The organism is Salmonella sp. NW38, assembly GCF_051807745.1.
Lineage (GTDB): Bacteria > Pseudomonadota > Gammaproteobacteria > Enterobacterales > Enterobacteriaceae > Salmonella > Salmonella enterica.
Window position 1 is genome coordinate 193,574 of record NZ_JAMMTO010000005.1, and the last position, 115,343, is coordinate 308,916.

Genomic DNA, 115,343 nt, shown 5'->3' on the forward strand with positions numbered 1-115,343 from the left:
ATAAACCCGCCAGCTTACACTGACGGGTTTTTGCATGAAGAGATGAAACTGACCGATAAGCCGCTTTCTTTTGGGTATAGTGTCGTGGACAGTCATTCATCCTGCCGCCCTGTAAAAGCAAAAACCCGCCGAAGCGGGTTTTATGAAGAGGTGAAACTGACCGATAAGCCGGGTTCTGTCGTGGACAGTCATTCATCTAGGCCAGCAATCGCTCACTGGCTCAAGCAGCCTACCCGGGTTCAGTACGGGCCGTACCTTATGAACCCCTATTTGGCCTTGCTCCGGGTGGAGTTTACCGTGCCACGGACTGTTACCAGCCGCGCGGTGCGCTCTTACCGCACCCTTTCACCCTTACCTGATCCCACTTGCGTGGGCCATCGGCGGTTTGCTCTCTGTTGCACTGGTCGTGGGTTTCCCCCCCAGGCGTTACCTGGCACCCTGCCCTATGGAGCCCGGACTTTCCTCCCCTCCGCCCGTCTCCCCGAAAGGACGACGACGAAGCGGCGACTGTCTGGTCAGCTTCGGCGCGCAGTATAGAGGGTTCGCGCGACTTTGTCACCCTGCGCTGCGCATTCCTATCGCCAGAGCGGCAGCAACATTTCTGGATGCCCGATAAATATTGTCAAAAGCGCCCCGAAAAGCCTCCTCCAGCGTCACGATGCGCGTGAGTACGCTAAAGACAGCGTCGATGCCATAGTGATGCACTATCCCTACATCGTGCGTCAGGCTGCCGGCAATGCCAATCACTGGCTTATGATATTTTTTCGCCACATTCGCGACGCCAATCGGCACTTTACCGCGAATACTTTGGCTATCAATCCGCCCTTCTCCCGTCACCACCAGCGTACAGTCGTGGATATGCTCCTCCAGGTTCAGTGCCGCCGTGACAATTTCGATTCCGCTGCGTAATTCCGCACCGAGAAAAGCCATTAACGCCGCCCCCATACCGCCTGCCGCGCCTGCGCCGGGCGCCGCCTTTACGTCGACATTCAGCGATTTTTTTATGATGTCGGCATAGTGAGCAAGATTTCTGTCCAGCTCAACAATGTTCTCTTCGGTCGCGCCTTTCTGCGGCCCAAAAATTCGTGATGCGCCGTTGTCGCCGATCAGAGGATTAGAGACATCGCAAGCGACACGAATCGCGCAGAGTTTTAAACGGGGATCGAGCTCTGAAATATCAATGTCGCTTAGACAATGAAGGCTTCCGCCACCGTAACCGATATCCGCGCCGTTTTCATCGCGCAGTTTTGCGCCTAACGCCTGCATCATCCCTGCGCCGCCGTCATTTGTCGCGCTACCGCCAATGCCGATAATGATATTGCTTGCGCCGCTTTCCAGCGCCTGCAATATCAGCTCCCCCGTTCCCCGCGAGGTAGTAATCAAAGGGTTGCGTTTTTCTGGCGGAACCAGCGCCAGTCCGCTGGCCGCCGCCATTTCAATAAAGGCGGTTTTACCATCCCCGGACATTCCCCAGCAGGCTTTCACTTTTTCACCCAACGGCCCGGTCACCCATGCGGCGCGTTCAACGCCCTGCGTCGCGGCAATCATGGCTTCGACCGTTCCTTCACCGCCATCGGCAACCGGAACAGAGACATATTGCGCATCGGGGAAAATTTCCCGAAATCCTTTTTCTATCGCCTGCGCTACCTCGGCGGCAGAAAGGCTTTCTTTGTAGGAGTCGGGGGCAATTACGATTTTCATAGTGGTAGCCTGTTACTGCACAACGCCGGATGGCGTTTCACTTATCCAGCCTGAAATTCAGGCCCGGATCGCTACACGCCATCCGGGCACAACGTCGTTAGCGAGTGACTTCCACTTTCGCCAGTTTTTCGTAGTAGCACGCCAGCGCGCTATGGTCGTCATTACCGTGTCCATCCGCGCGTAACGCCTGCATCATTTCCATAACGGCGGCGGTCAGCGGGAGCTGCGCGCCAACGCCGTGGGAGGTATCCAGCGCATTCGCCAGATCTTTAATGTGCAGATCGATACGGAAACCTGGCTTAAAGTTTCTGTCCATGACCATCGGCGCTTTCGCATCCAGTACCGTGCTGCCAGCCAGACCGCCGCGAATCGCCTGATAGACCAGATCCGGGTTGACGCCCGCTTTAGTCGCCAGCGTCAGCGCTTCAGACATGGCGGCGATATTCAACGCCACGATCACCTGGTTAGCCAGTTTTGTGACGTTGCCCGCGCCGATATCGCCGGTATGCACCACGGAACCCGCCATCGCTTTCATCAGGTCGTAGTACTTGTCGAAAATGGCTTTATCGCCCCCCACCATCACCGACAGCGTGCCATCAATCGCCTTCGGCTCGCCGCCGCTGACCGGCGCATCCAACATCTCAACGCCCTTCGCCTTCAGCGCATCGCTGATTTCACGGCTTGCCAGCGGCGCGATAGAACTCATATCAATCAATACGGTTCCCGGCTTCGCGCCTTCGATGATACCGTTCTCGCCCAGCGCAACCTCTTTCACATGCGGAGAGTTAGGCAGCATCGTGATGATGACGTCACACTGTTCAGCGATCGCCTTCGCCGTAGAGGCCGTTTCCGCGCCTGCGGCAATGACGTCGGCAATCGCTTCAGGATTACGATCGGACACCACCAGCGAATACCCTGCTTTCAGTAAGTTTTTGCTCATGGGCTTACCCATGATGCCTAAGCCAATAAAGCCAACTTTCATCGTCATAGCGTTCTCTCTTTCCATACCAGGATTATTTTTTAAAGGTGTCGGCAAGCTTCTGCGTGCTGGCGCGGAATGCGCCTAAATCGCTGCCAACGGCGACAAAGGTCGCGCCCCATTCCAGATAACGGCGGGCATCCGCCTCTACCGGCGCCAGAATGCCGCACGGTTTACCGTGCGCTTTAGCGCGGGCGAAAATATGTTGAATCGTCTGCTGCACGTCAGGGTGAGAAGCATTGCCGAGATGACCCAGCGCGGCGGCCAGATCGCTTGGGCCGACAAAAATGCCATCAACGCCTTCCGTTGCGGCGATGGCATCAACATTGTCGACACCCAACTGGCTTTCGATTTGAACAATAATGGTGATGTTTTTGTTCGACTGCGCAAAGTAATCAGGCACCGTACCGAACATATTCGCGCGGTGAGAAACGGAGACGCCGCGAATGCCTTCCGGCGGGTAACGCGTCGAGGCGACGGCGCGAGCCGCTTCCTCTTGCGTTTCAACAAAGGGGATCAGGAAGTTATAAAACCCAATATCCAGCATCCGTTTGATAATGACCGGTTCATTGGTTGGCACACGTACCACAGGCGCGCTGGCGCTGCCTTTCAATGCCATTAACTGCGGAATTAAGGTGGTCACATCATTCGGCGCATGTTCGCCATCCAGCACCAGCCAGTCAAATCCCGCCAGACCGAGAACTTCGGTGGTGATTGGGCTTGCCAGTGCAGACCAGCAGCCAATCTGCACCTGTTGCGCCGCCAGCGCCGCTTTAAACTTATTCGGGAAAATAGCGTTATTCATCGCTTATACCTTCGCTTATTTCTTTAATTCTCTACATGTGATGCCGCCACCATAACTTATAGCAACGACAATAAAATGCTTATCTGAAATCAGAATGGGTCTCCGCATTCTATTTCTAATGTGGTACACATCCTGTAGCACAATATACCGTTCTGATATCTTTATCGTCTTTTATTATTATCATGGTATTTTCAAATAACTCGTCAGATACACTGAATTCGCCATTCAGTATAAACAGCCTATGGCGGATAATCATTGTGCAAACGCTCATTAAAAAGGGATTGTTTAACGCTTATTTTTGAGCATACGCCCATGACACTGGGCGCTAATGCACACATTTACGCTTTACCCGGCCTACATAAAAAATTTCATAATTTGCGGTGATCTGGATCACATTCTTATATTTATACTCCTGTCATTCTTATTTCATTATGCATGAACTTTATTTCTTATATTGAGATTTAACGATTTAACCATAACCAAAATAGATAATCCTATTTCTATCATCCAGGCTGGAGAATGTTAAACAATGGCCAATATCGAAATTCGCCAGGAATCGCCATCGGCGTTTTATATAAAAGTACATGAAACCGATAATGTCGCAATTATTGTTAATGACCACGGTCTTAAAGCCGGAACACGTTTTCCGGATGGCCTGGAACTGACTGAACATATTCCGCAAGGCCATAAAGTTGCTCTGACGGATATCCCCGCTCACGGCGAAATCATCCGTTATGGCGAAGTCATCGGTTATGCGGTACGCGACATCCCGCGCGGAAGCTGGATCGACGAGTCGCTGGTTGAACTGCCAAAAGCGCCGCCGCTGAATACGCTACCGTTGGCGACCAAAGTACCGGAACCGCTGCCGCCGCTGGAAGGCTATACGTTTGAGGGCTATCGTAACGCCGATGGCAGCGTCGGCACCAAAAATCTGCTTGGCATTACCACCAGCGTGCACTGTGTAGCGGGCGTGGTCGATTATGTGGTGAAAGTAATTGAGCGCGATCTCCTGCCCAAATACCCGAATGTCGATGGCGTTGTAGGGCTAAACCATCTGTACGGCTGCGGCGTGGCAATCAACGCGCCGGCGGCGGTCGTGCCGATTCGCACGATTCATAATATCGCGCTCAACCCCAATTTTGGCGGCGAAGTGATGGTGATTGGCCTCGGTTGCGAAAAACTGCAGCCGGAACGGCTGCTGGAAGGCACCGAGGATGTTCCCGCCATCGCCGTTGAAAGCGCCAGTATTGTGCGTTTACAGGACGAGCAGCATGTCGGCTTTAAATCAATGGTCGACGATATTTTGCGGGTCGCCGAACGCCATCTGACGAAACTGAACCAGCGCCAGCGCGAAACCTGCCCGGCCTCCGAGCTGGTCGTCGGGATGCAGTGTGGCGGCAGCGATGCGTTTTCCGGCGTCACGGCAAACCCGGCGGTGGGTTATGCTTCCGATCTGTTGGTACGCTGCGGCGCGACCGTCATGTTCTCGGAGGTCACCGAAGTGCGCGATGCCATTCATCTTCTGACGCCGCGCGCCATCAACGAAGCCGTGGGTAAACGCCTGCTGGATGAAATGGCCTGGTACGATAATTACCTTAATATGGGGAAAACCGATCGCAGCGCTAACCCGTCCCCTGGCAACAAAAAAGGCGGTCTGGCGAACGTCGTGGAAAAAGCGTTGGGCTCTATCGCTAAATCGGGTAAGAGCGCCATTGTCGAAGTATTGTCGCCGGGCCAGCGCCCCACCAAACGCGGCCTGATTTACGCCGCGACGCCCGCCAGCGATTTCGTCTGCGGCACGCAGCAGGTCGCTTCCGGCATTACCGTACAGGTCTTTACCACCGGACGCGGCACGCCGTACGGGTTGATGGCGGTGCCGGTCATTAAAATGGCGACGCGTACCGAGCTGGCGAACCGCTGGTATGACTTAATGGATATCAATGCAGGCACCATCGCCACGGGTGAAGAGACAATCGAAGATGTGGGCTGGAAGCTGTTTCACTTTATTCTCGATGTCGCCAGCGGCCGGAAAAAGACTTTCTCGGACCAGTGGGGCCTACATAACCAACTGGCGATATTTAACCCGGCGCCAGTGACCTGATCCAGTCAGTACCCTTCTCCGACCAGGGTATAACCGCATAATCTGTAGACCGGGTAAGCGCCAGCGCTACCCGGTATTTTTTCGCCCTTAGTCTGTAGCCTAAAGTATGTCTGCCCGACATGCTTTTTTTACGCCTGACTTTCGATAACTTCCATTTTATTTCGAAACTTTCATTTATCAGATCAAAATCACAAAAAAACATTCCGAAAGCCTATAAATTCTTTCAAAGAAAACAAACGAAAGATTTCGGAGGAAGGATGTTTATCATTTCAGGCAGAACAATGCTAAAGAAGGCGCAGCAGGAAGGCTATGCTGTGCCGGCGTTTAACATCCACAACCTGGAGACATTGCAAGTGGTGGTGGAAACCGCCGCAGAATTGCGCTCTCCGCTGATTGTCGCCGGTACGCCAGGCACCTTTAGCTACGCAGGCGTCGGTAATATCGTGGCTATCGCCGCAGAACTGGCGAAAAGCTGGAACCATCCTCTCGCGGTACATCTCGATCATCATGAAAAACTGGCCGACATCAAAATGAAAGTCGCCGCCGGGGTACGCTCGGTCATGATCGACGGGTCGCATTTCCCCTTTGCCGACAATATTGCGCTGGTGAAAAGCGTGGTTGATTACTGTCATCGCTACGATGTCAGCGTTGAAGCTGAACTTGGGCGTCTCGGCGGGCAGGAAGACGATCTTATCGTTGACGGTAAAGATGCGCTTTATACCCATCCGGAACAGGCCCGGGAATTTGTAGAAAAAACGGGTATCGACTCGTTAGCCATTGCTATCGGCACCGCTCACGGCCTCTACACCGCTGAACCAAAACTTGATTTTGAACGACTGACGGAAATTCGTCAGCGGGTTGATGTCCCCTTAGTCCTTCACGGCGCCTCTGGCCTGCCGACCCGCGATATTACCCGCGCTATTTCGCTGGGCATCTGCAAAGTTAACGTCGCCACCGAGCTAAAAATCGCCTTTTCCGGCGCGCTTAAAAACTATTTAACGCAACACGCAGAGGCCAGCGATCCCCGCCATTACATGATCCCGGCGAAAGCGGCCATGAAAGAGGTTGTACGTAAAGTGATTGCCGACTGCGGTTGTGAAGGGAAGCTCTAAAGCCCCCGGATTTAGCACGGCAAAGGGCGTTTTCATAGCTGGATCACGAAAGCCATTATTATCCTTTGCCTTCAAACCAAAAATATTATGAAGATAAACAAAAGATATCGGAGCCAGAAGTGAAAGAAATAATTTCTCGTCACAAAGCAGGGGAACAGATAGGGATCTGTTCCGTATGTTCAGCACACCCGCTGGTGATTGAATCCGCATTACGTTTTGATTTGAACAGCGGGAACAAAGTTCTGATTGAAGCGACCTCTAACCAGGTTAATCAGTTTGGCGGTTATACCGGCATGAAACCGGCTGACTTTCGTGATTTTGTCTATGGCATCGCCCAGGAAGTGGGTTTTCCACGTGAGCGGTTGATTCTTGGTGGCGATCATTTAGGGCCTAACTGCTGGCAGAACGAACCGGCAGCGGCGGCAATGGAAAAGTCGGTTGAGTTAATAAAAGCGTATGTCGCCGCTGGTTTTAGCAAAATTCACCTGGACGCGTCGATGTCCTGCGCAGATGACCCGACACCGTTGGATCCGATGGTCGTTGCACGCCGTGCCGCCGTGCTTTGTAAAGCAGCAGAAGAGACCGCAAACGAAGAACAAAAATACCATCTGACTTATGTCATCGGCACGGAAGTGCCCGTTCCTGGCGGTGAAGCCAGTACCATCGGCAGCGTTCATGTCACCCGCGAAGTCGATGCTGCCCGTACGCTGGAAACTCACCAAATCGCGTTTCGTGAATCAGGTCTGGAAGAAGCACTGTCACGCGTGATCGCCATTGTGGTGCAACCGGGCGTTGAATTTGATCATACCCAGATTATTCATTATCAGCCGCAGGCGGCACAGGCGCTCTCCGCATGGATAAAAGAAACGCCGATGGTCTATGAAGCGCATTCGACTGATTATCAGACGCGACAGGCCTACCGCGCCCTCGTTCGCGATCATTACGCCATTCTGAAGGTCGGCCCGGCGCTCACTTTCGCGCTGCGCGAAGCCATTTTCGCACTTGCGCAAATGGAAAATGAGCTGGTATCCCCAGAACAACGTAGCCGCGTGATGGAAGTTATCGATGAAGTGATGCTAAACGAGCCAGGCTACTGGAAAAAATACTACCGTCCAACCTGGAGCCAGGCGATGGTCGACATCCACTTTAGTTTGTCTGACCGTATTCGCTATTACTGGCCGCACCCGCGTATTCGTCAAAGCGTAGAGAAGTTAATCGCCAATCTGAACAACGTCACATTGCCGCTGGGATTAATTAGCCAGTTTATGCCCGTACAGTTTGAACGCCTGTCTGAGGGCGTGCTCACCCCTACGCCGCATAACCTGATTATTGACAAAATTCAGGATGTTCTGCGCGCTTATCGCTTCGGTTGCACGCCGGATGTTGCCTGAATAATGGAGAATTTATGAGCCAACTATTTGTCCGAACCGGAATCACATTCGACTCGAGCCAACAGGCGCTGGCGCACATTGGCAAAGAGATGCTGGCGAAAGGCGTGGTACATGATAGTTATCCGCAGGCGCTGGTGGAACGTGAAGCGTCTTTTCCTACCGGCATTGCGCTGGAGCGTCACGCCGTCGCTATCCCTCATTGCGAGGCGGTTCATGCGAAATCACCCGCTATCTATCTGATTCGTCCAGATAAGCCGGTCATGTTTCAACAGGCGGATGATGACGAAGAGATTGCCGTTTCGTTAATCATCGCCTTAATCGTTGAAAACCCGGCGGCACAGCTAAAACTTCTGCGCCGCCTGTTTAGTGAGCTACAGAACCCGAGCACCCTCGATGCCCTGTTAAGCGCGCCGGATGCCGAACTGGCGATACGCTTTCAGGAAACCATCCTTGAGCCTGAGCAGTGCGTCCAGGTTTGATAATAAATTGATAATAATGAGGAATACCCTATGAAACGTAAAGTAATTGTGGCCTGTGGCGGTGCGGTTGCAACCTCAACGATGGCTGCGGAAGAAATTAAAGAGCTATGTGATGCCAACCATATTGAGCTCGACTTAGTGCAATGCCGGGTCACCGAAATCGAAACCTATATGGACGGCGCCGATCTTATCTGTACCACTGCCAGGGTCGATCGCGCCTTTGGCGATATTCCCGTCGTTCACGGTATGCCTTTTGTTTCCGGCGTGGGTATTGAAGCATTACAGCAAAAAATTCTGTCCATTCTCATGGGGTAACGTATGTTTAGCGAAATAATGCGTTATATCCTCGACTTAGGCCCAACGGTGATGTTGCCTCTGGTGATCATCGTGTTCTCTAAACTGCTGGGAATGAAGCTTGGGGATTGTTTTAAATCGGGTTTGCATATTGGTATCGGCTTCGTGGGTATTGGTCTGGTCATCGGCCTGATGCTGGATTCTATCGGCCCCGCGGCGAAAGCCATGGCGGAACATTTCCAAATCAATCTCCACGTTATTGACGTCGGCTGGCCAGGTTCATCGCCCATGACCTGGGCGTCACAAATCGCGCTGGTCGCGATCCCTGTCGCCATCGGGGTTAACGTCCTGATGCTGGTGACCCGCATGACCCGCGTGGTGAATGTTGATATCTGGAATATCTGGCACATGACCTTCACGGGCGCCATGCTGCATCTGGCGACCGGTTCATACTGGCTGGGGATTCTGGGCGTTGTGGTTCATGCCGCCTTTGTCTACAAACTGGGGGACTGGTTTGCCAAAGATACCCGCGACTATTTTGGCCTCGAGGGGATTGCTATCCCACACGGTTCATCCGCGTACCTGGGCCCCGTGGCGGTACTCGTTGATACCATTATCGAGAAAATTCCGGGTCTCAATCGTATTCACTTTAGCGCAGACGATGTCCAGAAACGCTTCGGACCGTTTGGCGAGCCGGTGACTGTCGGCTTCGTGATGGGGCTGGTGATTGGTGTACTGGCAGGCTACGACGCCAAAGCCGTTCTGCAACTGGCGGTCAAAACCGCAGCGGTGATGCTGCTTATGCCACGCGTCATTAAACCTATTATGGATGGCCTAACGCCTATCGCGAAACATGCGCGTAAACGTCTACAGGCTAAATTTGGCGGGCAGGAGTTCCTGATAGGCCTTGATCCAGCGCTACTGCTCGGTCATACCTCTGTTGTCTCCGCGAGCCTGATATTCATTCCGCTGACCATCCTGATTGCCGTCTTAGTACCGGGGAACCAGGTGCTGCCGTTCGGCGACCTCGCCACCATCGGTTTCTTTATTGCGATGGCGGTCGCGGTACACCAGGGCAACCTGTTCCGCACGCTAATTTCAGGTGTCATTATCATGGGTATCACCCTGTGGATAGCCACGCAGACGATTGGCCTGCATACCCAACTGGCTGCCAATGCCGGAGCGCTAAAAGCTGGCGGACAAGTCGCCTCGCTGGATCAGGGCGGTTCCCCCATCACCTGGCTGCTGATTCAACTTTTTACCTGGCAGAATATCGTCGGCTTCGCCGTCATTGCCATTATCTATCTGGCCGGCGTACTGCTGACCTGGCGTCGCGCCCGACAGTTTGTCGCGGCTGAGAAAGCCACGGCGCTACAGCAAAGTCAAATCGCCTCTTAATTTTAGGGGAGCAATCGCTCCCCTCACCTTCCTGGAGAATGTTATGAAATCAGTGGTTATTCACGCTGAGGGAGACGTGCGCGTTGAAGAACGCCCCTTACCACAACTGCAAGCCGAGGACGATGTGTTGGTCAAGGTCGTTAGCTCAGGGCTTTGCGGATCGGATATCCCGCGCATTTTCGCGCAGGGCGCCCATTATTATCCTATTACGTTAGGCCATGAATTCAGCGGCTACGTTGAATCCTACGGCACAGGCGTAACGGATATGCAGCCTGGCGATGCCGTCGCTTGTGTCCCGCTTCTTCCCTGCTTTCACTGTCCGCAATGCGAACGCGGTTACTTTTCTTTATGCAAACAGTATCAGTTTGTAGGATCGCGCAGCGAAGGCGGTAATGCGGAATATGTGGTGGTCAAACGGGCCAATCTTTTCCGCTTGCCGTCTGATATGCCGATTGAAGATGGCGCGTTTATCGAACCGATTACCGTGGGCTTACACGCCTTTCATCTGGCGCAGGGCTGCGAGGGGAAAAACGTAATTATCGTTGGTGCCGGGACAATTGGCCTGCTGGCCTTACAGTGCGCGCGGGAACTGGGCGCGCGAAGCGTAACGGCGATTGATATCAATCCGCAGAAACTGGAACTTGCGAAAGCGCTCGGCGCAACGCATACCTGTAATAGCCGGGAAATGACCGCCGACGACATCCAGACCGCGTTGTCCGACATTCAGTTTGATCAACTGGTTCTCGAAACGGCAGGAACTCCCCAGACCGTCTCGCTGGCTATCGATATCGCCGGGCCGCGCGCGCAACTGGCGCTGGTGGGGACGTTACATCACGATCTCACCCTGACAACGCGTACATTCGGGCTAATTTTGCGTAAAGAACTCACGCTCCTCGGCAGTTGGATGAACTACTCCGCGCCATGGCCAGGAGAAGAATGGGAAACCGCAGCGCGCCTGTTGGCTGAAAAACGTCTTCAACTGACCCCTCTCATTGCCCATCGCGGCGATGCGGAAAGCTTTGCAGAAGCAGTCAAAGCGCTTAATGGCGCGCCCATGCAGGGCAAAATCCTACTTCAACTTTCCTGATGGTACGAGCCAGCAACCTGCGCTGGCTCACATTTCCTTTCGAAATTTAGCGTTCACCTTTCGCAATCCTTCGATTAAACTAGTTACAGTTAATTATCAGGCAAATCAATATGAACTCATTTGAGCGAAGAAATAAAATTGTCGACCTGATTAATACGCAAGGCAGCGTGCTGGTGATGGACCTTTCAAATACCTTTGGTATTTCTGAAGTGACTATCCGTGCTGACCTGCGTCTGCTGGAAGAGAAAGGCCTTGTCACCCGTTTTCATGGCGGCGCGGCAAAACCGGGAAGTCATCTGGCGGAAGGCGACAATCAGGAAGTCATTCTGGAAGATCGGTATCAACTCGCCAGCGATCCGAAAAAGCGGATTGCCCAGGCGGCTGCGGCAATGGTTGAAGAAGGAATGACCATCATTCTGGATAGCGGGAGCACAACATTACTGATTGCGGAAGCGCTCGCGCGAAAAAGCAATATTACGGTGATAACTAACAGCTTGCCTGCCGCTTTTACGCTATCAGAAAATAAAGATCTCACGCTGGTGGTTTGCGGCGGTACGGTACGGCATAAAACCCACTCAATGCACGGCACGATTGCGGAACGATCGCTACACGGCATCAGCGCCGATGTCATGTTTGTCGGGGCGGATGGCATTGATGCGACAAACGGTATTACCACGTTTAACGAAGGTTATTCCATTAGCGGCGTCATGGCGGCGGCGGCACACAAAGTTATCGCGGTACTAGACGCGACCAAATTTAACCGTCGCGGCTTTAACCAGGTATTGCCGATGGACAAGATCGACTGTGTGATAACCGATGACACTATCAGCAAACAGGATAAAGCGGCATTAGCGAAAACAGGCGTGGAACTAATGATCGTCTAAAAAGGAGTCGGTTATGCGTTGCTGATCGCGAGAGTAAGCCCGAAGGAAAGGCCCGGCCCGCTATCACCGCCCAATGCCCCCATCAATTTACCCACATCAATCACCTGATTGAGTATTAACACGATGGCGATAAAAGGCGGTTCCCGGGCGCTCGCTTTTACTCTTCCTGCTGCCCCAGCGCATACTTATACAGCGCATTTTTCTTCACGCCGTGAATTTCTGCTGCCAGCGCCGCCGCTTTTTTCAGCGGCAGTTCTGCCTGTAGCAGCGCCAGCGTGCGCAGCGCGTCGGCGGGCAGGTCGTCTTCTTGCGCTTTATGCCCTTCGACAATCAACACCATCTCGCCTTTACGGCGGTTTTCATCTTCTTTGACCCACGCCAGCAGCTCGCCGACCGGCGCGCCGTGAATGGTTTCCCAGGTTTTGGTCAGCTCACGCGCCAGCACCACGTAGCGGGATTCTCCCAATACCGCGACGATATCTTCCAGGCTATCTAACAGGCGGTGGGTTGACTCATAAAAAATCAGCGTTCGCGGCTCCGCTTCAATGGCTTTTAGCGCATCACGGCGGCCTTTGGATTTCGCCGGTAAAAAGCCTTCATAGCAGAAACGGTCGGATGGCAGGCCAGCGGCGCTCAGGGCGGCAATCGCCGCACACGGCCCCGGTAGCGGCACCACGCGAATCCCCGCTTCACGGCAGGTACGTACCAGGTGATAGCCGGGGTCATTAATTAGCGGCGTACCGGCGTCGGAAACCAGCGCAATGTTCTGCCCTTCTTTTAGCTTCGCGACCAGCGTTTCCGCTTTTTGTTGTTCGTTATGGTCGTGCAGCGCAAACAACCGGGCATTAATCCCAAAATGTTGCAGTAATAAACCGGTATGACGAGTGTCTTCAGCGGCAATTAAATCAACGGCTTGTAAAACTTCCAGTGCGCGTTGAGTAATATCAGCCAAATTCCCTATAGGAGTAGGTACAATAAAGAGTTGGCCCTGAGAATTATCCGCCGATTCGTTTTGTTTCATTGTGTCGTCCGTATTGCCGATTTAATATTGAGCATTGCGTAAAAAAATATCACTGGATACAGTATGGTACCCTCAACATTTTCTCGTTTGAACGCCGCACGCGCGCTGCCTGTCGTCCTGGCTGCGCTACTTTTCGCCGGGTGCGGCACCCAGGCGCCAGATCAAAGCGCAGCCTATATGCAGGGTTCAGCGCAAGCTGACTCCGCCTTTTACCTGCATCAGATGCAGCAAAGCGCAGATGATAGCAAGACCAACTGGCAATTACTCGCCATTCATGCACTGCTGAAAGAAGGAAAAAGCCAGCAGGCCGTCGACCTGTTCAATCAACTCCCGCAAAATCTGAACGATACCCAGCGTCGCGAACAGTCTTTATTAGCGGTAGAAATCAAACTGGCGCAAAAAGATGTCGCAGGCGCGCAGGCCTTGCTGGATAAACTAAAACCCGCCGACTTTGCGCCAAATCAGCAAGCGCGTTACTGGCAGGCGCAGATCGTTGCCAGCCAGGGACGCCCGTCGCTTACCCTATTGCGGGCGTTAATCGCCCAGGAACCGCTACTGGCGGCGAAAGAGAAACAAAAAAATATCGACGCCACCTGGCAGGCGCTCTCCGCCATGACGCCGGATCAGGCCAGGACGCTGGTTATCAACGCCGATGAAAATGTGCTTCAGGGCTGGCTGGATCTGCAACGCGTCTGGTTTGACAACCGCAACGATCCGGACATGCTGAAAGCCGGGATCGCCGACTGGCAAAAACGCTACCCGCAAAATCCGGGGGCGAAAATGCTGCCGACGCAGCTCGTCAATGTACAACGTTTTAAACCAGCTTCCACCAGCAAAATCGCTCTGCTGCTGCCGCTGAACGGTCAGGCTGCCGTGTTTGGCCGTACCATCCAGCAAGGTTTCGAAGCCGCGAAAAACCTCGGCACCCAGGCGGTAGAGATGCAGCCTGCCGCCGCGCCTGATGCGCCAGTAGAACCTGGCGTGGAGGAGACGCAGCCACAAATGACCAACGGCGTCGCCAGTCCGTCGCAGGCCTCGGTGAGCGATCTGACTGATGACGCTCCATCCCAGTCCGCTACGCCAGTCAGCGCGCCACAAACTCCCCCTGCTACAGCAAGCGCGCCGGCGGATCCCTCCGCTGAATTAAAAATCTACGATACCTCTTCCCAGCCGTTGGATCAGGTGCTCGCTCAGGTTCAGCAAGACGGCGCCAGTATCGTGGTCGGGCCGCTGTTGAAAAACAATGTGGAAGCGCTGATGAAAAGCAACACGCCGCTCAACGTGCTGGCGCTCAACCAGCCGGAAACTGTACGTAGCTTCCCTAATATCTGCTATTTCGCGCTCTCTCCTGAAGATGAAGCCCGTGACGCGGCGCATCATATTTATGACCAGGGCAAGCAGTCGCCGCTGCTGTTGATCCCACGCAGCGCGCTTGGCGATCGCGTGGCGAACGCCTTCACCCAGGAGTGGCAAAAACTGGGCGGCGGCATCGTGTTACAGCAAAAATTCGGCTCCGTAGCCGAGCTGAAAATGGGCGTGAACGGCGGCGCGGGTATCGCGTTGACGGGCAGTCCGGTCGCCGCCAGCGTGCCTGCGCAGCCTGGCGTCACCATTGGCGGTCTGACCATCCCTGCGCCGCCGACCGACGCGCAAATCACCGGCGGCGGACGCGTAGACGCGGTCTATATTCTGGCTACGCCGGAAGAGATTGGCTTTATCAAACCGATGATCGCCATGCGTAACGGCACCCAGAGCGGCGCGACGCTGTATGCCAGCTCCCGCAGCGCGCAAGGCACCTCCGGCCCCGACTTCCGTCTGGAGATGGAAGGTTTACAATACAGTGAAATTCCTATGCTGGCAGGCGGCAATATGCCGTTGATGCAGCAGGCGCTGAGCGCTGTACATAACGACTATTCTCTGGCGCGGATGTACGCCATGGGCGTGGATGCCTGGACGCTGGCGAACCACTTTTCGCAGATGCGTCAGGTGCAGGGGTTTGAGATCAATGGTAATACCGGCGCATTAACTGCCAGCCCGGATTGTGTGATTAACAGGAAGTTATCATGGCTCAAATACCAGCAAGGGGAGATTGTTCCCGCCAGCTAACGCGTAAACAGGCTGGCGACGCGTGGGAAGCTGCCGCGCGTCGCTGGCTGGAAAGCAAAGGACTGCGGTTTATCGCCGCCAACGTGCGCGAGCGCGGCGGCGAAATCGATCTGATCATGCGTGACGGAAAAACGACGGTTTTTGTTGAGGTCCGCTATCGGCGCTCCGGGCTTTATGGCGGCGCGGCGGCTAGTGTGACCCGCAGCAAGCAACACAAATTATTACATACTGCCCGCTTGTGGCTCGCCCGCCAGAATGGGAGTTTTGATACTGTGGATTGTCGGTTCGATGTGTTAGCCTTCACCGGAAATGAGATTGAGTGGTTTCGGGATGCGTTTAACGACCACTCATAATTGAAGATTTTAAGGATTAGCGTGCTCGAAAGAATCAAAGTTTGCTTTACAGAAAGCATTCAAACTCAAATTGCTGCGGCGGAAGCGCTTCCGGATGCCATTTCCCGCGCCGCCATGACGCTGGTTCATTCCCTGCTTAACGGCAACAAAATCCTCTGTTGTGGAAACGGGACGTCCGCGGCCAACGCACAGCATTTTGCTGCCAGCATGATTAACCGCTTTGAAACGGAGCGACCCAGTTTACCCGCCATTGCACTAAATACCGATAATGTGGTCTTAACTGCGATCGCTAACGATCGCCTGCACGATGAAGTTTATGCAAAACAAGTCCGGGCGCTGGGACATGCAGGCGATGTTTTATTGGCGATCTCTACGCGTGGTAATAGTCGCGATATCGTAAAAGCCGTTGAAGCAGCCGTCACACGTGACATGACCATTGTGGCGCTAACCGGGTATGACGGGGGTGAGCTGGCCGGACTATTAGGGCCGCAGGATGTTGAAATTCGTATCCCTTCACACCACAGCGCGCGCATTCAGGAAATGCATATGCTGACGGTAAACTGCCTGTGCGATTTGATCGATAACACGCTTTTTCCTCACCAGGATGATTAAGGAGTACACATGAAGGCATTTTCGCCGCTCGCAGTCCTTATTTCTGCGTTGCTATTGCAAGGTTGCGTCGCCGCCGCGGTAGTGGGTACGGCAGCCGTCGGCACCAAAGCCGCAACCGACCCGCGTAGCGTGGGCACCCAGGTGGATGACGGAACGCTGGAACTGCGTGTCAGCAGCGCGCTGTCGAAAGATGAGCAAATCAAAAAAGAGACGCGCATCAATGTCACGGCTTATCAGGGCAAAGTTTTGTTAGTGGGCCAGTCGCCAAACAGCGAACTCTCCGCACGCGCTAAACAGATAGCGATGGGCGTTGAAGGCACCACCGAGGTCTATAACGAGATTCGCCAGGGTCAACCTATCGGCCTGGGGACCGCCTCTAACGATACCTGGATCACCACGAAAGTTCGCTCACAGCTACTGACCAGCGATCAGGTAAAATCGTCAAATGTGAAAGTCACCACCGAAAATGGCGAAGTATTCCTGCTGGGCCTGGTAACTGAACGTGAAGGTAAAGCGGCAGCGGACATCGCCAGCCGGGTGAGCGGCGTGAAACGCGTGACCACCGCCTTTACGTATATTAAGTAACCGGTGTGCCGGGTGGCGATAAAAATGTGTAAACCGCGTCGCCATCCGGTAAATCATCCGGCTTCGCTACTCCGCTTTTTCCCGCAGTTGCGATGAGGTCAGAATCGTCACGCCTTCTTGTGCTGGCGCCAGCGCTTCCGCCAGCATGGCCCGCGCCACATCCCGCGCATCAATCGATTTCCAGTTTCCGGGCAGCAGCCGGAATAGCGGAGCGAAAAGCGTTTCATTCACCCGCCGCGTTGTTCTGTCGCCGAGCAGCATAGAAGGCCGGGCAATCGTCAAACGAGGCCAATTTTGCGCGATTAACGCCTCCTCCATTTCTCCTTTCACCCGATTGTAAAAAAACGGAGAGTGCGCGTTTGCTCCCATTGCGCTGACCACCACCATGTGCTGCGCGCCCAGTCGACGCCCGGTCAGCGCGGTATCAACCACCAGCGTATAATCCGCATGAATAAACGCCGCTTTACTTCCCGCTTCACGCCGGGTCGTGCCCAGGCAGCAAAAAACAATATCCACCGGGTCGGTCACCTGAGCTAACGCATCGGTAAGCTGCGGATCGTGAGGGTTATAAACGCCGACAATATCCGTCAGCGGACGACGCGTCGGCGCGGCGATAGCGCTCACCTGCGGCGTGTTGATTAACATTCTCAGCAGATGTCCGCCGACCAGTCCGGTCGCGCCGGTAATCAGTACCTGACTCATCCTCGCTCCTTTACAGATTTGTCCACCTTGCACTCTCGGCCCTATCGACCAGGCTTAATAGTCTACGAGGTAAGTATCCATCATTGTGGAAAATTTGCCTTACCCGACGCCACCACTGCGGAGGAAACGCATGAGTAAGAAAATTGCCGTTTTGATTACCGATGAATTTGAAGATTCAGAATTTACCTCGCCGGCAGCAGAATTCCGTCAGGCCGGCCATGAGGTCATCACCATCGAAAAAGAGGCGGGTAAAACGGTGAAAGGAAAAAAAGGCGAAGCCAGCGTCACCATTGATAAGGCTATTGATGACGTTCGTCCCGACGAGTTCGACGCCTTGCTATTACCGGGAGGTCATTCGCCGGACTACCTGCGCGGCGACAGCCGTTTCGTGGATTTTACCCGCGATTTCGTTAACAGCGGTAAACCGGTTTTTGCCATATGCCACGGCCCGCAGTTGTTGATCAGCGCCGATGTCATTCGTGGGCGCAAACTCACGGCGGTGAAACCGATTATTATCGATGTGAAGAATGCGGGCGCGGAATTTTACGATCAGGAAGTCGTCGTCGATAAAGATCAGCTGGTGACCAGCCGCACGCCTGACGACCTGCCGGCATTTAACCGCGAGGCACTACGCCTGCTGGGCGCGTGAGTCGCGTAACCAGTGCAGTTTTTTACCAAACCCCAGCGTGTTGTCGGTGAATTTAATCTCATCCAGCCGGATTTCCCATACCGGCGCTGGCAGCACCCTGGCGACCGGGAAGCGACGAAGGTAAGCTTTACGCGCGGCGTCGCTCTCCTGCCCCTCCAGACGGCGAATTACCCCTTTAAACTGTACGCCGCGAATGCGCGTCACCGTTTTCGGCTGACCATTGACCGTTCCCGCAACTGGCGCGCACGCGCCGGACATTTGCGCATGGCGGGTTTTATCATCCGTTAACAGATACAGTGCGACGTTTTGCGCATCGAACAAATAAAACGCATTGGCGCACCACAGCTCTCCCTCATGGTGTACGCACCAGGTCACCACGTGTTGTTTCGCCAGCCAACGGCCAATAGCGGTAAGTGTGTCCATTTTTATTCTCGCTTATACTGGGAACCTGAAAATTATCATGCTGATGGCGACAATGACACCCTGGTATCTGTATCTGATTCGTACTGCAGACAATGCGCTTTACACCGGAATAACTACCGATGTGGCGCGTCGTTACAGGCAGCATCAAACGGGAAAAGGCGCAAAAGCATTACGGGGAAAAGGCGAGTTAACGCTGGCGTTTGCGGCGCAGGTTGGCGATCGCTCGCTGGCCCTGCGCATAGAGTATCGCATCAAACAGCTCACAAAGCGCCAGAAAGAGCGCCTTGTGACGGAACGCGAAGCGTTTGAGGCGCTGCTGTCCAGCCTGCAAACGCCGGTGCTTAAAAACGATTGAAGTGGTCGTGATACTCCACCAGCCCCGTCACGCCCTCCAGCGCATCCTCAGCCAAACGGTGTACCTGGAAAGCGCTTTCCGTACCGGGCCAACGGCAGTGAAGATCGTAATGCGCGGCCAGTTCAAAACCGAAGCGGCTATATAACGCCGGATCGCCCAGCGTCACGACCGCCGCGTAGCCGAACTCGTTGAGCGAATCCAGCCCTTCATACACTAACTGGCGCGCCAGCCCTTGCCCGCGATACTTTTCATCGACCGCCAGCGGCGCCATGCCGACCCACTGTAAATCTTCGCCCTGCACATCAACCGGACTAAAGGCGACATAGCCCACCACCTGGCCTTCATCATCCGTGGCCACCAGTCCGAGCGTCAGAAAACCATCTTCACGCAAATCGTGAACCAGCTTCGCTTCCGCATCGCTTTCGAATGAACGGCGTAACAGCGCATCAATACCAGGCGCATCAATGGGAATTTCTACTCGAATTAGCATGGTTCACCTACCGAGGTCTGTTTGGTTTCCGGCGAGTTTTTCATACCCGCCTCAACAAAATCCGCCAGTTGCAGCAGCATAACGCGTAACGCTTTCGGCATCTGCTCCAGTTCGATGGCGTCCATCAGATTCTTCACATACAACCCTAACTCAGTATCGCCTTCAATGACCAGTCGACGCTGGAAAAAGAGCGTATCCGGGTCCTGTTTACGGGCAGCTATCATTAGCAGATCGCTGGCGTCGGCGCTAAAACTGACGTCAGCATCCGCCTGCTGGCTAACGATCAGCTTTTCATTTTCAACCGTGGTATACCATTTTAAGTCGATGTCACGAACATGAATGCTTAACCAACGACCTTCGAGGAATTCCAGCTCTCCATCGGCCAGCGCCTGACGAAACTGCCAGCTCAGAACCTGTTCCAGAACCTGGCGCTTTAGCGCAAAGGGCGTCAGTTTAACCGGTACACTCATCAGAGACGGGCCAGCATGGACTAAGCGTGAACGCAGTTTATCTAACACGAGCTTTACTCCCTGTTTCAATAGTCCTGTTATTTTGCCATATCCAATAAATCACATGGCGGCGTAAATCAACAATTGGGTCTGATTTTCTACCCCATTATTGGTGTTACCAATACGCCTTTAACTGCCTTAAATCAAAAATTGTCGCAGCAAGGTTAACTAAAATCCCTGTTCGTTAACAATTTTGCGTCTCAGACGTAACCCTCAGGATAAATTATGGAGCTGCTCTGCCCTGCCGGAAATCTCCCGGCGCTGAAGGCGGCCATCGAAAACGGCGCTGACGCCGTTTATATCGGGTTAAAAGACGATACCAATGCCCGTCATTTTGCCGGCCTTAACTTTACCGAAAAAAAATTGCAGGAAGCGGTGAGTTTTGTTCACCAGCATCGCCGCAAATTACACATCGCCATTAATACTTTTGCGCATCCGGACGGCTATGCCCGCTGGCAGCGCGCCGTGGATATGGCGGCGCAGCTTGGCGCCGACGCGTTGATTCTCGCCGACCTCGCTATGCTGGAATATGCCGCAGAGCGTTACCCGCATATTGAGCGCCATGTTTCCGTTCAGGCCTCGGCAACCAACGAAGAGGCGATTCGCTTTTATCACCGCAACTTTGATGTCCACCGCGTAGTACTGCCACGTGTACTGTCGATTCACCAGGTAAAACAACTGGCCCGCGTCACGCCGGTGCCGCTGGAGGTATTCGCGTTTGGCAGCCTGTGCATTATGGCGGAAGGTCGCTGCTATCTTTCTTCTTACCTGACGGGGGAGTCGCCCAATACCGTCGGCGCCTGCTCGCCCGCCCGCTTTGTTCGCTGGCAGCAAACGCCGCAGGGGCTGGAATCGCGCCTGAATGATGTCCTGATTGACCGTTACCAGGATGGCGAAAACGCGGGCTACCCAACGCTGTGTAAAGGCCGCTATTTAGTGGACGGCGAGCGCTATCACGCGCTGGAGGAGCCAACCAGCCTGAACACGCTGGAACTGCTGCCGGAGCTCATGGCGGCGAACATCGCTTCGGTGAAGATCGAAGGCCGCCAGCGCAGCCCGGCCTATGTCAGCCAGGTGGCGAAAGTGTGGCGCCAGGCGATCGATCGCTGCAAAGCCGCCCCGCAAAACTTCGTTCCACAGCGCGACTGGATGGAGACGCTCGGCGCGATGTCCGAAGGCACTCAAACCACGCTTGGCGCATATCACCGTAAATGGCAGTGAGAGGAGCTATGAAATATTCCTTAGGACCGGTGCTTTATTACTGGCCGAAAGAGACGCTGGAAGATTTTTATCAGCAGGCCGCAAAAAGCAGCGCTGATGTCATTTATCTGGGCGAAGCGGTGTGCAGCAAGCGTCGCGCGACCAAAGTCGGCGACTGGCTGGAAATGGCGAAATCCCTCGCCGCCAGCGGTAAGCAGGTGGTGCTCTCTACCCTGGCGCTGGTACAGGCGTCATCTGAATTAAGCGAGCTGAAACGCTATGTGGACAACGGCGATTTTCTGCTGGAAGCCAGCGATCTTGGCGTGGTGAATCTGTGCGCCGAGCGCAAACTGCCGTTTGTCGCCGGCCATGCGCTGAATTGCTACAACGCGGTCACGCTGCGCCGGTTGCTGAAAGAAGGCATGGTACGCTGGTGTATGCCGGTGGAGCTGTCCCGCGACTGGCTGGTGAATTTGCTTAATCAGTGCGATGAACTGGGCATCCGCAATCAGTTTGAAGTGGAAGTGTTGAGCTACGGGCATCTGCCGCTGGCCTACTCTGCTCGCTGCTTTACCGCCCGTTCGGAAGACCGCCCGAAAGATGAGTGCGAAACCTGCTGTATCAAGTATCCAAACGGTCGTGACGTGCTCTCGCAAGAGAATCAGCAGGTGTTTGTGCTTAACGGTATTCAGACCATGAGCGGCTATGTCTATAACCTTGGCAACGAACTGACGTCGATGCAGGGATTGGTCGATATCGTGCGGCTGTCGCCGTTGGGTACGGAGACATTTGCCATGCTTGATGCCTTTCGCGCTAACGAAAACGGCGGTGCGCCATTACCGCTTGCCTCCCATAGTGACTGCAACGGCTACTGGAAGCGGCTGGCCGGGCTGGAGCTACAGGCCTAGCCGGATGGCGGCATAAAGACCTTATCGGGCCTACAAATAGCGCTCCCGTAGGCCCGATAAGCGCAGCGCTATCGGGCATTGTTTTTGCCGTCAGTCTCATAAAGCTCACTTTGTTAACAACATTCGCTAATCTTTAATGCAGTATTAAAAGATTAACCGGTAACAAAGTGAGCCGTTATGACTGACAAAACTATTCCATTCTCGGTGCTGGATCTGGCGCCGATCCCTGAAGGATCTTCGGCAAAAGAAGCCTTCACGCACTCGCTTGATCTCGCACGGCTGGCTGAAAAGCGCGGCTATCACCGCTACTGGCTGGCGGAACATCACAACATGACCGGTATCGCCAGCGCGGCGACCTCGGTATTGATTGGTTATCTGGCGGCCAATACCACAACATTACATCTTGGCTCCGGCGGCGTGATGCTGCCTAACCATTCACCGCTGGTGATTGCCGAGCAGTTCGGCACGCTGAATACGCTCTACCCGGGACGTATCGACTTAGGGTTGGGACGCGCGCCGGGTAGCGATCAGCCGACGATGCGCGCGCTACGTCGCCATATGAGCGGCGATATTGATAACTTTCCACGCGATGTCGCAGAGCTGGTGGACTGGTTCGACGCTCGCGATCCTAATCCGCATGTGCGCCCGGTGCCCGGCTACGGCGAGAAGATCCCGGTCTGGCTGTTGGGCTCCAGCCTGTATAGCGCACAGTTGGCGGCCCAGCTTGGCCTGCCGTTCGCCTTTGCTTCGCATTTCGCGCCGGATATGTTGTTCCAGGCGCTGCATCTGTACCGTACCCAGTTCAAACCTTCAGCGCGGCTGGAAAAACCGTACGCGATGGTGTGTATCAATATTATCGCCGCCGACAGCAACCGCGACGCGGAATTCCTGTTTACCTCCATGCTGCAGGCTTTTGTGAAGCTACGCCGTGGGGAAACCGGCCAACTGCCGCCGCCGATTGAGAATATGGAGACCTTCTGGTCGCCATCCGAGCAGTATGGCGTGCAGCAGGCGCTGAGTATGTCGCTGGTCGGCGATAAAGCGAAAGTCCGCCACGGGCTGGAATCCATCCTGCGGGAAACCCAGGCGGATGAAATTATGGTCAACGGGCAGATTTTCGACCACCAGGCGCGGCTGCATTCGTTTGATTTGGCGATGGATGTGAAGCAGGAATTGTTGGGGTAGTGCGTTGTTTTGCCCGGAGGCGCTTCGCTTACCGGGCCTACAGCATCAAGTAGGCCGGATAAGGTGCAACCGCCATCCGGCACAATAACGTTACTGGTACACCGGCAGCAAATTAAAGCTCGACAGAATATGGATAACCGCGTTGCCGACACCGAAGACCAGAATCAGTACAATCATCGGCGTGCCGCCCCAGACGCGGAATTTCGGGCTGCCGAAACGTTCGCGAGATTTACGTGCTAACAGCGCAGGCACAATGGCCGCCCAGATAGTTGCAGCTAAACCTGCATAGCCAATGGCGTACAGAAAACTGTTCGGCCACAGCAGGCCACCGACAATTGGCGGCACAAACGTCAGCAGTGCGGTTTTAAAACGCCCCATTGCCGAGTCATCAAAACCAAACAGATCCGCCAGATAGTCAAACAGCCCCAGCGTCACGCCGAGGAAGGAACTGGCGACCGCAAAGTTAGAGAACACCACCAGCAGCAGATCCAGGCTGCGGCTGTTCAGCACGCCGCTTAACGCCTGTACCAGCACATCAATATTGCCGCCTTTCTGTGCAATGCCGATAAATTCTGGACGCGGGATGTTGCCCATCGTCCCCAGCAGCCAGACGGAATAGAGCGCCAGCGCCAGTAACGTTCCATAAATCAGGCATTTCACGATGGTGCGCGGATCTTTGCCGTAATATTTCATCAGGCTCGGTACGTTACCGTGATAACCAAAAGAGGCCAGACAAAATGGCAGCGTCATCAGCAGGTACGGCGTATATGACGCGTGGCTTTCAGCCACGTTAAACAACGTGGCAGGCTGAACGTGTCCTAACAGGCTGCCGAAGGTCAGGAAGAAAGTAATCACTTTCGCGCCCAGCACAATCGCCGTCATCCGACTGACCGCCTTCGTACTCAGCCACACGACAAACGCCACCAGCAGCGCAAAGGCAAAACCTGCCGCTCGCGCCGGAACGTTCAGCGACATCTCAGCAAAGGTATGATGCAGAATTGAGCCGCTCGCCGAGATATAGGCGTAAGTCAGGATGTAGAGCACAAAGGCAATAGAGATGCCGTTGACAATGTTCCAGCCTTTCCCCAACAGATCTTTGGTGATGGTGTCGAAACTCGAACCAATGCGGTAGTTAAGGTTGGCTTCGAGGATCATTAGCCCGGAGTGCAGCATACAAAACCAGGTAAAGACCAGCGCCGCCATCGACCAGAAGAACCACGCCCCGGACATGACCACCGGCAGGGAGAACATCCCCGCGCCAATGATGGTGCCGCCGATAATCACCACGCCGCCAAGCAGCGAAGGTGACGTTTGGGTGGTGGTAAGTGTTGCCATTCAGCTCTCTCTCCAGTCATTTATAGTGTGACTATCTCTCAATACGCTGCACTGTACCAGTACACGAGTACAAAAGAAATAAAAAAAGCCCCGATTGTGACGATCGGGGCTGTATATTTTACTTTACGCTGTGAATGCGCAGGTCAGCGCGAGTTACGCATCGCCGCCGAAACGACGGCGACCGGTAGAGTCATCACGACGCGGACCACGGCTTTCACGACGCTCGCCGCTGAAGCGACGACCATCACCACGACCACCTTCACGACGTTCGCCGCTGAAATTACGACCGCCTTCACGACGTTCGCCACTGAAGCTACGACCACCGCCGCGACGTTCGCCGCCCGCGTGCGGAACAGCATCACCCAACAACTGCATATTCATCGGCTTGTTCAGAATGCGGGTACGCGTGAAGTGCTGGAGCACTTCGCCCGGCATACCTTTCGGCAGCTCGATGGTGGAGTGAGACGCGAACAGCTTAATGTTACCAATGTAACGGCTGCTGATGTCGCCTTCGTTAGCGATAGCGCCCACGATATGACGAACTTCAACGCCGTCATCACGGCCCACTTCAATGCGGTATAACTGCATATCGCCAACGTCACGACGTTCACGACGCGGACGTTCTTCACGGTCGCCACGCGGGCCACGGTCATTACGATCGCGCGGACCACGGTCGTCACGGTCACGGAATTCACGCTTAGGACGCATCGGCGCATCCGGCGGCAGGATCAGCGGACGCTCGCCCTGCGCCATTTTCAGCAGTGCGGCGGCCAGCGTTTCGAGATCCAGCTCTTCACCTTCGGCAGACGGCTGGATTTTCGCCAGCAGCGCACGGTACTGATCCAGATCGCTGCTTTCCAGTTGCTGCTGAACTTTCGCGGCGAATTTTTCCAGACGGCGTTTGCCCAGCAGTTCTGCGTTCGGCAGTTCCACTTCCGGAATGGTCAGCTTCATGGTGCGTTCGATGTTGCGCAGCAGACGACGCTCGCGGTTCTCAACGAACAGCAGCGCGCGACCGGCGCGACCCGCACGGCCGGTACGACCGATACGGTGAACGTAGGACTCGGAGTCCATCGGGATATCGTAGTTCACCACCAGGCTGATACGTTCAACGTCCAGACCACGTGCCGCAACGTCGGTGGCGATCAGGATGTCCAGACGACCATCTTTCAGGCGTTCCAGAGTCTGCTCACGCAGCGCCTGGTTCATATCGCCATTCAACGCGGCGCTGTTGTAGCCGCTACGTTCCAGCGCTTCTGCTACTTCCAGGGTCGCGTTTTTGGTACGTACGAAGATAATCGCCGCATCAAAGTCTTCCGCTTCCAGGAAACGCACCAGCGCTTCGTTTTTACGCATACCCCAGACAGTCCAGTAGCTCTGGCTGATGTCAGGACGGGTAGTCACGCTGGACTGAATGCGCACTTCCTGCGGCTCTTTCATAAAGCGGCGGGTAATGCGACGAATCGCTTCCGGCATAGTGGCGGAGAACAGAGCGGTCTGATGACCTTCCGGGATCTGCGCCATAATAGTTTCAACGTCTTCGATGAAGCCCATACGCAGCATTTCGTCGGCTTCATCCAGCACCAGACCACTCAGTTTAGAGAGGTCGAGGGTGCCGCGTTTTAAGTGATCAAGCAGACGTCCCGGCGTACCGACAACGATCTGCGGCCCCTGACGCAGGGCGCGTAACTGCACGTCATAACGCTGACCGCCGTACAGGGCAACCACGTTTACGCCGCGCATGTGTTTAGAGAAATCCGTCATGGCTTCGGCCACCTGTACCGCCAGTTCGCGGGTTGGCGCCAGCACCAGAATCTGAGGTGCCTTCAGCTCAGGATCAAGATTGTTGAGCAGCGGTAAAGAGAACGCTGCGGTTTTGCCGCTACCGGTCTGGGCCATGCCCAGCACGTCGCGACCGCCCAGCAGATGCGGAATGCACTCTGCCTGGATTGGAGATGGTTTTTCGTAACCCAGATCGGTAAGGGCTTCAAGGATAGGAGCCTTCAGCCCCAGATCTGCAAAAGTGGTTTCGAATTCAGCCATGTAGTACGTGTGCCTCAAAATTAATGGCGGCCAGTCTACATAACTCATCATGAAATTGATCTGCAATTTTCATTGAAAAGTGTGAACCGGCTCAAAGTAGGTGTATTAACGAACAACAACGCCCTCACCCGCGAAGGTGATGGCAATCAAAAAGATTACGGGCTGATATGTTCGTCAGCTATTGCTGGTCCGATTCTGCCAGGTCATCTTGGTCCTGGCCCAGGAGCGATAATTCCAACAATGCGTATCGGTGCTCAACAAAGTTATGAACGTTGTTGGCCACCGCCAGTTTGAACAGAGCCGTGGCGCTGTCCAAATCCCCCAGACTTAGGTAATACTTACCTAAATAGAAGTTGGTTTCACTGAGATGCTCAGCGAGCGAGGTGTTATCCGTTGCGTCCGCCTTGAGCCTTTCCATCAGCGTTGCTTCGCTAATGTCGCCCAGGTAGAACTCGACAATGTTCCATCCCCATTGCTCTTTATCCGATTTTTCAAAGCGTGCTTTTAACGCTTCTTTCGCCTGCTTCTCATTAAGCTTCTGCTCAACAAGATACAGCCACAGGCTGCGGTAAGGATCATTGGGATCGTCTTGATAAAACGCCAGCAGATCATCTTGCGCTAACTTATCACGGCCGCCGTAATACAATGCGATACCGCGGTTTAAGTGCGCGTAGTTGTAAGTTGGATCAAGCTCTAGTACAGAATCAAACGCTTCATAGGCAGCATCAAAATTGCCTGCCTGCGTTAAATAAATGCCTAAGTAATTGAATACTTCAGGCATATCCGGTCTGATTGCCAGCGCTTGTGAAAAATCATTTCGCGCTAATGCCCTCAAACCAAGACTATCATACAACACTCCGCGCTCATATAAAAGCTGTGCGCGTTCGTCATCGGTTAAAGCCCGACTGGCAAGAATCTGTTCCATACGCGCCAGAATCACTTCCTGCTGTAAAGTCGGTTGCAATGGTACTGCGAGGACTTCACTTTTACGCCAGGCGGAATTACTGCATCCTGCAAGCGTAAGTGCTGTCGCAACGAAACACCAGCGCAAAAAAGGCTTCATTTCCCACTCCCGAAGACAACGATTGAATGAACGTCCTGTTCCCCGGTGGCTCAACAAGGCGTCCAGCCAGGTCTAAAGCCCTCCGCAGTGCGGAGGGCAAAAGGCTACCTTACTCGGCCTGTTCGCTCGCCGGAGCTTCCGGCGCAGCGGCAGGTTGAGACTGCTCGGTTGCTTCTTTAATGCTCAGACGTACACGGCCCTGGCGGTCAACTTCCAGAACCTTAACCGGGACTTCCTGACCCATCTGCAGATAGTCGGTCACTTTCTCTACACGCTTATCCGCGATTTGAGAGATGTGAACCAGACCTTCTTTACCGCCGCCGATGGCAACAAACGCGCCAAAGTCAACGATACGGGTCACTTTACCATTGTAGATACGGCCAACTTCGATCTCCGCGGTAATCTCTTCGATACGACGGATAGCGTATTTCGCTTTTTCACCGTCGGTCGCCGCGATCTTCACAGTACCGTCATCTTCGATTTCGATGGTGGTGCCGGTCTCTTCAGTCAGCGCGCGGATCACAGAACCGCCTTTACCGATCACGTCTTTGATCTTGTCCGTGCTGATCTTGATGGTATGGATACGCGGCGCAAATTCAGAGATATCGCCGCGCGGCGCGTTGATCGCCTGTTCCATCACGCCCAGGATGTGCAGACGCGCACCTTTAGCCTGGTTCAACGCAACCTGCATGATCTCTTTGGTGATACCTTCAATTTTGATATCCATCTGCAGCGCAGAGATACCGTCGCGGGAACCCGCCACTTTGAAGTCCATATCGCCCAGGTGATCTTCGTCGCCCAGAATGTCAGACAGTACAACGTAGTTGTCGCCCTCTTTCACCAGACCCATAGCGATACCTGCTACGGCGGCTTTAATTGGCACGCCAGCGTCCATCAGCGCCAGAGAAGCGCCGCACACGGAAGCCATAGAGGAAGAACCGTTGGATTCGGTGATTTCAGACACCACGCGAACGGTGTACGGGAATTTATCCATGTCCGGCATCACTGCCAGCACGCCGCGCTTCGCCAGACGACCGTGACCAATTTCACGACGCTTCGGAGAACCGACCATGCCGGTTTCGCCTACGGAGTACGGAGGGAAGTTGTAGTGGAACAGGAAGCTGTCAGTGCGCTCGCCCATCAGTTCATCAAGCACCTGCGCGTCACGGGCAGTACCCAGAGTCGCGGTAACCAGCGCCTGCGTTTCACCACGGGTAAACAGAGCGGAACCGTGAGTACGCGGCAGTACGCCAGTGCGCACGTCCAGACCACGGATCATGTCTTTTTCACGGCCATCAATACGCGGCTCGCCTGCCAGTACGCGGCTACGCACCACGTTTTTCTCGATTGCGTGCAGGATTTCGCCCAGCTCGTTAGCATCCAGGGTTTCATCTTCTGCAATAAGCTGCTCGATGGTTTCGGATTTGATTACGTCAACCTGAGCATAGCGCTCTTGTTTATCGGTGATGCGGTACGCGTCGCTCAGACGAGATTCAGCAAGCGCAGCAACACGCGCGTTCAACGCGTCGTTGACGGCTTCCGGCTGCCAGTCCCAACGTGGTTTACCGGCTTCTTTCACCAGATCGTTGATCGCCTGGATAACAACCTGCTGCTGCTCGTGACCGAATACCACCGCGCCCAGCATAGTGTCTTCGCTCAGCAGTTCAGCTTCGGATTCCACCATCAGCACAGCCGCTTCGGTACCGGCAACCACCAGGTCCAGCTTGCTTTCTTTCAGCTCGTCCTGGGTCGGGTTCAGCACGTACTGGTCATTGATGTAACCTACGCGCGCCGCGCCGATTGGGCCGTTGAACGGAATGCCGGACAGCGACAGCGCAGCAGATGCGCCGATCATCGCCACGATATCCGGGTTAACCTGCGGGTTAACGGAAACGACGGTCGCGATAACCTGCACTTCGTTAACGAAGCCTTCCGGGAACAGCGGACGAACCGGGCGGTCAATCAGACGCGCGATCAGGGTTTCGCCTTCGCTTGGACGGCCTTCACGACGGAAGAAGCTGCCCGGGATACGACCAGCAGCGTAGGTACGCTCCTGATAGTTAACGGTCAGTGGGAAGAAGTCCTGGCCTGGTTTGGCTTTTTTCTGGCCGACAACGGTAACGAATACGGCGGTGTCATCCATGCTTACCATAACAGCGGCAGTGGCCTGACGCGCCATCATGCCAGTTTCCAGCGTAACGGTATGCTGACCGTACTGGAATTTACGAACGATCGGATTAAGCAAAATAATATCCTTTCCAATTTTTGACGGCATAATACGCGCCGTCGTTAATACCCGATCTTCTGCGCATCCTCGCGACTAATGACAACCCTAACCCTGATATGGGTAAAGCCTCTCATTAGCCGCGCGAACCTCTGCAACGGAAGATCATTCATAGCAACAATACATTAGTTTCCAGCGAATTGCTGCCATCTGCTGGAAAAAAGGGGCCATGAAGGCCCCCTCTTTCTGAAACTCGAAAGAATTAGCGACGCAGACCCAGACGCTCAATCAGCGCGGTGTAGCGTGCAACATCTTTACGTTTCAGGTAGTCGAGCAGTTTACGACGCTGAGAAACCATACGCAGCAGACCACGACGGCTGTGGTGATCTTTTTTATGCTCTGCAAAGTGACCCTGCAGGTGGTTAATCTGTGCAGTCAACAGAGCAACCTGAACATCGGTAGAACCGGTGTCGTTTGCGTCACGACCGAACTCAGAAACGATTTTAGCTGTAGCTTCAGTACTTAGAGACATTTTAAAACTCCAAAGTATTTAAGAATGAGAGGACGCCGATCTCTAATTCAGCGATCCCAGTGTACGCCGCGTAAACTGTTAAATAATTTACGCGGCGTTAAGCGGCGGTATTCTACTCGCAGCGCTCTCTTATCGCAAGACGAAGCGACATTACGCTGGGTACTCTACTACCAGCCGACGAGGCGCGACACGGCCTTCGTCGTCAATTTCGCCCATACCGATAAATTTATCGTCTTCACCTTCCGTCACACGAACCAGTCCCTTCAACGGCGCGCCCGAGGTACGAACCGGGTTGCCATTTTTGAAGTATACCGAAGATGTTAACGGCAGATTAACAACAGGATAGTCCGAAGCTGGACTGTCCATTGGCATCAATAATGGATCGAGCAACTGCGCCGCCGGAACGCCCTGCTGTTCCGCCTGTGCTACCAGCTCGCGCAAGTGCTCCAGCGTCACCATACGATCCACCGGATACTTGCTGACCGTCAGACGACGCAGGTACGTTACGTGCGCGCCACAGCCCAGTTTCTCACCTAAATCATCAATAATGGTACGAATATAGGTGCCTTTGGAGCAGTGAACTTCCAGCTCCAGCTCGTTACCTTCATGGCGAATAAACAGCAGCTCATAGACGGTAATCGGGCGGGCTTCGCGCGGCACTTCGATACCCTGGCGGGCATATTCGTACAGCTTCTTGCCCTGATACTTCAGCGCCGAATACATCGAGGGAATCTGTTCGATATCCCCACGAAAGGTCTCCAGCGCGCTCGCAAGCTGCTCAGCGCTGAAAGTCACCGGACGCTCCTGCACGATTTGACCATCGGCGTCAGAGGTATCCGTGCGCTGCCCCAGACGGGCAATAACACGATAGCGTTTGTCAGAATCCAGCAGGTACTGCGAAAATTTTGTCGCTTCGCCGAGGCAAATCGGCAACATGCCGGTCGCCAGCGGGTCCAGCGCGCCGGTATGCCCGGCGCGGTTGGCATTGTAGATGCGCTTAACTTTCTGCAGCACGTCATTGCTGGACATACCCTGCGGCTTATCCAGCAGCAGAACGCCGTGAATGTCGCGGCCACGACGACGAGGACGACTCATCAGTCCTCCTTGCTGTCGTCCGGGTTCACACGACGTTCTTCGTCATGTTTCACCACGTTAGTCACCAGGTTGGACATACGCATCCCTTCCACCAGCGAGTTGTCGTAGAAGAAGGTCAGTTCCGGTACGATGCGCAGACGCATCGCTTTACCCAGCAAGCTGCGGATGAAACCAGACGCTTCCTGCAACGCTTTGATGCCCGCTTTTACTGCGTCTTCATCTTTGTCGTTCAAAAAGGTGACAAACACTTTGGCATAGGCCAGGTCACGGGACATTTCGACACCGGAGACGGTAGTCATCATACCCAGGCGCGGGTCTTTAATTTCGCGCTGCAGGATGATTGCGATCTCTTTTTGCATCTCCTGGGCCACGCGCTGCGGGCGACCAAATTCTTTCGCCATAATAAATTCTCCAGACAAAAAAGGGGCTATCAGCCCCTTTTTGAAATTAATACGGTATTCAGGCTGTAGGCCTGATAAGCGCTAGCGCCATCAGGCATAACATTGCCGGATGGCGGCGTAAACGCCTTATCCGGCCTACACCCAACCAACCTTAAGCGATGGTACGTTGGATCTCGATAATCTCGAACACTTCAATCATATCGCCAACGCGAACGTCGTTGTAGTTCTTCACGCCGATACCACATTCCATGCCGTTACGGACTTCGTTAACGTCATCTTTGAAGCGGCGCAGGGATTCCAGCTCGCCTTCATAGATAACCACGTTGTCACGCAGAACGCGGATTGGGTTATGACGTTTAATCGTACCTTCGGTAACCATACAGCCCGCGATCGCGCCGAATTTCGGCGATTTGAACACATCGCGCACTTCAGCCAGACCGATGATCTGCTGTTTCAGTTCCGGAGACAGCATGCCGCTCATCGCCGCTTTCACTTCGTCGATCAGGTTATAGATGACGGAGTAGTAACGCAGATCCAGGCTCTCAGATTCGATCACTTTACGCGCAGAGGCATCCGCACGAACGTTGAAGCCCACCAGAATGGCGTTGGACGCCGCAGCCAGGGTCGCGTCGGTTTCGGTGATACCACCTACGCCAGAACCGATGATCTTCACTTTCACTTCGTCGGTAGACAGTTTCAGCAAAGAGTCGGAAATCGCTTCCACAGAACCCTGTACGTCAGCCTTCAGCACGATGTTCACTTCGTGAACTTCGCCTTCGGTCATGTTGGCGAACATGTTCTCGAGTTTAGATTTCTGCTGACGAGCCAGTTTAACTTCACGGAATTTACCCTGACGATACAGAGCCACTTCACGCGCTTTCTTCTCGTCGCGAACTACGGTCACTTCGTCACCGGCAGCCGGAACGCCGGACAGGCCGAGGATTTCCACCGGAATGGACGGACCCGCTTCCAGCACTTCCTGACCCAGTTCGTTACGCATCGCACGCACGCGGCCGTATTCGAAGCCACACAGCACGATATCGCCCTTATGCAGCGTACCTTCGCGTACCAGAACGGTAGCCACCGGACCACGACCTTTATCCAGGAAGGATTCGATCACCGCACCGCTCGCCATACCTTTACGAACGGCTTTCAGTTCCAGAACTTCGGCCTGCAGCAGGATAGCGTCAAGCAGTTCGTCAATACCGGTACCTGCTTTCGCAGACACGTGAACGAACTGGCTCTCGCCGCCCCACTCTTCCGGCAGAATGCCGTACTGGGACAGTTCGTTCTTAACGCGATCCGGATCGGCTTCCGGCTTATCGATTTTGTTCACCGCAACCACGACCGGCACACCTGCCGCTTTCGCGTGCTGGATAGCTTCGATAGTCTGCGGCATCACGCCGTCGTCTGCCGCTACCACCAGAACCACGATATCCGTTGCCTGGGCGCCGCGAGCACGCATAGAAGTAAATGCGGCGTGGCCCGGGGTGTCCAGGAAGGTGATCATCCCGTTGTCAGTTTCAACGTGGTAAGCACCGATGTGCTGGGTAATGCCGCCCGCTTCGCCTGAGGCTACTTTCGTGGAACGAATGTAGTCCAGCAGAGAGGTTTTACCGTGGTCAACGTGGCCCATGATGGTCACAACCGGTGCGCGCGGTTCAGCCGCAGCGCCGGTATCACGGTCGCTCATTACCGCTTCTTCCAGTTCGTTTTCACGACGCAGGATAACTTTGTGGCCCATCTCTTCGGCAACCAGCTGTGCGGTTTCTTGGTCGATGACCTGGTTGATAGTGGCCATGGCGCCCAGCTTCATCATCGCTTTGATGACCTGAGAACCTTTCACCGCCATCTTGTTCGCCAGTTCGCCAACGGTGATGGTTTCACCGATCACCACGTCACGGTTAACGGCCTGAGCGGGCTTCTGGAAGCCTTGCTGTAAAGAAGACCCTTTACGCTTGCCGCCTTTACCGCCGCGAACCGCAGCACGCGCTTCTTCGCGATCGGCTTTGGATTCGGCATGTTTGCCTTTTTTCGCCGGACGCGCCGCTTTTGCATTACGGCCACGACCACGACCGCCTTCAACTTCACGATCGTTTTCGTCTTCGGCCTGGCGAGCGTGCTGAGAAGTGGTGACATGATAGTCACTGGTGTCTTCTACTGGCTCAGGCGTTGCGGTCCATTTGTTTTCTTCCGCCATGCGGCGAGCTTCTTCTGCTACACGACGCGCTTCTTCTTCGAGTTTGCGACGTGCTTCTTCTTCCGCTTTACGCTTCAGCTCTGCAGCTTCATTCTCACGGCGGGCTTTTTCGGCCTGGGCGGTTTTGGTCATATCGTCAGTCTGTTGATTGCTCACTTTGTCTTTTTCCGCAGCTTCACGTTTCGCTTTTTCAGCGGCTTCACGCTTAGCTTGTTCTGCGGCCTCGCGTTCAGCTTTTTGTTGCGCCTCGCGTTTGGCCTGTTCTTCTGCCTCACGACGGGCTTGCTCTTCCGCTTCACGCTGCGCCTGCTCTTCCGCGGCCAGGCGTTCAGCCTCTTGCGGATCGCGTTTCACAAAGGTGCGCTTCTTGCGGACTTCGATTTGTACCGATTTACTTTTTCCACCGGTACCTGGAATATTCAGGGTACTGCGCGTCTTACGCTGCAGCGTCAGTTTATCGGGACCAGAAACCGCTTCGCGGTTCAGGTGCGCCAGTAAAGTCTGTTTTTCTTGTGCGGACACAGAGTCGTCAGCAGATTTCCGGATACCTGCATCAGCAAACTGCTGTACCAGGCGATCCACGGAAACCTGTCTCTCTGCGGCCAGCGCTTTTAGGGTTACATCTGTCATGCTGTTCCTTCCTGCTACAGTTTATTACGCTTCGTCGCCGAACCAGCAAATATTACGGGCAGCCATAATCAGCTCACCGGCTTTTTCGTCGGTCAACCCTTCGATATCAGCCAGATCATCAATGCCCTGGTCGGCGAGATCTTCCAGCGTACAAACACCACGAGCCGCCAGTTTGAAAGCCATATCGCGATCTAATCCTTCCAGATTCAGCAGATCGTCAGCCGGTTTGTTATCACCGAGGCTTGCTTCCTGGTCCTGCGCCAGAGTGGCCAGTGCGTTTTTAGCACGCTCGCGCAGTGCTTCAACGGTCGGCTCATCAAGGCCGTCAATTTCCAGCAGTTCTTTCATTGGCACATAGGCCAGTTCTTCGAGCGTGGAGAAACCTTCTTCTACCAGAACGGTCGCGAACTCTTCATCAATATCAAGATATTTAGTAAAGATCTCGATAGCGGCATGTGCTTCAGCCTGATGTTTAGCCTGCAAGTCATCAACGGTCATTACGTTGAGTTCCCAGCCGCTCAATTGCGAAGCCAGGCGGACGTTCTGACCATTACGTCCGATCGCCTGCGCCAGATTACCGGCTTCAACGGCGATATCCATGGTATGTTTATCTTCGTCCACCACGATAGACGCGACGTCTGCCGGCGCCATCGCATTAATGACGAACTGCGCCGGGTTATCATCCCACAGCACGATATCGATACGCTCACCGCCCAGTTCGGTAGAGACCGCCTGAACGCGCGCGCCGCGCATCCCCACGCAAGCGCCGACCGGATCGATACGTTTATCGTTGGTTTTCACTGCGATTTTCGCACGAGAACCCGGATCGCGAGCCGCCGCTTTAATTTCAATCACTTCTTCGCCGATTTCCGGCACTTCGATGCGGAACAGTTCGATCAGCATTTCCGGCTTGGAACGGGTGACGAACAGCTGCGCGCCACGCGCTTCCGGGCGAACAGCATACAGCACGCCGCGAATACGGTCGCCAGGACGGAAGTTTTCGCGCGGCAGCATATCTTCACGCAGAATCACCGCTTCAGCGTTACCGGCCATCCCTTCAGATTTAATTTCCAGAGAGATATTGTCGCGGTTTACTTTCTTCACCACGCCAGTGACGATTTCGCCTTCCTGGTCGCGGAACTGATCGACAACCATCGCCCGTTCGGCTTCACGCACTTTCTGCACGATAACCTGTTTCGCAGTCTGCGTGGTGATACGGTCAAAGGTGACAGATTCAATCTGATCTTCAACATAGTCGCCGACATTCAGACTTTCGTCTTCAAAGCGCGCCGCTTCCAGCGTAATTTCCTTCGTCGGCATGGTCACTTCTTCAACGATCAACCAACGGCGGAAAGTATCAAAATCACCGCTTTTACGATCGATTTCTACACGAACATCGATCTCCTGCTCATATTTTTTCTTTGTTGCTGTCGCCAGCGCACTTTCCAGCGCTTCAAAAATTTTTTCGCGTGGCAGCGCTTTTTCGTTGGAGACGGCTTCAACAACAGCCAAAATTTCTTTGTTCATCGCGGGCTTTTCACCTCATCCAGACTGTTAAAAGTGGGGAACCAGGTTCGCCTTCTGGATATTACTCAGCGCGAACACTTCATCTTTGCCTTCGACTGTGACGGTAATCATTTTACCGTCCACCGCTTTGATAATGCCCTGCCACTTGCGACGGTTCTGTACCGCCATGCGAAGAACCAGCGCGACTTCTTCACCCTGGAAACGCGCATAGTGATCGGCAGTGAACATAGGACGGTCGAGACCCGGTGACGAGACTTCAAGGTTGTAAGCCACGGAGATAGGATCTTCAACGTCCAGCACCGCGCTTACCTGGTGGCTCACATCAGCACAATCATCAACATTGATGCCATCTTCACTATCAATATAGATGCGCAGTGTGGATGTGCGACCGCGAATAAATTCGATGCCGACCAGCTCGTAGCCTAAGGCTTCAACTGGCGCTGTAATCATCTCTGTTAATTTTTGCTCTAATGTGGACAAGCCCACCCCCAAGACATAAAAAAAGGGCCTAAAGCCCAGTTATTCTGTAGTCAGATAACAAAAAACCCCGATAAATCGGGGCTTTAGATAACTGAACCCTATAACCGCAACGGCGGTCTGGTGTACCTTCCGAAAGAATTTTTTTCAAATCCAGCTACGAAGGACATAATCTTCACAGTATATTTGAAAAAGAACTCTAAGGGAAAGTGGTTGCGGGGGCCGGATTTGAACCGACGACCTTCGGGTTATGAGCCCGACGAGCTACCAGGCTGCTCCACCCCGCGCCTGAAACGTGGCAAATTCTACTCGTTTTGGGTAAAAAATGCAAATACTGCTGGGATTTGGTACCGAGGACGGGACGTAAAATCTGCGCACAGTATAGTGACCAGGCATGAGTTATGTCAACCCTATTCCCAATATGCAGATGAATGAATATCACTCTTCGTTATACTCATCCCACCTCTCCGGCTTATACACGCATTTCACAACGTTATTTCAGTAAACCTTCACTAAATGCTTCCTGTCTCTGCTAAAAGATGATTAAATGAAAACTCATTTATTTTGCATAAAAATGCACTAAAGCAGAAACCGATCTCATTATCAGTCAATCAAGCAGGGTTCTATTCTATGACGACGATTCTTAAGCATCTTCCAGCAGGTCAACGTATTGGTATCGCTTTTTCCGGCGGTCTGGACACCAGCGCCGCACTGCTGTGGATGCGACAAAAAGGAGCTGTCCCATATGCCTATACTGCGAATCTGGGACAACCGGATGAGGATGACTATGACGCCATTCCTCGTCGCGCAATGGAGTATGGCGCAGAGAATGCTCGCCTGATTGATTGCCGCAAGCAGTTGGTTGCAGAAGGGATCGCAGCGATTCAGTGCGGCGCTTTCCACAACACAACCGGCGGACTGACCTATTTCAATACCACGCCGCTGGGCCGTGCCGTGACCGGCACGATGCTGGTCGCCGCGATGAAAGAAGACGGCGTGAATATCTGGGGCGACGGCAGCACCTATAAAGGCAACGATATTGAACGTTTCTATCGTTACGGCCTGCTGACGAATGCTGAATTACAGATTTACAAACCGTGGCTGGATACCGACTTTATCGATGAGCTGGGTGGTCGCCATGAGATGTCTGAATTTATGATTGCCTGCGGTTTCGACTATAAGATGTCAGTCGAAAAAGCCTACTCCACCGACTCCAACATGCTCGGCGCCACGCATGAAGCGAAAGATCTGGAGTTTCTTAACTCCAGCGTCAAGATCGTCAACCCGATTATGGGCGTGAAGTTCTGGGACGAGAGCGTGAAGATCCCGGCAGAAGAGGTGACCGTCCGTTTTGAACAAGGACATCCGGTAGCGCTGAATGGCAAAACCTTTAGCGATGATGTTGAGATGATGCTGGAAGCAAACCGCATCGGCGGCCGTCACGGCCTGGGTATGAGCGACCAAATTGAAAACCGCATCATTGAAGCAAAAAGCCGCGGTATTTATGAAGCCCCCGGAATGGCACTGCTGCACATCGCTTACGAGCGTCTGTTGACCGGTATTCACAACGAAGACACCATTGAGCAATATCACTCTCATGGTCGTCAGTTGGGCAAACTGCTGTATCAGGGCCGCTGGTTCGACTCGCAGGCGCTGATGCTGCGTGACGGCCTGCAACGTTGGGTCGCCAGCCAGATTACCGGTGAAGTGACGTTGGAGCTGCGTCGCGGCAACGATTACTCCATCCTGAACACCGTGTCCGACAACCTGACCTATAAGGCTGAGCGTCTGACCATGGAGAAAGGCGAGTCCGTGTTCTCACCGGACGATCGTATCGGTCAATTGACCATGCGTAATCTGGACATTACCGATACCCGCGAGAAACTGTTCGGCTACGCGAAAGCGGGTCTGTTAACCGCCTCTTCCGCGACCGGTCTGCCGCAAGTTGAGAATCTGGAAAACAAAGTCAAATAAGCCCGCGTCGTTGATGCAACAGGCCGCGAAAGCGGCCTTTTTTATTGCCAGCTTAGGCTCACATAATTTTTAAGTAAAACTAAATTGAAATTTACTAAAATAAAATCAATAATAAATTCACTTAATTAACGGTTTTATTTACTAAAAAGGTAGAAAAATGAACAGTGAACACTTTGTACGCCTAGCCTTAGATATCCTTAAATGCAGCCAAAAAGAACTTGCTGGAAAGCTAGGGGTTTCCTCCACTCAAATTAGCAAGTGGAAAAAAGGTGAACATATGTCTGATGATATGGAAAAGAAATTCAGAAAAATCACCAACATAGGTGAGTATTCTCCACTGCTTGTTGAGTGGGCAGGCTCCGTCAGTAATGCAGAAAAATGGGATCGTCTGATGCATTTTATTGCTGATAGAGTACATGACAGAGCAGAAACCGGCTACGTCACAACACCTCTACTCGACGAAGAAGGGTTCTTATGTGAAGAAACGATTGATACATTGGAAAAAATGGGGTTATCCGCTCCAAAATCGTTCCCTGTTGAATTAGATATCAACTATGAGAATACAGATGATGAAGAAACTGAAGATCTATGGGACTCCATCAGCAATAACCCTCACAGTTCAATTATTGAAAAAATCTATAACTCGCTGAATGATGTCTATGGCTTTTATGCTGCTTATGTTGATGAATTAATACAAGATGAAGGGTTGGATATCTATTCAACTGATGCCATCAATATTATGTATTCTTTGATGTCGCTTGCAGCTTGCAAAATTGAGATTGATTCAGCAACAGCACCGAATTTTCGACAATTCCGTTATGAAGTTGAGAAGGATTATGAAAACTGGTTAAGCCAACTCAAACTTCTGGCATTCCGTGCAGGAATTCCATTACGAGCAGAGCTCCTCCAGATGGTTTACGATAGTGCAGATGATCTGAGTGTTGCAGCTGAGGCTGAAAGCTTAGATTTAAATAAATCACGAATCCACCCAGATATCTACATGAATGAGATACTGACTGGTATGCGAATCATTCACCAAGTTCTCCCTGTAATTATGGAAAAACTTGAAATTACAGATTTCGAGTTGGATGAAAGCGCCTTACACATAGGAAGATAACTGAGGCGGCCCTAAGTTAGTAAAGGGCCTCCGTTTTCAACAGACGAAAAAAAAAGACGCTTTTCAGCGTCTTTTTTCTGGAATATTGGTACCGAGGACGGGACTTGAACCCGTAAGCCCTATTGGGCACTACCACCTCAAGGTAGCGTGTCTACCAATTCCACCACCTCGGCACGGATACTGCTATTAGCGCGGGATATCGCTGGTCGGCTGGGCCGGTGCAGCAGGTTGAGTCTGCTCGGTCTTCGCCGGCGCGCTCAGATTTTCCCACTCGCTTCCTTTATTGGTTTTATTGCTATTGATATTACCCAACACCAGACTGATGATGAAGAACAGCGTCGCCAATACCGCCGTCATTCGGGTCATGAAGTTACCAGAACCACTTGAACCAAATAGCGTAGCGGAAGCGCCTGCTCCGAAGGAGGCTCCCATATCAGCGCCTTTACCTTGCTGCAGCATGATCAGACCTACAAGGCCAATTGCCACAATAAGGAAAACAACTAAAAGAGCTTCGTACATAATCAACCTGTTCCTTGCGGAGTTGCCGCGTACCAATGCTTCTACCAATAAAGCGGGATTTTTACTGTTTCCCACTGAAGCGGGTGTGAATACTAACCAAAGCGAATGACCTTCGCAAGGGCAATTTAAGCGCATTGTATCAACTGCGGAAAAAAACAGCAAAAGCGTTGTTTTTTGCGGGCCGTAAGGCGGCAACCGCCGCCTTTTTAGTCACTTAAACGCTTAAACGGCTTTTACCGCATCCGCGATACGATGGGCGAATGCCGTAACCTGCGCTTCATCCTCGCCTTCCACCATCACGCGAATCAGCGGTTCGGTACCGGATTTACGTAGCAGTACCCGCCCACGATTGCCGAGCGTGGCTTCTACGTCCGCCGTTACCGTTTTCACCGCTTCATTTTCCAGCGGATCGCCGCTACCGGCGGTGTAACGCACGTTAACCAGAATCTGCGGGAACATTTTCATACCGCTGCACAGATCGTGCAGACTCATATGATTACGCACCATCGCCGCCAGAACTTGTAGCCCCGCTACAATACCGTCGCCAGTGGTCGTTTTATCCAGCAGAATAACGTGACCAGAGTTTTCCGCGCCGATGCGCCAGCCTTTTTCCTGCAATTTTTCCAGCACGTAGCGGTCGCCCACTTTCGCCCGGGCAAACGGAATGCCAAGCTGCTTGAGCGCCAGCTCCAGCCCCATATTGCTCATCAGCGTCCCCACCGCGCCGCCGCGCAGTTGCCCCTGGCGCAGCCCTTCGCGCGCGATGATATACATAATCTGATCGCCATCGACTTTATTGCCTTCATGGTCAACCATGATGACCCGGTCGCCGTCGCCGTCAAGCGCAATGCCGAGGTCCGCCTTCTCCGCCAACACGCGCGCCTGCAACGCGCGCACGTCGGTCGCGCCCACTTCTTCGTTAATGTTGACGCCGTTTGGCTCACAGCCGATGGCGATAACGGTCGCGCCCAGCTCGCGCAGCACATTCGGCGCGATATGGTAGGTAGCGCCGTTGGCGCAATCCACAACCACTTTCAGGCCGTTGAGGCTCAGTTCGTTCGGGAAGGTGCCTTTACAGAACTCAATATAGCGTCCGGCGGCGTCGACGATGCGGCTGGCTTTACCCAGCTCGGCGGAGTCTACGCAGGTGATCTCTTTTTCCATTTCGGCTTCGATGGCTTCTTCCACATCGTCAGGCAGTTTCGTACCGTCGATAGAGAAGAATTTAATGCCGTTATCATAGAACGGGTTATGCGAAGCCGAGATAACGATACCCGCCTCCGCGCGGAAAGTCCGCGTCAGATAGGCGACGGCTGGCGTTGGCATAGGTCCGGTAAACGAGGCCGACAGCCCCGCAGCGGCAAGGCCCGCCTCCAGCGCGGACTCCAGCATATAGCCGGAAATACGCGTATCTTTACCGATAATGATTTTACGCGAGCCATGACGCGCCAGCACTTTTCCGGCAGCCCAACCCAGTTTAAGCACGAAATCAGGTGTAATGGGGGCATTGCCTACACGTCCGCGAATCCCATCGGTACCGAAATATTTACGATTACTCATAGCGTTTGTTTCCCTTTGCAGACAGAGTGGCTTCTACCACCCGCATCGCCTCTACGGTTTCTTTGACGTCATGGACGCGAATGATCTGCGCGCCCTGCATCGCGGCAATTACCGCGCACGCAAGGCTGCCGTTCAGACGGTCTGATGGTCCCACGTTAAGTAACTGACCAACCATCGTTTTACGTGACATGCCCACCAGCAGCGGCAGGTTAAAATGATGAAACTCACCCAGTCGCGCCAGTAAGGTATAATTGTGAGAGAGATTTTTACCGAAACCGAATCCGGGGTCGAGCAACAATTTCTCTTTTGCGATGCCGGCCTTCTCACAACGTGCTATTTGCTCAATAAAGTAGCGATTCACCTCGGCAAAGACATCGTCATATTTCGGCGCCTCCTGCATGGTTTTGGGGTTGCCCTGCATGTGCATAAGACTGACCGGCAAGCCGGTTTCCGCTGCCGCTTCCAACGCGCCGGGTTCGGAGAGCGAACGGACATCATTGATAATATGCGCGCCCGCCCTTGCCGCTTCACGGATCACCTCGGGTTTAGAGGTATCCACAGAAATCCACACTTCAAAGCGTTGCGCGATTGCTTCCAGTACCGGAATAACGCGATCCAGCTCTTCTTCCACGCTCACTTCCGCCGCGCCTGGTCGCGTTGATTCCCCCCCCACATCAATAATTGTCGCCCCGGCATTCACCATTAAATTCGCATGTTTCACCGCCTCAATCAGCGTGTTATGCGCGCCGCCGTCGGAGAACGAATCCGGCGTTACGTTCAGGATCCCCATAACATGCGGATGAGTGAGATCGAGCGTGGCGCCCTGAGCGAAGAGTTTCATGGTCAAAATCCCTGTTTTATTTGTGGTGAGTTAAAAAAAGAAAAACCCCGGGGCAATCCCCAGGGTTTCGGTGAGCGCTAAACATAATGTTGTACAACAAACGCTTATTTGTCGCCCAGCTGCTCTGACATCGTGTTGCCCGGGTTCGGCGTGCGTGGTTCATCAACCGGACGCGGCGCCTGAGGCGTACCATTGCTGTCAGAGTTATTGGTGCCGTTTGGATCTTCCCAGCCCGCAGGCGGACGCACTTCACGACGCGCCATCAGGTCATCAATCTGCGGCGCATCGATGGTTTCATATTTCATCAGCGCATCTTTCATCGCGTGCAGAATATCCATATTGTCAGTCAGGATCTGACGAGCGCGATTGTAGTTACGTTCAATCAGCGCTTTCACTTCCTGGTCGATGATACGCGCAGTTTCATCAGACATATGTTTCGCTTTTGCGACGCTACGGCCGAGGAACACTTCGCCCTCTTCTTCCGCATACAGCAACGGACCGAGTTTCTCCGAGAAGCCCCACTGGGTGACCATGTTACGCGCCAGGTTAGTCGCGACTTTAATGTCGTTCGACGCCCCGGTAGAAACATGCTCAACGCCGTAGATGATCTCTTCCGCCAGACGACCGCCGTACAGCGTGCTGATTTGGCTTTCCAGCTTCTGACGGCTGGCGCTGATCGCGTCGCCTTCAGGCAGGAAGAAGGTCACGCCCAGCGCACGACCGCGCGGGATAATCGTCACTTTGTGCACCGGATCGTGTTCCGGCACCAGGCGACCGATAATCGCGTGGCCCGCTTCGTGGTACGCGGTCGACTCTTTCTGCGCTTCCGTCATCACCATGGAGCGACGTTCGGCGCCCATCATGATTTTGTCTTTCGCTTTCTCGAACTCAACCATCGACACTACGCGTTTGTTGCCGCGTGCGGCAAACAGCGCCGCTTCGTTGACCAGGTTCGCCAGGTCCGCACCGGAGAAGCCTGGCGTACCGCGCGCAATGATCGCCGCATCAATATCCGTCGCTAACGGTACGCGACGCATATGCACCTTCAGAATCTGCTCACGACCGCGAACATCCGGCAGGCCTACCACCACCTGACGGTCGAAACGACCAGGACGCAGCAGCGCCGGGTCAAGGACGTCCGGACGGTTAGTTGCGGCGATAACGATGATACCTTCGTTACCTTCGAAGCCGTCCATCTCAACCAGCATCTGGTTCAACGTCTGCTCACGTTCATCGTGACCGCCGCCAAGACCTGCGCCACGCTGGCGGCCTACGGCGTCGATTTCATCGATGAAGATAATGCACGGCGCCGCTTTTTTGGCCTGTTCGAACATGTCACGCACACGAGACGCGCCGACACCGACGAACATTTCCACAAAGTCAGAACCGGAAATCGTAAAGAATGGCACCTTCGCTTCACCCGCAATGGCTTTTGCCAGCAGGGTTTTACCGGTACCCGGCGGGCCGACCATCAGGACGCCTTTCGGAATTTTACCGCCCAGCTTCTGGAAACGGCTCGGTTCACGCAGGTATTCAACCAGTTCCGCCACTTCTTCTTTCGCTTCGTCACAGCCCGCGACGTCAGCAAACGTGGTTTTGATCTGATCTTCCGTCAGCATACGCGCCTTGCTCTTACCGAACGACATGGCGCCTTTGCCACCGCCGCCCTGCATCTGACGCATGAAGAAGATCCAGACGCCGATCAGCAACAGCATCGGGAACCAGGAAATGAAGATAGAAGCCAGCAGGCTTGGCTCTTCAGGTGGTTCGCCAACAACCTTGACGTTTTTAGTCAGCAGGTTATCAAGCAGCTTCGGATCATTAATCGGAATGTAAGTCGTGTAACGGTTACTATCTTTCTTGGTAACGTTGATCTCACGTCCGTTGATACGCGCTTCGCGAACCTGGTCCTGATTGACCTCTTGCAGGAAGGTAGAGTAATCCACCTTACGGCCATTAGACTCGCTGGGCCCAAAGCTCTGGAATACTGACATCAGCACAACGGCAATGACCAGCCAGAGTATTAGGTTTTTCGCCATGTCACTCAAGGGATTAACCTCTTATTACAACTGTGTTAAAAACAGCGTCAGGATACTCTATATCCAGTTTCTTTCAAACCTTACGTCTGAAATCTGCCGGTTATCACTTTCGCCCGGTCGCTACAATGTACACTTCACGCGAACGCGCACGCGAAGAGTCCGGCTTACGAACTTTAACCTTCGTAAACAGGGAGCGAATTTCCCTTAGATACTCATCGAAACCTTCGCCCTGGAACACCTTCACTACAAAACTTCCGCCTAGCGCCAGCACATCGCGGCACATCTCTAACGCCAGCTCCACCAGATACATGGCGCGGGGGATATCCACCGCCGGTGTTCCGCTCATGTTTGGTGCCATATCCGACATGACAACTTGTACTTTACTGTCACCCACGCGTTCCAGTAACGCTTTCATGACGAGTTCATCACGAAAATCGCCCTGAAGAAAGTCCACACCAACGATAGGATCCATAGGTAAAAGATCACAAGCGATGATGCGGCCTTTGCCGCCAATCTGCGTGACCACATACTGTGACCAGCCTCCTGGCGCAGCGCCGAGATCGACTACCGTCATTCCCGGCTTAAAAAGTTTGTCACTTTGCTGTATTTCATCAAGTTTAAACCAGGCACGGGAGCGTAGCCCCTTTTTCTGCGCCTGTTGAACATATTTATCGCTAAAGTGTTCCTGAAGCCAGCGGCTTGAGCTGGCAGAACGCTTTTTACCTGTCATTTAACATTCCCATCGGGACAGTTCATCGTAGCCTTTTGGCGTAAATTTCTACACGCCTATTTGGCGATATAAGGGAGATGGCGGTAGAATGACCCGTTTTCAATCCCAACGTAAGCAAAAATATACGATGAATCTGAGTACTAAACAAAAACAGCACCTAAAAGGTCTGGCACATCCGCTCAAGCCTGTTGTTATGCTTGGCAATAATGGTTTGACCGAAGGGGTACTGGCCGAGATTGAACAAGCGTTAGAGCACCATGAACTTATCAAGGTGAAAATCGCCTCGGAAGATCGCGAAACAAAAACCTTGATCGTGGACGCTATCGTGCGCGAAACCGGCGCCTGTAACGTACAGGTCATCGGTAAAACGCTGGTGCTGTATCGCCCAACTAAAGAGCGTAAAATCTCGCTGCCGCGTTAAGGATATCCTAAAGTCGAACACAAAATCTGTGTAAAACGAGGGGTTTTCCACGAGCAGGAGAGCAAAATGCCACGCTCTCTCCGTTGATAAAAGGCCGCTATGCGGCCTTTTTCCTTTCTTTACAATACACCAACAATTTGCGTATTGAGTACTGCTTAAAGGTATTCCACTTTAAGCACTTCGTATTCCACATAGCCGCCAGGCGTTTTGATCACCACGACGTCATCCTGCTCTTTGCCGATCAGGCCGCGAGCGATTGGCGAGTTTACCGAAATGAGATTTTGCTTAAAATCCGCCTCATCATCGCCAACAATACGATAGGTCTGCTCTTCGTCGGTGTCCAGGTTCAGCACCGTGACGGTAGCGCCGAAAATCACGCGACCATTGTTCGGCATTTTAGTGACATCAATCACCTGCGCATTCGACAGTTTTGCTTCGATATCTTTAATGCGCCCTTCGCAGAAACCCTGCTGTTCGCGTGCAGCATGATACTCCGCGTTTTCTTTTAAATCGCCATGTTCGCGCGCTTCGGCGATAGCGGCGATGATTTCAGGACGGCGCACAGATTTCAGAAAATCCAGCTCTTCACGCAGTTTTTCGGCTCCGCGTAAGGTCATCGGAATAGCTTGCATTTGTTATACCTCTTGAACATTCCTGTAGGGGGCAATGAACTCTACCCCGGCTGCTAAGCCAGCCCCGGCATATGCCATACCAGGGTCAGAAGCAAAAAAACACCAACCCGGGCGCGCAGTCCCAGGTCAGCTACAATTTCCTCTTTGATAACCATTTTACCCTGGAGTTCCCTATGGGTCATCGTTTACTTTTTAGGGCGTTGCGCCGTAGTATGACGGCTTGTTTCCAGGGTGTTAGCGCGAGATTATGCGATTTTCCAGATTTATCATCGGATTGACCACCAGTATAGCGTTCAGCGTTCAGGCCGCGAATATTGACGAATACATCAAACAGCTTCCGGCCGGCGCCAACCTCGCGCTGATGGTGCAAAAGATTGGCGCGCCCGCGCCGGCTATTGATTATCATAGTCAGCAGATGGCGCTTCCCGCCAGTACCCAAAAGGTGATTACCGCGCTGGCGGCGCTGATTCAACTCGGCCCGGATTTCCGTTTTACGACCACGCTGGAGACTAAAGGCAACGTCGATAACGGCATCCTGAAAGGTGACGTAATTGCGCGATTCGGTGGCGATCCAACGCTAAGACGTCAGGATATTCGCAATATGGTCGCGACGCTGAAAAAGTCCGGCGTCACGCAAATCGACGGCAATGTGCTTATCGACACGTCGATTTTCGCCAGCCACGATAAAGCGCCAGGCTGGCCGTGGAACGACCTGACGCAGTGTTTCAGCGCGCCTCCCGCCGCCGCCATTGTTGACCGCAACTGTTTTTCTGTGTCGCTTTATAGCGCGCAAAAACCAAACGATTTAGCCTTTATTCGCGTGGCCTCTTATTATCCGGTAACGATGTTCAGCCAGGTACGGACTCTGCCGCGCGGTTCGGCAGACGCGCAGTATTGCGAGCTGGATGTTGTGCCTGGCGATTTGAACCGTTATACGCTTACCGGCTGTTTACCACAGCGCGCCGACCCGCTGCCGCTGGCCTTTGCTATTCAGGACGGCGCCAGCTACGCGGGCGCGATCCTCAAGCAGGAACTGAAAGAGGCCGGGATAACTTACCGCGGCACACTGCTGCGCCAGACGCAGGTTAACGAGCCCGGAACGATCGTCGCCAGTAAACAGTCGGCGCCACTGCACGATCTGCTTAAGATTATGCTGAAAAAGTCAGACAACATGATCGCCGATACTGTTTTTCGGATGATTGGTCATGTCAGGTTTAACGTGCCTGGCACCTGGCGGGCGGGATCGGATGCCGTTCGCCAGATCCTGCGCCAACAGGCGGGAATTGATATCGGCAATACCATTATTGCCGACGGTTCCGGTCTTTCTCGCCATAACCTGATCGCTCCCGCCACGATGATGCAGGTGCTGCAATATATCGCCCAACACGATAACGAGCTGAACTTTATCTCTATGCTGCCGCTGGCGGGCTATGATGGTTCATTGCAATACCGCGCCGGACTGCATCAGGCGGGCGTAGACGGTAAGGTTTCGGCGAAAACTGGGTCACTGCAGGGCGTGTATAATCTGGCGGGCTTTATTACCACCGCAAGCGGGCAACGGATGGCATTTGTACAGTATTTGTCGGGCTACGCGGTTCCACCTGCCGATCAGCGTAATCGGCGTATTCCGCTGGTACGCTTCGAGAGTCGGTTGTACAAGGATATTTATCAGAATAACTGAGTGCATTATTGCCGGATGGCGGCGCTAACGCGTCTTATCCGGCCTACAACGAACATAATAAAACGGGCCGCAAATGCGGCCCGTTGGCTTTTGTAGGCCGGATAAGCGTTAGCGCCATCCGGCTACGAGATTAACGTTTGTAGATGAACTCGACGCCTTCTTCGTCGTCTTCATCCCAGTCGTCATCCCAGTCATCGTCTGCGTCTTCTTCCACTTCAGCCAACTGCTGGCGATGATAATCGTCCCACATGAACTCGACTTTTTCCGGCTGTTTTGCTTCTTCAGCCTGCGCGATCGGATTCTCGATGATAAAGGTCATCACATCCCAGCAGAGATCTTTCACTCCTAGCTGACTGGCGGCGGAAATCAGATAGTATTTCCCTTCCCAGCCCAACGCTTCGGCGATCGCTTTCGCTTTCTCTTCCGCTTCGGTTTTATCCATCAGATCGATCTTGTTGAACACTAACCAGCGCGGTTTAGCCGCCAGATCCTGGCTGTATTTTTCCAGTTCGCCAATAATGATACGGGCGTTTTCCACCGGATCGGAACCGTCGATCGGATCGATATCAATGAGGTGCAGCAGTACGCGGCAACGTTCGAGGTGCTTCAGGAAGCGAATCCCCAAGCCCGCGCCTTCCGCCGCGCCTTCGATCAACCCCGGAATGTCAGCCACCACAAAACTCTTTTCGCTGTCCATTCGTACCACGCCCAGGCTCGGCACCAGCGTGGTAAACGGATAGTCCGCGACTTTCGGTTTTGCTGCCGATACCGCACGAATGAACGTTGATTTACCGGCGTTTGGCATCCCCAGCATCCCGACATCCGCCAGCAGCATCAGTTCCAGCAGCAGGTCGCGCTTATCGCCCGGCGTACCATTGGTTTTCTGGCGCGGCGTACGGTTAACCGAGGATTTAAAACGGGTATTGCCTAGCCCATGCCAGCCGCCCTTCGCGACCAACAGACGCTGACCGTGTTTGGTCATGTCGCCCATCGTTTCACCGGTTCCCTGGTCGATAACGCGCGTACCGACCGGCACTTTGATGGTCACGTCTTTACCGCGTTTACCGGTACAGTCGCGGCTCGCGCCATTCTGACCACGTTCAGCGCGGAACGATTTTTCAAAGCGGTAATCGATCAGCGTATTCAGGTTTTCATCGGCTTCCATCCAGACGTCGCCGCCGTCGCCGCCATCACCGCCGTCCGGGCCGCCTTTCGGGATATATTTTTCGCGGCGGAAGCTCACACAGCCATTACCGCCATCGCCTGCAACGACCAGAATCGATGCTTCATCAACAAACTTCATTTTATTCTCCGTAAATCATTCGCCTGAGCGGGGTTGCGAAACCACCGTTTCATGCTTGCGTAAACCGCCCCAAATACGATGACCAATGGCGGAATACATCGCGCCCGCAACCACGACAAACGCACCGAGATAACCTAAAAGGTTTAACATCGGTCTGGCGAAGAAATCGGGCCAGGCCATAGATAAAAGATCTGAAAACAGCAGGGTAAATAGCGGTGTAAGCGTGATTATCGCGCTCACCTGCGCCGCCTGCCAACGCGCCATCGCTTCCGCCAGGGCGCCATATCCTACCAGCGTATTTAGCCCGCAGAAAATCAAACAGGCGAGCTGCCAGTCGCTCAGTTGCGCTATCACCATCGGTTTTGCCAGCGGCAAGAGCGCTATCGTACATAAAGTGTACAGTAAAAACAGGATCTGCTGCGAGGCCAGACGTCGCAATAATACTTTTTGCGCCACGCCATAGCTCACCCACACCATCGCCGCGCCTACGCCAAAAATAACGCCCCAGGTGTAGTCGGTCAGTCGGGTAAAAATCTCGATCAGACTGGTGTTAAAAAACATCACCAGCCCGCTCAATAACATCAGCGCGCCAATCACCTGCGTACCGCGCATCTTTTCTTTCAGAATAAAGACGCTGGCGACCATCATGCCAACCGGCGAGAGCTGACCGATAACCTGCGACGCGGTTGGGCTCAAATATTGCAGGGAAGAACTGAACAAAATGAAATTACCGAACAGTCCGCAGGTCGCTATCGCCAATAACACCAACCAGCGCGGCTTACGAAAAATACGCAGCGGCGGCAGCTTTCTTTTTACTGCCAGTATCGCCCCGAGGCCAATACTGGCCATTAAGAAGCGGTAGAAGACAATGGTTGAAGGCTCCATCACCTCCAGCACTTGCTTCATTGCTATTGGCAACGCTCCCCAGCACATCGCGGTAGTGAGCGCTAAAAGAATGCCAATGCCTGCCTGCTGCTTCATGCCGTGTTCCCTGCAAAGACCCGTTAACGGCATTCACACAGCCACACGGGTATATTTTAGTCGGCCATCGAATGTAAAAAGCCCCGCAACAGGTGCGGGGCTTTCATCCGTTACCGGACCACAAAAAACTTACTCAGCAACGATGCTGATGTATTTACGGTTTTTCGGGCCTTTAACTTCGAATTTCACTTTACCGTCTGCTTTAGCAAACAGAGTGTGGTCACGACCGCAACCAACGTTGGTGCCAGCGTGGAATTTAGTACCACGTTGACGAACGATGATGCTGCCTGCCAGAACTGCTTCACCGCCAAAGCGTTTTACGCCCAGACGTTTAGCTTCAGAATCGCGACCGTTACGAGTCGAGCCGCCAGCCTTTTTATGTGCCATTTAATCTGCTCCCCTAATCTTAAGCGCTGATGCCGGTAATTTTCACATCAGTGAACCACTGACGATGGCCCTGCTGCTTACGGTAGTGTTTACGGCGACGAAACTTAACGATTTTAACTTTCTCGCCACGACCGTGGGCAACAACTTCAGCTTTGATTACGCCGCCATCAACGAAAGGAACGCCGATTTTGACTTCTTCACCGTTTGCGACCATCAGAACTTCAGCGAACTCGATAGTTTCGCCAGTTGCGATGTCCAGCTTTTCCAGGCGAACGGTCTGACCTTCGCTTACTCGGTGTTGTTTACCACCACTTTGGAAAACCGCGTACATAAAAAACTCCGCTTCCGCGCACACCTTTCAATGATTCAGAGCGCGCTATAAATATTCACAATAGGGCGCGAATATTACGCAAATTGCACGGCTTTGACAAGTGCTACCATCAATACATGAAGAAAAAAAACACAACGCATACGGTAACGTTTATCTGCAGCGTTTTTTCAGTACAATCAGGGTATATTTCTAACCATAAACCCTACGTTACCTCATTCAGACATGGGATAATCGGGGCGATAAGCCCGGCTTTTGCGATGAATTTAGAAAAAATCAACGAGTTAACCGCGCAAGATATGGCGGGTGTCAATGCGACAATCCTTGAACAGCTTAATTCCGACGTTCAACTGATTAATCAGCTAGGATATTACATTATTAGCGGCGGCGGGAAACGCATTCGTCCGATGATTGCCGTTCTTGCCGCGCGTGCGGTGGGCTATCAGGGTAACGCGCACGTGACTATCGCCGCTCTGATCGAGTTTATCCACACGGCGACGCTGCTGCATGATGATGTGGTGGATGAATCCGATATGCGTCGCGGCAAGGCAACGGCAAATGCCGCCTTCGGTAATGCCGCCAGCGTGCTGGTCGGCGACTTTATCTATACCCGCGCCTTCCAGATGATGACCAGCCTCGGCTCGTTAAAAGTGCTGGAAGTGATGTCGGAAGCGGTCAACGTGATTGCAGAAGGCGAAGTGCTGCAATTGATGAACGTGAATGACCCGGACATTACCGAAGAAAATTACATGCGGGTGATTTACAGTAAAACGGCCCGTCTGTTCGAAGCCGCCGCCCAGTGCTCCGGTATTCTTGCCGGTTGTACGCCTGAGCAAGAGAAAGGGTTGCAGGACTATGGCCGCTACCTTGGTACGGCTTTCCAGCTCATTGACGATCTGCTGGATTACAGCGCCGACGGCGAGCATCTCGGTAAAAATGTGGGTGATGACCTCAATGAGGGCAAACCCACCTTACCGTTGCTTCACGCCATGCGCCACGGTACGCCAGAACAGTCAGCGATGATCCGTACCGCTATTGAACAAGGTAATGGTCGTCATCTTCTGGAACCGGTTCTGGAAGCGATGACCACCTGCGGCTCGCTGGAATGGACGCGTCAGCGAGCGGAAGAAGAAGCCGACAAAGCGATATCCGCGTTGCAGATATTGCCGGATACTCCATGGCGTGAGGCGCTAATCGGTCTCGCACACATCGCGGTGCAGCGCGATCGTTAATGCCGTTCTCTTATCCCGCGCACTGCGCGGGATATCCCATTAAGTTCTAATAAACTCCAGATACCCTATCGCCTGTCTTTCACATACTCACCCAGGACTTCCCCTGGCATATTCTGAATATTGCCGACACTTACATGAACTTTTTAGAACATTCCTTCACGAAGCGTTATAGTATCGAACGTCGTCGGGTTGTTAAAACCGTAAGTGATTAACCTAAGGAGTGATGGATGTATGGAAAGCAAGCTTATTGACTGGCATCCGGCCGATATCATTGCCGGACTACGTAAAAAAGGGACTTCAATGGCCGCTGAGTCACGCCGGAATGGATTGAGTTCATCCACGCTGGCCAATGCATTAACGCGCCCGTGGCCGAAAGGAGAGTTGATTATCGCGAAAGCATTGGGAACGGAACCCTGGGTTATTTGGCCATCGCGTTATCACGATCCGCGCACGCATGAGTTTATCGACAGAACGCGGCTTATGAGAGCGCGTAATAAAAACAAACAGAATGTAGAGTAAGTGCCTGTAAAACAACCCCCGCATCGCGTTCGCGGGGGTTATTCAGCGTACAGAAGGTTATTCGCCTTTCACGCGTTCAATATTCGCGCCTAGCGCGCGCAGTTTGTCTTCGATGCGCTCATAACCGCGATCGATGTGATAAATGCGATCCACAATCGTCGTGCCTTCCGCAATACAGCCCGCCAGCACCAGGCTCGCAGATGCCCGCAGATCTGTCGCCATGACCTGGGCGCCAGAGAGCGTTTCTACGCCATGGCATATGACGGTATTGCTTTCAATTTCCGCACGCGCGCCCATGCGGCTGAGTTCAGGCACGTGCATAAAACGGTTTTCAAAGACGGTTTCAGTGATAAAGCCCGTCCCTTCCGCCACCAGGTTCAGCAACGTGAACTGCGCCTGCATATCGGTCGGGAATGCCGGGTGCGGCGCGGTACGGACATTGACCGCCTTCGGTCGTTTGCCGTGCATGTCCAGACTAATCCAGTCCTCGCCCACTTCGATATCCGCGCCAGCATCGCGCAGTTTCGCCAGTACCGCGTCCAGAGTGTCCGGTTGCGCGTTACGGCAGAGGATTTTGCCGCGAGAGATCGCTGCCGCCACCAGGAAAGTCCCCGTTTCGATACGATCCGGCAGCACACGATAAACGCCGCCGCCCAGACGCTCTACGCCCTCGATCGTAATACGATCGGTGCCCTGCCCGGCGATCTTCGCCCCCAGCGTAACCAGGAAGTTAGCGGTGTCGACAATTTCCGGCTCGCGCGCGGCGTTTTCAATGATGGTCGTCCCTTCCGCCAGCGTAGCGGCGCACATAATGGTGACGGTCGCGCCGACGCTGACCTTATCCATCACGATATGCGCCCCTTTAAGACGTCCTTCGACGGAGGCCTTTACGTAGCCCTCTTCCAGCTTGATGGTCGCACCCAGTTGTTCCAGACCGGTAATATGCAGATCAACCGGACGCGCGCCGATAGTACAGCCCCCCGGCAGAGAGACTTGTCCCTGACCAAAACGGGCAACCAGCGGCCCCAGCGCCCATATCGAGGCGCGCATGGTCTTAACCAGATCATAAGGCGCGCAGAACACGTTCACCTGGCTGGCGTCAATGTGTACCGATCCATTGCGTTCCACTTTCGCACCTAATTGGCTCAGGAGCTTCATCGACGTATCCACGTCTTTCAGTTTTGGAACGTTTTGGATCTCTACCGGTTCTTCTGCCAGCAGAGCGGCGAACAGGATCGGCAGCGCGGCGTTTTTGGCGCCGGAAATTGTGACTTCGCCCTGGAGCGTCGTTGGCCCCTGTACACGAAATTTATCCATTATTGTATTCTCAGTTAAGCATTCATCTCCGCTACCGGCAGGTTACCCGTAGCTTAAAATCCGTTAAGTTTACGATCGCGCGCCCATTCCGCCGGGGTATATGCTTTGATCGATACGGCATGGATACGGTTGTCCGCAATGTACTCCATTAGCGGCCCATAGACCGTTTGCTGTTTCTTGACCCGGCTCATGCCGTCAAACATCTCGCCCACGGCAATAACCTGAAAGTGACTGCCATCGCCGGAGACGTGGACTTCCTGGAGGGAGAGGGCATTCATCAGCACACTCTGAATTTCATGATTTTCCATGGGTTCTTTATTCGTCAAATAGTGAAAACAGCCCAACATCTTAGAGCAAAGTCGCGCCGTCTTAAATAAGCAAAAGATTACGCTGATAAATCAGCGCGGTAAAAGTGCCGGATGGTGCTGCTAACGCAACTTATCCGGCCTACGGGGATCATGCGAAGTGTAGGCCGGATAAACCATCCGGCATTCATTACATACGGGGAAGTACGTCTTCGGGCAAGTTATATAATTGCGCCAGCGCGTAAACCTTGTCGTTAACGCCAGACAGCGATACGGCATTACCCTGCTTTTTTGCCTGGTTCACAAGGTGCGCCAGCAGCGCCAGTCCCCCCGTATCCACCCTGGAGATCTGGCTCAGGTCGATACGGGTAACGCCAGTCATCGCTTCTACGCGCGCGTCCCATAGCGGCGCCAACACGTCCTGATCCAGCTCTCCCGCCAGCACCAGAGTGTCCGCCTCACGCGTCCAGGTGAGTTGCGGCGTCATTACTGTTTCTCGTCCAAAGTAATTTTCTGTTGAGAGATAGATTTCAGTTGTGCGGTCAGGCCGTCGATGCCTTTAGTACGCAGCAGATCGCTCCACTCATTTTGCTTGGTGGTGATCATGCTGACACCTTCCGCAATCATGTCATACGCCTGCCAGTTGCCGGTCTGAGTGTTTTTGCGCCACTGGAAATCCAGGCGTACCGGCGGACGACCGTTGGGATCGATAATCGTTACACGGATAGGCACAATGGTCGCATCGCCCAGCGGTTGCTCAGGCGCTATCTGGTAAGTCTGACCGTGGTACATCGCCAGCGCCTGACCGTAGGCCTGTTTCAGGTATTCGCGAAACGCTGCAAAATAGGCTTCACGCTGCGCCGGGGTCGCCTCTTTGTAGTAGCGGCCCAGCACCAGCGCGCCGGCATATTTTACCTGCACGTACGGCAGAAGTTCCTGATCAACAACGTCGCGCAGGTAATCCGGATTGGCACGAATTTTCGGCTGTTCGTTTTTCAGGCGATCAAACGTTTTCTGCGCCGCCTCGTTCATCAGTTTATAAGGATTGCTCTGATCCGCTGCCGTTGCTGCGCTTAATGGCGCAATGACCAGCAGGGCCACCATCATCAGTCGTTTAAACATGCCTCAATTCTCCTGAGATTATTTCGTTTCGCCCGCGGGCGTTGTGGCTTCAGTATGACCTTCCGTTGCGGCTGGCGCATCGCCAGAATTCTTATTGTCGTCGCCTTTGCTGTTATAAAGGAACTGGCCAATCATATCTTCCAGCACCATTGCAGACTTGGTGTCCTGAATCGTACTCCCATCTTTGAGGATAGACGTTCCCAGCTCAGGATCTTCAAAACCGACGTTTAATGCCAGATATTGCTCCCCCAGCAGCCCGGAAGTACGAATACTCAACGAGCTGGTATCGGGAATATGGTTATAACGCTCTTCGATGTCGAGCGTTACGCGCGGCAGGTATGTTTTCGGATCAAGCGAGATATCTTCAACCCGCCCGACAACCACCCCGCCGATGCGTACCGGGGAACGCACTTTCAGACCGCCGATGTTATCGAAGGTCGCATAAACCTTATAGGTCGGCTCCGTGCGCATAGAGGTCACATTTGCCGCCTTCAGGCAAACAAACAGCGCCGCCAGCAACGCTACCAGCAAAAAAACGCCTACCCAAATTTCATTTTTTTTCGTTTGCATGAACTCAATTCCCAAACATCAGTGCGGTCAGCACAAAATCCAGCCCCAGAACGGCCAACGATGCGTGAACCACGGTACGCGTCGTTGCCCGGCTAATCCCGGCAGAAGTCGGTATTGCGTCATAACCGTTGAATAACGCAATCCATGTTACCGTAATGGCGAACACCACGCTCTTTATCAGACAGTTCACCAGGTCCATACGCCAGTCGACGGCATTCTGCATCGCGGACCAGAAGAACCCGGCGTCGATTCCCTTCCAGCTTACGCCGACCAGCGAGCCGCCCCAGATACCGACCGCCACAAAAATAATGGTCAGCAGCGGCAACGAAATCACGCCCGCCCAAAAGCGCGGCGAAATCACCCGGCGCAATGGATCGACCGCCATCATCTCCATACTGGAGAGCTGCTCCGTCGCCCGCATCAGGCCGATTTCCGCCGTCAACGCCGACCCGGCCCGCCCGGCAAACAGCAACGCCGCGACCACCGGCCCCAGCTCGCGCAGCAGCGAAAGCGCCACTAACATGCCAAGACTGGTCTCCGCGCTGTAAGTAGTCAGAACCAGATAGCCTTGCAGCCCCAGCACCATACCGATGAATACGCCGGAGACAATAATGATAAGCATCGACAAGACGCCCACATTATAAAGCTGGCGCACCAGCAGCGGCGCATGTTTGCGAAACTCCGGCTTACCGATAATCGCATTGAATAACATTAACCCGGCGCGCCCGAACGTCCTGACGGTTTTGATCCCGCTGTGTCCGAGTGCTGCCAGCGCATTTAACAGCATGAGTGGCTTAACTCCCTGTTTCGAGTAAATCAAGGTGATAGTCGCCCGCCGGATAGCGGAACGGAACCGGCCCGTCGGCAATGCCGTCAAGGAACTGACGCACGCGCGGGTCCGTATTCTCCTGCAACGCCTGAGCGCTACCGTGAGCGACGATTTTTTTGTCCGCCATGATCCAGGCGTGATCCGCAATACTGAGCACCTCTGGCACATCATGCGAGACCACCACGCAGGTCACGCCCAGCGCGCTGTTCAATTCTGAAATCAGCTTCACCAGAACGCCCATGGTAATCGGGTCCTGGCCGACAAACGGCTCATCGAACATGATGAGATCCGGTTCCAGAGCGATGGCGCGCGCCAACGCGGCGCGACGCGCCATCCCACCGGAGAGCTCGGAAGGCATCAGTTTTGCCGCACCGCGCAGCCCGACAGCTTCCAGTTTCATCATCACAACGCTTTTTAGCAGCGGCGCGGGTAAATTGGTGTGCTCCCGTAGCGGATAGGCCACATTGTCAAACACGTTCATGTCGGTAAACAGCGCTCCCGACTGAAACAACATACTCATACGTTTGCGGACGGTGTAGAGCCGCGAACGGGACATGGCCGGCACATTCTCGCCATCAAATAAGATCTCGCCCTTATCCGGCGGGATCTGTCCGCCAATCAGGCGCAACAGCGTGGTTTTACCGATGCCCGACGGCCCCATGATCGCCGTGATCTTCCCGCGCGGCACCGTCAGGGAAATATTATCGAAAATGCAGCGTTCGCCACGGGAAAAGCTGACGTCGCGCATATCGACTAAATTGGCCGCAGACTGACCCATTGATTCATCCTTCGTATTGCCTTGTTGAGGTAACCATGGCGCTGAATTTAACCATGGGTTCGACATAATTACAGAATATTAACTGACAGGGTTAGCGAAAGCTGGCATTCGTTTTACTTTTTAGCCGCATAAAGTCAAAATTAGGACTTCGTTACGGCTTCCAGATATCCCTTCCAGGGGACCGGCGAGTATACCTGAAGAAAGGACTTTAGATGCTTTTAGCGATGGCGCTACTCATAATTGGTTTGCTTCTGGTGGCCTACGGCGCCGATCGTCTGGTGTTTGCGGCCTCTATTTTATGCCGTACATTCGGTATTCCCCCGCTGATCATCGGGATGACGGTCGTGAGTATCGGCACCTCGCTGCCGGAAATTATTGTGTCGGTCGCCGCATCGCTACACGGTCAGCTCGATTTGGCCGTCGGCGCGGCGCTCGGTTCTAACATCACCAATATTTTGCTGATCTTAGGGCTGGCGGCGCTGGTTCGTCCATTTACCGTGCATTCCGATGTTCTACGTCGCGAATTGCCATTAATGTTATTTGTTAGCGTGGTAGCCGGTTCCGTACTGCATGACGGACAGTTAAGTCGCAGTGATGGTATCTTTCTCCTGCTTCTGGCTGTGCTATGGCTGTTATTCATTGTTAAAATCGCGCGTCTGGCCGAACGCCAGGGGAATGACAGCCTCACCCGCGAACAACTGGCGGAGCTGCCGCGCGAAGGCGGGCTCCCCGTCGCGTTCTTATGGCTGGGCATTGCGCTGGTCATCATGCCGATGGCGACGCGCATGGTAATCGATAACGCTACGGTGCTGGCGAACTATTTCGCCATGAGTGAATTAACGCTCGGTCTGACAGTCATCGCCGTCGGCACCAGTCTGCCAGAGCTGGCGACGGCGATTGCCGGCGTGCGAAAAGGCGAAAATGATATTGCCGTTGGTAATCTCATTGGCGCCAATATTTTTAATCTCGCCATCGTGCTGGGACTGCCTGCGCTGATCGCGCCGGGAGAGATCAACCCGCTGGCGTTTGGGCGTGATTATAGCGTGATGTTGCTGGTTAGCGTGGTTTTCGCTTTACTTTGCTGGCGGCATCCGCGTCAGATTGGTCGGGGCGCAGGTATACTGCTGACCGGCGGGTTTATCGTATGGCTGGCGATGCTCTATTGGCTATCGCCACTTCTTGTTGGATAACTGGAAACGGATTATGTCGCATTTAGCGTTGCAACCGGGGTTTGACTTTCAGCAGGCAGGCAAAGAGGTCCTGGAAATTGAACGTGAAGGCCTGGCGGAGCTTGATCAATATATCAACCAGCATTTCACGCTGGCCTGTGAAAAAATGTTCAACTGCACCGGAAAAGTGGTGGTCATGGGGATGGGAAAATCCGGCCATATCGGACGGAAAATGGCCGCCACGTTCGCCAGTACCGGTACCTCTTCCTTTTTTGTACATCCAGGCGAAGCCGCGCACGGCGATTTGGGGATGGTTACGCCGCAGGATGTGGTTATCGCTATCTCCAACTCCGGCGAATCCAGCGAGATCGCGGCGCTAATACCGGTGCTTAAACGGCTGCACGTACCGTTAATTTGCATTACCGGGCGACCGGAAAGCAGCATGGCGCGTGCGGCAGATGTGCATCTGTGTGTTAAAGTGCCCAAAGAAGCGTGTCCGTTAGGCCTGGCGCCTACCACTAGTACCACCGCAACGCTGGTGATGGGCGACGCGCTCGCCGTGGCGTTGTTAAAAGCGCGCGGCTTTACCGCCGAGGATTTCGCTCTGTCGCATCCTGGCGGCGCGCTGGGACGTAAGCTACTGCTGCGCGTAAGCGATATTATGCATACTGGCGATGAGATCCCGCATGTTAATAAACATGCCACCCTGCGTGATGCGCTGTTAGAAATTACGCGTAAAAATCTCGGTATGACCGTCATTTGCGATGAATCCATGAAGATCGACGGTATCTTCACCGACGGCGATTTACGTCGCGTGTTCGATATGGGCGGCGATATGCGCCAGTTGGGGATCGCCGAGGTGATGACGCCAGGGGGTATTCGCGTGCGTCCCGGTATTCTCGCTGTCGATGCGCTGAATTTAATGCAGTCCCGCCATATCACCTCCGTACTGGTTGCTGATGGCGACCAGTTACTCGGTGTGTTACATATGCATGATCTCCTGCGTGCAGGCGTCGTGTAGAAACTCAAGGATAATTAACGATGAGTAAAGCAGGTGCGTCGCTTGCGACCTGTTATGGCCCCGTCAGCACCCATGTCATGACCAAAGCGGAGAATATCCGCCTGCTCATCCTGGACGTGGATGGCGTATTGTCTGACGGCCTGATTTATATGGGCAATAACGGCGAAGAGCTGAAGGCTTTCAACGTTCGTGACGGCTATGGTATTCGCTGTGCTTTGACCTCCAATATCGAGGTTGCCATTATTACCGGACGAAAGGCTAAACTTGTAGAAGATCGCTGCGCCACGCTGGGGATTGTCCATCTTTATCAGGGACAGTCGAATAAGCTGATCGCCTTTAGCGATCTGCTGGAAAAACTGGCCATTGCGCCGGAAAATGTTGCCTATGTCGGCGATGATCTGATTGACTGGCCAGTGATGGAAAAAGTGGGGTTAAGCGTTGCCGTTGCGGATGCGCATCCGCTGCTGATCCCCCGCGCTGACTATGTGACGCACATTGCCGGCGGGCGCGGCGCGGTACGTGAGGTGTGCGATTTGCTGCTGCTGGCGCAGGGCAAGCTGGATGAGGCCAAAGGGCAATCGATATGAGTAAAACCAGACGTTGGGTTATCATTCTACTGTCGCTGGCCATTCTGGTACTGATTGGTATCAATCTGGCGGATAAAGACGATCCTGCTGCCGTGATGGTCAACAGCAACGATCCCACGTATAAAAGCGAGCATACGGATACCGTCGTGTACAGTCCGGAAGGCGCGTTGAGCTATCGTCTGATCGCGCAGCACGTTGAATATTTTTCCGATCAGGCGGTCTCATGGTTTACGCAACCGGTATTAACCACCTTTGATAAGGATAAAGTGCCGACATGGTCGATCAAGGCCGATAAAGCCAAATTGACTAACGATCGGATGCTCTATCTGTATGGCCATGTTGAAGTCAACGCCCTGGTGCCTGACGCTCAATTACGCAGAATTACCACCGATAACGCGCAGATTAATCTGGTGACGCAGGATGTTACCTCGAACGATCTGGTGACGTTATACGGCACAACATTTAACTCCAGCGGACTGAAAATGCGCGGTAACTTACGCAGCAAGAACGCCGAGCTGATTGAAAAGGTTAGAACCTCTTATGAAATTCAAAACAAACAAACTCAGCCTTAATCTTATGCTTGCCGGCTCGCTGCTGGCCGCCAGCATTCCGGCTTTCGCCGTCACGGGCGATACCGAACAGCCTATTCATATTGACTCGGATCAACAGTCGCTGGATATGCAAGGCAACGTCGTGACCTTTACGGGCAACGTGGTGATGACCCAGGGCACGATTAAGATCAACGCCGATAAAGTCGTGGTTACCCGCCCTGGCGGCGAACAGGGGAAAGAGGTGATCGACGGTTACGGCAATCCGGCCACCTTCTACCAGATGCAGGACAACGGTAAGCCGGTGAAAGGCCACGCTTCCCATATGCACTACGAGCTGGCGAAAGATTTTGTGGTGCTAACCGGCAACGCTTATCTGGAGCAGCTTGACAGCAACATTACCGGCGACAAAATCACCTACCTGGTGAAAGAGCAGAAAATGCAGGCCTTCAGCGAGAAAGGCAAACGCGTCACCACCGTTCTGGTGCCGTCGCAGTTGCAAGACAAAAACAAAGGCCAGACTCCGGCGCAAAAGAAGAGTAACTAATTCGTTATGGCAACATTAACTGCAAAGAATCTGGCGAAGGCCTATAAAGGCCGTCGCGTAGTGGAAGATGTCAGTCTGACCGTTAACTCCGGGGAGATTGTCGGGCTGCTCGGTCCAAACGGCGCGGGTAAAACCACCACCTTTTATATGGTCGTCGGTATCGTGCCGCGTGACGCGGGCAATATCATCATCGATGATGAAGATATCAGTCTGCTGCCGCTGCACGCGCGCGCGCGCCGCGGTATCGGCTATTTGCCGCAGGAAGCCTCTATTTTCCGCCGTCTCAGCGTATTTGATAACCTGATGGCGGTACTGCAAATTCGTGACGATTTGACCGCAGAACAGCGAGAAGACCGCGCCAACGAGCTGATGGAAGAGTTTCATATTGAGCATCTGCGCGACAGTATGGGACAGGCGCTGTCCGGTGGTGAACGCCGTCGTGTAGAAATAGCCCGCGCGTTGGCCGCTAATCCCAAATTTATCCTGCTGGATGAACCGTTTGCCGGCGTTGACCCGATTTCCGTTATCGACATCAAACGCATTATCGAGCATCTGCGCGATAGCGGGCTCGGCGTGCTGATCACCGACCATAACGTCCGTGAGACGCTGGCAGTCTGTGAACGCGCCTATATCGTGAGCCAGGGCCACCTTATTGCCCACGGTACGCCGACAGAAATCCTGCAAGACGAACACGTTAAGCGTGTATATCTTGGGGAAGACTTCAGACTCTGATAGGGTAGAGGGCTATGCTGCTCTAGCGGGAGAAAACGACTCTGAATATGAAGCAAGGTTTGCAACTCAGGCTTAGCCAACAACTGGCGATGACGCCTCAGCTACAACAGGCCATCCGTCTGTTGCAGTTGTCTACGCTGGAACTTCAGCAGGAACTCCAGCAAGCGCTGGAAAATAACCCGCTGCTTGAGCAAACCGATCTTCATGACGAAATCGACACTCAGCAACCTCAGGATAACGATCCTCTCGATACCGCCGACGCGCTCGAACAAAAAGAGATGCCGGAAGAGCTGCCGCTTGACGCCAGTTGGGATGAAATTTACACCGCCGGGACGCCGTCCGGCCCCAGCGGCGATTATATCGACGATGAGCTGCCCGTCTATCAGGGCGAAACGACGCAGTCGTTGCAGGATTATCTGATGTGGCAGGTTGAGCTAACGCCCTTCTCGGACACCGATCGCGCTATTGCGACATCCATTGTCGACGCGGTAGATGATACCGGTTATCTCACCGTATCCCTGGACGAAATTCGCGAAAGCATGGGCGATGTAGAGGTGGATCTCGATGAGGTTGAAGCCGTTCTGAAGCGCATTCAGCGTTTTGATCCGGTAGGCGTCGCGGCAAAAGATCTTCGCGACTGTCTGCTGATCCAGCTTTCACAATTCGACAAATCCACGCCGTGGCTGGAAGAGGCGCGGCTCATTATCTGCGATCACCTTGATCTGCTGGCCAACCACGATTTCCGCACGTTGATGCGCGTTACCCGACTAAAAGAAGAGGTGCTGAAAGAGGCGGTAAACCTGATTCAGTCGCTCGATCCCAGACCCGGTCAATCGATCCAGACCGGCGAGCCGGAGTACGTTATCCCGGATGTGCTGGTACGCAAGCATAACGGTCGCTGGACGGTGGAGCTTAATAGCGACAGTATTCCCCGTTTACAGATTAACCAGCACTATGCCGCCATGTGCAACAGCGCGCGCAACGATGCCGACAGCCAGTTCATCCGCAGTAATTTACAGGATGCGAAGTGGCTGATAAAAAGCCTTGAAAGCCGCAACGACACGCTGCTGCGTGTCAGTCGCTGCATCGTCGAGCAACAGCAAGCCTTTTTTGAACAGGGCGAAGAATATATGAAACCGATGGTACTGGCGGATATCGCCCAGGCCGTCGAGATGCACGAATCCACCATATCCCGCGTGACCACGCAGAAGTATTTGCACAGCCCGCGCGGTATTTTTGAACTCAAATATTTCTTTTCCAGCCACGTCAATACCGAAGGCGGAGGCGAAGCCTCTTCCACCGCGATTCGCGCGCTGGTGAAGAAGTTAATTGCGGCGGAAAACCCCGCGAAACCACTGAGCGACAGCAAGTTAACCTCTCTGCTGTCAGAACAAGGTATCATGGTGGCGCGCCGCACTGTTGCGAAGTACCGAGAGTCTTTATCCATTCCGCCGTCAAACCAACGCAAACAGCTGGTTTGACCCAACCGATAAGGAAGACACTATGCAGCTCAATATCACCGGACATAATGTCGAAATTACTGAAGCCCTGCGTGAATTTGTGACGACGAAATTCGCCAAACTTGAACAGTATTTTGAGCGGATTAATCAGGTATACGTGGTGTTGAAAGTGGAGAAGGTCACGCATATCTCGGATGCGACGCTACACGTTAACGGCGGCGAAATTCACGCCAGCGCGGAAGGCCAGGATATGTATGCCGCCATTGACGGCTTGATTGATAAACTGGCAAGGCAGTTAACCAGGCATAAAGATAAACTGAAACAACACTAATTGTCCGGGCAGTTAGCCAGTGCAGGACGGCCTGTTGTGTGACACAACGGGCCATTTGTACAGTTAGCGCTCCGAACCTGGCCATCAACCTGACAGGACAGGTTCTTAGGTGAAATTATGATAAATAACGATACGACTCTACAACTGAGCAGTGTACTTAACCAGGAGTGTACGCGTAGCGGCGTTCATTGTCAGAGTAAGAAACGCGCGCTGGAAATCATCAGCGAACTGGCGGCAAAACAGCTCAGTTTACCTCCTCAGGTCGTGTTTGAAGCCATTCTGACACGCGAAAAAATGGGCAGTACCGGTATTGGTAATGGTATCGCCATCCCGCACGGGAAACTGGAAGAAGATACCTTACGCGCCGTCGGCGTGTTCGTTCAGCTCGAAACGCCGATCGCGTTCGACGCCATCGATAACCAGCCGGTCGATCTCCTCTTCGCCCTGCTGGTGCCCGCCGATCAAACTAAAACGCATCTGCACACGCTGTCGCTGGTGGCGAAACGTCTGGCGGATAAAACGATCTGCCGCCGCCTGCGCGCGGCGCTGAATGATGAAGAGCTGTATCAAATCATTACTGACACCGAAGGTGAGCAGAATGAGGCATAACAACTCAATGGCATTTCTTTCTGTCGTTGTGAGGAGAAACGGTACATGGTACTGATGATCGTCAGCGGGCGTTCCGGATCAGGTAAATCTGTCGCTCTGCGCGCGCTGGAAGATATGGGATTTTACTGCGTGGATAACCTCCCCGTCGTGCTGTTGCCCGATCTGGCGCGAACGCTGGCCGATCGCCAGATTTCCGCCGCCGTCAGCATTGATGTGCGCAATATGCCTGAATCACCTGAGATTTTTGAACAGGCGATGAATAATCTGCCTGGCGCTTTCTCGCCGCAATTGCTGTTTCTTGATGCCGACCGCAATACCTTGATTCGCCGCTACAGCGACACGCGCCGTTTGCATCCGCTTTCCAGCAAAAATCTTTCTTTAGAGAGTGCGATCGATAAAGAGAGTGACTTGCTGGAGCCGTTACGCTCACGTGCGGATCTGATCGTCGACACTTCAGAAATGTCCGTCCATGAGCTGGCGGAGATGCTGCGTACCCGGCTGTTGGGCAAACGCGAGCGCGAACTGACGATGGTATTTGAGTCCTTCGGCTTTAAACATGGTATCCCGATTGATGCGGACTATGTGTTTGATGTCCGCTTTCTGCCCAACCCGCACTGGGATCCAAAACTGCGCCCCATGACCGGGCTTGATAAGCCGGTAGCCGCGTTTCTTGACCGACACACAGAAGTTCACAATTTTATCTATCAGACTCGCAGCTATCTTGAGCTATGGTTACCGATGCTGGAGACCAACAACCGCAGCTACCTTACCGTCGCTATCGGTTGTACCGGCGGGAAACACCGTTCGGTGTATATTGCAGAACAGCTGGCAGACTACTTCCGCTCGCGCGGTAAAAATGTCCAGTCTCGCCATCGCACGCTGGAAAAACGCAAAACATGACCGTAAAGCAAACTGTTGAAGTCACCAATAAGCTGGGCATGCATGCCCGGCCTGCTATGAAGCTTTTCGAACTGATGCAGGGTTTTGACGCCGAGGTGCTATTACGCAATGACGAAGGCACCGAAGCGGAAGCGAACAGCGTCATCGCGCTGTTAATGCTCGACTCCGCCAAAGGGCGTCAGATAGAAATTGAAGCCACCGGCCCGCAAGAAGTTGAAGCGCTGGCGGCGGTTATCGCGCTGTTCAATTCCGGCTTTGACGAAGACTAAACCTCCTCATATACCCTATTTTCCCCAACGCCGTCCCGGTATTTGATGACAATCATCCCAAAACCGGGCGTGTTACGCCTGCCTGCCACTTATCCCGCAGCCCCACCCTTTCGTAAGATTTGTACATTTCGTGCGCTTTACCTATGCATAAAAACATTAAGAAAACCTTAAAAAATTTCGTTTAGGTTTTATTTAAGTTCTTTGTCCATACTAAATTTATGTGAATAAATTTTTCCAGGACTTGCCATGATCTTCTTATCCAAACAGACTCCGCTGGGCACCGGTCGACATCGTAAATGCTATACGCATCCGGATAATGCCCGGCGTTGCATAAAAGTCATTTACAACCGTAACCACGGCGGTGATAAAGAGATTCGGCGTGAACTGAACTACTATGCGCATCTGTCCCGCTACCTGACGGACTGGAGCGCTATCCCCCGTTATTACGGCACGGTAGAAACCGATTGCGGCACCGGCTATGTCTACGACATGATTACCGATTTCAACGGCGCGCCCTCTATTACCCTGACCGAGTTCGCCGCGCAATGTCGTTATGAAGAGGATGTCGCTGTCCTGCGGCGGCTACTGAAAAAACTGAAACGTTACCTGCTGGATAACCATATTGTGACGATGTCGCTGAAGCCGCAAAACATCCTGTGCCAGCGTATCAGCGAGTCAGAAGTGGTTCCGGTGGTTTGCGACAATCTGGGGGAAAGTACCTTTATCCCGCTGGCGACCTGGTCAATATGGTGCTGTGAACGCAAACTGGAGAGAGTGTGGCAGCGGTTTATCGCCCAGCCTGCACTGGCCGTTGCCCTGGAGAGGGACGCGCAGCCAAAAGACAAGAAACGGCTGGCGCTTACTTCTCACGAAGCTTAATGGCCTGTGCTTATCAGGCCTGGACGACACGGATCGCAGGCCGGATAAGGCGTTCGCGCCGCCATTCAGCAAAATTAATTAAGCTGGTTGCTCGTCATAAAAGATTCCCCGCCCAGTTGGCGCATCTGGCGCATAATCCACGCCTGCCGGCTACGCACATAGCCAGAAGGCGTATTCGCCTTATAGCGTAACGGATTTGGCAATACCGCCGCCAGCAACGCGGCTTCAGACACACTCAAGCGACTGGCAGGTTTATGAAAATACCGTTGTGCCGCAGCCTCCACGCCAAAAATACCATCGCCAAACTCCGCGATATTCAGATAAACCGTGAGGATGCGCTTTTTGCTCCAGACAGTTTCAATGCCCAGCGTTAGCCCGGCCTCCAGACCTTTGCGCAGCCAACTGCGTCCATCCCATAAAAAGAGATTTTTCGCCGTTTGCTGCGAAAGCGTAGAGGCGCCGCGAATACGGCTCTCATTCCGCTCATTATGCGCCAGCGCTTTTTCAATCGCCGGAACATCAAAGCCCCAGTGCTCAGGGAACTTCTGGTCTTCCGCCGCAATTACCGCCAGCCCCATCCACGGCGAGATATCCGCCATACTGACCCAGTCAGAATGCGCCACATAACCGAACTCTCCACTCAGCCAGGCGCTAATCTGCCGTTCCGCCATCACCGCCGAAAAAGGCACCGGAACCACGCTAAACAGCGCAATGCCGCCGCCCCAAAAGACGGCGAGCGCAGCAAGGATACGTAAAAGTAGACGGCGCAAAAACCTTAACGGCGCGATGCGTCGTTTGCTCATTCCGCCAGAACCAGCACGCGCGACACTAATTTATCAATGCCGCTTGCCGCCTGGGCGATATCCTGCGCCAACATATAGGCAGGGGTGGTCACAACCTTGTTATCCTCGTCCACAACGATATCATCAACCGGGCAAGGTACGTGTTCGGCGCCCATCTCTTCAAGTACTTCAGCGGTATCAATATCCGTCCCTATTGTCAGACGTAGCGGGAAGTCAAAGATTTTCGGCAACATTGCGGGCGCGATACAGATAAATCCCAGCGGCTTGCCGGACTGGTGCATGGCCTTCGCCAGCGCGACGACATCGCTATCCACCCGGCATTCGCTCCCCTGGCTGGCGAAATTACTCAGGTTCTTCGCCGCGCCGAAACCGCCAGGCACAATGAGCGCATCCAGTTCCTCTGGCTGAGCCTGGGACAGGGGACGAATATCGCCCCGCGTAATACGCGCCGCCTCAATCAGAACGTTACGCGTTTCCGCCATCGCTTCGCCGGTCAGGTGATTAATAACATCCGCTTGTGGTTTATCCGGCGCGAAGCAGACAGCCTGCGCGCCGCTGCGGGCTATGGCCAACAGCGTCAGAACGGCCTCATGAATTTCGGCGCCGTCATAGACGCCGCATCCGCTGAGCACTACGCCAATTTTTTTCATGGTGAACATCCTCCTGCAACCGACTCAAGCCCATTAATAATTTTGATTAAAATGCTACGCTTCACACATTTAAATGATTCATGTAACAAATCATTTAGGATTTGCTATCTTAACTGCGTGCGGCCTGAAAACAGGACTGCGCCTTTGACATCATCATAATAAGCACGGCGCAGCCACGATTTCCCTGGTGTTGGCGCAGTATTCGCGCACCCCGGTCAAACCGGGGTCATTTTTTTTCCGCGTTTGCCACCCAGGCTTTCAGCACCGCGACATCGTGCTGCCACTCCTGCTTCATCTCTTCAATCCATTCCGCGACATTATCTTCCCAGGCGGGAAGATCCGGCGACTGGATTTGCTGGCCAAGCTGTTGCAGATGACGCAGCCCTACCGAACCGGCGGCGCCTTTAATCTTATGCCCTTCCTCAACGACGCCTTTTTTGTCACGCGCCGTCAGATTGGACTCCAGCACGCTTAAATAGCCAGGCATCATTTTTTCAAACACCGCGAGACCGTCGGTGATCAATTTAGGCCCAACCAACTCGATGTATTGTTCCAGCATCGGGATATCCAGCAGCGCTTGCGCTTTATCGCTCTCTTCAGGCGTCACGGTACTCTCCTCTTTATCGGTGGCATCCCAGAATTTTTTAATCATCGCGGTTAAGGCCGGCACTGACAGCGGCTTACTCAGCACATCGTCCATACCGGCGTCCAGATACTCTTTTTTATCTTTCAGAACGTTAGCCGTAAGCGCTACCAGCGGCGGTAAATCTTCCCGCGTGTGGCGACGGGTCAGTTCTCTGGCAATATCCAGACCCGTCATATCCGGTAGCTGAATATCCAGTAAGACCAGGTCATATTCGCCCGGCGCGAACATCTCCAGCGCCGCCTTGCCGGTCATCGCGACATCCACGCTGTTACCCAGCTTTTCCAGTACCGAACGCGCCACGATCACGTTCAGTTCAATATCTTCGACCAGCAGAACATGCAGCGCGGGCAGCGGCATGTCGTCTTCATCAAAGGCGTCCTCCACCTCTTCCGCCACCGCTGGCGCATGAACCGTTAGCGTAAAGGTCGATCCTTTGCCCGGCAGACTGGAGACGGTAATATCGCCGCCCATATTTTTCGCCAGCCGACGGGAGACCGCCAGCCCGATACCGGTACCCGTCGCTGGCTTACCGCCATGACTGTCTTTCACCTGATAATACATGGCGAAAATTTTATCCTGCTCATCCTGCGGAATGCCGATCCCGGAATCTTCCACTTCAAAGTGCAGCATGTCGCCTTCATCATAGCGCGCCCGCACCGTCACCTGGCCCTGCTGAGTAAACTTCACCGCATTGCTGATCAAATTCCATAAAATCTGGCGCAGACGCGTTCCGTCGGTAATGACTTTGTGCGGCAGCGGCAGCGTCGGCTCAAGCACAAAACGTAGCCCTTTTTGCTGCGCCTGCAAACCGGAAAGGTTTTCCAGATCGGCCATAAAGCTGGTGAAATCAACCGGTTGGTTATCAAGCTGAACCTTACGCCGCTCCATCTTATCCATATCAATGATGTCATTGAAAATATTGCCTAACGTCACGGCGGAGACATGGATTGTTTTAAGGTATTTTTCCTGTTCGGCGGTGAGATCGGTATCCAGCAGGATGCGGCTTAAACCGACGATGCCGTTAAGCGGGGTGCGCAGCTCATGACTGATGGTAGAGATAAACGTGGTCTTGTCGCGGCTGGCGCGTTCCAGCGCGTCCTGATAACGCTTACGTTCGGTAATATCACGACCAAATCCCATCAGGCCATGACGTTTACCGACACGGTCGTAATAAGGCACTTTACGAATTTCAAAGCAGGCTTTTCGTCCGTCCGGGTAATCCAGCCACTGTTCGTAGGTCAGGGAGACGTTATGGCGGAATACTTTTTCATCGGTTTCAATGACTTTCTCCGCCGCTTCGGGAGAGTACACATCTTCCGGCTTCAAATGCACCAGCTGTTTTTCGCTCTTGCCGGTTAGCAATTCCATTGCGCGGTTACAGCCGGAAAATTCTTTATCCTCATTACGATAAAAAACCAAATCCGGCGAGGCGTCCAGAAAGGAGCGCAGAAAAGAGGATTGCTGTTCTAGCTGGATTTGCGCTTCTTCACGCTCTTTAATTTCTACTTTTAGCTGTTCAAATGTCTCATGCAGCTCCGCTTCCGCTTTTTCGCGATCGGCAATTTCCTGATTAAGCTGGGCAATATTGTCCTTCAACTGTACGTTAAGCTTGAGATCGCGCTCGCGCATCTCCTCCAGCTTTTGCACCAGACGCGACAGTCGCTGCCTTGACTCTTCCAGTTGTTCAACAACAACGGATAAGAAATAGACCGCCCAGGGCGTAATTAACAGGCCAAAAAAGATGGAGCGAATGACGTCGATACTTTCAACCTGACCATGCAGCACCATGGTCACCGCCATCTGCACGACAATCGCCAACACCACCAATGCCAACGCCAGGAGCATGGAAAAGCGCACCAGACCCAATTTCATCATCAGGTCGACATAGTATTGCGCCAGCATACGAATTTGCTTCATAGAGGATTCCTTCACCACAACTTCGCACATAATACCCAATTATGGGAACCGCGTTGAATATTGTGCGAAATATGCGTAGCGCCCCTCATCACGCTACGCTACAGGTGGTATCCAGGGGCGGGCCAGCGCAGAGCCCTGTACGCCATGCTCATTCAGGTATTTGTCCAGCTCAACCATCCCCGTCCAGCGATTCTCACACCACAACGGGGCAAGCAGCGTCGGACGGCGAGCGCTGGCTGAAATCCGGTGATAAATTATCTCCGGCGGCGTATGACGAATCATCTCACCTGCCGTTAGCGTGTAGTCGTCCAGTTCGATGCCGTTCAGCCGCCCCGCTTCCCAGGCTTTGGCCATCGTACTGCCTTTCACAATATGTAGCGGATGCAGTTTAATACCGTCTACGCCCGTCTCCACCACACGCTCCATGGTTTGCAGGCATTCTGCCTGCCCTTCTCCCGGCAGCCCCACAATCAGATGCGCGCACACTTTCAGCCCGCGCTCCCGGGCAATCCGGGTGGTACGCTGATAGCAGGCGAAGTCATGCCCGCGGTTAATTCGGCGCAGGGTTTTATCGTGCGCGGTTTGCAATCCCAGTTCCAGCCACACCTCGTAGCCTTGATCTTTATATTCACACAGTAAATCTACTACTCCCTGCGGGACGCAATCCGGACGCGTACCGACACATAACCCGACGATACTGGCCTGGCTGACCGCCTGTTGATACATGGAACGCAGCACCTGCACTTCCGCAAAGGTGCTGGTGTAGGCCTGGAAATAGGCCAGATAGCGTTTAGCGCGGTTCACCAGATGCGCCTGATGCGCAAGCTGCTCGGCAATCGAATGATGCTGCTGCGCCTCATCGGCAAAAGAGGCGACATTACAGAAGGTGCAACCGCCACGCCCGATGGTACCGTCGCGATTAGGGCAGCTAAAACCGCCATGAAGCGTCAGCTTATGAACCTTTTGCCCATACCGACGTAAAAGATCCCCACCAAACATATTGACTAATTTCTGTAACTGCATAATCTGATAGACCGCCTCTTAAAAAGAGGCCAAAGCCTGCCATTTTTAGTCTCCTTTGGCGATGACCTGGATCAATCGTCCCGGAAGGCTTTTATCCATTGCATAATCAAGCAAAATAAACGATATTTCATTCATAATCCCGCTGATGATTTTTCCTGATATTCCCCTCTTTTTTCAGCGTTTGCTGGGTCATCGATAAAAACAGTAGCATTCAATACTGCTCACGCTTAAAACAGCATAAAATGCCAAGATTTTTGAAAAAGCAAGGTCAGATAACGTCTGGCGAGCGGCTCTTATAGTGAGACAGATCACAGGCTTTCTGCCGCTCCGTATTAGCAGCCACTCTATAAAAAACCTTTTAATTTCAATAGATTCAAAAAGTTATCTGTGCTACAGCACACTTTTGCATAAATCAGTTTGCCATTTGACCTGGGTGTGGATTCCCGATAAGTTGGGGATCCGCTGGAAGCTTTCTGGATGAGCCGTCTGCTCATCATATTTATGCAGTAATTGAGATTCCCTCTTAACCGTATTTACCAATGCGCAAAGGACACAAAGAGGGCGAATGCGAGGTAAGCGTATGATGCGCCAGCCCCGTCGCCATGCTCTTGCTGTGCCCGCGCGCCGTCGGTTGGGAGAGCGTCCCGTAGAGCCTGGGGAGGTTCACTGATATGTTGTACGATAAATCCCTTGAGAAGGATAACTGTGGTTTCGGCCTGATCGCCCACATAGAAGGCGAACCTAGCCACAAGGTAGTGCGTACCGCCATACACGCGCTGGCCCGGATGCAGCACCGTGGCGCGATCCTTGCCGACGGTAAAACCGGCGACGGTTGCGGCTTGCTGTTACAAAAACCTGACCGTTTCTTTCGCATCGTGGCCGAAGAGCGCGGCTGGCGCTTAGCCAAAAACTACGCCGTCGGGATGATCTTTTTGAATAAAGATCCTGAACTGGCCGCCGCGTCACGCCATATTGTCGAAGAAGAATTACAACAGGAAACCCTGTCGATTGTCGGCTGGCGCGATGTGCCAACCAATGAAGGCGTGCTCGGTGAAATCGCCCTCTCCTCCCTGCCGCGTATTGAGCAGATTTTTGTCAACGCTCCGGCGGGCTGGCGTCCGCGCGATATGGAGCGCCGTCTGTTTATCGCCCGCCGACGCATTGAAAAACGCCTGCAGGACGACAAAGATTTCTACGTATGCAGCCTGTCGAACCTGGTCAACATTTATAAAGGTCTGTGTATGCCGGCGGATCTGCCGCGCTTCTACCTGGATCTTGCGGATCTGCGTCTGGAATCGGCCATCTGTCTGTTCCACCAGCGCTTTTCCACTAACACCGTGCCGCGTTGGCCGCTGGCTCAGCCGTTCCGCTACCTGGCGCATAACGGCGAGATTAACACTATCACTGGCAACCGCCAGTGGGCGCGCGCCCGTACCTATAAATTCCAGACGCCGCTGATCCCGGATTTACAGTCCGCTGCGCCGTTTGTTAACGAAACCGGTTCGGATTCCAGCTCGCTGGACAACATGCTGGAACTGCTGCTGGCAGGCGGGATGGACATTATCCGCGCCATGCGCCTGTTGGTGCCGCCCGCCTGGCAGAACAACCCCGATATGGACCAGGATCTGCGCGCCTTCTTTGACTTTAACTCCATGCATATGGAGCCGTGGGACGGTCCGGCAGGCATCGTGATGTCCGACGGGCGCTTCGCCGCCTGTAACCTTGACCGTAACGGCCTGCGCCCTGCACGCTACGTCATCACCAAAGACAAGCTGATCACCTGCGCCTCTGAAGTCGGCATCTGGGATTATCAGCCGGATGAAGTGGTCGAGAAAGGCCGCGTCGGTCCAGGCGAGCTGATGGTGATCGACACCCGCGGCGGACGTATTCTGCATTCCGCGGAAACCGATGACGATCTGAAAAGCCGCCATCCATATAAAGAGTGGATGGAGAAAAACGTCCGCCGCCTGGTGCCGTTTGAAGATCTGCCTGATGAAGAAGTGGGTAGCCGCGAACTGGACGATGACACGCTTGCCAGCTATCAGAAACAGTTTAACTACAGCGCCGAAGAGCTGGACTCGGTTATCCGCGTGTTGGGCGAAAACGGCCAGGAAGCCGTCGGTTCAATGGGCGACGATACCCCCTTTGCCGTGCTCTCCAGCCAGCCGCGTATTATTTACGACTACTTCCGCCAGCAGTTCGCGCAGGTCACTAACCCGCCTATCGACCCGCTGCGTGAAGCGCACGTCATGTCGCTCGCCACCAGCATCGGTCGCGAAATGAACGTCTTCTGCGAAGCGGAAGGTCAGGCCCATCGCCTGAGTTTTAAATCGCCAATTCTGCTGTACTCCGATTTCAAACAGCTCACCACCATGAGCGAGCATCACTACCGCGCCGACTGGCTTGACATTACCTTTGATGTCACCGAAACCACACTGGACGCGACGGTTAAGGCGCTGTGCGATAAAGCGGAACAGATGGTGCGTAACGGTACCGTGCTGCTGGTCCTCTCGGATCGCAATATCGGTAAGAATCGCCTGCCGGTACCCGCGCCGATGGCGGTGGGCGCGGTGCAAACGCGTCTGGTAGAACAAAGCCTGCGCTGCGACGCCAACATCATCGTAGAAACCGGAAGCGCCCGCGATCCGCATCACTTTGCGGTACTGCTCGGCTTTGGCGCAACGGCCATCTATCCGTACCTGGCCTACGAAACGCTGGGGCGTCTGATTGATACCCAGGCCATCGCCAAAAACTACCGTACCGTGATGCAGAACTACCGTAACGGCATCAACAAGGGGCTGTACAAGATTATGTCCAAAATGGGCATTTCGACCATTGCCTCTTACCGCTGCTCCAAACTGTTTGAAGCGGTCGGGCTGCACGATGATGTGGTAAACCTGTGCTTCCAGGGCGTGGTCAGCCGTATCGGCGGCGCGAGCTTTGATGACTTCCAGCAGGATCTGCTGAATCTCTCCAAACGCGCCTGGCTGGCGCGCAAACCCATTAGCCCGGGCGGCCTGCTGAAGTACGTCCACGGCGGCGAATATCACGCCTATAACCCGGATGTCGTGCGTACCCTGCAACAGGCGGTACAGAGCGGCGAATACAGCGATTATCAGGAATACGCCAAACTGGTCAATGAGCGTCCGGCGGCAACGCTGCGCGATCTGCTGGCGATACATCCAGACGGCGAGGCGGTGACTATCGACGAGGTTGAGCCCGCCAGTGAGCTGTTTAAACGCTTTGATACCGCAGCCATGTCTATCGGCGCATTAAGTCCGGAAGCGCACGAAGCGCTGGCGGAAGCGATGAACAGCCTCGGCGGCAACTCCAACTCCGGCGAAGGCGGTGAAGACCCGGCGCGCTACGGCACCAATAAAGTGTCGCGTATCAAACAGGTGGCCTCTGGTCGCTTTGGCGTGACGCCAGCGTACCTGGTCAATGCCGATGTGATTCAGATTAAAGTCGCTCAGGGCGCGAAACCGGGCGAAGGCGGTCAGTTGCCGGGGGATAAAGTTACCCCGTACATTGCTAAACTGCGTTATTCAGTGCCGGGCGTGACGCTGATCTCCCCGCCGCCGCACCACGATATCTACTCTATTGAGGACTTAGCGCAGCTCATTTTCGACCTCAAGCAGGTCAACCCGAAGGCGATGATCTCCGTGAAGCTGGTGTCCGAACCAGGCGTTGGCACCATCGCGACCGGCGTGGCAAAAGCCTATGCAGACCTCATCACCATCGCTGGCTACGACGGCGGTACCGGCGCAAGCCCGCTGTCTTCGGTGAAATATGCTGGCTGTCCGTGGGAACTGGGTCTGGTCGAAACCCAGCAGGCGCTGGTCGCCAACGGCCTGCGTCACAAGATTCGTCTGCAGGTGGACGGCGGTCTGAAAACCGGCGTCGATATCATTAAAGCGGCGATTCTCGGTGCGGAAAGTTTCGGCTTCGGCACCGGCCCGATGGTGGCGCTGGGCTGTAAATACCTGCGCATTTGCCATCTGAACAACTGCGCAACCGGCGTGGCGACGCAGGATGAAAAACTGCGTAAGAACCACTATCACGGCCTGCCGTTCAAAGTAACCAACTACTTTGAATTTATCGCCCGAGAAGTGCGCGAGCTGATGGCTTCGCTTGGCGTGACCCGCCTGGTGGATTTGATTGGCCGCACCGACCTGCTGAAAGAGCTGGAGGGCTTTACGGCGAAACAGCAGAAGCTGGCGCTGTCTCGTCTACTGGAAACCGCTGAACCTCATCCGGGTAAAGCGCTGTACTGCACCGAGAATAACCCGCCGTTTGATAACGGCGTGCTGAATGCGCAACTGTTGCAGCAGGCGAAACCGTTTATCGATGCGCGCCAGAGCAAAACCTTCTGGTTCGACATCCGCAACACCGATCGTTCCGTCGGCGCGTCGCTTTCCGGCTACATCGCACAGACCCACGGCGATCAGGGGCTGGCTTCCGATCCGATTAAAGCGCACTTCAGCGGTACCGCAGGCCAGAGCTTTGGCGTGTGGAACGCGGGCGGCGTGGAGTTATATCTGACTGGCGATGCCAACGACTATGTCGGTAAAGGTATGGCAGGCGGTTTGATCGCCATCAGACCACCGGTAGGTTCCGCCTTCCTCAGTCATAAGGCCAGCATTATCGGCAACACCTGCCTGTATGGAGCGACCGGTGGCCGTCTGTACGCAGCGGGCCGCGCGGGCGAACGTTTCGGCGTGCGTAACTCCGGGGCGATTACCGTAGTAGAGGGCATCGGCGACAACGGCTGTGAATACATGACCGGCGGCATCGTCTGCGTGCTGGGTAAAACCGGCGTTAACTTCGGCGCGGGGATGACCGGCGGCTTCGCCTATGTGCTGGACGAAGATGGCGAATTCCGTAAACGCGTGAACCCGGAACTGGTAGAAGTACTGGACGTTGATTCGCTGGCTATCCACGAAGAGCATCTGCGCGGCCTGATCACCGAGCACGTGCAGCATACTGGTTCGCAACGCGGCGAAGAGATCCTGTCCAGGTGGTCAAGCTTCTCAACCCAATTCGCGTTAGTGAAGCCCAAGTCCAGCGATGTCAAAGCCCTGTTGGGCCACCGTAGTCGTAGTGCGGCAGAATTGCGCGTGCAGGCGCAGTAAGGAATTGAAATGAGCCAGAATGTTTATCAATTTATCGACCTGCAGCGCGTTGATCCGCCGAAGAAACCGCTGAAGATCCGTAAGATCGAATTTGTTGAAATCTACGAACCGTTTTCTGAAGGTCAGGCGAAGGCCCAGGCGGATCGCTGTTTGTCCTGCGGTAACCCCTACTGCGAGTGGAAATGTCCGGTACATAACTACATCCCGAACTGGCTGAAACTGGCTAACGAAGGGCGTATTTTTGAGGCGGCTGAGCTATCGCACCAGACTAACACCCTGCCGGAAGTGTGTGGCCGCGTCTGCCCGCAGGACCGCCTGTGCGAAGGCTCCTGTACGCTGCACGACGAGTTCGGCGCAGTAACCATCGGCAACATCGAACGTTATATCAACGATAAAGCGTTCGAAATGGGCTGGCGCCCGGATATGACCGGCGTGCGCCAGACGGACAAACGGGTAGCGATTATCGGCGCAGGTCCGGCAGGGCTGGCGTGCGCCGACGTGCTGACCCGCAACGGCGTGAAGGCGGTGGTCTTTGATCGCCATCCGGAAATCGGCGGCCTGCTGACCTTCGGTATTCCAGCTTTCAAACTGGAAAAAGAGGTGATGACCCGCCGTCGCGAGATCTTCACCGGCATGGGTATTGAGTTCAAACTTAATACCGAAGTGGGCCGCGACGTCGAACTTGACGAGCTGTTGAAAGAGTACGACGCGGTATTCCTTGGCGTCGGCACCTATCAGTCGATGCGCGGCGGGCTGGAAAATGAAAATGCGGACGGCGTATTCGACGCTCTGCCGTTCCTGATCGCCAATACGAAGCAGATCATGGGGTTTGGCGAAACCAGCGACGAACCATATGTCAGCATGGAAGGCAAACGCGTGGTGGTGCTGGGCGGCGGCGATACCGCAATGGACTGCGTACGTACCTCCATTCGTCAGGGCGCAACGCACGTAACCTGTGCTTATCGTCGTGATGAAGAGAACATGCCGGGCTCCAGACGCGAAGTGAAGAACGCGCGCGAGGAAGGTGTCGAATTTCAGTTTAACGTTCAACCGCTGGGCATTGAAGTCAATGCCAACGGCAAAGTGAGCGGCGTAAAAATGGTGCGCACTGAAATGGGCGAACCGGATGCCAAAGGCCGTCGGCGGGCGGAGATCGTCGCCGGTTCCGAGCATGTGGTTCCGGCTGATGCGGTGGTGATGGCGTTTGGTTTTCGTCCACACAGCATGGAATGGCTGGCGAAACACAGCGTGGAACTGGACTCGCAGGGACGAATTATCGCGCCGGAACGCAGCGATAATGCTTTCCAGACCAGCAACCCGAAAATCTTCGCCGGTGGCGACATCGTGCGCGGTTCCGATCTGGTGGTGACGGCGATTGCCGAAGGCCGTAAGGCGGCTGACGGGATTATGAACTACCTCGAAGTGTAACCCTTCCGGCTCCCCGGTTGATGCCTTGTGCTGATGGCTGGGGAGCCGATATTCCTCTCCTCAATATCTCTCCTGCCGATTCTGGAAACCCGCTCGTAAATCGAGATGTAATGCCATGTAAAATCCGTTCATGGATTGATCCGTTTACGCCTGAAGCGTATTGATAGCGTTCTAATTTCATAATGAAACTATCACGTAAGGGATGACATGACGAATCCAACTTTAGCGCCACAGTCTGATGAATATCAGCAAATCCATGACGGCATTATTCGTCTGGTCGATACGGCACGTACCGAGACCGTGCGCAGCATCAATGCCATTATGACAGCAACCTACTGGGAAATTGGCCGACGCATTGTCGAATTTGAACAGGGAGGAGAAGCGCGAGCGGTCTATGGCACTCAGCTCATCGAACGATTATCGGTAGATTTAAGTCAGCGCTATAAGCGCGGTTTTTCCACCAGAAACCTATGGCAAATTCGTACATTTTATCTTTGTTTTCAACACATTGAAATTCTGCAGACACTGTCTGCGGAATCTTCAAATCTCATACCGCTCGCCAAAACATTCCCTCTTCCCTGGTCAGCTTATGTGCGTCTGCTGTCGGTGAAAGATAACGATGCCCGCACTTTTTACGAGAAAGAGACGCTACGTAACGGCTGGTCAGTTAGGCAGCTCGACAGGCAAATCGCCACTCAATTTTACGAACGAACGCTACTGTCCCACGACAAATCCGCCATGTTGCAGCAGCCTGCACCCGCCGAGCCAAACGTTTTGCCGGAGCAAGCCATACGCGACCCGTTCATTCTGGAATTTCTTAACCTGAAGGACGAGTATTCCGAATCAGATCTCGAAGACGCGCTGCTCAGCCACCTGATGGACTTTATGCTGGAGCTTGGTGACGATTTTGCTTTTGTTGGCCGCCAACGCCGACTACGCATAGACGATAGCTGGTTCCGCGTCGACCTGCTGTTCTTCCATCGTCGCTTGCGCTGCCTGTTGCTCGTTGACCTGAAGGTAGGCAAATTCGGTTATGCGGATGCCGGGCAGATGAATATGTACCTGAACTATGCCAAAGAGCACTGGACAATGCCCGGAGAAAACCCGCCAGTCGGCCTGGTTTTGTGCGCAGGGAAAGGCGCGGGGGAAGCGCATTACGCGCTGACTGGCCTGCCAAACACCATCATGGCGAGCGAGTACAAAGTGCAGTTGCCCGACGAAAAATTACTCACAGACGAACTTATTCGTTCGCAAACCATGCTGGAAACTCAACTCACACGCGGTGGTTCACTGACAACGGAGAAAAACTAGCGAATCATTAATGACATGAATGATTATCAAAAAAATATCACACGAAAACGTTTGCTTTATTCTGAGAACTGTATATTATGCGGCGGATTTTTTGGGCAAAATTCATGGAGGCGTTGTGTCGCAGGACAACAATTATAGCCAGGGCCCCGTCCCTCTGGCGGCGCGGAAGGGCGTGATTCCACTGACGTTTGTCATGTTGGGTTTAACGTTTTTTTCCGCCAGTATGTGGACCGGAGGGACACTCGGCACCGGTCTTACCTATCACGATTTCTTCCTCGCAGTTCTCTTCGGTAATCTCCTCCTCGGTATCTACACTGCATTTCTTGGTTACATCGGCGCAAAAACCGGACTCTCCACCCACCTCCTTGCACGTTACTCCTTTGGCGTTAAAGGCTCATGGCTTCCCTCCTTGCTGCTTGGCGGCACACAGGTAGGCTGGTTTGGCGTTGGCGTAGCGATGTTCGCTATTCCGGTCAGTAAAGCGACGGGCATTGATGCCAATATTCTGATTGCCGTTTCGGGTCTGCTGATGACCCTGACCATTTTTTTCGGCATCTCGGCGTTGACCATTTTGTCTATCATTGCCGTACCCGCGATCGTGATTCTGGGCAGCTACTCCGTCTGGCTGGCGGTCAGCGGCGTGGGTGGGCTGGAGCATTTAAAAACGATAGTGCCGCAGACGCCGCTGGATTTTTCCAGCGCGCTGGCGCTGGTGGTGGGCTCGTTTGTCAGCGCCGGTACATTAACCGCCGACTTCGTCCGCTTCGGGCGTCATGCCAAAAGCGCCGTACTGATTGCGATGGTCGCTTTTTTCCTCGGCAACTCGCTGATGTTTATCTTTGGCGCGGCAGGCGCTGCCGCCGTCGGTCAGGCGGATATCTCTGACGTGATGATAGCGCAGGGGCTGCTGCTGCCCGCGATTGTGGTGCTTGGCCTGAATATCTGGACCACCAACGATAACGCGCTGTACGCATCGGGTCTGGGCTTCGCCAATATTACCGGTCTTTCCAGCCGCACGCTGTCGGTGGTGAACGGGATTATCGGTACCGTGTGCGCGCTGTGGCTTTACAATAATTTTGTCGGCTGGCTGACGTTCCTGTCATCTGCCATCCCACCGATTGGCGGAGTGATTATTGCCGACTATCTGTTGAACCGCCGCCGCTATGCCGACTTCAACACCGTGCGCTTTATTCCCGTTAACTGGATTGCTATTCTTTCCGTCGCGCTGGGCATCGCCGCCGGACATTATGTTCCTGGTATTGTGCCCGTCAACGCCGTACTCGGCGGCGTCTTCAGCTATATCCTGCTGAATCCACTTTTCAACCGCAGCCTTGCTAAATCACCAGAGGTCAGCCATGCAGAACAATAACATCACCATTCGTCAGGCGCGTCTGCAGGGACACGAAGGATTATGGCAGATTACGATTGAAAACGGGCGCTTTAGCCGGATTGATCCTCAGGAAGCCGCATCGTTACCGCAGGGCGAAGTGCTTGATGCCGAAGGCGGTCTGGCTATTCCACCGTTTGTTGAGCCACATATCCACCTGGATACCACGCAAACGGCGGGTGAACCGAGCTGGAACCAGTCCGGCACACTGTTTGAAGGGATTGAGCGCTGGGCAGAACGTAAAGCAATGCTCACGCATGAAGATGTGAAAGCGCGCGCGATGCAGACCCTGAAATGGCAGATGGCTAACGGCATCCAGTACGTTCGTACTCACGTTGACGTTTCAGATCCTACGCTCACCGCGCTGAAAGCCATGCTGGAAGTGAAGCAAGAGGTTGCGCCGTGGGTAGACCTGCAAATTGTCGCCTTTCCGCAAGAAGGTATTCTGTCTTATCCCAACGGTGAAGCGCTGTTAGAGGAAGCCGTGCGTTTGGGCGCTGACGTTATTGGCGCCATTCCGCACTTTGAGTTCACTCGGGAATATGGCGTTGAATCGCTGCACAAAACCTTCGCCCTGGCGCAGAAATACGATCGCTTGATCGATGTGCACTGCGACGAAATTGATGACGAGCAGTCTCGCTTTGTCGAAACGGTCGCGGCGCTGGCGCATCGTGATGGCATGGGGTCGCGCGTGACCGCCAGCCACACCACGGCTATGCACTCGTACAACGGCGCGTATGCGTCACGCCTGTTCCGCCTGTTGAAAATGTCGGGGATTAACTTCGTCGCCAACCCGCTGGTGAATATTCATCTGCAAGGGCGGTTTGACACTTACCCGAAACGTCGTGGCGTCACGCGAGTGAAAGAGATGCTGGAAGCGGGGATCAACGTCTGCTTTGGCCATGATGACGTCTTCGATCCGTGGTATCCATTAGGCACGGCAAATATGCTGCAGGTGCTGCATATGGGGTTACACGTTTGCCAGTTGATGGGGTATGGGCAAATCAACGATGGGTTAAATCTGATCACTACCCACAGCGCAAAAACCCTGCATTTACAGGACTACAGTCTGAGCGTCGGCAATGCCGCGAATCTGGTTATCTTACCCGCTGAGAATGGATTCGATGCGGTACGTCGCCAGACGCCTGCCCGTTACTCGATTCGCCACGGGCGGGTAATTGCCGAGACGGTGCCGAGCCAGACGACGCTGCACCTGCCCCAGCCGGAAGCCGTGACGTTTAAGCGTTAACCCGTCATACCCGCGCTCTCCGGCACATTCACCACGCAGCCCGTAAGGGGCTGCGTTCGGAAGACTGCTCCGGCAAGAGATTCAGGCCGCCAGCAGACTGGCGCGTACTTTCACTACCACTTTCTTGATGTCATCCGGCTCACCCACTGCACATCCCGGTTTATGCGGTTCTCCCGGCATAAACACAGCAAACATCCCCGCTTGCAGCGTAATAGTCTGCTCGTCGACAATTTGACTACAAAGCTGGTAATCCTCTTCAACGTGCATCTCCTCGCACTGGCGAGCGGCACCGGACATCCCAAACGCAATACGCTCGACGCCGGTTAGTAGTAGCTGAATATCAATGTATTGTTCATGCAATTCCGCTTTCTTCTCGGCCGGCATTTGCGTCGTTAACTGCATTACATTCATAAAGATATTGTCGCCCTGCAATTCATAGCGCCCCGGCGCTTTCTCCTGCGGCCTTGCCGCCAGCGCGAGAGTCAAGGCATCCAGCAGTCGCGGATGCAACCCGCAAGAAGGCAACGACTGTACTTCCCCCATCATCATAATGTGTCTCCTTGAGCTAACAAAGCAGCGCCTAATAATCCTGCGTCATGCCGATAGCGAGCGGCGCTCAGCGCCACGTGATAAGGCGCAGGCTCTTGCATCAAAAACGCGCGAACCTGCTCCAGGTAACCCTCAGCTAACCCTACGCTGCCGCCAATGACCACACACTGGCAGTCGGTAATCGCTTTCACATCGGCGATCATTCGCGCTATTACCTGCGCGGATTGGCTTACCAGATGTCGCGCCTGCTGATGACCTTCGCCAGCGCGAATAAATAGGGTTTTGGCGTCGCATCCCGCCAGATCGTCCCGCGCCGCCGCGGCCATCCCTCGTCCGGAGGCGATGGCCTCTACGCAGCCAACGCGTCCACAGCCGCATACGGGCCCGTGTGGGTCCGCCAGGGTGTGTCCCAGGTGCCCGGCCAGACCGCCTTTTCCGGTAAGGAGCTTGCCGTCGCAGACAACGCCGCCGCCAACGCCGGTTGAAACGGTGATAAATACCATATCGCGAATATCATCAGGGAGCGCGTGATACTCCGCCCAGGCCGCCGCCTGCGCGTCGTTCACCGCCAGCGTCGGCAGGCCTGCCATCGTTTCCAGTGTTTGTACTAACGGAAAGTGTAGCAAGCCGCCCAGATTATGGGGGTTTAGCGCCAGCAGCATCCCTTCCTGAATGATCCCGGTAGAAGCTATCGCTACCTGACGCGCCTCTGCCCGTAGTGGTTCAACCAGCGCCTTTAATGCTTCACGTAACGCATCCGGCGTTTTGCTTGCGGGGGTCGGCAGCTCGCGACGCTGGCTAATGCGCAAGTTTTTGTCGATGAGCGCGGCGGCAAGTTTAGTACCGCCAATATCGATTGCTAACGTAGTCATGACGCCGCCTTTTTTAATGCGTCGTTATACCATCCACAGATATGTTCCAGACGGGTAATGGCGGACCCCACCGTCACCGCCCATGCGCCATAACGGATCGCCTCCGCCGCCAGTGCTGGCGAGTTATAGCGCCCTTCGGCTATTACCCGGCATCCGGCGTCATGCAACGCTTTGACTAAGGGCAGATCGGGTTCCTCCGGCGTATCGGGGGTGGTGTAGCCGGACATCGTCGTGCCGATAATGTCCGCGCCCAACCGTTGGCAGGCGAGACCATCGTCCACGGATGAGCAGTCGGCCATCGCCAGTAGATGGTGGTGATGAATGCGCGTCAACAACGCCTCAACGGCTACCGGCCGTTGCCGAGCGGTTCCATCAACGGCGATAATATTTGCGCCGGCCTGCGCCAGCGCATCTACATCGTCGAGAAAAGGGGTAATGCGCACTGGAGACTCATCCAGGTCGCGTTTGATAATGCCGATAATGGGTACCGAAACGAGCGAGCGGGCCACGCGCAGGTTGTCTATGCCTTCAATACGCACCGCAACCGCGCCCGCCTGTTCCGCCGCCAACGCCATTGCCGCTACAATCTCCGGCTTATCCAGCGGACTGCCCGGAACGGGCTGGCAGGAGACAATCAGGCCGCCAGAAGCGGCAATATTTTTATCCAGTTGTTCAAGTAACGACATACTACTCCCTTACAAATATTGCCCGGTTTAAAACCGGGCAAGCGGATTAACTTTTCGTTTTTACAAAGGCACCTTTACCACTGCCAAGCGGTACGGCTCCGCTGAACGGTTTGTCGTCGATAGCATCGTGGGTGCGTAACGCTTCCGGACGTAGCCAACGCTGTACGCGAGACGGCATATCAAGCCCAATAAGCAGGATCACGACAAACGTCAGGCTGAAAGAGAGCGATGCCAGCGCAGTGCCCAGATCCAGACGTTGAGCGATCAGCGCTCCCAGGATCGGCGCCAGCGCGCCGCCGAGCGCGCCGACGTTATAAGTAAAGCCCAGCCCCGCCGCGCGCTGATCGGTATCGAAGTAACCGCCGATCAGTTTCGGCAGAATCCCGGCAATCCCCTGCCCCAACATCTGTTGGAAAAACAGTAGCAGACCCAGAACCCAGACGTTTGTGCCGCCAATCGCAAAGACCGGAATAATGAGGATTTGCGAGGCCAGCAGGCTACAGACATAGGCTTTACGCGTTCCCAGCCAGTCGCCAAGAAAACCGCCTACGCAGCAACCAACCGCCGCGCCAAATCCGCTAAAGAACAGGACATTCGCCACCGTATGCGGATCGTAGGCCAGCTCGGTTTTCAGATAAGTGGGTAATAGCGCCTGAATCGGCCAGGAATAGAGGAAAGCAAACAGTACCACCAGCATCAGCATGACGCCAGTGGGCCAGCGTTTACCGCTGCTCTGCACCATAAAACTGATAAAGATAACCGCGCACAGTAGTCCCAGCCCCGCCACAATCGCAGCATTTTGTAGGTTACCGGCAAAGCAGAACCACAGCGCAGCGGCGGCGGCGAAGGTCATTAAAATGTTGATGATGCGATGTTCGCCCCGATAAAGAATGTCAACCATCGTGCGTACCGGCGCTTTACCCGCGTGTTTCTCTTTCCAGTCTTCCGCTTCTGGAATGTTTTTCCGCAGCCAGAGGGCGAAGATAATTGGCAAAATGCCAATGAAAAACAGCGCGCGCCAGCCCCAGACAGGCACCACCAGGCTGTACACCTGCGCGGCAACGACCGCGCCGACGGAGAAGCCGGAAATCAGAAAACCGCTGGCTTTATTGCGTAAATGTTTTGGCCAGCTTTCAATCACATAGGTCGCGCTGGAACCATATTCGCCCGCCATGCCCATACCAATCACCAGTCGGGCGATGAACATGGTGGTGTAACCGGGCGCAAACCCGCAGGCCAGGGTTCCCACTGAAAACAGGATGATGCTGCTGACCATCGCCAGACGACGCCCATAGCGATCGCCCATCGCGCCCAGTAATAACCCGCCGAACCAGCGAGAGATAAAAGCCGCAGAAATCAGGCTTGCCGCCTGTACTGTCGTCAGCCCAAATTCGCTTTGTACCTCAGTCAGTACAAGAGCAATCAACACAAAATCAAAACCATCAAGCAGATATCCCAGCCAGGCAGCGGAAAATGCCCGCCACTGCGCCCGGTTGAGATGGCGATACCACGGGATGTTCTGGGTAGAAGTACTCATTTTACTCTCCCGACGATTTTTGTTGTCGTTATGCCGAATGGCGGCTCCGCCTTATCCGGCCTACCGCTCACACTGTTGTAGGCCGGGCAAGCGTAGCGCCCCCGGCATTATGCTGTTACGCCTTTTCTTCCATTAGTTGTTGAGCCAGCGCCTTGAGCGCCGGCAGGTATTTTTCATCAACAGGCGCGAACGGTTTACGACACAGCGGCACCGATACCACGTCCATATAATGCAGGACCGTTTTCAGGCCGCGGAATACGCCGGTTTTAATCAGTAAATCAATAACCTTATTGCACTCGGTTTGCAGACGCTGCGCTTTCGCCACATCGCCCTCACGTAATGCCTGCACAATCCCCTGATAACGCCAGCCCATAATGTTGTATGTGCTGCCGATACCGCCGTCCGCGCCCGCCAGCAGACCGGAAGCGAAGATTTCGTCATAACCGTTGTACAGCACCAGATCCGGATGTGCGCGGCGGATCTGCTCCATCTGGAAGAGATCGCCGGAGGTTTGCTTCAGCGCGCTCACGCCCGGTAATGTCACCAGCGTATTGATCTGATCGAGGGTAAGTTTTACGCCGCTTAACGCCGGAATGTTGTATACCACCATCGGCAATCCATCTGCGGAATCAATGATTGCCCGATAATGGTCACAGTGCTCTTCAAAACTGAAAGGGTAATAAAAAGGCGTCACCGCAGAGACCGCATCAAAACCGTAACGCTTTGCGGCGCTGGCAAGCTGCTGGCTTTCTGCGGTGCTTACCGTCCCGACATGGGCGATCAACGTGATTTTTCCCTTCGCCTCTTCGGCGACAATCTCCAGTACCTGCTCTCTTTCAGCAAGGCTCTGTACGAATGCTTCCCCGGTGGAACCGCCAACGTACAGCCCGTCGATACCCTGGCCGATGTTAAAACGCACCAGACGGCGCAGGCTTTCGCTATCCAGTTGCTGCTGATGATCAAATGGGGTCAACAACGCCGCCATTACGCCTTGCAATGCTTTTGCCATACCTACCTCTACGGATGATGAATATATTAACTACCTACCTTTATACCTGTTATACCAGATCAAATAAGCAGCAAATAATACAGAACGCTTATAGTGCGATCTGCTTCACTAAACCGGGATCGGAGGTGCGATCGCTACCGCATTTTTTGACTTTTTTTACCGAGCGCGTGCCAGGTAGCGGAAACGCTATTGAGGTGGGTTTGCAGAGCGCGATCCGCTTTATCGGGATCTCGCTGGCGAATGGCATCAACAATCACAATATGCTGTTGATAACTCAAGTTATTATGTTCATGCAGCTCACGATCGGGAACGCTTGGGCGAGCGGCGATTAGCCAGTCCAGCAGAGCAACATGAATAGCCATAAAGATCGGATTGCCGGGAATTTCAGCCAGCACCCGGTGAAACTCGACATCCGAACGAATAAACAGCGCGTTGTCATCCAGCGACTGGCTATTAATTTCCAGTGCTTTCGTTAACAACGCGATCTGCTCGTCGGTGGCATGTTCCGCCGCATAGCGTACCAGGCTGGATTCAAAGAAAAGCCGTAGCTGTTCAAAGTGAGCGATGCCGCCAGGATGAGTAAGAAAATCTTTCGCCATACCCGACAGTTCGCTGATGATGGTATCAGCAGAGGGGCGCGAGACGCGGGCGCGTTCGCCGTTATTGATTTGCACCAGGCCTTTACGCTTCAGCGCAGCTAACGCTTCACGCACAGAGGGACGTCCCACATTGAAGAAGGCCATTAATTCACGTTCAGACGGTAGCTGTTCTCCCTCGCCAAACTCATGACGGCGGATCATCTGCTCCAGCTCTTCCTCAACCATTTCAGACAGTTTTTTACGCGCCAGCGGACGGCGGCGCAAACTACGCCCGAGGGATGTCGGTGAATCTTCTGCTTGCGAATCAAATGCGTTCATAACGTCCATTCATGAGTGGTCGGTGGCAAATAATAGCAAGCTTATCGTAACACAGCTTCAAAAGCAGGGTGAACCCGCGAGGAGACCAAACAAAACAGGCCCTTCCGGGCCTGTTGATTATTTTACTACGCGTAGCGCCGGACGTCCGCCACGCGGCGGAGGCGGCTCGTCATCAGGACTACTGTCGTCATCGTGGTCGGGCTTATCGCCATCAATGACGGACATCACGGTCTCGCTTTCCGCGCCTGCGGTATTGTCATCATCATTTAAGCTGACAACGTCTTCATCATAGGCGGCTTCAGGCTCAAACATGGTGCCTGCGCCGTTTTCACGGGCGTAAATCGCCAGCACCGCAGCCAAAGGCACAGAAACCTGACGGGGAACGCCGCCGAAGCGCGCATTAAAACGCACTTCATCATTAGACAGCTCCAGATTACCTACCGCCCGCGGCGCAATATTGAGGACGATTTGCCCATCACGCGCATATTCCATAGGGACATGCACGCCAGGCAGCATCACATCCACCACCAGATGCGGAGTCAACTGGTTATCCAGCAACCACTCGTAGAAAGCACGCAACAGATAAGGACGACGCGGCGTCAACTGTGACAAATCCATACAGGTTAACCCCGACCGAGGCGCATTTCACGTTCAGCTTCGGTTAAAGAAGCCAGGAAAGAATCACGTTCAAAGACGCGGGTCATATAGCCTTTCAGCTCTTTCGCCCCTGCGCCGCTGAATTCGATACCCAACTGCGGTAAACGCCACAGGAGAGGCGCCAGGTAGCAATCAACCAGGCTGAATTCGTCGCTCAGGAAATACGGTTTCTGACCAAATACCGGCGCAATCGCCAGCAGCTCTTCACGCAGTTGTTTACGCGCAGAGTCGGCCTCGGAAGCAGACCCGTTTACGATGACGTTCATCAGCGTATACCAGTCTTTTTCAATACGGTGCATGTACAGACGGCTTTCACCGCGCGCGACCGGATAAACCGGCATCAGCGGCGGATGAGGGAAACGCTCATCCAGATATTCCATAATGATGCGAGATTCCCACAGGGTCAGCTCACGATCCACCAGTGTCGGAACGCTTTGATTCGGGTTGAGGTCAATCAGATCCTGAGGTGGATTGTCCTTTTCCACATGTTCGATCTCAAAACTAACACCCTTTTCAGCCAACACAATGCGGACCTGATGGCTATAGATGTCAGTAGGACCAGAAAACAGCGTCATTACCGAACGTTTGTTGGCAGCGACAGCCATGAAAACCTCCAGGTATATTCAGAATTTTTACTGCTACCAGCCACAATGTGACCAGCCAGATGTTATGTCACCCAGGGCGAAAAAAGCCATCATTGCTCAGAAACGAGACAAAAAATGAACATTCCCCGCTATTTGGGCAGAAAATTGGATGATAGTTTACCAGATTTTGTGACCTTTGTGGTGAGTCGATTCTGGAATTGGGGAAAAAGAGACAACAATCCGCATTTCATCGTGACAGATAAATGCATTGCCCATAAAAAAACCCGCCGAAGCGGGTTTTTTCGCTAACAGTTGTCTGCCGAAGCAGAACCCCATTAACGTTTGGAGAACTGCGGACGACGACGTGCTTTACGCAGGCCGACTTTCTTACGTTCAACCTGACGAGCGTCACGAGTAACGAAGCCAGCTTTACGCAGTTCGCCACGCAGGGACTCGTCGTACTCCATCAGAGCGCGGGTGATACCGTGACGGATCGCACCAGCCTGACCAGAGATACCACCACCTTTAACAGTGATGTACAGATCCAGTTTCTCAACCATGTCGACCAGTTCCAGCGGCTGACGAACTACCATGCGGGCAGTTTCACGACCGAAGTACTGTTCCAGAGAACGTTGGTTGATAACGATTTTACCGTTGCCCGGTTTGATGAACACGCGAGCTGCGGAACTTTTGCGGCGACCAGTGCCGTAGTATTGATTTTCAGCCATTGCCTATAATCCCGATTAGATGTCAAGAACTTGCGGTTGCTGTGCCGCGTGGTTGTGCTCGTTGCCCGCGTAAACTTTCAGTTTACGGAACATAGCACGACCCAGCGGGCCTTTTGGCAGCATGCCTTTAACCGCGATTTCAATCACACGCTCAGGACGGCGGGCAATCATCTCTTCAAAGGTCGCTTGTTTGATACCACCGATGTGGCCGGTGTGGTGATAGTACACTTTGTCAGTACGCTTGTTGCCGGTTACAGCAACTTTGTCAGCGTTCAGAACGATGATGTAATCACCGGTATCTACGTGCGGAGTGTATTCCGCTTTGTGCTTACCGCGCAGGCGACGAGCCAGTTCAGTAGCCAGACGGCCCAGAGTTTTACCGGTCGCGTCAACAACATACCAGTCGCGTTTTACGGTTTCTGGTTTAGCTGTAAAAGTTTTCATTAAAAGCTTACCCAAATAAATAAGTTACACGTTGGTGAACACCCAAACGTTTTAAATAGTTGAGGTTCACACGACAAAGTCCGGTAAACCTACCCCCTCGGATATGTTTGGCCGGCACAGAGAAAGTTTGGGAAAAAACTCTCTTGTAACGTGGGGTCGCAGGATTATAGAGAAGTCCAGGTCAAAGATCGACCCCTTTTTGCGATTTGCCGCGGGTTTTGTTCAGGCCTGGTTCACCCTCGGTCGGGGAGGTTGCACAGATATAATACCGCATAATGCCGGGGCGCTGCGCTTGTCCGGCTTACGGCATATGCTCCCGCTTGAGGTACTCCGCACTCTGCATCTCTTGCAGGCGTGACAGACAGCGCTGAAATTCAAACTTGAGCCGCTCCCCCTGATAAATTTCATATAACGGCGCGGCGGCGCTGACCACCAGCTTAACGTGGCGCTCGTAAAACTCATCCACCAGAGCAATAAAGCGGCGCGCTTCGTTCTCCATCAGCGGCGTCATGACCGGCACGTCAAACAGCAGAACCGTATGAAATAACCTTGAGAGCGCAATGTAATCATGCTGGCTGCGGGCCTCGACGCACAGCGTAGCGAAAGAGACCGCTAGCGTTTGGTTTTCAACGCCCAGGGTGGATAAAGGGCGATGATTGATTTCCAGCGTCGGAGCGTGCTCGCGCGCGCGCCCCGCTAACGCCAGCCACAGTTTATCCATTTGCCGCCGGGTTTCATCATTAAGCGGCGTTAGCCATAAATGGGCCTGCGTCAGCGTCCGCAGTCGGTAATCGACGCCGGCGTCCACATTCATAATGTCGCAGTGCTGTTTAATGGCATCGATAGCCGGCAGGAAGCGGGCGCGTTGCAAACCGTTGCGGTAGAGTTCATCCGGCGGAATATTGGAGGTCGCGACCAGCGTAATGCCGCGTGCGAACAGCGCTTTCATTAAACCGCCCAGCAGCATGGCGTCGGTAATATCGGTGACGAAAAACTCATCGAAACACAGTACGTCCGTCTCGGTTTTAAACCGATCGGCAATAATGTCTAACGGATCGATCTGTCCCTGTAACGCGGTAAGTTCTTCATGCACGCGCAGCATAAACCGGTGAAAATGCAGACGTAGTTTTCGCTCGCCCGGCAGGCTGTGATAGAAGAGATCCATGAGCCATGTTTTGCCGCGACCCACGCCCCCCCACATATACAGCCCGCGAACCGGTATTTGCGCGTCCGGTTCGTTTTTGCCTAATAATTTCCCCAGTCGCGCTATCAGACCGCCGGGTGGCGTAGCCGACGATTTTTTCGCGGTGAGCGCCTGATAAAGGGTTTCCAGACGGTCGACCGCCTCTTTCTGTACGTTGTCAGGCTGATGGGTGCCTTCGTTGAGTGCCTGGAGATAACGCGATGTAGGGGAAAGGCTTTGCATAATGTTATTGTTATTCCTTGAAAATCGATGTGCCGTCGTTCACGGCTGACGAAAAAAAGGCCGTTCTACACTACGCGATATGCTGTCGGGATTCCACTTCTACGGAATTAGCGGTTATAGTGGCATAATCAGGCGCGGGCATGGAGCCTGGAGCCAACACCCTACGGAAACATAAGACAACGGGAGATGTTCATGACCTGGGAATATGCGCTAATTGGATTAGTCGTCGGTATCATCATTGGTGCCGTGGCCATGCGTTTTGGTAATCGTAAGTTACGTCAACAGCAGGCATTGCAGTACGAACTGGAAAAAAACAAAGCTGAGCTGGAAGAGTACCGTGAAGAGCTGGTTAGCCACTTTGCCCGCAGCGCGGAACTGCTGGATACCATGGCGCATGATTACCGCCAGCTGTATCAGCATATGGCGAAAAGCTCCAGCAGCCTGCTGCCGGAAATGTCTGCGGAGTCGAATCCGTTCCGTAACCGTCTGGCGGAGTCTGAGGCGAGCAACGATCAGGCGCCAGTACAAATGCCACGTGATTATTCTGAAGGCGCGTCTGGCCTGTTACGTAGCGGCGCAAAGCGCGATTAATCGCACGCCGTTAAGAAATTTATCGGGCGCATCGCTTGCGCCCTCTCTCTATCTTTCCTGTCCCAGCTATTATCATTGTTACCAGGCTGAAAATTCAATAACATCAATCTGTTTTGAATTGTCTATCCGTTCATCCAAGGTACGAGAGCAGCATCCATGAAAAAACACACCCAGCTGTTAAGTGCATTAGCGTTAAGTGTCGGGTTAACTCTTTCGGCGCCGTTTCCAGCCCTTGCATCGATACCAGGCCAGGTGCCAGGCCAGGCGACGCTGCCAAGCCTTGCCCCTATGCTGGAGAAAGTGCTGCCTGCTGTCGTCAGCGTAAAAGTCGAGGGAACCGCCGCCCAGAGCCAAAAAGTGCCGGAGGAGTTTAAAAAATTCTTTGGCGAGGATCTGCCAGACCAGCCGTCCCAGCCGTTTGAAGGACTCGGTTCGGGGGTGATTATCGATGCCGCGAAAGGCTATGTATTAACCAATAATCATGTGATTAATCAGGCACAAAAGATCAGCATTCAACTGAATGACGGACGCGAATTCGACGCGAAGCTGATCGGCGGCGACGACCAGAGCGATATCGCTCTGTTACAAATTCAGAATCCCAGCAAGTTAACGCAAATTGCCATCGCCGATTCCGACAAACTCCGCGTCGGCGATTTCGCCGTAGCGGTCGGTAATCCGTTTGGTCTTGGGCAAACCGCCACCTCCGGGATTATTTCAGCGCTGGGACGCAGCGGGCTTAATCTGGAAGGGCTTGAGAACTTTATTCAAACCGATGCCTCTATTAACCGCGGCAACTCCGGCGGCGCGCTGCTTAACCTGAACGGCGAGCTGATCGGGATTAATACCGCGATCCTCGCGCCAGGGGGCGGGAGTATCGGCATTGGCTTTGCTATTCCTTCCAATATGGCGCAGACGCTGGCGCAGCAGTTGATTCAGTTCGGCGAAATCAAACGCGGATTGCTGGGAATTAAAGGCACTGAAATGACCGCTGATATCGCCAAGGCATTCAAACTGAACGTTCAGCGTGGCGCTTTTGTCAGCGAGGTTTTACCCAATTCAGGTTCGGCGAAGGCCGGGGTGAAATCCGGAGACGTGATTATCAGTCTTAACGGTAAGCCGCTGAATAGCTTTGCCGAACTGCGTTCACGTATCGCCACCACCGAACCGGGCACGAAAGTGAAGCTGGGCCTGCTGCGCGATGGTAAGCCGCTGGAGGTGGAAGTCACGCTGGATTCCAATACCTCTTCTTCCGCCAGCGCCGAACTGATCGCCCCGGCGTTGCAAGGCGCGACGTTGAGCGACGGCCAGCTGAAAGACGGGACAAAAGGCGTTAAGGTTGATAGCGTCGAAAAAAGCAGTCCTGCCGCGCAGGCCGGTTTGCAAAAAGATGATGTTATCATCGGCGTTAACCGCGATCGTATCAGTTCTATCGCCGAAATGCGCAAAGTGATGGCGGCAAAACCGTCCATCATTGCTCTTCAGGTAGTACGCGGCAACGAGAACATTTATCTATTGCTGCGCTAATCCTGTCTTAAACCGGGCATCAGCCTGCGATGTGATGTCCGGTTAACTCATGGTATGCTGCTGCCGTTCCCTTTTTTAACGACGCCTCCATCATGTTTGTGAAGCTCTTACGTTCGGTCGCAATAGGTTTAATTGTCGGCGCTATTCTGTTGGCCGTCATGCCTTCTTTGCGCAAAATTAATCCTATCGCCGTCCCGCAATTCGACAGTACCGATGAGACGCCAGCCAGTTATAATTTTGCGGTTCGCCGCGCCGCGCCTGCCGTCGTCAATGTCTATAACCGCAGTATGAACAGTACCGCGCATAATCAACTGGAGATCCGCACGCTGGGTTCCGGCGTGATCATGGATCAACGCGGTTATATTATTACCAACAAGCACGTGATTAACGATGCCGATCAGATTATCGTCGCGCTACAGGATGGCCGCGTCTTTGAAGCGCTACTGGTTGGCTCCGATTCGCTTACCGATCTGGCGGTGCTGAAGATCAACGCCACTGGCGGGCTGCCTACCATCCCGATTAATACAAAGCGTACACCGCATATTGGCGACGTCGTACTGGCTATCGGCAACCCATATAATCTGGGACAGACCATCACCCAGGGGATCATCAGCGCAACGGGTCGTATCGGCCTGAACCCGACGGGGCGACAGAATTTTCTCCAGACCGACGCCTCGATTAACCACGGTAATTCCGGCGGCGCGCTGGTCAACTCGTTAGGCGAACTGATGGGGATCAACACCCTCTCTTTTGATAAGAGTAACGATGGCGAAACGCCGGAAGGCCTTGGTTTTGCGATTCCCTTCCAGCTAGCCACGAAAATTATGGATAAGCTTATCCGCGACGGTCGCGTGATTCGCGGCTATATCGGTATTGGCGGACGAGAAATCGCACCGCTGCACGCGCAGCAGGGTAGCGGCATGGACCCGATTCAGGGCATTGTCGTTAATGAAGTGACGCCAAACGGCCCCGCCGCGCTTGCCGGTATTCAGGTTAATGATTTGATTATTTCGGTCAATAATAAACCCGCTGTGTCCGCACTGGAAACGATGGATCAGGTGGCGGAAATCCGTCCGGGCTCCGTCATTCCGGTCGTGGTAATGCGGGATGATAAGCAGCTCACGTTCCAGGTGACGGTGCAGGAATACCCGGCGTCGAACTAAAACGACGCGGCTTTTGCCCGCGTCGTTCGACGGCTAGTCAATAAAGACTGGCCCTGCCGGAAAATGTGCCAGGAAACTCGTGAAAATCAGCAGAGCGGGGAGACTTTTCTCCCCGACGGCCTCTTCACGCAGCGCCTTATCGAGTGCCAATAAGCCAGACTCGCCTCCTTCCCCCAGAATGCCGCCCATCCAGAGCAGTCGTTGCGCCTGTTGACGCGCATACTGCGATGCGCTTTTCCAGGCAACCAGATGCAGCAACGTTTGTAACAGCAGGATCCGAGACGCGTGACCATCGCGTTGTAATCGCCTGAATACGGGTAATGCAATACTACGTACCGTCGAGAAACCGCTCGCCGCTTCCTCCTCAATCGGCGATAAACCAACAGCCGCCTGTTTGACGAAATCGCATAACTGATTGTGTGTTAATGGCCGCTCGCCTGCGCTCATATATCCTGCGGCAAAACAGAGTAACCCGATACCCTGAGCCCAATCGGTCGATGGCAGAATCCCCTGCGGAACATTCGGTGCCGACGTCTGTGCGGCACAAAGCCCCTCGTCGTAACACTGTGCAAAACGTTGCTCATATATTGCTGAGTTGACGCCAGACCACGGCAGCAAATGCAGCGCTGGCTCAAGCTCAGTTATCTGATTCACCGTCTCAACAACATAATGCAAGATGGTTTCTCTGGATGGCATGGATGTACCTTGCCGAAACGCAACCATTTCACTCATTACTGTGTCCTCATTTTGCGGGAGCAGAATCACTGCTCCCGATTAGATTGGATTACATCGCCAGCACGTATTTCAGCATCACGCCGGCGGCTATCGCCGAGCCAATAACACCCGCCACGTTCGGGCCCATCGCATGCATCAGCAGGAAGTTCTGCGGGTCCGACTCCAGGCCCACTTTGTTCGACACCCGTGCCGCCATCGGCACCGCCGACACCCCCGCCGAACCGATAAGCGGGTTGATTTTGTTCTTACTGCACAGGTTCAGCAGCTTCGCCATCAGCACCCCGGCCGCCGTCCCGATACCAAAGGCAATCACCCCCAGCAGCAGAATGCCCAGCGTCTGCGGCTGCAGGAACTTGTCCGCCACCAGCTTGGCGCCAACGGAAAGCCCCAGGAAAATGGTCACGATATTAATCAGCCCGTTCTGTACCGTGTCGCTCAGACGCTCCACCACGCCACTTTCGCGCATCAGGTTGCCAAAGCAGAACATCCCCAGCAGCGGCGCGGCGTCCGGCAGCAGCAGGGCCACCAGCATGAGCAGCACCACCGGGAAGAGGATTTTTTCCCGCTTGCTGACTGTGCGCAGCTGCACCATGCGGATTTTCCGCTCCGTCTCCGTGGTCAGCGCCTTCATAATCGGCGGCTGGATTAACGGCACCAGCGCCATATACGAGTACGCCGCCACCGCGATGGCCCCCAGCAGCTCCGGCGCCAGCTTGCCCGACAGATAAATCGCCGTCGGGCCGTCCGCGCCGCCGATGATGCCGATGGCCGCCGCCTGCGGCAGGGTGAAGGAAATCAGGCCGAAGTAGTTCAGCGTCAGCGCCCCCAGTACCGTGGCGAAGATGCCGAACTGCGCCGCCGCGCCGAGCAGCAGGGTGCGCGGATTCGCCAGCAGCGGGCCGAAGTCGGTCATCGCCCCCACGCCCATAAAGATGACCAGCGGCGCGACGCCGGAGCCAATCGCCACTTTATAGAACAGCGCCAGCACCCCCGGCGTATAGCCCATGTCCACCGCCAGGTTCTCCATCTGGCTCTGCACCGACGGCAGCGCCAGCGCTAACGCCTCTTTAATGGCGTGCACGTCCGGCGCGCAGTTCAGCTTCGCGGCAATCACCGCCAGCTGCCCGGCGTCGTGATGTGCCAGCAGGCTTTCCAGCGCGGTCAGCGCCATGCCCGCTTCCGGGATGTTGGAGAGCAGGCCGCCGAAGCCAATCGGCAGCAGCAGCAGCGGCTCGAACTTTTTCGCAATCGCCAGCCACAGCAGCAGCAGGCTGACCAGCAGCATGATGGCCTGGCCTGCGCCAAGGTGCATCAGCCCCATGCCCTGAAGCAGGGCGTTCAGACTTTCCATTTCAGTTCTCCGTTACGCCAGCGTCATCAGGGTGTCGCCGACGGAAACCGCGTCCCCGGACTTCACCGCAATACCGCGTACCGTCCCGGCCTGAGCAGCGCGGATTTCGGTTTCCATCTTCATGGCCTCCAGAATCAGCAGCACATCGCCTTCGGCCACCGTCTGGCCCTCGGTGGCAATCACCTTCCAGATGTTGCCCGCCAGCGGGGCGGTGACCGGGGTGCCTGCGCCTGCCGGGGCGGCTGCCTGAACCGGTGCGGAAGAGGCCGCCGGTTCAGCCGCAGTAAGCTGGCTGATATCGCCGCCGTCGCTGACTTTGACCACAAAGGCTTTGCCTTCCACTTCCACGGTGTAGATACCGGAGGCGGCAGGCTTCTCTGCTTTTGCCACCGGCTGCGCGGCTTCCGCCTGCGGCAGTGGCTCAAACGCCGCCGGGTTGTGGCGGTTCTCAAGGAATTTGAGGCCGGGTTGCGGGAACAGCGCCACGGTGAGCACGTCGTCAATGGCGTTTCCCGCAAGCTGGATGCCCTTCTCCTGCGCCTGGCGCCTGACGTCCGCTTCCAGTTCAGCCAGTTCCGGTTTGAGTAAATCCGCCGGACGGCAGGTCACCGGGGCTGCCCCTTCCAGCACGCGGGCCTGTAACGCGGCGTTAACCGGCACCGGCGTGTGGCCGTATTCGCCTTTCAGAATGCCCGCCGTTTCTTTGGCAATGGTTTTGTAGCGTTCGCCGGTCAGGACGTTGAGCACCGCCTGGGTGCCGACAATCTGCGAGGTGGGGGTCACCAGCGGGATAAAACCGAGGTCCTCGCGCACGCGGGGGATTTCCGCCAGCACCAGGTCGAGTTTGTCCGCCGCGTTCTGCTGCTTCAGCTGGCTTTCGAGGTTGGTCAGCATTCCGCCCGGCACCTGGGCCACGAGGATACGGCTGTCGTAGCCCTTCAGCTGGCCTTCAAAGGCGTGGTACTTTTTGCGCACCTCACGGAAGTAGGCCGCGATGCTCTCCAGCTTCAGGATATCCAGCCCGGTGTCGTGCTCAGTACCTGCCAACGTCGCCACCAGCGCTTCGGTGGCCGGGTGGCCGTAGGTGGCGCTCATGGAGGAAATCGCCGTGTCCACGCCGTCGACGCCCGCTTCGATGGCTTTCAGCAGCGCCATCTCCGCCATGCCGGTGGTGGCGTGACAGTGCAGGTGCAGGCGCACCTCAAAACGTTTTTTGATTTCGCTGACCAGCTCAAAGGCGGCCATCGGCGTGAGAATGCCGGACATATCCTTGATGGCAATCGAGTCAACGCCGGTTTCCAGCAGTTGTTCGGTCAGGTCCAGCCAGGTCTGCAGGGTGTGCGCCGGGCTGGTGGTGTAGGAGAGCGTGCCCTGGGCGTGCGCGCCGTGGCTGCGCACCGCCTGCAGTGCGGCTTTCATATTGCGCGGGTCGTTCATGGCATCGAAGACGCGGAACACGTCCATGCCGTTTTTCACCGCGCGTTCGACGAAGCGTTCCACCACGTCATCGGCGTAGTGGCGGTAGCCGAGCAGGTTCTGGCCGCGCAGCAACATCTGCAGGGGGGTTTTGGGCATGGCCTTTTTAAGCTCGCGCAGGCGGACCCACGGGTCCTCGCCGAGAAAACGGATGCAGGCGTCAAAGGTGGCGCCGCCCCAGCACTCCAGCGAGCCGTAGCCCACGTCGTCGAGCTGAGCGGCAATCGGCAGCATATCGTCAAGACGCAGGCGGGTGGCGAACAGGGACTGGTGGGCGTCACGCAGGACGACATCGGTAATGGCAATAGTCATGGATCCCTCCGGGAATTAAGCGTTAAGGCGGTGATGGTGAATGGCGGCGGCAATCACCGGCTTTAAGCGGGTGAAGTCGTCCACGACGGGAACGGCGCGCGGCGCGGGCGCGGCGACGGGTTCAGGGAAGAAGCGAGTAATCACGGCAGACATGCCGCGGATGGCGAAAATCAGCAGGAACAGAAACGCCAGCACGAACCCCATGCCGAGGAACATCAGGGTGAAGCCTTCACCTAATAGCAGAGCTGCATTAGTCATAAAATAGCCTTCAGGCAGGAGGCACGATAATGGGGCTATTTATGACGATGAAATAATAAGGGTGGATTTCCCTGAGCCGCCCCCGGCCAGAGCCCTTGGTTATTATTATCGTCATAACGTATTACCACCATTATCGTGCAATTTACGTAATCAGATTTATTTGATGAAACTTACGTTCTGGCATATTTCATCAGCGATGAGCTCTTTACGCTGATTAAAAATAATTTTGTTCTGTTCAAACAAATTATTCCCATGGGTATCAATAGAAACAATCAGCGGGCCAAACTCTTTAACCCGACAGACCCACAGCGTTTCCGGCATCCCCAGATCGCGCCATTGGGCATCTTCAATTTCTTCCACGCACACGGCGGCTACAACCGCACAACCGGCAGGGAATACGCAGTGCAGCGCTTTGTGTTCAGCACAGCCCTCTTCGGTACCTTTACCCATACCGCCTTTACCCACAATTAATTTGACACCGGTTTGCGCAATAAACTCTTTTTCGAATTTCTCCATACGCATGCTGGTGGTTGGTCCAACGGAGACCATTTCAAACTTATCGTCTTCGCCTTTAATTGGGCGGACAATTGGGCCAGCGTGTAAAATAGCGCCGCCGCGAACATCTACCGGAAGTTCGCGACCACCTTCAATTAAACGGCGATGGGCTACGTCACGGCAGGTAACAATATGACCGTTGAGATAAATAATATCGCCAGCCTTAATATCCGCTAAATCTTCATCTTTAATTGGCGTAGTCAGGATTTTTTTAGTCATCAGAAATTCACTCCGCTGTGAGACGTAATGGTGTAATTCAAATCTTTATCGAAAACGATGTGCCCTTTACGGTGCGACCAGCAGCCGACGTTTACCGCCACGCCGATGGTAGAAGGATGACGCGCGGTGTTTTCAATGTTCACGCCCATAACGGAGGTATTACCGGACATCCCCTGCGGCCCCAGGCCAATTTTGTTAATGCCGTCTTCCAGCATTTTTTCCAGCGAGGCTGCACGCTCATTCTCGTTATGCGAACCGATCGGACGCATCAGCGCTTTTTTCGATAGCAGTGCCGCCGTTTCAACAGAGGTCGCTACGCCCACGCCAACCAGCAGCGGCGGACAAGCGTTGAGGCCGTAGCTGGTCATCACATCCAGTACAAAGCGGGTCACACCTTCATAGCCTGCACCCGGCATCAGCACCATCGCTTTCCCCGGCAGAGAACAACCACCGCCCGCCATATAGGTATAAATGCTGCACTGATCGGAATTGGGAACGATCTCCCAGAAGACCGTCGGCGTACCTTTACCCACGTTTTTACCGGTGTTGTATTCATCAAAAGTTTCTACGCTGTTGTGGCGCAGCGGAGAATCTACAGTTGCTTTGATCACCGCCTCACGCAACAACGCTTCCAGCTCGCCAATCAGCGGAAAGTTCGTCCCGCACTCCACCAGAAACTGAATGACACCGGTGTCCTGGCAGGAAGGTCGATCCAGCTCTTTCGCCAGACGCTGGTTCTCAATCATGGTAGTAAAGATGACGTCGGCCAGTTTACTGGTCTCTTTCTTATGCAAATCTTCCAGTTTTGCAGTGACATCATCAGGCAAAACTTTGCCGGTATATCCCACAAACTTGGCCATAACGTCGGTCATATGGGATATCTGTTCACTTTTGCTCATAAATGCTCCTTAGTCAGAACAGCTTCCGTTAATTACGGATGAAAAGGGAAAAGGATTGGCAGCAGGATCAAGCTGACAATGGTTGAAACGATAATCAGGGGGATACCGGCCTTAGCGTAGTCGACAAATTTATAGCCACCCGCAGAGAGCACCATCATGTTGGCAGGCATACCGATAGGGGTTGCGTAGGCGCAGGAACCGCCAATGACCGTCGCCATCAGAACCGCACGCGGGTCGGCCCCCATACCTGCGGCAATGGACAAACTCACCGGCACCAACAGCGCTGTCGTTGCGGTATTGGACATAAAGTTGGTCATCACAACGGATAAGGCGAAAACGGCGATCAGCAACATGAACGGTGAGGAGTTTTGCCCCAGCATGCCGATTACATAGTCCGCAACCAGCTTGCCTGCCCCGGTCATTTCCAGCGCTTTTGCCAGCGCCAGGGTGCCGCCAAAGATAAAAATAGTCTGTGAATCAATGGCTTTATAGGCCTGTTTTTCCGTGAGTACGCCGCTTACTACCAGCACAAGAGCGCCAATACAACCGGTCACGGCCAGGCTGACACCGATCTTCTTCTCAAAGATCATGCCGAGGATCGTTGCGATCAACACCACGAGTGAGAGCCGTTGTTTCCACTGTGGAACATGGCTGTAGTCACGTTGCTCCCCGACGCTCCCCACCTCACCGCCGGTCGCATTATTCGGCAGAAAGCGATAGCCAATAGTCAGGAAGTAGAGAATGCCGCAGATGAGCATCGGGAGACCGATTTTTGCGTATTCAAAAAAGCCAAAGCCGCCGCCAATATTCTGTAGCGCAGACTGTGCGATAAGATTTCCCGGCGCGCCAATTAACGACAGGTTACCGCCCAACGCAGCGGCGAAAACCAGCGGCATCAGTAGACGAGAACGCGAGAAGCCCGATTTTGCCGCCACGCCGATCACCACCGGAATCAAAACCGCAGCGGTACCGGTGTTAGAGAGGACGCCAGACATCAAACCCACCACCACCATAATGGTGAAGATCAGCTGTTTTTCTGTTTTCGCGAAGCGCGTGATGACGCCGCCCACTTTGTTTGCCATACCGGTCTCGAACAACGCACCGCCCACGATAAACATCGCGACAAAGAGGATGACGTTAGTGTCGATAAAGCCAGCAAAGGCCTGTTTGATATTCAGAACGCCGGTGATAACTAAGGCCACGCAGACAATCATGGAAGTGACGGCCAGCGGCACTTTTTCCCATACAAACATGACGATAGCGAACACCAATAAACATAGGGTAAGGGTAATGGGTTCCATATTTATAATTATCCAATCAATGATATATGATATTGTATCCAATATTGACAGGAAGAAATTATTCCCATACAAAAACTAAGTCAAATCGTTTCTCAGGAAAGATGCAGGAGTGGGATCTACATCAAGATCGTGGTTAGATCGTTACTGGACGTGATTAATAGAATTGAAGAATTGGTTGAAGCGCCTGCGATGCTCACGCAGGCGAAAAGATCAGGCAGAAGGGTCACCAACATAGCGGGTCAGCATATTCTCCATCGAGCGAATAATGTGTTCGCGCATGCGCTGGCGTGCCAATGTTTCATCATGAAGTTCAAGAGCTTGCAGAATACTTTTATGTTCCTGAATGGAAATCACGGCATACTCTTCTTCGGTGACCTTATGGCCCATCGAAAGGCCGTTCCACATATTACAGAGCAACATTTTCATTTTTTCGTTGCCAGCAACATTCCAGATTTCCATATGAAATGCCTGATTCAGGTCGGAGTATTCCGCCGAGTTATTTTCCGCGAGAGCCTTTTCAGCGGCATAATGCACCTGGGCTATCCGCGAGATATCGGTGCCGGGACGAGAAGCTTTAGCCACCGCCTCACTTTCTAACAGCGCGCGAATTTCATAGTGTTCACGGATCGTTTGTTCATTGATGCCCAACACCACCGCCCCTTTATTAGGGCGCACTTTTATCAGCCCATCCGCCGCCAGAATCTGAAACGCCTCGCGCACTGGCATACTGGACACGCCGACCATTCCGGCAATGCCTTCTAACGTAATCTCCTGCCCTTCCACTAACTCCCTCGAAAGAATCGCTTTACGCAGCACCGCCGCGACCTGTTCTTTCGCTGAAAGAAGCTTAATCTTCCCTAATTTAGGCTTCTGCACTTTCCCAATCCTTCATATGTTGACGCATTATTTCTGCTAAAGAGAGGAAATAACGCTGCATAACTTGCCCAATCTCATCACGCCGCCCCTGGCGTATGACGTCAGCCAGTTCAGCGAAAAGCTGCGCCGACTCCTGATTATCTTTTTTCAGATGCAAAATAACATAAGAAACATAGCCGTCCAGGAACTGCTGATACACCTTTTCCAGATAGCGGTTATTCACATAAGAAATCAGCATCGCATGACACTCCAGTTCGCAGGATTTGTCTTCTGCGACAGCCAGCGCTTGCGCACGTATCAGAAGGGCATCGCCTACTTCGCTGGGTATCAGCGAAAACATTTCGGCGGCCATCGCGGCAATTACGCGAAAAATATGACTCACGCGATCGGCCTCAAGATGCGCGACCTGCATGTGCCTGTTGGGCAGTCGGATTAAAAAACCTTCCTGTTCGAGTGACTGTAGCGCTTCTCGAACCGGCATTCGTGAAAGACCAAGCTGCTCCGCAATACTTTCCTGCGCGAGTTCTTCTCCCGCTTTTATATTGCCGGAAAGAATTTCATAGCGAAGCATTTGCGTAATGTGATCGCGGGTTTGCGTTCTTTGGATCTTTTTCACGACGTTCTCGTTAATAACCGATAAGACGTGAGGAGTTTAGCAGATTTAGTACTTGATTTCGTGGCTTGTTTACAGTCAAAGAAGCCGGAGCAAAAGCCCCGGCATCGGGCAGGAACAGCTTATTTATTAATAAAATCTTCACCCAACTGAATATCTTTTTTCAGCGTATCCAGCATAGCGTCCAGCGAATGTTGCTCAAAAGCGCTCAGTGTGCCGATGGATTTACGCTCTTCTACACCGTTTTTACCCAGCAGCAGCGGCTGAGAGAAGAAACGGGCATACTGACCGTCGCCTTCCACATAGGCGCATTCCACCACGCCTTTTTCGCCCTGCAGAGCGCGAACCAGAGAAAGACCGAAACGTGCGGCAGCCTGACCCATAGAGAGGGTTGCCGATCCGCCGCCGGCTTTCGCCTCGACGACTTCAGTACCGGCGTTCTGAATACGTTTAGTCAGCTCGGCCGCTTCTTGTTCGGTAAAACTTACGCCTGGAATCTGCGACAGCAGCGGCAGAATCGTCACGCCGGAGTGCCCGCCAATCACCGGGACTTCAACTTCCGTTGGCAGCTTACCTTTCAGCTCTGCAACAAAGGTATTAGAGCGGATGATATCCAGCGTGGTGACGCCAAACAGTTTGTTTTTGTCGTATACGCCTGCTTTTTTCAGCACTTCCGCCGCAATCGCAACGGTGGTGTTCACCGGGTTGGTGATAATACCCACGCACGCTTTCGGGCAGGTTTTAGCGATCTGCTGCACCAGGTTTTTCACGATGCCGGCGTTAACGTTAAACAGGTCGGAACGGTCCATACCCGGCTTACGCGCCACCCCCGCAGAAATCAGTACTACGTCAGCGCCTTCAAGCGCCGGGGTTGCGTCTTCACCGGAGAAACCTTTGATTTTTACAGCGGTGGGGATGTGGCTCAAATCAACGGCCACACCGGGAGTCACTGGAGCGATGTCGTACAGGGAGAGTTCTGAACCTGAAGGCAGTTGGTTTTTTAAAAGTAATGCCAGCGCCTGACCGATACCACCAGCAGCGCCGAGGACTGCGACTTTCATCCTAAACTCCTTATTATATGATTAGCTAAGTGTCTATTGCTCCGCGGCGGCGACCTTAATTCACAAATTCAATGATTACAATCCTCACTCATCAAGAATGCGGAGTCGCGCAATTTTGGCTTTTATGCATTTAATTTGCGTAATCCGGATCGGCTGCAACCAGAGAGCAACGTTCCTACAGGTGGTGACAATATACCCTACTATCCTCTCAAAACAACATCATTTTGATAACAATTAATTTACTTTTAATCTTATTTGCGAGGCGTGACACAGGCATGTTTCTTGATAACGAAATTTGATAAAATTCCGCTCTTTCATAACATTATTTCAGCCTTAAACAAGGCAGACTGTTTGCATAAAAATTCATCTGTATGCACAATAATGTTGTTTCTACCGCCATATTACGGGTGACTTATGCGAAGCTCGGCTAAACAAGAAGAACTAGTAAGAGCGTTTAAAGCGCTCCTCAAAGAAGAAAAATTCAGCTCACAGGGCGAAATCGTCCTCGCGTTGCAGGATCAGGGCTTTGAAAATATCAATCAGTCCAAGGTCTCGCGCATGTTGACTAAGTTCGGCGCAGTGCGTACACGTAACGCAAAAATGGAAATGGTGTACTGTCTTCCGGCTGAACTGGGCGTCCCAACAACATCCAGTCCGTTGAAAAATCTGGTGCTGGATATCGACTATAACGACGCTGTCGTGGTGATTCATACCAGCCCCGGCGCGGCACAACTCATTGCGCGCCTGCTGGATTCACTGGGGAAAGCAGAAGGTATTCTCGGCACGATTGCCGGCGACGATACTATCTTCACTACGCCTGCCAGCGGATTTTCCGTAAGAGATCTGTACGAAGCCATTCTGGAACTTTTTGAACAAGAGCTCTAGTCCCACTTCCTCCGTCGTCGTACGGCGGAGGCACCTTTTTGTCCTCTCCCCTCGCCGCTTTCCTGTACGGCTATCATTTGGCAAATCATGCCCTTAAACATTCACCACATGAATGACAAATCAAAAAAACGCACAAAATGTCAAATTTTTTAACCAATTGATTTTCTTTTATTTTTTAAACGACATCGGCGAAAAACAGCAATTTTAATTCCATAACGTTATAAAAAATAAAATTTTTAATGTCTTTAAAAAGCAGAAACAATTAGCGTGGTATTAATTAATCTCGTGATTAGTGTATACTTAATTTTGTGATGAGGGTCACGAAACAAAGACCCCAATAAAGGAATTCGACGAGGTAAAAATCATGAAAATCAAAACCACTGTTGCAACATTAAGTATTCTGTCCGTTCTCTCTTTTGGCGCTTTCGCCGCAGAACCTATCAGCGCAGAGCAAGCGCAAAACCGTGAAGCAATCGGATCGGTTTCAGTCAGCGCTATCGGCTCATCGCCTATGGATATGAACGCCATGCTGAGCAAAAAAGCGGATGAACAAGGCGCTACGGCCTACCACATTACCGAAGCGCGTAGCGGCAGCAACTGGCACGCCACTGCCGAACTGTACAAATAAAATTCACCTGCCATCGCATATAACGTGTCGTTACTTCGCGGAGATATCGCATAAGAAAAGCCCATTAATCCGCGAGGTTGACCCTATAAAGGAATAAAAGACCATGAAAACGAAATACATTATCGCATCACTCGGCCTGGCCACTCTGCTCTCTTTCGGCGCAAATGCCGCAGTACACCAGGTCAACGCGGAACAGGCGCAGAATCTGCAACCGATGGGCACCATTTCCGTCTCGCAGATTGGCAGTACGCCAATGGATATGCGCCAGGAGATCGTCGCTAAAGCCGAAAAAGCAGGCGCTAATAGCTATCGCATCATCGAATTAAAAGAAGGTGATAACTGGCACGCCACCGCCGAGTTGTATAAGTAAACCCTCGTCGTCTAACCCGACGACTTGCCCCCGCCTGTCGGGGGCTTTTTTATGCTTTTTCAATGCCGGACATTAAACCGTAGCCGCCCCTCCAGCTCTTCTTCCGCTTCATCAAAGAGTAAAATCAGCGCCCCGTAGCGCCTGCGCAGTTTATCAGGCAGGTGAACGAACTCAATCTCTAGCGGTAGGGGTAAGATATCGCTCATTACCGCATCCCATAATGTATCAAGATCGCTTACTTTCTCACTGGCAAGACCAAACGTCTGCGTAAACTCGCGATAAAAATCGCTTTGGTTTTTAATATCATTAAAATCAAAAGTATAGACATTCATAGCCAGCCACCATCCCCGACAGACAATTGTCTGTTTTACTACTAAGCATCATTATGCAGAGGTTTCACTTCCAGAAACGCTTTTAGCCCCGGAGCACTCTTGCGCTGTTTTTGTATCTCAAATAAGTATAGTCATAAAAAAACCGACGCTTTTGGCATCGGTTCTTGTGGGTTAGCTATCGGTAAGCGCGTTCTGGTATTTATGTAACATGCCCGTCAGGCGTTTAACCGGTTCCGTCACCTGCGGCGGCGCCTCCCAGATACGTAATTTCTCCTGATAGATATCCAGCTCATCCAGCAACTGACCAAAGTAGCGTCGCCGTTTATCATCGCTTCCGGCGGAAATAACATGGTCTGCGGTACGACGAAGCTGACGGTGGAACACTGACAGATCTTCATTAACCGGTATCGGCGCGTCGCGCAGACGTTGATGAGCAATGATCATCGTTAGCGCCAGGCGAAACTTCGGCAAATCGCCTGGGAATTTATTCATCAGCAAAAAGAGTTGCTGATATAACGCAGGCAGACGGTTTTCTTTACGACGTACCACGTTGGTCGTCATTGCCGAGACCGCAGCGGAAACAAACTGATTAAGCAGCACGCGACCGGTTCGATCTTTGGATTTATCACGCACCAGCAGGATGACGATAAACGCCAGCATACAGCCGACAATTTGCCCCAACGCGCTGTCGAGGAACTGGCTGAAATGGAACGTCATCGGATTATCCAACACAATAATGTTAATCGTACTGGCCAGCGCCCCCATCGACCCCAGACGCCGTTTCTGGACCTCAATGCCGATAAAGAACCCCAATACCGCCAGGCTCAAACATAACAACAGCATACTTTGCTGCGTATTGGGAATAATCACCAGGAAATAGAGCAATCCCAGCGGCAACGCCGCCAGAGTGCCATAAATAAAATCAATGCAGACCATGCGCGGATTGGGTAAACGCATCGCCAGCGAGGTCACCACGGCAATCATCACCATCGCGCCATTACCCGATGTCCAGCCGGTCCAGAGCCAGAATAACGTTCCCAGAATGCAGGAAAGCGTGGTGCGCCAGAAGTTCACCATCGCATGGTGACGTTCAGCGGATTCCACTTTAACCACGGGTTCGCCTTGCAGGATCTCTTCTTCCGTCGCGCTGATTTTGGTGTTGCTGATCACGCCGCGTTTAAGCAGCAGATAGCGCGTCGCAGCGCCTACCCAGCTATAAAGCGTGACGGGCGTTTCGCGCTCGCCGGTCCAGACAATGACACGCCGCATCCGTTTTAACTGCCTGTGGACGTCCTGTACCGTTTCAACCGGCGTCTCGAACAGTTCCCGGAATGTATCGGTAATCAGTTCCGGCCGCGTGTTTTGAATAAGATAAGTTTCACAGGATTGCGTAATCAGCGTGAGCGAAAGCGTATTCAACGCTTTCAGGCGGCGGTTAGCGCGTACCCAGCGCGAAGATTCCATATTCAGATTACTTCGCATCCCCTCCAGCGCCGCCGTGCGTCGCACCAGATCGCCCCAGGCGTTGTCGACTTCTTCGCTGTCGCCATGCTTAATACAAAGTTGCATTAGCTGATATTGCGCTACCAGTAAACTGTCCAGTTCGCGATCAACCTCCTGCTTTATCGATCGCGGCGAGAAAAGCAGATCCGCTAAAATAGCGCAGCCAATGCCGATGACGATTTCGCTACAGCGCTCAAGCGCAAATTGCGGCGTGAGCAGCGGCTCCGTCTGAATGGTAATCACAATGATCAGCGCAGTATAACCTGACAGTCCCCACGCATAAGAGTTTTCGATCCGTACTAAAGAGGAGATCCAGGTACAAAAACCGGCCCAGACACAGCACACCAGAATCATCAATAGCGGCGCGCGGATCATAGAGATAATAATGATAAGCGCGGCGATACAGCCAATAAACGTCCCGATAATACGCAACATTCCGCGATAACGGATAGCGCCGGAATAGGGTTCCCCGCCGGCGGCAAATGCCGGGCCTGCCGCCACGATCGCGGCGGTCAGCACCGCCCAACGCGGCGTCTCCAGTTGAAAATGGAAGCCGATAAATAATGCCAGCACAATGGCGCACGCCAGCTTTACCGCAAAACGAATGTGCTGGTTGGCAATGGAGAAAATGCCCATGACGATTAACCGAATTCGCGCAGCCGGTGCGCCAGTTTACGGAAGAAGGAGTCCTGGCTTGCGTCACGATCCTGCTTACCGGTGATCACGACGGTTGCCGTCGTACCGGCAGGCCACAAATTCCCCTGCTGCTCGTCGAGCCGGATGCGCACCGGGACACGCTGGGCCAGACGCACCCATTCGAGGTTAGAGTCTATCGTCGCCATCCCTTTCGCATCGCTGGTACTGCTGGCATTCGTTACCCCTGCCGCCACGCTATCGACGGTACCTTTTAATACCCGGTTGCTGCCAAGCGGCGTGATTTCGGCACGATATCCCGGACGCACGCCTTCCAGCTTGGTCTCTTCCATATAGGCTTGCACGTAAAAAGAGTTCTTTTTCACCAGGGCGACGGCTGTGGAACCACGGGTAATAAATTCACCGGCATAAACATTGAGGTTAGTCACCCAGCCGTCGGCAGGCGCGCGAATGACGGTGCGTTCCAGATCGAGTTTAGCCAGATCGCGCGTCGCCTGGGCTTTAGCCAGTTGATGCAGTACAGTCTGCAAGACATTGTTCGCCTGATCGATCTCTTCCCGGGACATCGCCTGTACGCCGAGGCGATTACGGCGACCGGCTTCCTGGCGTTTTTCCTGCGCCAGGACCTGATAATAGGCTACATCAGCTTCCGCTTCCGCCAGCGCTTTTTGATAGCGTGGCTGATCGATGGTAAACAGGACCTGATCCTTTTTCACCAGTTGGTTATCATGCACGTTTACATGGGTAATCAGGCCCGCGACATCCGGGGCAATAGCGACGACATCGGCGCTAAAACGCGCGTCGCGCGTCCAGGGAGATTCGGTGTAATACACCCAGGCGCGGAAAATGGCGATAAAGGCCAGAATAACCAGTACGAGGGTAATGGCCGTACGGGAGAGTTTTCTTGTTAGTGTTTTCACTTCAACCTCAAACGAACAGGCGCGATATTAAATAAAACAGACAACAATACAGCGCGGTATTGAACAAAGCCGGATGCCAGACAAAATCATAGATACCCGTCGGCACAAGCATCCGACGCACCAGCCAAAAAATAGCCAGTGACAAAAGCAATTCGAAAAATATCGGTGGGAAGGAAAGACCAAACACCACGATAACGGGAAACAGACTCATGTTGACCTTGATTTCTGAGAGAGAGCAGGCGATAGATTGTTAAGCTACATCGCCGCAGAGAAGGGCAAGAGACGCCAGGCGAGAGCGACATAGCTCTTATTCGAATAATAGTATATTAACGTAATTGTTATGCTGTTATCTATATTATGTGATCTAAATCACTTTTAAGCCAGAGTGAATAATGGAACGATTAAAACGAATGTCGGTATTCGCCAAAGTTGTCGAGTTTGGCTCTTTTACCGCCGCAGCCAGACAGCTGCAAATGAGCGTATCGTCCATCAGCCAGACTGTGGCGAAACTGGAAGATGAGCTTCAGGTCAAATTGCTCAACCGCAGTACACGCAGCATTGGGCTCACCGAGGCTGGAAAAATCTATTATCAGGGCTGTCGTCGTATGCTGCATGAAGTGCAGGATGTTCACGAGCAGCTTTACGCTTTTAATAACACGCCTATCGGTACATTGCGTATCGGCTGTTCTTCAACCATGGCGCAAAATGTGCTGGCCGGGCTTACCGCAAAATTATTAAAAGAGTATCCCGGTCTGGCGGTCAATCTGGTGACAGGAATTCCGGCTCCGGATTTAATTGCCGACGGGCTGGACGTGGTGATCCGCGTGGGCGCGCTGCAAGACTCCAGCCTGTTTTCCCGTCGACTTGGCGCGATGCCGATGGTTGTGTGCGCCGCCAAGCCCTACCTCGCTCAGTACGGCGTCCCGGAAAAACCCGCCGATCTCAGTAGCCATTCCTGGCTGGAATATAGCGTGCGCCCGGATAATGAGTTTGAACTTATCGCGCCGGAAGGAATTTCTACCCGACTGATTCCACAGGGGCGGTTCGTCACTAACGATCCGATGACGCTGGTACGCTGGCTGACCGCCGGAACCGGAATCGCCTATGTGCCGCTGATGTGGGTGATCGATGAGATCAATCGTGGCGATCTGGAGATCCTGCTGCCTCGCTATCAGTCCGATCCTCGTCCGGTGTACGCGCTGTACACCGAAAAAGATAAGCTGCCGCTTAAAGTGCAGGTAGTGATTAACGCGTTAACTGACTATTTTGTCGATGTCGCACACCTGTTTCAGGGGATGCACGGGCGAGGGAAAGAAAAATAAAAACACCGGGTAATTGCTGAAGACGATTGTAGCCAGATGCCACCCGACGCAGACATTGCCTGATGGCGCTGCGCTTATCAGGCCTGGGCGGCACACACCACAGGCCTGATAAGGCGGACAGTTATGCGGTGCCGCCAACCGTCAGGTTATCGACTTTCAGCGTCGGCTGGCCTACGCCTACCGGCAGACTTTGACCCTCTTTACCGCAAACCCCCACCCCGTTATCCAGCTTAAGGTCGTTGCCGACCATGGAGATCTGTTGCATCGTTTCAATGCCTGATCCAATCAACGTCGCGCCCTTCACCGGCGTCGTGACTTTGCCGTTTTCAATCAGATACGCTTCCGAGGTAGAGAACACAAACTTGCCGGAGGTGATATCCACCTGACCACCGCCAAAGTTAGGCGCATAGATGCCGTATTCAACGGATTCGATAATTTCCTGCGGCGTTGACTGCCCCGCCAACATATAGGTATTCGTCATACGCGGCATCGGCAGATGCGCATAAGATTCGCGACGCCCGTTACCGGTCGGCGCAGCGCCCATCAGGCGCGCGTTCAGCTTGTCCTGCATGTATCCTTTCAGTACGCCATTTTCAATCAATACGTTGTACTGGCCTGGCGTACCTTCATCATCGATAGCAACGGAGCCGCGACGGTTCATCATTGTGCCGTCGTCCACTACGGTGCAAAGCGCGGAGGCAACCTGCTCGCCGATCTGACCGCTAAACACAGACGTCCCACGACGGTTGAAATCACCTTCCAGCCCGTGCCCGACCGCTTCGTGCAGCAATACGCCCGGCCACCCGGCGCCCAGAACCACCGGTAACGTCCCCGCTGGCGCAGCGACCGCGGAGAGATTAACCAGCGCCATGCGTACCGCTTCTTTCGCCCACGCGTCGGCGCGAACCTCGCCGTCGAGATCGGCAAGAAAATACTCATAACCAAAGCGACCGCCGCCGCCGCTGGCGCCGCGCTCGCGTTTACCGTCTTCTTCCACCTGCACGCTAACGGACAACCGCACCAGTGGACGGACATCCGCCGCCAGCGTCCCGTCGGTCGCCGCCACGAGGATTAATTCATATACGCCGGTCAGGCTGGCGTTAACTTCCTGCACGCGTTTATCGGCTTCTCGCGCCGCTTTATCAACGCGTCTGAGGATATCCAGCTTCTCTTCGCGGCTCATACTTTGCAGCGGATCAAGGGTGGTGTAGAGCGGCTGATGCGCTACGGCGGCGAGCGTTTTTACCTTGCCTTCGCCGTTCTCGCGTACAATGGTTCGCGCTGCCTGCGCACTCTGCTCCAGCGCCAGGAGGCTTATCTGGTCAGCATAAGCAAAACCGGTTTTTTCGCCGCTAATGGCGCGAACGCCAACGCCCTGGTCGATATTATATGAACCATCTTTAATGATGCGGTCTTCTAAAACCCAGGATTCGTGATAGCTCGACTGAAAATAGAGGTCGCCATAATCAAGACGGCGTTCGGCCAGTTGGCCCAAAATAGCGAACAGATCCTGATGGTTCAGGCCATTCGCCGCTAGCAATTGTTCACTTACCAGGTTCAGACTCATCGTTTTTGCTACTCGTTGATTTCTGCCGGATGGCGGTTCACGCCTTATCCGGACTACGTTGTTAGATTGTACAAACCGGATAAACGCAGCGCCGTCCGGCATGACTATTTACTGAGAGTGGGGCAATTCCTCGCCCCCGTCAAATCATTGCTGGCTTTCTTTTCTCGGTTGGCGCAGAACTTCGTTGATCTGCGGCGCATCGACCGGACCGGTAATGCGATAACGCAAAATGGAGACCTTGCTCCATAGCGGCCCCAACACTTTACTGGCGGCAAATACCGCCGCGCCGACAATCGGGTTAACGGCAAACGCGGCAGCGACGCCCACGGTGGCGGAAATTTCCGGCGCGACAACGGCCTCCATATCAAGACGACGACGCACCAGATCAACAGAACCTTTCATTGCAATATCCGCTTCCAGCCCATCCACCAGCGTATCGTCAGTATGCAGGACGCCATCTTTAATCCACGCGGTACTATGAATAGAGTCGAAATAGAAGCCCTCGCTAAAGGTATCTCTGAAGTCAAACCGCAGCTTACGCAGCAACGCATCAAAACTGAGCAGCCGCAGTAACTGTCCGGCATGACCGCTACTGAGATCAGTAAACTCGCCTTTGCCCAGACGCGTGCGTAAAATCCCGTTGAGCGTGGCTTCCTCAGGTTGCCAGGGCGGGTTTCGCCAGTGCAGATCGTAATCTACGTTAAAAGACGCGTTCTGGATTGGCGTCGAGATGCCGAAGAACCCGGCAGCCGTGTCGAGGTTACTACCATGCAGACTACCTTTCAGCGAGGTTCGTTCATTACCCGGCGCATTCACCCACTCGCCGTTCGCTTTCAAACGGGCGAATCCGGTATCGATCAGGCCATTCGCCAGAGTCAGCGTATTGCCTTTGATGGCGAAATCGCCATCAATACGCCCATATTTTTGCCCCCACAGCCAGCACTCTTCGCAGCGAAGCTGTAAGTCCGGCCAGCCGCGGAAGCTAATCGTGTTCGCCGAAGCCAACGGCGATGTCGGCGTGGGTGACGAGGCGTGCGTTTTTGCGACGCCAGGGTTGTAGTACAGGTACTTAATGTTCGCCAGCCACGGCGCATGGTTGCGCATGAGCAGCGTGGCGTTCACCTCACGGCCCTGCGCTTCAATTTTTGTTCCGTTCAGCGAGGGGGCTGAAACGACGCTCAAATTGTTCCACTGCTGGCCGCCCAGCGATAGCGCGGGAGTACGCAACGTGATGCGTTGAGGAAACTCGGCCGAACTGCTCACGTTATCCGCCGCGCCTTTCTGGAATAACGCCAGCCACTGCGCGCCATCCAGCGCCGGCAGATTGAGCTCAACGCCTTGTTGAGCAGGTAATGGCGGAATCGTCCGGCTGTCCGTCGTCCAGATAGCCCGATCCAACGTCAGCTTCTGATTTAATAACCAGCGGCTGTTAAAGTGATTTTTACTCCCTGCGCTCCCCGTTAGCGCAAAACTTTTCAGGTTGCCGTCAGCCTGAATGTTCACCGGAATGGCTTCGCCTGCGGGTTTATTTAGCGGAGAAGGTAAGTGACTGCTCACATTTCTCAGATCGCCGTTCAGCTCGATGTGATAAGTGGTGTCAGCGTGATACGGAAGATCGATGCCGACTTTACCATTCCACGTCACGCTGCCGCTCAGGGCGTCATTCAGTTGCGGCGGTAAGACGCCCATACGCGTTGGCTGCCAGTTACCGTTCAGGTTGACGGCGACCTGATAGGCTTTTGCCCCTTCCGTCGTACTGAAATCCAGGTTAAGCGGCTGATTAAACCAGTTTGCCGTCAGCGGCCCGCTTTTTAGCGCGCCATTCACAAAGCTGAATTTACCGTTCAGATTTTTGAGCGTGCTGTTTAGCGGCTTAATAAACAGACTGTTATTACGCAACGAGACATCGCCCTCAGCGGTAACCTGTTCGCCATCCAGCGGAATATCAAGATGTAAGCGAGCATTCACATCGCCATCTAATTGGAGCTCCGCCAGCGTCGAGCCAAGCGAGTCTTTTAGCGGCGTCTCGTCAAAATAAGGCCCAACGGCTTTTCCCGGCCCGTTAATATCGGCATCAATGAGCAGTTTCTCTTTGGAATAATCCGGAATCGCCGCCGCGAGTTTGCTGGCCTTCACCCCGCCCAAATCGACGCTATCCGAACGCATCCACAGGCCGTCGT

Annotated in this window: 115 protein-coding genes, 2 tRNA genes and 1 other RNA gene (1 of these 118 cut by a window edge); 48 read left to right on the forward strand and 70 right to left on the reverse strand. The window is 53.8% G+C overall.

Going from position 1 to position 115,343, the window contains the following annotated elements; genetic code table 11:
* Positions 1-148 precede the first annotated feature (148 nt).
* The 4 genes from rnpB to garL all read right to left on the reverse strand — a co-directional run bounded on the left by rnpB (position 149) and on the right by garL (position 3,485).
* Positions 149-523, reverse strand: an RNA gene (gene rnpB / locus NA624_RS11075) — RNase P RNA component class A.
* Positions 524-555: 32 nt separating this feature from the next.
* On the reverse strand, positions 556-1,701 hold the full coding sequence (garK, locus tag NA624_RS11080) for a glycerate 2-kinase (protein WP_000706462.1): 1,146 nt from the start codon (positions 1,699-1,701) through the stop codon (positions 556-558).
* 97 nt (positions 1,702-1,798) lie between these two features.
* Positions 1,799-2,689, reverse strand: coding sequence for a 2-hydroxy-3-oxopropionate reductase (garR, locus tag NA624_RS11085; RefSeq protein ID WP_000178106.1), 891 nt, complete (start codon positions 2,687-2,689; stop codon positions 1,799-1,801).
* 25 nt (positions 2,690-2,714) lie between these two features.
* Positions 2,715-3,485: a 2-dehydro-3-deoxyglucarate aldolase gene (gene garL / locus NA624_RS11090; protein WP_001057715.1), complete on the reverse strand. Its 771-nt coding sequence runs from the start codon at positions 3,483-3,485 to the stop codon at positions 2,715-2,717.
* A gap of 529 nt (positions 3,486-4,014) precedes the next feature.
* Between garL and garD the strand changes: the two genes are divergently transcribed.
* The 8 genes from garD (at position 4,015) to NA624_RS11130 (ending at position 12,231) form a co-directional block, all read left to right on the forward strand.
* Positions 4,015-5,586: a galactarate dehydratase gene (gene garD, locus NA624_RS11095; protein ID WP_001273725.1), complete on the forward strand. Its 1,572-nt coding sequence runs from the start codon at positions 4,015-4,017 to the stop codon at positions 5,584-5,586.
* A gap of 257 nt (positions 5,587-5,843) precedes the next feature.
* Positions 5,844-6,698 carry a tagatose bisphosphate family class II aldolase gene (locus NA624_RS11100; protein ID WP_000469979.1) on the forward strand — a complete coding sequence of 285 codons (855 nt, stop codon included), beginning with the start codon at positions 5,844-5,846 and terminating at the stop codon, positions 6,696-6,698.
* 119 nt (positions 6,699-6,817) lie between these two features.
* On the forward strand, positions 6,818-8,089 hold the full coding sequence (gatZ, locus tag NA624_RS11105; RefSeq protein ID WP_000658737.1) for a tagatose-bisphosphate aldolase subunit GatZ: 1,272 nt from the start codon (positions 6,818-6,820) through the stop codon (positions 8,087-8,089).
* 14 nt (positions 8,090-8,103) lie between these two features.
* A complete protein-coding gene (gene gatA / locus NA624_RS11110) occupies positions 8,104-8,568 on the forward strand; it encodes a PTS galactitol transporter subunit IIA (RefSeq protein WP_000080445.1) in 465 nt (154 codons plus the stop codon).
* A 30-nt stretch (positions 8,569-8,598) separates the two neighbouring features.
* On the forward strand, positions 8,599-8,883 hold the full coding sequence (gene gatB, locus NA624_RS11115) for a PTS galactitol transporter subunit IIB (RefSeq protein WP_000824293.1): 285 nt from the start codon (positions 8,599-8,601) through the stop codon (positions 8,881-8,883).
* A 3-nt stretch (positions 8,884-8,886) separates the two neighbouring features.
* On the forward strand, positions 8,887-10,260 hold the full coding sequence (locus NA624_RS11120) for a galactitol-specific PTS transporter subunit IIC (protein ID WP_000490601.1): 1,374 nt from the start codon (positions 8,887-8,889) through the stop codon (positions 10,258-10,260).
* Between the two features lie 43 nt (positions 10,261-10,303).
* Entirely contained in the window at positions 10,304-11,347 is a 1,044-nt protein-coding gene (gene gatD / locus NA624_RS11125) for a galactitol-1-phosphate 5-dehydrogenase (RefSeq protein WP_000844174.1), read from the forward strand.
* A 110-nt stretch (positions 11,348-11,457) separates the two neighbouring features.
* Complete coding sequence (locus tag NA624_RS11130) at positions 11,458-12,231, forward strand: DeoR/GlpR family DNA-binding transcription regulator (protein ID WP_001083899.1); 774 nt, start codon at positions 11,458-11,460, stop codon at positions 12,229-12,231.
* A gap of 157 nt (positions 12,232-12,388) precedes the next feature.
* On the opposite strand, the gene rsmI is transcribed toward NA624_RS11130, so the two are convergent.
* Positions 12,389-13,252, reverse strand: a complete 864-nt coding sequence (gene rsmI / locus NA624_RS11135; RefSeq protein WP_000812284.1) for a 16S rRNA (cytidine(1402)-2'-O)-methyltransferase — start codon at positions 13,250-13,252, stop codon at positions 12,389-12,391.
* Between the two features lie 63 nt (positions 13,253-13,315).
* Here rsmI and NA624_RS11140 point away from each other — a divergent pair, with 63 nt between their 5' ends.
* The 4 genes from NA624_RS11140 to dolP are packed head-to-tail and all read left to right on the forward strand — an operon-like array spanning position 13,316 to position 16,908.
* Positions 13,316-15,358 carry a penicillin-binding protein activator gene (locus tag NA624_RS11140; protein ID WP_000249235.1) on the forward strand — a complete coding sequence of 681 codons (2,043 nt, stop codon included), beginning with the start codon at positions 13,316-13,318 and terminating at the stop codon, positions 15,356-15,358.
* On the forward strand, positions 15,316-15,711 hold the full coding sequence (locus NA624_RS11145; RefSeq protein WP_000057285.1) for a YraN family protein: 396 nt from the start codon (positions 15,316-15,318) through the stop codon (positions 15,709-15,711). The genes NA624_RS11140 and NA624_RS11145 overlap by 43 nt, the downstream gene beginning before the upstream one ends.
* Positions 15,712-15,732: 21 nt before the next feature.
* The gene (gene diaA, locus NA624_RS11150; RefSeq protein WP_000893481.1) at positions 15,733-16,323 is read left to right on the forward strand and encodes a DnaA initiator-associating protein DiaA; all 591 of its coding nucleotides are present in this window, start codon (positions 15,733-15,735) and stop codon (positions 16,321-16,323) included.
* A gap of 9 nt (positions 16,324-16,332) precedes the next feature.
* Positions 16,333-16,908 (forward strand): division/outer membrane stress-associated lipid-binding lipoprotein, encoded by a 576-nt coding sequence (gene dolP, locus NA624_RS11155; RefSeq protein WP_000643280.1) that lies wholly within the window; start codon positions 16,333-16,335, stop codon positions 16,906-16,908.
* A gap of 66 nt (positions 16,909-16,974) precedes the next feature.
* Here dolP and NA624_RS11160 read toward each other — a convergent pair whose 3' ends face one another.
* Positions 16,975-17,610: an NAD(P)H-binding protein gene (locus NA624_RS11160; protein ID WP_001521094.1), complete on the reverse strand. Its 636-nt coding sequence runs from the start codon at positions 17,608-17,610 to the stop codon at positions 16,975-16,977.
* A 130-nt stretch (positions 17,611-17,740) separates the two neighbouring features.
* Between NA624_RS11160 and yhbO the strand changes: the two genes are divergently transcribed.
* The gene (gene yhbO, locus NA624_RS11165; protein WP_000037599.1) at positions 17,741-18,259 is read left to right on the forward strand and encodes a protein/nucleic acid deglycase; all 519 of its coding nucleotides are present in this window, start codon (positions 17,741-17,743) and stop codon (positions 18,257-18,259) included.
* On the opposite strand, the gene NA624_RS11170 is transcribed toward yhbO, so the two are convergent.
* On the reverse strand, positions 18,239-18,682 hold the full coding sequence (locus NA624_RS11170; RefSeq protein WP_000380407.1) for a YhbP family protein: 444 nt from the start codon (positions 18,680-18,682) through the stop codon (positions 18,239-18,241). The genes yhbO and NA624_RS11170 overlap by 21 nt on opposite strands.
* 37 nt (positions 18,683-18,719) lie before the next feature.
* On the opposite strand from NA624_RS11170, the gene NA624_RS11175 reads away from it, so the two are divergent.
* Positions 18,720-19,037, forward strand: coding sequence for a GIY-YIG nuclease family protein (locus tag NA624_RS11175; RefSeq protein ID WP_000928379.1), 318 nt, complete (start codon positions 18,720-18,722; stop codon positions 19,035-19,037).
* Here the strand turns inward: NA624_RS11175 and NA624_RS11180 are convergent.
* Together NA624_RS11180 and ubiT are read right to left on the reverse strand one after the other, a co-directional pair.
* Positions 19,024-19,527, reverse strand: coding sequence for a GNAT family N-acetyltransferase (locus NA624_RS11180; protein ID WP_000908562.1), 504 nt, complete (start codon positions 19,525-19,527; stop codon positions 19,024-19,026). The two genes, NA624_RS11175 and NA624_RS11180, sit on opposite strands and share 14 nt — an antisense overlap.
* A complete protein-coding gene (gene ubiT, locus NA624_RS11185; RefSeq protein ID WP_000884721.1) occupies positions 19,521-20,045 on the reverse strand; it encodes a ubiquinone anaerobic biosynthesis accessory factor UbiT in 525 nt (174 codons plus the stop codon). Before ubiT ends, NA624_RS11180 begins: the two co-directional genes overlap by 7 nt.
* A 216-nt stretch (positions 20,046-20,261) precedes the next feature.
* On the opposite strand from ubiT, the gene ubiU reads away from it, so the two are divergent.
* The 3 genes from ubiU (at position 20,262) to NA624_RS11200 (ending at position 23,329) form a co-directional block, all read left to right on the forward strand.
* Positions 20,262-21,257 (forward strand): ubiquinone anaerobic biosynthesis protein UbiU, encoded by a 996-nt coding sequence (ubiU, locus tag NA624_RS11190; protein ID WP_000421309.1) that lies wholly within the window; start codon positions 20,262-20,264, stop codon positions 21,255-21,257.
* Between the two features lie 8 nt (positions 21,258-21,265).
* Complete coding sequence (locus NA624_RS11195; RefSeq protein WP_000877722.1) at positions 21,266-22,144, forward strand: U32 family peptidase; 879 nt, start codon at positions 21,266-21,268, stop codon at positions 22,142-22,144.
* Positions 22,145-22,321: 177 nt separating this feature from the next.
* Positions 22,322-23,329: a luciferase-like monooxygenase gene (locus tag NA624_RS11200; protein ID WP_000130430.1), complete on the forward strand. Its 1,008-nt coding sequence runs from the start codon at positions 22,322-22,324 to the stop codon at positions 23,327-23,329.
* Positions 23,330-23,419: 90 nt separating this feature from the next.
* On the opposite strand, the gene mtr is transcribed toward NA624_RS11200, so the two are convergent.
* The 12 genes from mtr to NA624_RS11260 all read right to left on the reverse strand — a co-directional run bounded on the left by mtr (position 23,420) and on the right by NA624_RS11260 (position 37,143).
* Positions 23,420-24,664, reverse strand: coding sequence for a tryptophan permease (gene mtr / locus NA624_RS11205; RefSeq protein WP_000224375.1), 1,245 nt, complete (start codon positions 24,662-24,664; stop codon positions 23,420-23,422).
* A gap of 153 nt (positions 24,665-24,817) precedes the next feature.
* Complete coding sequence (gene deaD / locus NA624_RS11210) at positions 24,818-26,707, reverse strand: ATP-dependent RNA helicase DeaD (RefSeq protein ID WP_000807248.1); 1,890 nt, start codon at positions 26,705-26,707, stop codon at positions 24,818-24,820.
* On the reverse strand, positions 26,700-26,780 hold the full coding sequence (yrbN, locus tag NA624_RS11215) for a protein YrbN (RefSeq protein WP_010723222.1): 81 nt from the start codon (positions 26,778-26,780) through the stop codon (positions 26,700-26,702). Before yrbN ends, deaD begins: the two co-directional genes overlap by 8 nt.
* 105 nt (positions 26,781-26,885) lie before the next feature.
* Complete coding sequence (gene nlpI, locus NA624_RS11220) at positions 26,886-27,770, reverse strand: lipoprotein NlpI (protein ID WP_000802069.1); 885 nt, start codon at positions 27,768-27,770, stop codon at positions 26,886-26,888.
* Between the two features lie 109 nt (positions 27,771-27,879).
* Positions 27,880-30,015, reverse strand: a complete 2,136-nt coding sequence (pnp, locus tag NA624_RS11225) for a polyribonucleotide nucleotidyltransferase (RefSeq protein WP_001670767.1) — start codon at positions 30,013-30,015, stop codon at positions 27,880-27,882.
* A gap of 241 nt (positions 30,016-30,256) precedes the next feature.
* Positions 30,257-30,526, reverse strand: coding sequence for a 30S ribosomal protein S15 (gene rpsO, locus NA624_RS11230; protein ID WP_000059465.1), 270 nt, complete (start codon positions 30,524-30,526; stop codon positions 30,257-30,259).
* Between the two features lie 150 nt (positions 30,527-30,676).
* On the reverse strand, positions 30,677-31,621 hold the full coding sequence (truB, locus tag NA624_RS11235; protein WP_000089676.1) for a tRNA pseudouridine(55) synthase TruB: 945 nt from the start codon (positions 31,619-31,621) through the stop codon (positions 30,677-30,679).
* Complete coding sequence (gene rbfA / locus NA624_RS11240; protein ID WP_001040199.1) at positions 31,621-32,022, reverse strand: 30S ribosome-binding factor RbfA; 402 nt, start codon at positions 32,020-32,022, stop codon at positions 31,621-31,623. Before rbfA ends, truB begins: the two co-directional genes overlap by 1 nt.
* 151 nt (positions 32,023-32,173) lie before the next feature.
* A complete protein-coding gene (gene infB / locus NA624_RS11245; protein WP_000133064.1) occupies positions 32,174-34,852 on the reverse strand; it encodes a translation initiation factor IF-2 in 2,679 nt (892 codons plus the stop codon).
* A 24-nt stretch (positions 34,853-34,876) separates the two neighbouring features.
* Positions 34,877-36,379, reverse strand: a complete 1,503-nt coding sequence (gene nusA, locus NA624_RS11250; protein WP_001031038.1) for a transcription termination factor NusA — start codon at positions 36,377-36,379, stop codon at positions 34,877-34,879.
* Between the two features lie 27 nt (positions 36,380-36,406).
* A complete protein-coding gene (rimP, locus tag NA624_RS11255) occupies positions 36,407-36,859 on the reverse strand; it encodes a ribosome maturation factor RimP (protein WP_000105462.1) in 453 nt (150 codons plus the stop codon).
* A 207-nt stretch (positions 36,860-37,066) separates the two neighbouring features.
* Positions 37,067-37,143: transfer RNA gene (locus tag NA624_RS11260), tRNA-Met, on the reverse strand.
* A 343-nt stretch (positions 37,144-37,486) separates the two neighbouring features.
* On the opposite strand from NA624_RS11260, the gene argG reads away from it, so the two are divergent.
* Positions 37,487-38,830, forward strand: coding sequence for an argininosuccinate synthase (argG, locus tag NA624_RS11265; protein WP_000207647.1), 1,344 nt, complete (start codon positions 37,487-37,489; stop codon positions 38,828-38,830).
* A 157-nt stretch (positions 38,831-38,987) separates the two neighbouring features.
* Entirely contained in the window at positions 38,988-39,947 is a 960-nt protein-coding gene (locus NA624_RS11270; protein WP_001083598.1) for a helix-turn-helix domain-containing protein, read from the forward strand.
* Positions 39,948-40,033: 86 nt separating this feature from the next.
* On the opposite strand, the gene NA624_RS11275 is transcribed toward NA624_RS11270, so the two are convergent.
* From NA624_RS11275 to rlmE, 6 genes are all read right to left on the reverse strand, one after another.
* Positions 40,034-40,120: transfer RNA gene (locus tag NA624_RS11275), tRNA-Leu, on the reverse strand.
* Positions 40,121-40,133: 13 nt separating this feature from the next.
* Entirely contained in the window at positions 40,134-40,466 is a 333-nt protein-coding gene (gene secG / locus NA624_RS11280; RefSeq protein WP_000272680.1) for a preprotein translocase subunit SecG, read from the reverse strand.
* Between the two features lie 222 nt (positions 40,467-40,688).
* Positions 40,689-42,026, reverse strand: coding sequence for a phosphoglucosamine mutase (glmM, locus tag NA624_RS11285; RefSeq protein ID WP_000071171.1), 1,338 nt, complete (start codon positions 42,024-42,026; stop codon positions 40,689-40,691).
* Complete coding sequence (gene folP, locus NA624_RS11290; RefSeq protein ID WP_000764711.1) at positions 42,019-42,867, reverse strand: dihydropteroate synthase; 849 nt, start codon at positions 42,865-42,867, stop codon at positions 42,019-42,021. Before folP ends, glmM begins: the two co-directional genes overlap by 8 nt.
* A gap of 104 nt (positions 42,868-42,971) precedes the next feature.
* Positions 42,972-44,906 carry an ATP-dependent zinc metalloprotease FtsH gene (gene ftsH / locus NA624_RS11295; protein WP_001107481.1) on the reverse strand — a complete coding sequence of 645 codons (1,935 nt, stop codon included), beginning with the start codon at positions 44,904-44,906 and terminating at the stop codon, positions 42,972-42,974.
* Positions 44,907-45,009: 103 nt separating this feature from the next.
* Positions 45,010-45,636, reverse strand: coding sequence for a 23S rRNA (uridine(2552)-2'-O)-methyltransferase RlmE (rlmE, locus tag NA624_RS11300; protein ID WP_283045639.1), 627 nt, complete (start codon positions 45,634-45,636; stop codon positions 45,010-45,012).
* Positions 45,637-45,763: 127 nt separating this feature from the next.
* Between rlmE and yhbY the strand changes: the two genes are divergently transcribed.
* A complete protein-coding gene (gene yhbY, locus NA624_RS11305; protein ID WP_001592995.1) occupies positions 45,764-46,057 on the forward strand; it encodes a ribosome assembly RNA-binding protein YhbY in 294 nt (97 codons plus the stop codon).
* 155 nt (positions 46,058-46,212) lie between these two features.
* Here the strand turns inward: yhbY and greA are convergent, their stop codons facing one another.
* Positions 46,213-46,689 (reverse strand): transcription elongation factor GreA, encoded by a 477-nt coding sequence (gene greA / locus NA624_RS11310; RefSeq protein WP_001148009.1) that lies wholly within the window; start codon positions 46,687-46,689, stop codon positions 46,213-46,215.
* A gap of 247 nt (positions 46,690-46,936) precedes the next feature.
* On the opposite strand from greA, the gene dacB reads away from it, so the two are divergent.
* A complete protein-coding gene (gene dacB, locus NA624_RS11315; protein ID WP_001212686.1) occupies positions 46,937-48,370 on the forward strand; it encodes a serine-type D-Ala-D-Ala carboxypeptidase in 1,434 nt (477 codons plus the stop codon).
* Between the two features lie 130 nt (positions 48,371-48,500).
* Here the strand turns inward: dacB and cgtA are convergent, their stop codons facing one another.
* The 4 genes from cgtA to rplU form a co-directional block, all read right to left on the reverse strand.
* Positions 48,501-49,673, reverse strand: a complete 1,173-nt coding sequence (gene cgtA, locus NA624_RS11320; protein WP_000673556.1) for an Obg family GTPase CgtA — start codon at positions 49,671-49,673, stop codon at positions 48,501-48,503.
* 15 nt (positions 49,674-49,688) lie between these two features.
* Entirely contained in the window at positions 49,689-50,654 is a 966-nt protein-coding gene (locus tag NA624_RS11325) for a DMT family transporter (RefSeq protein WP_000813052.1), read from the reverse strand.
* A gap of 129 nt (positions 50,655-50,783) precedes the next feature.
* Entirely contained in the window at positions 50,784-51,041 is a 258-nt protein-coding gene (rpmA, locus tag NA624_RS11330) for a 50S ribosomal protein L27 (RefSeq protein WP_000940593.1), read from the reverse strand.
* A gap of 19 nt (positions 51,042-51,060) precedes the next feature.
* Positions 51,061-51,372, reverse strand: coding sequence for a 50S ribosomal protein L21 (gene rplU / locus NA624_RS11335; protein WP_000271398.1), 312 nt, complete (start codon positions 51,370-51,372; stop codon positions 51,061-51,063).
* A gap of 257 nt (positions 51,373-51,629) precedes the next feature.
* Here rplU and ispB point away from each other — a divergent pair, with 257 nt between their 5' ends.
* Together ispB and sfsB are read left to right on the forward strand one after the other, a co-directional pair.
* Positions 51,630-52,601, forward strand: a complete 972-nt coding sequence (ispB, locus tag NA624_RS11340; RefSeq protein ID WP_001047354.1) for an octaprenyl diphosphate synthase — start codon at positions 51,630-51,632, stop codon at positions 52,599-52,601.
* A gap of 231 nt (positions 52,602-52,832) precedes the next feature.
* Positions 52,833-53,120, forward strand: coding sequence for a DNA-binding transcriptional regulator SfsB (gene sfsB, locus NA624_RS11345; protein WP_000444168.1), 288 nt, complete (start codon positions 52,833-52,835; stop codon positions 53,118-53,120).
* Positions 53,121-53,177: 57 nt separating this feature from the next.
* On the opposite strand, the gene murA is transcribed toward sfsB, so the two are convergent.
* The 7 genes from murA to mlaF all read right to left on the reverse strand — a co-directional run bounded on the left by murA (position 53,178) and on the right by mlaF (position 58,041).
* Positions 53,178-54,437 carry a UDP-N-acetylglucosamine 1-carboxyvinyltransferase gene (gene murA / locus NA624_RS11350; protein WP_000357288.1) on the reverse strand — a complete coding sequence of 420 codons (1,260 nt, stop codon included), beginning with the start codon at positions 54,435-54,437 and terminating at the stop codon, positions 53,178-53,180.
* Positions 54,438-54,490: 53 nt separating this feature from the next.
* Entirely contained in the window at positions 54,491-54,745 is a 255-nt protein-coding gene (gene ibaG, locus NA624_RS11355; RefSeq protein WP_001518349.1) for a BolA family iron metabolism protein IbaG, read from the reverse strand.
* Positions 54,746-54,932: 187 nt separating this feature from the next.
* A complete protein-coding gene (gene mlaB / locus NA624_RS11360) occupies positions 54,933-55,229 on the reverse strand; it encodes a lipid asymmetry maintenance protein MlaB (protein ID WP_000188844.1) in 297 nt (98 codons plus the stop codon).
* Complete coding sequence (gene mlaC, locus NA624_RS11365) at positions 55,229-55,864, reverse strand: phospholipid-binding protein MlaC (protein WP_000476475.1); 636 nt, start codon at positions 55,862-55,864, stop codon at positions 55,229-55,231. Before mlaC ends, mlaB begins: the two co-directional genes overlap by 1 nt.
* Positions 55,865-55,882: 18 nt before the next feature.
* Positions 55,883-56,434, reverse strand: a complete 552-nt coding sequence (mlaD, locus tag NA624_RS11370) for an outer membrane lipid asymmetry maintenance protein MlaD (RefSeq protein WP_001193591.1) — start codon at positions 56,432-56,434, stop codon at positions 55,883-55,885.
* Between the two features lie 4 nt (positions 56,435-56,438).
* Positions 56,439-57,221 carry a lipid asymmetry maintenance ABC transporter permease subunit MlaE gene (gene mlaE, locus NA624_RS11375; protein ID WP_000925786.1) on the reverse strand — a complete coding sequence of 261 codons (783 nt, stop codon included), beginning with the start codon at positions 57,219-57,221 and terminating at the stop codon, positions 56,439-56,441.
* 7 nt (positions 57,222-57,228) lie between these two features.
* Complete coding sequence (mlaF, locus tag NA624_RS11380; protein WP_000531566.1) at positions 57,229-58,041, reverse strand: phospholipid ABC transporter ATP-binding protein MlaF; 813 nt, start codon at positions 58,039-58,041, stop codon at positions 57,229-57,231.
* A 212-nt stretch (positions 58,042-58,253) separates the two neighbouring features.
* Here mlaF and NA624_RS11385 point away from each other — a divergent pair, with 212 nt between their 5' ends.
* From NA624_RS11385 to yrbL, 12 genes are all read left to right on the forward strand, one after another.
* Complete coding sequence (locus tag NA624_RS11385) at positions 58,254-59,231, forward strand: calcium/sodium antiporter (protein ID WP_000922742.1); 978 nt, start codon at positions 58,254-58,256, stop codon at positions 59,229-59,231.
* A 13-nt stretch (positions 59,232-59,244) separates the two neighbouring features.
* Positions 59,245-60,231 carry an arabinose-5-phosphate isomerase KdsD gene (kdsD, locus tag NA624_RS11390; RefSeq protein ID WP_000018619.1) on the forward strand — a complete coding sequence of 329 codons (987 nt, stop codon included), beginning with the start codon at positions 59,245-59,247 and terminating at the stop codon, positions 60,229-60,231.
* A 20-nt stretch (positions 60,232-60,251) separates the two neighbouring features.
* Positions 60,252-60,818, forward strand: coding sequence for a 3-deoxy-manno-octulosonate-8-phosphatase KdsC (gene kdsC / locus NA624_RS11395; RefSeq protein WP_000030029.1), 567 nt, complete (start codon positions 60,252-60,254; stop codon positions 60,816-60,818).
* Complete coding sequence (gene lptC / locus NA624_RS11400; protein ID WP_000047845.1) at positions 60,815-61,390, forward strand: LPS export ABC transporter periplasmic protein LptC; 576 nt, start codon at positions 60,815-60,817, stop codon at positions 61,388-61,390. Before kdsC ends, lptC begins: the two co-directional genes overlap by 4 nt.
* Positions 61,359-61,913 carry a lipopolysaccharide ABC transporter substrate-binding protein LptA gene (gene lptA, locus NA624_RS11405; RefSeq protein WP_000669770.1) on the forward strand — a complete coding sequence of 185 codons (555 nt, stop codon included), beginning with the start codon at positions 61,359-61,361 and terminating at the stop codon, positions 61,911-61,913. Before lptC ends, lptA begins: the two co-directional genes overlap by 32 nt.
* A gap of 6 nt (positions 61,914-61,919) precedes the next feature.
* A complete protein-coding gene (lptB, locus tag NA624_RS11410; RefSeq protein WP_000224104.1) occupies positions 61,920-62,645 on the forward strand; it encodes an LPS export ABC transporter ATP-binding protein in 726 nt (241 codons plus the stop codon).
* A gap of 47 nt (positions 62,646-62,692) precedes the next feature.
* Complete coding sequence (gene rpoN / locus NA624_RS11415; protein ID WP_000809020.1) at positions 62,693-64,126, forward strand: RNA polymerase factor sigma-54; 1,434 nt, start codon at positions 62,693-62,695, stop codon at positions 64,124-64,126.
* Between the two features lie 22 nt (positions 64,127-64,148).
* Positions 64,149-64,436, forward strand: coding sequence for a ribosome hibernation promoting factor (hpf, locus tag NA624_RS11420; protein WP_001176589.1), 288 nt, complete (start codon positions 64,149-64,151; stop codon positions 64,434-64,436).
* A gap of 117 nt (positions 64,437-64,553) precedes the next feature.
* On the forward strand, positions 64,554-65,045 hold the full coding sequence (gene ptsN, locus NA624_RS11425; RefSeq protein ID WP_000609332.1) for a PTS IIA-like nitrogen regulatory protein PtsN: 492 nt from the start codon (positions 64,554-64,556) through the stop codon (positions 65,043-65,045).
* Between the two features lie 45 nt (positions 65,046-65,090).
* Positions 65,091-65,945 (forward strand): RNase adapter RapZ, encoded by an 855-nt coding sequence (gene rapZ / locus NA624_RS11430; protein ID WP_000243749.1) that lies wholly within the window; start codon positions 65,091-65,093, stop codon positions 65,943-65,945.
* Entirely contained in the window at positions 65,942-66,214 is a 273-nt protein-coding gene (gene npr / locus NA624_RS11435; protein ID WP_000216797.1) for a PTS phosphocarrier protein NPr, read from the forward strand. Before rapZ ends, npr begins: the two co-directional genes overlap by 4 nt.
* 246 nt (positions 66,215-66,460) lie before the next feature.
* The gene (yrbL, locus tag NA624_RS11440; RefSeq protein ID WP_000576803.1) at positions 66,461-67,093 is read left to right on the forward strand and encodes a PhoP regulatory network protein YrbL; all 633 of its coding nucleotides are present in this window, start codon (positions 66,461-66,463) and stop codon (positions 67,091-67,093) included.
* A 74-nt stretch (positions 67,094-67,167) separates the two neighbouring features.
* On the opposite strand, the gene mtgA is transcribed toward yrbL, so the two are convergent.
* From mtgA to NA624_RS11460, 4 genes are all read right to left on the reverse strand, one after another.
* Complete coding sequence (gene mtgA, locus NA624_RS11445; protein WP_000044641.1) at positions 67,168-67,896, reverse strand: monofunctional biosynthetic peptidoglycan transglycosylase; 729 nt, start codon at positions 67,894-67,896, stop codon at positions 67,168-67,170.
* The gene (gene elbB / locus NA624_RS11450) at positions 67,893-68,546 is read right to left on the reverse strand and encodes an isoprenoid biosynthesis glyoxalase ElbB (protein ID WP_000719811.1); all 654 of its coding nucleotides are present in this window, start codon (positions 68,544-68,546) and stop codon (positions 67,893-67,895) included. The genes mtgA and elbB overlap by 4 nt, the downstream gene beginning before the upstream one ends.
* Positions 68,547-68,772: 226 nt before the next feature.
* Positions 68,773-71,109 carry an aerobic respiration two-component sensor histidine kinase ArcB gene (gene arcB / locus NA624_RS11455; protein WP_000809807.1) on the reverse strand — a complete coding sequence of 779 codons (2,337 nt, stop codon included), beginning with the start codon at positions 71,107-71,109 and terminating at the stop codon, positions 68,773-68,775.
* A gap of 93 nt (positions 71,110-71,202) precedes the next feature.
* On the reverse strand, positions 71,203-72,132 hold the full coding sequence (locus NA624_RS11460) for a TIGR01212 family radical SAM protein (RefSeq protein WP_001176890.1): 930 nt from the start codon (positions 72,130-72,132) through the stop codon (positions 71,203-71,205).
* Between the two features lie 671 nt (positions 72,133-72,803).
* Between NA624_RS11460 and gltB the strand changes: the two genes are divergently transcribed.
* The 5 genes from gltB to NA624_RS11485 all read left to right on the forward strand — a co-directional run bounded on the left by gltB (position 72,804) and on the right by NA624_RS11485 (position 82,639).
* Entirely contained in the window at positions 72,804-77,264 is a 4,461-nt protein-coding gene (gltB, locus tag NA624_RS11465; RefSeq protein WP_000965019.1) for a glutamate synthase large subunit, read from the forward strand.
* A gap of 9 nt (positions 77,265-77,273) precedes the next feature.
* Positions 77,274-78,692, forward strand: a complete 1,419-nt coding sequence (gene gltD / locus NA624_RS11470) for a glutamate synthase subunit GltD (RefSeq protein ID WP_000081633.1) — start codon at positions 77,274-77,276, stop codon at positions 78,690-78,692.
* A 207-nt stretch (positions 78,693-78,899) separates the two neighbouring features.
* Positions 78,900-80,003 (forward strand): PDDEXK nuclease domain-containing protein, encoded by a 1,104-nt coding sequence (locus NA624_RS11475; protein ID WP_000184309.1) that lies wholly within the window; start codon positions 78,900-78,902, stop codon positions 80,001-80,003.
* Between the two features lie 115 nt (positions 80,004-80,118).
* Positions 80,119-81,372: a cytosine permease gene (gene codB / locus NA624_RS11480; protein WP_001542969.1), complete on the forward strand. Its 1,254-nt coding sequence runs from the start codon at positions 80,119-80,121 to the stop codon at positions 81,370-81,372.
* Complete coding sequence (locus tag NA624_RS11485) at positions 81,359-82,639, forward strand: cytosine deaminase (RefSeq protein WP_001180672.1); 1,281 nt, start codon at positions 81,359-81,361, stop codon at positions 82,637-82,639. Before codB ends, NA624_RS11485 begins: the two co-directional genes overlap by 14 nt.
* Positions 82,640-82,720: 81 nt before the next feature.
* On the opposite strand, the gene nanQ is transcribed toward NA624_RS11485, so the two are convergent.
* From nanQ to sspA, 8 genes are all read right to left on the reverse strand, one after another.
* Positions 82,721-83,188, reverse strand: a complete 468-nt coding sequence (nanQ, locus tag NA624_RS11490; RefSeq protein ID WP_000979901.1) for an N-acetylneuraminate anomerase — start codon at positions 83,186-83,188, stop codon at positions 82,721-82,723.
* Positions 83,185-84,060, reverse strand: a complete 876-nt coding sequence (nanK, locus tag NA624_RS11495) for an N-acetylmannosamine kinase (protein WP_000208972.1) — start codon at positions 84,058-84,060, stop codon at positions 83,185-83,187. The genes nanQ and nanK overlap by 4 nt, the downstream gene beginning before the upstream one ends.
* Positions 84,057-84,746 carry an N-acetylmannosamine-6-phosphate 2-epimerase gene (locus NA624_RS11500; RefSeq protein WP_000054449.1) on the reverse strand — a complete coding sequence of 230 codons (690 nt, stop codon included), beginning with the start codon at positions 84,744-84,746 and terminating at the stop codon, positions 84,057-84,059. The genes nanK and NA624_RS11500 overlap by 4 nt, the downstream gene beginning before the upstream one ends.
* Before the next feature lie 46 nt (positions 84,747-84,792).
* Positions 84,793-86,283 carry a sialic acid transporter NanT gene (gene nanT / locus NA624_RS11505; protein WP_000108071.1) on the reverse strand — a complete coding sequence of 497 codons (1,491 nt, stop codon included), beginning with the start codon at positions 86,281-86,283 and terminating at the stop codon, positions 84,793-84,795.
* A gap of 115 nt (positions 86,284-86,398) precedes the next feature.
* Positions 86,399-87,292, reverse strand: a complete 894-nt coding sequence (nanA, locus tag NA624_RS11510) for an N-acetylneuraminate lyase (protein ID WP_001029667.1) — start codon at positions 87,290-87,292, stop codon at positions 86,399-86,401.
* Between the two features lie 134 nt (positions 87,293-87,426).
* Positions 87,427-88,218: a transcriptional regulator NanR gene (gene nanR / locus NA624_RS11515; RefSeq protein ID WP_000382923.1), complete on the reverse strand. Its 792-nt coding sequence runs from the start codon at positions 88,216-88,218 to the stop codon at positions 87,427-87,429.
* A 108-nt stretch (positions 88,219-88,326) separates the two neighbouring features.
* On the reverse strand, positions 88,327-88,827 hold the full coding sequence (gene sspB / locus NA624_RS11520; RefSeq protein WP_000366112.1) for a ClpXP protease specificity-enhancing factor: 501 nt from the start codon (positions 88,825-88,827) through the stop codon (positions 88,327-88,329).
* 5 nt (positions 88,828-88,832) lie between these two features.
* Positions 88,833-89,471 (reverse strand): stringent starvation protein SspA, encoded by a 639-nt coding sequence (gene sspA, locus NA624_RS11525; protein ID WP_000257298.1) that lies wholly within the window; start codon positions 89,469-89,471, stop codon positions 88,833-88,835.
* Positions 89,472-89,585: 114 nt separating this feature from the next.
* On the opposite strand from sspA, the gene NA624_RS11530 reads away from it, so the two are divergent.
* Entirely contained in the window at positions 89,586-89,759 is a 174-nt protein-coding gene (locus NA624_RS11530) for a hypothetical protein (RefSeq protein ID WP_001518027.1), read from the forward strand.
* A 26-nt stretch (positions 89,760-89,785) separates the two neighbouring features.
* Here the strand turns inward: NA624_RS11530 and rpsI are convergent, their stop codons facing one another.
* The 3 genes from rpsI to zapE form a co-directional block, all read right to left on the reverse strand.
* Complete coding sequence (rpsI, locus tag NA624_RS11535; protein WP_000829815.1) at positions 89,786-90,178, reverse strand: 30S ribosomal protein S9; 393 nt, start codon at positions 90,176-90,178, stop codon at positions 89,786-89,788.
* Positions 90,179-90,193: 15 nt separating this feature from the next.
* The gene (gene rplM, locus NA624_RS11540) at positions 90,194-90,622 is read right to left on the reverse strand and encodes a 50S ribosomal protein L13 (RefSeq protein ID WP_000847559.1); all 429 of its coding nucleotides are present in this window, start codon (positions 90,620-90,622) and stop codon (positions 90,194-90,196) included.
* A 301-nt stretch (positions 90,623-90,923) separates the two neighbouring features.
* Positions 90,924-92,048, reverse strand: coding sequence for a cell division protein ZapE (zapE, locus tag NA624_RS11545; protein ID WP_001191235.1), 1,125 nt, complete (start codon positions 92,046-92,048; stop codon positions 90,924-90,926).
* Between the two features lie 192 nt (positions 92,049-92,240).
* On the opposite strand from zapE, the gene zapG reads away from it, so the two are divergent.
* The 3 genes from zapG to degS all read left to right on the forward strand — a co-directional run bounded on the left by zapG (position 92,241) and on the right by degS (position 95,326).
* Complete coding sequence (gene zapG, locus NA624_RS11550; RefSeq protein ID WP_001519074.1) at positions 92,241-92,639, forward strand: Z-ring associated protein ZapG; 399 nt, start codon at positions 92,241-92,243, stop codon at positions 92,637-92,639.
* Between the two features lie 156 nt (positions 92,640-92,795).
* A complete protein-coding gene (degQ, locus tag NA624_RS11555) occupies positions 92,796-94,163 on the forward strand; it encodes a serine endoprotease DegQ (RefSeq protein WP_000716689.1) in 1,368 nt (455 codons plus the stop codon).
* A gap of 92 nt (positions 94,164-94,255) precedes the next feature.
* The gene (degS, locus tag NA624_RS11560; RefSeq protein ID WP_000497705.1) at positions 94,256-95,326 is read left to right on the forward strand and encodes an outer membrane-stress sensor serine endopeptidase DegS; all 1,071 of its coding nucleotides are present in this window, start codon (positions 94,256-94,258) and stop codon (positions 95,324-95,326) included.
* A gap of 33 nt (positions 95,327-95,359) precedes the next feature.
* On the opposite strand, the gene NA624_RS11565 is transcribed toward degS, so the two are convergent.
* The 10 genes from NA624_RS11565 to mdh all read right to left on the reverse strand — a co-directional run bounded on the left by NA624_RS11565 (position 95,360) and on the right by mdh (position 104,982).
* Positions 95,360-96,091, reverse strand: a complete 732-nt coding sequence (locus tag NA624_RS11565) for a triphosphoribosyl-dephospho-CoA synthase (RefSeq protein ID WP_000602024.1) — start codon at positions 96,089-96,091, stop codon at positions 95,360-95,362.
* Between the two features lie 19 nt (positions 96,092-96,110).
* Positions 96,111-97,412, reverse strand: a complete 1,302-nt coding sequence (locus tag NA624_RS11570; RefSeq protein WP_000444883.1) for an oxalacetate decarboxylase subunit beta — start codon at positions 97,410-97,412, stop codon at positions 96,111-96,113.
* A gap of 12 nt (positions 97,413-97,424) precedes the next feature.
* On the reverse strand, positions 97,425-99,200 hold the full coding sequence (gene oadA, locus NA624_RS11575) for a sodium-extruding oxaloacetate decarboxylase subunit alpha (RefSeq protein ID WP_000150483.1): 1,776 nt from the start codon (positions 99,198-99,200) through the stop codon (positions 97,425-97,427).
* A gap of 15 nt (positions 99,201-99,215) precedes the next feature.
* Positions 99,216-99,458, reverse strand: coding sequence for an oxaloacetate decarboxylase subunit gamma (locus NA624_RS11580; protein ID WP_000180123.1), 243 nt, complete (start codon positions 99,456-99,458; stop codon positions 99,216-99,218).
* Between the two features lie 156 nt (positions 99,459-99,614).
* On the reverse strand, positions 99,615-100,232 hold the full coding sequence (ttdB, locus tag NA624_RS11585; protein ID WP_000162406.1) for a L(+)-tartrate dehydratase subunit beta: 618 nt from the start codon (positions 100,230-100,232) through the stop codon (positions 99,615-99,617).
* Positions 100,232-101,131: a L(+)-tartrate dehydratase subunit alpha gene (ttdA, locus tag NA624_RS11590; protein ID WP_000045349.1), complete on the reverse strand. Its 900-nt coding sequence runs from the start codon at positions 101,129-101,131 to the stop codon at positions 100,232-100,234. Before ttdA ends, ttdB begins: the two co-directional genes overlap by 1 nt.
* Positions 101,132-101,163: 32 nt before the next feature.
* A complete protein-coding gene (locus NA624_RS11595; protein ID WP_000433390.1) occupies positions 101,164-102,432 on the reverse strand; it encodes an SLC13 family permease in 1,269 nt (422 codons plus the stop codon).
* A 210-nt stretch (positions 102,433-102,642) separates the two neighbouring features.
* Positions 102,643-103,308: a GntR family transcriptional regulator gene (locus tag NA624_RS11600; protein ID WP_001171581.1), complete on the reverse strand. Its 666-nt coding sequence runs from the start codon at positions 103,306-103,308 to the stop codon at positions 102,643-102,645.
* On the reverse strand, positions 103,295-103,924 hold the full coding sequence (locus NA624_RS11605; protein WP_000723776.1) for a GntR family transcriptional regulator: 630 nt from the start codon (positions 103,922-103,924) through the stop codon (positions 103,295-103,297). Before NA624_RS11605 ends, NA624_RS11600 begins: the two co-directional genes overlap by 14 nt.
* Positions 103,925-104,043: 119 nt before the next feature.
* Positions 104,044-104,982, reverse strand: a complete 939-nt coding sequence (gene mdh, locus NA624_RS11610; protein WP_000861586.1) for a malate dehydrogenase — start codon at positions 104,980-104,982, stop codon at positions 104,044-104,046.
* A 414-nt stretch (positions 104,983-105,396) separates the two neighbouring features.
* Between mdh and argR the strand changes: the two genes are divergently transcribed.
* From argR to yhcN-B, 3 genes are all read left to right on the forward strand, one after another.
* The gene (argR, locus tag NA624_RS11615; RefSeq protein ID WP_001257852.1) at positions 105,397-105,867 is read left to right on the forward strand and encodes a transcriptional regulator ArgR; all 471 of its coding nucleotides are present in this window, start codon (positions 105,397-105,399) and stop codon (positions 105,865-105,867) included.
* A gap of 364 nt (positions 105,868-106,231) precedes the next feature.
* On the forward strand, positions 106,232-106,495 hold the full coding sequence (gene yhcN / locus NA624_RS11620; RefSeq protein WP_000695693.1) for a peroxide/acid stress response protein YhcN: 264 nt from the start codon (positions 106,232-106,234) through the stop codon (positions 106,493-106,495).
* 103 nt (positions 106,496-106,598) lie between these two features.
* A complete protein-coding gene (gene yhcN-B / locus NA624_RS11625) occupies positions 106,599-106,865 on the forward strand; it encodes a DUF1471 family stress response protein YhcN-B (RefSeq protein ID WP_000853277.1) in 267 nt (88 codons plus the stop codon).
* A 59-nt stretch (positions 106,866-106,924) separates the two neighbouring features.
* Here the strand turns inward: yhcN-B and NA624_RS11630 are convergent, their stop codons facing one another.
* From NA624_RS11630 to aaeX, 4 genes are all read right to left on the reverse strand, one after another.
* Positions 106,925-107,197, reverse strand: a complete 273-nt coding sequence (locus tag NA624_RS11630; protein ID WP_001103887.1) for a barstar family protein — start codon at positions 107,195-107,197, stop codon at positions 106,925-106,927.
* Between the two features lie 171 nt (positions 107,198-107,368).
* The gene (gene aaeB / locus NA624_RS11635) at positions 107,369-109,336 is read right to left on the reverse strand and encodes a p-hydroxybenzoic acid efflux pump subunit AaeB (RefSeq protein WP_000510913.1); all 1,968 of its coding nucleotides are present in this window, start codon (positions 109,334-109,336) and stop codon (positions 107,369-107,371) included.
* Between the two features lie 5 nt (positions 109,337-109,341).
* Positions 109,342-110,274: a p-hydroxybenzoic acid efflux pump subunit AaeA gene (gene aaeA / locus NA624_RS11640; RefSeq protein WP_000855134.1), complete on the reverse strand. Its 933-nt coding sequence runs from the start codon at positions 110,272-110,274 to the stop codon at positions 109,342-109,344.
* A gap of 7 nt (positions 110,275-110,281) precedes the next feature.
* On the reverse strand, positions 110,282-110,485 hold the full coding sequence (gene aaeX, locus NA624_RS11645) for a p-hydroxybenzoic acid efflux pump operon protein AaeX (RefSeq protein ID WP_000051840.1): 204 nt from the start codon (positions 110,483-110,485) through the stop codon (positions 110,282-110,284).
* Between the two features lie 181 nt (positions 110,486-110,666).
* On the opposite strand from aaeX, the gene aaeR reads away from it, so the two are divergent.
* Positions 110,667-111,596: an HTH-type transcriptional activator AaeR gene (aaeR, locus tag NA624_RS11650; RefSeq protein ID WP_000440300.1), complete on the forward strand. Its 930-nt coding sequence runs from the start codon at positions 110,667-110,669 to the stop codon at positions 111,594-111,596.
* Between the two features lie 121 nt (positions 111,597-111,717).
* Here aaeR and tldD read toward each other — a convergent pair whose 3' ends face one another.
* Both tldD and yhdP read right to left on the reverse strand, forming a co-directional pair.
* Positions 111,718-113,163: a metalloprotease TldD gene (gene tldD / locus NA624_RS11655; RefSeq protein WP_000055936.1), complete on the reverse strand. Its 1,446-nt coding sequence runs from the start codon at positions 113,161-113,163 to the stop codon at positions 111,718-111,720.
* A gap of 144 nt (positions 113,164-113,307) precedes the next feature.
* Positions 113,308-115,343 carry the 3' portion of an AsmA2 domain-containing protein YhdP gene (gene yhdP, locus NA624_RS11660; protein WP_001253511.1) on the reverse strand. 1,765 nt of this gene lie beyond the right edge of the window, so 2,036 of the gene's 3,801 nt are visible here — the last part of the coding sequence; the start codon falls outside the window, past its right edge — the gene reads right to left on this strand; its stop codon occupies positions 113,308-113,310.

Coding starts and splice junctions, on each gene's coding strand:
- garK (WP_000706462.1), bottom strand. CDS start 1,701: ATGAAAATCGTAATTGCCCCCGACTCCTACAAAGAAAGCCTTTCTGCC.
- garR (WP_000178106.1), bottom strand. CDS start 2,689: ATGACGATGAAAGTTGGCTTTATTGGCTTAGGCATCATGGGTAAGCCC.
- garL (WP_001057715.1), bottom strand. CDS start 3,485: ATGAATAACGCTATTTTCCCGAATAAGTTTAAAGCGGCGCTGGCGGCG.
- garD (WP_001273725.1), top strand. CDS start 4,015: ATGGCCAATATCGAAATTCGCCAGGAATCGCCATCGGCGTTTTATATA.
- NA624_RS11100 (WP_000469979.1), top strand. CDS start 5,844: ATGTTTATCATTTCAGGCAGAACAATGCTAAAGAAGGCGCAGCAGGAA.
- gatA (WP_000080445.1), top strand. CDS start 8,104: ATGAGCCAACTATTTGTCCGAACCGGAATCACATTCGACTCGAGCCAA.
- gatB (WP_000824293.1), top strand. CDS start 8,599: ATGAAACGTAAAGTAATTGTGGCCTGTGGCGGTGCGGTTGCAACCTCA.
- NA624_RS11120 (WP_000490601.1), top strand. CDS start 8,887: ATGTTTAGCGAAATAATGCGTTATATCCTCGACTTAGGCCCAACGGTG.
- gatD (WP_000844174.1), top strand. CDS start 10,304: ATGAAATCAGTGGTTATTCACGCTGAGGGAGACGTGCGCGTTGAAGAA.
- NA624_RS11130 (WP_001083899.1), top strand. CDS start 11,458: ATGAACTCATTTGAGCGAAGAAATAAAATTGTCGACCTGATTAATACG.
- rsmI (WP_000812284.1), bottom strand. CDS start 13,252: ATGAAACAAAACGAATCGGCGGATAATTCTCAGGGCCAACTCTTTATT.
- NA624_RS11140 (WP_000249235.1), top strand. CDS start 13,316: ATGGTACCCTCAACATTTTCTCGTTTGAACGCCGCACGCGCGCTGCCT.
- NA624_RS11145 (WP_000057285.1), top strand. CDS start 15,316: ATGGCTCAAATACCAGCAAGGGGAGATTGTTCCCGCCAGCTAACGCGT.
- dolP (WP_000643280.1), top strand. CDS start 16,333: ATGAAGGCATTTTCGCCGCTCGCAGTCCTTATTTCTGCGTTGCTATTG.
- NA624_RS11160 (WP_001521094.1), bottom strand. CDS start 17,610: ATGAGTCAGGTACTGATTACCGGCGCGACCGGACTGGTCGGCGGACAT.
- yhbO (WP_000037599.1), top strand. CDS start 17,741: ATGAGTAAGAAAATTGCCGTTTTGATTACCGATGAATTTGAAGATTCA.
- NA624_RS11170 (WP_000380407.1), bottom strand. CDS start 18,682: ATGGACACACTTACCGCTATTGGCCGTTGGCTGGCGAAACAACACGTG.
- NA624_RS11175 (WP_000928379.1), top strand. CDS start 18,720: ATGCTGATGGCGACAATGACACCCTGGTATCTGTATCTGATTCGTACT.
- NA624_RS11180 (WP_000908562.1), bottom strand. CDS start 19,527: ATGCTAATTCGAGTAGAAATTCCCATTGATGCGCCTGGTATTGATGCG.
- ubiU (WP_000421309.1), top strand. CDS start 20,262: ATGGAGCTGCTCTGCCCTGCCGGAAATCTCCCGGCGCTGAAGGCGGCC.
- NA624_RS11195 (WP_000877722.1), top strand. CDS start 21,266: ATGAAATATTCCTTAGGACCGGTGCTTTATTACTGGCCGAAAGAGACG.
- NA624_RS11200 (WP_000130430.1), top strand. CDS start 22,322: ATGACTGACAAAACTATTCCATTCTCGGTGCTGGATCTGGCGCCGATC.
- mtr (WP_000224375.1), bottom strand. CDS start 24,664: ATGGCAACACTTACCACCACCCAAACGTCACCTTCGCTGCTTGGCGGC.
- deaD (WP_000807248.1), bottom strand. CDS start 26,707: ATGGCTGAATTCGAAACCACTTTTGCAGATCTGGGGCTGAAGGCTCCT.
- yrbN (WP_010723222.1), bottom strand. CDS start 26,780: ATGAAAATTGCAGATCAATTTCATGATGAGTTATGTAGACTGGCCGCC.
- nlpI (WP_000802069.1), bottom strand. CDS start 27,770: ATGAAGCCTTTTTTGCGCTGGTGTTTCGTTGCGACAGCACTTACGCTT.
- rpsO (WP_000059465.1), bottom strand. CDS start 30,526: ATGTCTCTAAGTACTGAAGCTACAGCTAAAATCGTTTCTGAGTTCGGT.
- truB (WP_000089676.1), bottom strand. CDS start 31,621: ATGAGTCGTCCTCGTCGTCGTGGCCGCGACATTCACGGCGTTCTGCTG.
- rbfA (WP_001040199.1), bottom strand. CDS start 32,022: ATGGCGAAAGAATTTGGTCGCCCGCAGCGCGTGGCCCAGGAGATGCAA.
- infB (WP_000133064.1), bottom strand. CDS start 34,852: ATGACAGATGTAACCCTAAAAGCGCTGGCCGCAGAGAGACAGGTTTCC.
- nusA (WP_001031038.1), bottom strand. CDS start 36,379: ATGAACAAAGAAATTTTGGCTGTTGTTGAAGCCGTCTCCAACGAAAAA.
- argG (WP_000207647.1), top strand. CDS start 37,487: ATGACGACGATTCTTAAGCATCTTCCAGCAGGTCAACGTATTGGTATC.
- NA624_RS11270 (WP_001083598.1), top strand. CDS start 38,988: ATGAACAGTGAACACTTTGTACGCCTAGCCTTAGATATCCTTAAATGC.
- secG (WP_000272680.1), bottom strand. CDS start 40,466: ATGTACGAAGCTCTTTTAGTTGTTTTCCTTATTGTGGCAATTGGCCTT.
- glmM (WP_000071171.1), bottom strand. CDS start 42,026: ATGAGTAATCGTAAATATTTCGGTACCGATGGGATTCGCGGACGTGTA.
- folP (WP_000764711.1), bottom strand. CDS start 42,867: ATGAAACTCTTCGCTCAGGGCGCCACGCTCGATCTCACTCATCCGCAT.
- ftsH (WP_001107481.1), bottom strand. CDS start 44,906: ATGGCGAAAAACCTAATACTCTGGCTGGTCATTGCCGTTGTGCTGATG.
- rlmE (WP_283045639.1), bottom strand. CDS start 45,636: ATGACAGGTAAAAAGCGTTCTGCCAGCTCAAGCCGCTGGCTTCAGGAA.
- yhbY (WP_001592995.1), top strand. CDS start 45,764: ATGAATCTGAGTACTAAACAAAAACAGCACCTAAAAGGTCTGGCACAT.
- greA (WP_001148009.1), bottom strand. CDS start 46,689: ATGCAAGCTATTCCGATGACCTTACGCGGAGCCGAAAAACTGCGTGAA.
- dacB (WP_001212686.1), top strand. CDS start 46,937: ATGCGATTTTCCAGATTTATCATCGGATTGACCACCAGTATAGCGTTC.
- cgtA (WP_000673556.1), bottom strand. CDS start 49,673: ATGAAGTTTGTTGATGAAGCATCGATTCTGGTCGTTGCAGGCGATGGC.
- NA624_RS11325 (WP_000813052.1), bottom strand. CDS start 50,654: ATGAAGCAGCAGGCAGGCATTGGCATTCTTTTAGCGCTCACTACCGCG.
- rpmA (WP_000940593.1), bottom strand. CDS start 51,041: ATGGCACATAAAAAGGCTGGCGGCTCGACTCGTAACGGTCGCGATTCT.
- rplU (WP_000271398.1), bottom strand. CDS start 51,372: ATGTACGCGGTTTTCCAAAGTGGTGGTAAACAACACCGAGTAAGCGAA.
- ispB (WP_001047354.1), top strand. CDS start 51,630: ATGAATTTAGAAAAAATCAACGAGTTAACCGCGCAAGATATGGCGGGT.
- sfsB (WP_000444168.1), top strand. CDS start 52,833: ATGGAAAGCAAGCTTATTGACTGGCATCCGGCCGATATCATTGCCGGA.
- murA (WP_000357288.1), bottom strand. CDS start 54,437: ATGGATAAATTTCGTGTACAGGGGCCAACGACGCTCCAGGGCGAAGTC.
- ibaG (WP_001518349.1), bottom strand. CDS start 54,745: ATGGAAAATCATGAAATTCAGAGTGTGCTGATGAATGCCCTCTCCCTC.
- mlaB (WP_000188844.1), bottom strand. CDS start 55,229: ATGACGCCGCAACTCACCTGGACGCGTGAGGCGGACACTCTGGTGCTG.
- mlaC (WP_000476475.1), bottom strand. CDS start 55,864: ATGTTTAAACGACTGATGATGGTGGCCCTGCTGGTCATTGCGCCATTA.
- mlaD (WP_001193591.1), bottom strand. CDS start 56,434: ATGCAAACGAAAAAAAATGAAATTTGGGTAGGCGTTTTTTTGCTGGTA.
- mlaE (WP_000925786.1), bottom strand. CDS start 57,221: ATGCTGTTAAATGCGCTGGCAGCACTCGGACACAGCGGGATCAAAACC.
- mlaF (WP_000531566.1), bottom strand. CDS start 58,041: ATGGGTCAGTCTGCGGCCAATTTAGTCGATATGCGCGACGTCAGCTTT.
- NA624_RS11385 (WP_000922742.1), top strand. CDS start 58,254: ATGCTTTTAGCGATGGCGCTACTCATAATTGGTTTGCTTCTGGTGGCC.
- kdsD (WP_000018619.1), top strand. CDS start 59,245: ATGTCGCATTTAGCGTTGCAACCGGGGTTTGACTTTCAGCAGGCAGGC.
- kdsC (WP_000030029.1), top strand. CDS start 60,252: ATGAGTAAAGCAGGTGCGTCGCTTGCGACCTGTTATGGCCCCGTCAGC.
- lptC (WP_000047845.1), top strand. CDS start 60,815: ATGAGTAAAACCAGACGTTGGGTTATCATTCTACTGTCGCTGGCCATT.
- lptA (WP_000669770.1), top strand. CDS start 61,359: ATGAAATTCAAAACAAACAAACTCAGCCTTAATCTTATGCTTGCCGGC.
- lptB (WP_000224104.1), top strand. CDS start 61,920: ATGGCAACATTAACTGCAAAGAATCTGGCGAAGGCCTATAAAGGCCGT.
- rpoN (WP_000809020.1), top strand. CDS start 62,693: ATGAAGCAAGGTTTGCAACTCAGGCTTAGCCAACAACTGGCGATGACG.
- hpf (WP_001176589.1), top strand. CDS start 64,149: ATGCAGCTCAATATCACCGGACATAATGTCGAAATTACTGAAGCCCTG.
- ptsN (WP_000609332.1), top strand. CDS start 64,554: ATGATAAATAACGATACGACTCTACAACTGAGCAGTGTACTTAACCAG.
- rapZ (WP_000243749.1), top strand. CDS start 65,091: ATGGTACTGATGATCGTCAGCGGGCGTTCCGGATCAGGTAAATCTGTC.
- npr (WP_000216797.1), top strand. CDS start 65,942: ATGACCGTAAAGCAAACTGTTGAAGTCACCAATAAGCTGGGCATGCAT.
- yrbL (WP_000576803.1), top strand. CDS start 66,461: ATGATCTTCTTATCCAAACAGACTCCGCTGGGCACCGGTCGACATCGT.
- mtgA (WP_000044641.1), bottom strand. CDS start 67,896: ATGAGCAAACGACGCATCGCGCCGTTAAGGTTTTTGCGCCGTCTACTT.
- elbB (WP_000719811.1), bottom strand. CDS start 68,546: ATGAAAAAAATTGGCGTAGTGCTCAGCGGATGCGGCGTCTATGACGGC.
- arcB (WP_000809807.1), bottom strand. CDS start 71,109: ATGAAGCAAATTCGTATGCTGGCGCAATACTATGTCGACCTGATGATG.
- NA624_RS11460 (WP_001176890.1), bottom strand. CDS start 72,132: ATGCAGTTACAGAAATTAGTCAATATGTTTGGTGGGGATCTTTTACGT.
- gltB (WP_000965019.1), top strand. CDS start 72,804: ATGTTGTACGATAAATCCCTTGAGAAGGATAACTGTGGTTTCGGCCTG.
- gltD (WP_000081633.1), top strand. CDS start 77,274: ATGAGCCAGAATGTTTATCAATTTATCGACCTGCAGCGCGTTGATCCG.
- NA624_RS11475 (WP_000184309.1), top strand. CDS start 78,900: ATGACGAATCCAACTTTAGCGCCACAGTCTGATGAATATCAGCAAATC.
- NA624_RS11485 (WP_001180672.1), top strand. CDS start 81,359: ATGCAGAACAATAACATCACCATTCGTCAGGCGCGTCTGCAGGGACAC.
- nanQ (WP_000979901.1), bottom strand. CDS start 83,188: ATGATGATGGGGGAAGTACAGTCGTTGCCTTCTTGCGGGTTGCATCCG.
- nanK (WP_000208972.1), bottom strand. CDS start 84,060: ATGACTACGTTAGCAATCGATATTGGCGGTACTAAACTTGCCGCCGCG.
- NA624_RS11500 (WP_000054449.1), bottom strand. CDS start 84,746: ATGTCGTTACTTGAACAACTGGATAAAAATATTGCCGCTTCTGGCGGC.
- nanT (WP_000108071.1), bottom strand. CDS start 86,283: ATGAGTACTTCTACCCAGAACATCCCGTGGTATCGCCATCTCAACCGG.
- nanA (WP_001029667.1), bottom strand. CDS start 87,292: ATGGCAAAAGCATTGCAAGGCGTAATGGCGGCGTTGTTGACCCCATTT.
- nanR (WP_000382923.1), bottom strand. CDS start 88,218: ATGGACGTTATGAACGCATTTGATTCGCAAGCAGAAGATTCACCGACA.
- sspB (WP_000366112.1), bottom strand. CDS start 88,827: ATGGATTTGTCACAGTTGACGCCGCGTCGTCCTTATCTGTTGCGTGCT.
- sspA (WP_000257298.1), bottom strand. CDS start 89,471: ATGGCTGTCGCTGCCAACAAACGTTCGGTAATGACGCTGTTTTCTGGT.
- NA624_RS11530 (WP_001518027.1), top strand. CDS start 89,586: ATGAACATTCCCCGCTATTTGGGCAGAAAATTGGATGATAGTTTACCA.
- rpsI (WP_000829815.1), bottom strand. CDS start 90,178: ATGGCTGAAAATCAATACTACGGCACTGGTCGCCGCAAAAGTTCCGCA.
- rplM (WP_000847559.1), bottom strand. CDS start 90,622: ATGAAAACTTTTACAGCTAAACCAGAAACCGTAAAACGCGACTGGTAT.
- zapE (WP_001191235.1), bottom strand. CDS start 92,048: ATGCAAAGCCTTTCCCCTACATCGCGTTATCTCCAGGCACTCAACGAA.
- zapG (WP_001519074.1), top strand. CDS start 92,241: ATGACCTGGGAATATGCGCTAATTGGATTAGTCGTCGGTATCATCATT.
- degQ (WP_000716689.1), top strand. CDS start 92,796: ATGAAAAAACACACCCAGCTGTTAAGTGCATTAGCGTTAAGTGTCGGG.
- degS (WP_000497705.1), top strand. CDS start 94,256: ATGTTTGTGAAGCTCTTACGTTCGGTCGCAATAGGTTTAATTGTCGGC.
- NA624_RS11570 (WP_000444883.1), bottom strand. CDS start 97,412: ATGGAAAGTCTGAACGCCCTGCTTCAGGGCATGGGGCTGATGCACCTT.
- oadA (WP_000150483.1), bottom strand. CDS start 99,200: ATGACTATTGCCATTACCGATGTCGTCCTGCGTGACGCCCACCAGTCC.
- NA624_RS11580 (WP_000180123.1), bottom strand. CDS start 99,458: ATGACTAATGCAGCTCTGCTATTAGGTGAAGGCTTCACCCTGATGTTC.
- ttdB (WP_000162406.1), bottom strand. CDS start 100,232: ATGACTAAAAAAATCCTGACTACGCCAATTAAAGATGAAGATTTAGCG.
- ttdA (WP_000045349.1), bottom strand. CDS start 101,131: ATGAGCAAAAGTGAACAGATATCCCATATGACCGACGTTATGGCCAAG.
- NA624_RS11595 (WP_000433390.1), bottom strand. CDS start 102,432: ATGGAACCCATTACCCTTACCCTATGTTTATTGGTGTTCGCTATCGTC.
- mdh (WP_000861586.1), bottom strand. CDS start 104,982: ATGAAAGTCGCAGTCCTCGGCGCTGCTGGTGGTATCGGTCAGGCGCTG.
- argR (WP_001257852.1), top strand. CDS start 105,397: ATGCGAAGCTCGGCTAAACAAGAAGAACTAGTAAGAGCGTTTAAAGCG.
- yhcN (WP_000695693.1), top strand. CDS start 106,232: ATGAAAATCAAAACCACTGTTGCAACATTAAGTATTCTGTCCGTTCTC.
- yhcN-B (WP_000853277.1), top strand. CDS start 106,599: ATGAAAACGAAATACATTATCGCATCACTCGGCCTGGCCACTCTGCTC.
- NA624_RS11630 (WP_001103887.1), bottom strand. CDS start 107,197: ATGAATGTCTATACTTTTGATTTTAATGATATTAAAAACCAAAGCGAT.
- aaeB (WP_000510913.1), bottom strand. CDS start 109,336: ATGGGCATTTTCTCCATTGCCAACCAGCACATTCGTTTTGCGGTAAAG.
- aaeX (WP_000051840.1), bottom strand. CDS start 110,485: ATGAGTCTGTTTCCCGTTATCGTGGTGTTTGGTCTTTCCTTCCCACCG.
- aaeR (WP_000440300.1), top strand. CDS start 110,667: ATGGAACGATTAAAACGAATGTCGGTATTCGCCAAAGTTGTCGAGTTT.
- tldD (WP_000055936.1), bottom strand. CDS start 113,163: ATGAGTCTGAACCTGGTAAGTGAACAATTGCTAGCGGCGAATGGCCTG.